We start from the raw sequence: 113071 nt of genomic DNA, 5'->3' as shown, positions 1-113071 counted from the left end.
GCGCGGTGCCTTTGATGTCGACGCCGGAGTCCTGGTAGAAGCTCTTGTTCTCGGCGGCGACGAAGTCGCGCTGGACCGGCTTGGGGATCTGCTCAAGACCGACGATCTCGCGGTTGATCTTTCCTGTGCGCGTCAGCACCTTGCCGTCGCTGTACTTGTAGACGTTGCTCTGCATCTCGGCCTGGGCATTGGCGTCCGGTACCGGTACGAGCAGATACGCGACGAAGAAAGCGCCCATCGCGAGCAGGCAGAGTCCGAAGAAAGTGCCGAGGATCTTCTTCCAGGTGAAGAGCCGGCGTATACGGCCACCGGCCTCTTTCTTCGCCCGGCGCGATCCTTGCTGCCGGGCCCGTCGTTCATCAGCTCGGCCCATCGGTTTCTCGCTCCGCTCTCGGGGTCGCCTTGGTCGGAATCAGCTCAGAAAGCTAACACTGCTCCCTATGCGGACGGACCGCCGATAGCACGTTTGAAGCGTGACAATCAGCACCCATTCCAGTGGAACCGACTCACGAGAGCCCCGAAGGGTTGCCAATCGCGATAATTTGATAGCACAATGATAGTGATCCGCCGCGCGGTGGATCAGCAGCGAAACGGGGTACGAACATGGCTTCCACCAGCACCGCACCGAACGACGACCTGCCCGAGATGCCCGCACCACGCGTCCGGGAATTTCCCGCCCACAGCATCGGCGGCGGGCTCGCCCTGCTGCTCGGCCTTGTCGGGCTCGCAGGCGGTATCGCCCTGACCGTCACCGGCCCCTCGCTCGGTTCGGCCGGCGCCCAGGCGGCCCTGATCATCGTCGGGGTCGTCCTCATCGTCGTCTCGGTCTTCGCGATGATCGGGCTGAACATGGTCGCGCCGGGCGAGGCCCGCGTCGTACAGCTCTTCGGCCGCTACCGGGGCACGATCCGCACCGACGGGCTGCGCTGGGTCAACCCGCTCACCTCGCGCCGCAAGATCTCCACCCGGGTACGGAACCACGAGACGGCCGTCCTCAAGGTCAACGACGCCTACGGCAACCCGATCGAACTGGCGGCCGTGCTGGTCTGGAAGGTCGAGGACACGGCGATGGCGACGTTCGAGGTGGACGACTTCCTTGAGTTCGTCTCCACCCAGACCGAGGCCGCCGTACGGCACATCGCCATCGAGTACCCGTACGACGCCCACGACGAGGGCGGCCTGTCGCTGCGCGGCAGCTCCGAGGAGATCACCGAGAAGCTCACCCTCGAACTGCTCGCCCGGGTCGAGGCGGCCGGGGTGCACATCGTCGAGTCGCGCTTCACCCACCTCGCCTACGCGCCCGAGATCGCGTCGGCGATGCTCCAGCGCCAGCAGGCGGGCGCCATCGTGGCGGCGCGGCGGCAGATCGTGGACGGCGCCGTCGGCATGGTCGAGGCCGCGCTCACCCGGCTCACCGAGCGGGACATCGTGGAGCTGGACGCGGAGCGCAAGGCGGCGATGGTCTCCAACCTGCTGGTCGTGCTGTGCGGTGACCGGGCGGCGCAGCCGGTCGTGAACACGGGCACGCTCTACCAGTGACCGAACGCAAGCAGGTCCTTCTGCGGCTCGACCCGGCGGTGTACGAGGCGCTGGCGCGCTGGGCGGGCGACGAACTGCGCAGCGCCAACGCGCAGATCGAGTTCCTGCTCCGCAGGGCGCTCGCCGAGCACGGGCGGCTGCCGGGCGGCGCGGGGCCCATCCCGCGCCGGGGCAGACCGCCGAAGGCGGGACCGTCAGGGGCAGCCGCAGACGCAGACACGGACGCAGATACAGACGCAGATACGGGGGACCAACCGGGCTGAGCCGGCGCTCACGTGCGGAGCTTGGCCATCAAGTCCCTGACGTCGGCGACCAGCGCGGGCTCGACCACGTCCGGTTCGAGCGGTTCGTGCACGTACTGGTTGCCGGCGCCGGGACCCGTACCGAACTCGGTGAACGCCTGGACCTCGGCGGTGATCACCGCCTGGCCGTCGAGGACCCTGAGCTGCAGCGAGTTGCCCACGGCGTCCCGCAGCACGTAGGCCCGCTCGCCGAGGTCCGGGACGAGCTTCGCCGAGTACGGGGGTCCCGTGGCGGACGCGGGCCCGGTCGCCGTCGCGGCGAACTCGGGCCCCGGGTCGGTCTTCTTGTGCAGGACGTAACTGATGTTGACGGTGGCGTGCTCGGTGGTCGCGCTGATCGCCTGCCGGCCGCTCTTGCCCTCGGGCGTCAACTCGACCACGCAGAAGGACCGGTCGACGCTCTCCCGCTCGTCCACCACGGCCTTCGGCAGCCGTTCGGTGCCGAGCGCGGCCGACAGCGCGGGCAGTTCGGCGTCGAGGCAGAGATTGCGGCTGACCCGGTAGCCCCGCAGATCGGGTGCGGCGCCGTGGTCGTACTGGATCCAGGCCGCCCAGCCCGCCGACGCCAGGAGGGCCCCGCAGAGGCCCCACAGCCACGGTCCGCGCCGCGACGGCGGCCCGTCGGCCGCGATGGTCTCCGGTGGGGCCTCAGGGGCCTCAGAATCGTCAGGGGCGGCAGGGTCGGGTGCGCCGGCCCGCCATGCCCCCGGCGGGTCGTCGGCACGGCGCGGCGCCGGAACGGGCTGCCCGCCCACCAGTTCCGGCTCGGAGATCATTCCGGCCGGTCCCGCGGCTCGGTGCCGTCGTCGGCGGGCGGCTCGGCCGGCGGCTCGGCGGGCGGCGCCCCTGCGGGCACCGAGGCCCCGGGCGCCGGGGTGGGCGCGAGGCCGGCGGCCGTGGCGCCGTGCGGCGGTGGTTGCTTCCGCAGCGCCTGGTCGCTGCTGTAGGAGCGCAGATAGCCGACGACGGTGTTGGTGACGGCCACCAGCGGTACGGCGACGACAGCGCCGCCGATCCCGGCGACGAGGCTGCCCGCCGCCACGGACAGGACGACGGCGAGCGGATGGACCCGTACCGCGCGCCCCAGGATGAAGGGCTGCAGGATGTGCCCCTCGATCTGCTGGACGGCGAGCACGATGACCAGCACCATCAGCGCCGTGAACACGCCGTCGGTGACCAGCGCGACGACCACGGCCAGGGCTCCGGAGACCACGGCGCCGACCAGCGGCACGAAGGCGCCGAGGAAGATGAAGACGGCCAGGGGCACGGCGAGCGGCACGTCGAGGAAGTAGATGCCGACGCCGATGAATATCGCGTCGATCATCGCGACTATGACCGTGCCGCGCACGTAAGCGGTGAGGGTGCGCCAGGCACGCGGCCCGGCGCCCGCGACGCCCGGCCGGGCCTGCGCGGGGACGAGCTTGAGCGCCCACTGCCAGATCCGCTTGCCGTCGTACAGCAGGAACAGCGTCGAGAACATCGCGAGCAGCATCCCGGTCAGCAGCTCGACGATCACCGTCACGCCCTGGATGCCCGCGGAGGTGATCTCCTGGGTGTTCGTGCCGATCGCGTCGCTCAGGCTCTTCGCGACGTCGTTGATCTGGTCCTCGGTGACATGGAACGGGCTGTTGAGCAGCCAGCGTTTGAGTTCGTCGATGCCGTCGGTGACGCGGTTGGAGACGTCGTCGATGTTCTCCACGACCTGCCAGACCACGAACCAGCCGACCAGCCCCATCAGGATGAAGCCGAGAAGCGCGGTGAGCGCGGTGGCGAGACCGCGCGGCAGCCCGGCGCGCTTCAGCCGGGCGACGGTGGGCTGGAGCAGCGCCGTGATCAACAGCCCGGCGACAAAGGCGAGGACGACGATCTGGACGGCGCTGATGATCCGCATCAGCACCCATACGGTGCCGGCGAGGACGAGCAGCCGCCAGGCCGCCTCACCCGCGACCCGGATACCCCAGGGGATGGCGGCGACCGGCTCGGGCCTCGCCGCGACGGCGGGGGCGTACGTGGGCGGCGGCGGGACGCTCTCCGCCGGATGTTCCACCACGGGGACGTCGTGATGGTCGTCCTCTTCCGCGGCGGCCCTGCGCTGCTCCAAGCGCTCCCCCATCTGGGTCAGTTCCGCGCCTACCCGACCGAGCCACGCTGGCACTCTTGACATGATGTTCCCTCTTCCCCCCGGATCTCTCCCCACTCACTCCCCCCGAAGCCGTCCGGACCTGACCGTACACGTGCGAAGCCCCCCACCGTAGGGACGGTGGGGGGCTTCGTGAGGTTGAGCGGCCGGCGGGGCCCGGCGCTGCCTCTGATGTCTAGTACCAGCTATTGGCCTGCCAGAACGACCAGGCGCCGCAGGGGCTGCCGTAGCGGCCGTCCATGTAACCCAGGCCCCACTTTATCTGCGTGGCCGGATTGGTCCGCCAGTCGGCGCCCGCCGATGCCATCTTCGAACCGGGCAGCGCCTGGACGAGACCGTAGGCACCGGACGACGCGTTCTGCGCCGTGTAGTTCCAGCCGGACTCGTGGCTGACGATGTTGCTGAAGCACTGGAACTGGTCGGACGGCATCATCTGCCGTGCCATCGCCTGGACCTGGGAGGCCGAGTAGGAGCTCTGGACCGTGAAGCTGGAGGCGTCGGCGCGCGCCGAGTCCCGGCTCGCACGCTCCTTCGCGTCCTTGCGTTCCTGCTCTTCCTTCGCCTTCTTCGCCTCGGCGGCTTCCTTCTTCACCTTGGCGTCGTGGGCAGCCTGGATACGGGCCGCCTCCTCGGCGGACTTCTGCGCCGCGGCGTCGGCCGAAGCGGCCTGCGCGTCGGCCTGCTGGGTCAGCGACGCGGTCTGCACCTGCGCCTGCTGGCCTACGGGGATGTCTGCGAGGAGTGTCGTGTCAGCAGCGGTCGCCTCGAAATTGTCGCTGTTCGAGGTCTGGGGGTCGCCTGAGGCAACTCCCACGACAGCGCCGACGGTGGTGACCGCGGTGGCTGACGCCACGGCGAATCCCCGGACCGAAATCCGGCTCACACGGTGTCCTTCCAGCATCGCCCGCTTGGTGACCTCGCGGACGCGATCGTGCCCCTTGCGCTGGTCTCCGTACTAACCGGGTCACTGGAGACGCGGGCCCGGTGGGCAATCCCCTGCGGGGAGTGCCGCGTTGGTACGCGGGCGGCATACGGCGGCAGTTGTTGAGTTGTGTGGAGCCGCACCCCTGAAGGTGCGTGAGTGCCGTATGCGGGGGCCTGACGGAAGCAAGACTCTGCCGGACGGTGACGCCGCAAGGCAATTCTTCGTTGCGTGTGAAAGCTCACACCTCGTTTGCCTCAAGTCTTTCGCGGAAATGTCCGCGCAGCGCGGCGCCGCCCGGCTAAGCTCTCAGGCTTTGCCGGGCGGCGCCAACTGCTGCATTTGGGTCAGATCTGACCTTCCTCCAGCATTTCGGTCACGAGCGCGGCGATCGGCGAGCGCTCGGAGCGGTTGAGCGTGACATGCGCGAAGAGCGGATGGCCCTTCAGCTTCTCCACGACGGCCACGATCCCGTCGTACCGCCCGACCCTGAGGTTGTCGCGCTGCGCCACGTCGTGCGTCAGCACCACCCGGGAATTGGCCCCGATCCGGGAGAGGACCGTCAGCAGCACGTTCCGCTCCAACGACTGGGCCTCGTCCACGATGACGAACGCGTCATGCAGGGACCGGCCGCGGATGTGCGTGAGCGGCAGCACTTCGAGCATGCCGCGCCCCAGCACCTCCTCGATGATGTCGCGCCCGGCGACGGCGGAGAGCGTGTCGAAGACCGCCTGCGCCCAGGGGCTCATCTTCTCGGCCTCGGTGCCCGGCAGATAGCCCAGCTCCTGGCCGCCGACCGCGTAGAGGGGACGGAAGACCATCACCTTCTGGTGCTGTCTGCGCTCCAGGACCGCCTCCAGGCCGGCGCAGAGGGCCAGCGCCGACTTGCCGGTGCCCGCCCGGCCGCCCATCGAGACGATGCCGATGTCCGGGTCGAGCAGCAGATCGAGGGCGATGCGCTGCTCGGCGCTGCGGCCGTGGATCCCGAAGGCCTCCCGGTCGCCCCGTACGAGCCGTACATTCCCCTCGGCCGTCACCCGCCCGAGCGCCTTGCCCCGGTCCGACTGGAGGACCAGGCCGGTGTGCACGGGCAGCTCGCTCGCCTCGGGCACGAACAGCGTCTCCTCTGTATAGAGGAGATCGACCTGTTCGGCGGAGAGCGACAGCTCGCTCATTCCCGTCCAGCCCGAGTCGGTGATGGCCAGCTCGGCGCGGTACTCCTCGGCGAGGAGTCCGACCGATGACGCCTTGATGCGCAGCGGCAGGTCCTTGGAGACGACCGTGACGTCGTACCCCTCGGCCTGGAGGTTGCGCGCTACCGCGAGAATCCGTGAGTCGTTGTCCCCCAATCGGAAGCCGGCGGGCAGAACGCCGGGATCGGAGTGGTTGAGCTCGACACGGAGCGTGCCGCCGAGGTCGCCGAGCGGGAGCGGGGCGTCGAGGCGTCCGTACCGGATTCGGAAGTCGTCGAGCCGGCGCAGGGCCTGCCTGGCGAAGTAGCCGAGTTCGGGATGGGACCTCTTGGCCTCCAACTCCGTGATCACCACGATGGGGAGCACAACTTCGTGCTCCTCGAAGCGGGACATGGCGTTCGGATCGGCCAGCAGGACGCTGGTGTCGAGAACGTAGGTGCGCCTGTCAGGCATGCGGCGCTTTGTGCTGGTCACCACGGAAGGACGTACCCCCTCGGATGAGGTCGGGGTGCGACGGCGTCGCGGGCGGGTGGACCGGGCTGCGGCTCCCATGCGCGGGCCGAGCTCCGGCCCTCCACGTCGCCCGTACGTTTCACCGTACGGTCGTCCTGGTGCAAAGGGCCTCCCGGGTGGACGGCCCCATGCCGTCCACTGAGATGCGGCGCCCGCCTGGCATTGCTGACAGAACTTTTCGGACGCCGACCTGAAGGGGGTATTCCCTCGAACACGCGCCGCCATGCCATGGCATATGACGGACACCGGGTGAATCGTGGGTGAAGGGGACGCGGGCGGACCGCCCCCGCCGGGGCGAGATCCGCGGCGAAGGGCTCGGATGCCTTACGGCACAAGGCCCGATTCAGGCGCCGTAGCGGCGGTGGCGCGCCGCGTAGTCACGCAGGGCGCGCAGAAAATCGACTTTCCGGAAGGCCGGCCAGAAGACTTCACAGAAGTAGTACTCCGAATGGGCGCTCTGCCAGAGCATGAAGCCGGACAGCCGCTGCTCGCCGCTGGTGCGGATGACCAGATCGGGGTCGGGCTGGCCGCGCGTGTAGAGGTGCGAGGAGATCAGGTCGGTGTCGACGATCTCGGAGAGGTCCTCCAGGGAGGTGCCCTTGCTCGCGTGCTCCGCCAGCAGGGAGCGGACCGCGTCGGCGATCTCCTGCCGGCCGCCGTAGCCGACGGCGACATTGACGAGTATGCCCTGGTTACCGACGGTATCCTGCTCGGCTTCCTTGAGGACGTTCTGCGTGTGGGCGGGCAGCAGGTCGAGGGTGCCGACGTGGTGCACCTGCCAGCGGCCGTCGGCCGCGATGTCGTGCACGGCGTCCTCGATGATGCCGAGCAGCGGGATCAGCTCCTGCTCGGGGCGGTCGAAGTTGTCCGTGGACAGCATCCACAGGGTGACGACCTCGACGTTGGTCTCCGAGCACCAGCCGAGCAGCTCCAGGATCTTGCTGGCGCCGGCCTTGTGCCCCTGCTCGGCGGTGCCGCCGGACGCCTTGGCCCAGCGACGGTTGCCGTCGAGGATGACGCCGATGTGCTTGGGTCCCTGGGCGTGGTCGAGGCGGCCCTCCACCCGGCGCGCGTAGAGCCCGTACACCAGGTCGCGCAGATTCACGTGAGTCCACCTCTCGATTCTGTGCGGGGGGTTCCGTGGCGGGCCGGTCCTGGGGACACCTGAGGCCCGGGACCTGACCAGACCTGGTCGACCCGAAGCCGTCACACTACTGCTCGGTCCCTGCCGGAGCCCAACCCGGAGTGTCACAAGTCCGTGATAAGGAAGGAAGCGTGACTGATTCTCCCCATTACCTCGCAGCGGACGGCCGGTACGACTCGATGGAGTACCGCAGGAGCGGGCGCAGCGGTCTGAAGCTGCCCGCCGTCTCCCTCGGCCTCTGGCACAACTTCGGCGACGACCACGCCCTGGACACACAACGCGCCATTCTTCGCCGCGCCTTCGATCTGGGCGTCACGCACTTCGACCTGGCGAACAACTACGGCCCGCCGGCCGGCGCCGCCGAGCTGAACTTCGGCAAGATCTTCGCGCAGGACTTCGCCGCCTACCGGGACGAGTTGATCATCTCGTCCAAGGCGGGCTACCGGATGACGCCGGGACCGTACGGGGAATGGGGATCCCGCAAGTACCTGCTGGCGTCGCTCGACGCGTCCCTGAAGCGGACGGGCCTCGACTACGTCGACATCTTCTACTCGCACCGCCCGGACCCGGACACCCCGCTGGAGGAGACGATGGGGGCGCTGGCCTCCGCCGTACAGCAGGGCAAGGCGCTGTACGTGGGCATCTCCTCGTACCGGGCGGAGCAGAGCGCGGAGGCGGCCAGGATCCTGAAGGAGCTGGGGGTGCCCGCGCTGATCCACCAGCCGTCGTACTCGATGATCAACCGCTGGATCGAGGACGACCGGCTGCTGGACACGCTGGAGGCGGCCGGGATGGGCTGCATCTCCTTCGTACCGCTGGCCCAGGGGCTGCTGACGGACAAGTACCTCGACGGCATCCCGGAGGGCTCGCGGGCCACCCAGGGCAAGTCCCTTGATCCGGGGCTGCTTTCGGAGGAGGTCGTGCGCCGGCTGAACGGGCTGAACGACATCGCGCGGCGGCGCGGGCAGTCGCTGGCGCAGCTCGCGCTGAACTGGGTGCTGCGGGATCCGCGGATGACGTCGGCGCTGATCGGCGCGTCCAGTGTGGCGCAGCTCGACCAGAACGTGGCGGCGCTGGGCGCCGAGCCGCTGTCGGCGGACGAGCTGCGGGAGATCGACACCTTCGCGGTGGACACGGAGGGCACGAACATCTGGGCCGGGCGGAGCTGACGCGGTCGCAGCTTCGGGGCTGACGCGGTCGGCTTCCGTTCGGGCAAGAAAAAACGGGCCGGTCCGTGGGGGGGGTTACGGACCGGCCCGAGGGGGGGTTTCCACCATAACCCTTTGTAAGTGGTCCTGGGGGCCGTGGCGCGATGCCGTGACGCTCCGGAAGCGCTCGGATGCCGCCTGTGCCCCGGAATACCGGGCTCCGAAGGGATTCGGCGGTCCGATGTGGCGAGAACTCGCCAGTTATTTTGGTAACCCACAGGAGCGATGGGGCCTCGGGCGCGGCGTTGACGACGGGGCAGTCGGGTGAGTCGGGTCAGCCCTGGCGGGCAGCGCGGCGGGGTCAGCCGGGGCGCCGGGTCAGCCGGGGCGGCCGGGGCGGCCGGGTCAGCCGGGGCGGCCGGGCTTGACCGCTTCGACGAGGAAGCGGGTCGTCGTCGCGACGAAGGGGCCTTCGGCCTCGATTCGGTGGTGCAGCTCCAGCAGCCGGTCCCGGTACTGGCCGACGGTGAAGCCCGGCACCATCCAGATGACCTTGCGCAGGAAGTAGACGACGGCCCCGACGTCGAAGAACTCGGTCCGCAGCTCGGCCGTCCGCAGGTCGATCACGTCGAGGCCGGCCGCCTCCGCCGTCTTGCGGGCCCGCTCCGGGTCGCGACCGGACCGTACCTCCTGCGGCATCGGCCCCAGGAAGTACTCGACCAGCTCGAACACGCTGGCCGGGCCGACCTCCTGGGAGAAGTACGTGCCCCCGGGGGCCAGCACCCGCGCGATCTCGTCCCACCACGCCTTCACCGGATGCCGGCTCACGACCAGGTCGAAGGCGGCGTCGGCGAACGGCAGCGGCGGCTCGTCCGGGTCGGCGACGACCGCGACGCCCCGCGGGTGCAGCAGGGCGGTGGCGCGCGCGACGTTCGGCGGCCAGGACTCGGTGGCGACCGCCAGCGGCGGCAACTTCGGTACGGAGGCGAGCACTTCACCGCCGCCGGTCTGGATGTCCAGCGCGGCGCCGGCTCGGGACATCCGCTCGGCCATGGCACCGGCGTACCCCCACGGCGGGCGCTCCTCGGTGGCGCGGCCGTCGAGCCAGGAGAAGTCCCAGCCGTCCACGGAGACCGCTTGGGCCTCGGCGACGAGTTCTTCGAAGGTGCGGGTTCCGTGCATGGCGCGAGTCTCCCAGGGGTGGTTCGGGGACGGCGAACTCTTTTGCCGGAGGCCGCGGGCCGTGGGGATGAAGGCGCTATTGCAGAGCGCCGGCGAGCAGGCCGAGCAGGGCGCCGCCGATCATGAAAGGGCCGAACGGAATCGCGGACTTCCGCCCGGCCTTGCGCAGGAGAATCAACCCGGCCCCGTAGAGCGAGCCGAGCAGAAAGCCGGCGAAGGCACCGAAGAACAGCACCTGCCAGCCGTACCAGCCGAGGGCGACCCCGAGCGGGAGCGCGAGCTTGACGTCGCCGAAGCCCATGCCGCCGGGGTTGATCAGGAACAGCACGAGATAGCAGAAGCCGAGGACGAACCCGCCGAGCACCGCCGTCGACCAGGCCCCGTCGGCGCCGGGCCGCAAGTCGGCGAAGAGGAGCAGGACGGGGGCGGCGACGGCGAGCGGCAGGGTCAACTGGTCGGGCAGCCGGTGGACGTTGCTGTCGACGAGCGCCAGCAGTGCGGCGAAGGGCGCGAGCAGCAGCCATACGACCAGCTCGGGGCGCGGCCCGGTGGCGGCGGCCAGCGCGCCGCAGACGAGGGCGGTGACGACGGGGACGAGCACGGACGGCGCGTACGGGACCGGAACGGCGGGGACCTGCGGTCCGGCACCACGGTCGGCGCCGAAGGCCCCGGCGTCGGGAGCGCGTCCGCCGTCCGAGGCGGGACCGCCGTCGGGCGCGGGCGCACCGGTCGCGGGGGCGCCGTCCGGGGCGGGACCGCCGTCCGGCGCGGGACCGCCGTCCGGCGCGGGCGCACCGGTCGCGGGGATCCCGGCCGCCGCGCAGGTGGCGCACCCCGCCCGGCCCAGCCAGCCGCGCGCGACCCCGGTGATCGGATGCCCGGCGGGGCAGGTGTCCCGCCACGGGTCCTCGGGCTCGACCGAGAGCCGGTACGCGGCGCGCGGCAGCAGCAGCCCGGTGGCAGCGCCCCAGGCGGCGGCAAGGACGATCAGCGCGGCGTACACAAGGCCGACCCTAACGGCCGCGACCGCGCCCGGTCATGGGCCCTGGGGCCCACTTACCCGCGCCGGGAGCCCTGGGTCGTGTCTGCGGACACCGGGGGCGATACGGTCTACCGCCATGGGCAAAGTGGGCAAATGGCATGACGGCAAAGGGACGTTGACGGTCGCCGAAGGGGACACCGTGCCCCTGGAGATCGCCGCGTCGTACCGCGCGAGGCGGCGCGGACTGCTGGGACGTACCGGTGTCGAGGGCGCGATGCTGATCACCCCGTGCGGCAGCGTGCACACCTTCCGGATGGGGTTCCCGATCGATGTGGCCTACCTGGACAGACACCTGACGGTCCTCCACATCCACACCCTCAAACCGGGCCGCCTCCCACTCCCCCGCCTCCGCGCCCGCCACGTGCTGGAGGCACAGGCAGGCACGATGGCAACCTGGGGGCTGCGCCCCGGCGTACAGGTGACGGTGACCGCGGCTACCTGAGCCTGGCCCCCACCCCTGGCCCCCGGAAGGACCCATGAAGGAATCGACGGCAGAGCCAACGGCCTTTCCGCTGGAGCCGACCCCGATCCATGTCCCGGACGCTGTGCTGGACGACCTCAAGACCCGGCTACGGCTGACGAGATGGCCCGACGACGCGGGCAACGACGACGGGTACTACGGGATCAGCCGCCGCTACCTCCAGGAACTCGCCGAGTACTGGCTCGACGAGTACGACTGGCGTGCGGCGGAGGCGGCGATCAACGCGTACGAGCACTACCGGGTGCACGTGGACGGCGTACCGGTCCACTTCATGCGCAAGCCGGGCGTCGGGCCTGCCCCCACCCCGCTGATCCTCACGCACGGCTGGCCGTGGACGTTCTGGCACTGGTCCAGGGTCATCGACCCGCTCGCCGACCCGGCGGCCCACGGCGGCGACCCGGCGGACGCGTTCGACGTCATCGTCCCGTCCCTGCCGGGCTTCGGCTTCTCGACGCCGCTGCCGGACGACCCGGACATGAACTTCGTCAAGGTCGCCGACCTCTGGCACACCCTGATGACGGGCACGCTGGGGTACGAGAAGTACGCGGCGGGCGGCTGCGACGTGGGCGCCCTGGTCACGGGCCAGTTGGGCCACAAGTACGCCGGCGAACTCCACGGCATCCACATCGGATCGGGCCAGCGGCTCGACATGTTCACAGGCGAGCGCGCCTGGGACATCACCGGGGGCCACCCGGTCCCGGCGGGCCTGCCGGCCGCCGCGCACAGCCAACTACTGTCCCTGGAGCGCCGCTTCGCGGTCCACCTGTCCGCCCACCTCCTCGACCCGAGCACGCTCGCGTACGGCCTCTCCGACTCCCCCGTCGGCCTGCTGGCGTGGATCCTGAAGCGCTGGACCACCTGGAGCGACAGTCATGGCGACGTGGAGACCGTCTTCGCCAAGGACGACCTCCTCACCCACGCCATGATCTTCTGGGCGAACAACACCATCAGTACGTCGATCCGCTACTACGCCAACGCCAACCGCTACCCCTGGACGCCGTCCCACGACCGCCGGCCGGCCGTCGAGGCCCCGACGGGCATCACGTTCGTCGCCCACGAGAACCCGCCGGGCGTGACGACCCCCGCCGAACGCGTCGAGCACTGGCTGAGCAGCGACCGCGCGTCCTGGTACCACCACACGAACCTCACGGCCCACGCGGAGGGCGGCCACTTCATCCCGTGGGAGACCCCGGAGGCGTGGATCACGGACCTCCGCCGCACATTCCGCCCCCGCCCCTGACCGGGGCCCCACGTCCGCTTCACATCAGCTCTGCGTTCCGCCGCCCCCGCCTCGCGGGAAGGAGACCTCCACGCGGCGGTTCTTCTTGCGGCCCTCTTCGGTGCCGTTGTCGGCGATCGGATAGTCCTCGCTGTAGCCCCGGACCTCGTACGTGACGGTCGCGCCGTTCAACTGCTGGGCCAGCAGGCCCTGTACGGCGTCGGCACGCTGCTTGGAGAGCACCTTGCCGTGTTCGTACGTGCCGAGGTTGTCCGTGAAGCCGAAGACCCGGATGTTGCCGGCGTGCTGCTTCTCGATCTCGTTCGCGATGGCGGCGATACGGGCGTTGGCCTGGCCGGTGAGCTTCGCGCTGTCCTTGCCGAAGAGCACCTCGGCCTGCAACGCGAAGGTGATCTCGGCATTGCTGTCCTCCCGCCGCTCCTCCCCGCCCTGGTCCTCGACGACCTGGACGATGTCCAGCACCTTGGACGGCCCGAGCGTGCCGCCTTCCTGCAGCTTGAGGTCGGGGTCGGTGCCGTCGACCTCGACGGGCGGAGAGGCGGAAGCCTCGGTGCCGGGCGGGACGCTGGGGGTCTCGTCCGCGACGGCGGGAGCAGTGCCGAGGACACTCGTGGTCGCAAGGAACGCGGAGACCACCATCAGGTATCCGACGGAACGAACCTGTCTTGAGTGCGGGCGGACACGAGTGCACGTCATATTGACCATCACCCAGTGATCTTCAGCGTGGCGGCAGCGAATGACGGCAATGTGAGGTCAAGGTCGGTCGTCCCGTCCGGTGGCGACGGGAACTGCATAAAGATGGGAACCGAGGATCCCGCATCCAGGGGCACCATGCCCGTTGTGCAAAGGCATCGGTTGTCCGTGTCCCGTAGCACGTAGTACCGCTTCTTCCCCACCTTGTCCACCAGAGTTGCCCCCGCTACCGAGTTGGGGTTGTTCTGGACCATCAGACTTTCGGCGCCTTCCATTCCCGACATGTTACGAATCTTGTCCGATGTATTCTTGATCTCCGCGTTTACCGTGATGAACCCACCAGTATCGCGACTGATCTTGTGGACGGTCATCATCAACCCGTCGCGCCCGGCAACCTCGGCGAGTTTCACATGAGGATCCACCGTTTCCGGCGGACCGGTGTCCTCGGGCGAAGGCTCGCTGCTGGGCGATTGCGGCGAGGAGCTTGGCGCCTCGGGTGACTTCCCCTCATCTCCGCCGCCTCCACCACCACCGCAGCCAACGACAGCGAGGGCGAAGGCGGCGACCATCGACGCAGCAACCGCTGCCCTTCGGTTTCTCGTGGTACGCCGGATGTTCATGGATACCGCTTTCTCATGTCGTCAGTCGCTGTCAACCAGGTGAACGGAAAAGAGCTGCTTGCTCAATTCCCCCCAGGAGCCGGGGTGAGTTGGATCGATAGTGAGGACGCCGCTGTCGCACGTGAATTCCACCGGAGCAGGAGGGGCGTCAGCTTCTTCGTCTTGATCGCCCGAGTTGTCTTCGTCGGGCTTCCAACTGCAACGGGGCTCGACCGCAGCAGTCGCGGTTGCCGTCGCATGCCTTCCTTCGGTACCCGGAATGACCGAATCACCGACTGTGTAGAGGGTCTCGACGTTCACAGTGAATTCGTCCCTGAGGACTCCGGAATTCATCACACAGGCCGGCTCGACAAGCCTGGATCTGTTCTTCTCCGCGAACACCCCGGCCTCGAAGCACGGATGCGCCTGCATGACGCTACCGTCAAAGATGTCACCCAGTTGGTCAGGCACCAGCAGTGCGGCCAGGAAGTCGTCGCCCATGAGGTCTCTGGCATCCTGCGCCGCGGCAAGCGCGGCGGCGTCCGCCGCCCCCTGCGCGCCGTTGCGTGTCGCGGAGGCCTTTCCCACCGCGAAGAAGGCCAACGCAAGAAAGAGCAGGCCCGCCACCATCACGATGTAGATGGGGAAGGCCTGCCCACGGTCGCCGCGAAGGCGCCCGATCATTTTGCGGTGATGGAGTTCACGAGGCCCGTGATCCGGCCCGAGATCGCCCCGCCGATCCCAGTAGCCACAATGGCACCGATGATCGCCACAACGACCAGAATGATCCCCAGGTACTCGAACGCCGTCTGACCCCGGTCCTTGTCCGCGTAACGCTTCTGCATCCGCGAAACGGTCGTGTTCGCCCAGCCGTTCACCCGGACTTTGGTGTCGACGGCGGCCTTCATCATGGTGTTGTTCGGCATGGGGTTCCCCTCCAGGTTGGACCGACCGCCTGTCGGCCGCCGAGTAAGTCCCTTGGGCATCGCCGTCGTTGCCGGCCATCTGATGCCGGTCACCACCGGTGACGCGAGAAACGTACGCCGTAACACCATGCCCGGCAGAGGGCCCCTGGACCCATTTTCGGGCCCAAAATGAGCCACGGATCCGTGCGGACGTACCCCTCGCCTCAGCCATGACCGATCACCCCCCTGCCGGTACCACCGCTCGGCATCGTGCCGAGCCACTTCGCGATCGCCTCACTGCGGCTGCCGCTTGCCAACTTCGCGAAGATCCGATTGATGTGGTTCTTGACTGTCTTCTCACTGATGAAACAGGTCGCCGCGATCTGATGATTGCTCATGCCCGAGGCGATCAGGTCCATGATCTCGATCTCCCGCGCGCTCAGGCCGAGTTCCTGTCGATCTCGGAGACCCTGATCGGCCGAACGCCCACTCAAGAACTGTGGCACATTCGGTTGCAGTTGCGAAACCCCTCGCGCCGACAAATAGGGAGACTCAGTGATCGCAGAAGAGAAACGACTGGTCAGAGCGGAGTTGCTCGCTGAAGCCAGAAAGAGATCAATCTGTGCATTCGCATCGCCCGCGTCCATCGCGCCCAGTCCTTCCGGCAGCGGCCGCCCCGCCGCCGGTGCCGGCCCTCGGCGCATCTCGTCCAGGAGCGCGTTCGCCGCCGTCGGCGTGAAGTGCGCCCGGCCCTGCTCGATGTCCCTCACTGCGGCGACGAGTTGGTCGGCCGTGAACTCGCCGTGCACCAGGTAGCCGCCCGCGCCCAGCCGCAGTGCCTCGTGGACTATCTCGCTCTCCCGGCTGTACGTCAGCATCAGCACCGGGCAGATCCGCACGATGTGCGGCAGCGCCGAGATGCCGTCCACTCCCGGCATCCGTACGTCGAGCAGGACCACGTTCGGGCGGGACCTCTGGGCCGCCTCGTACGCCTCCCGGCCGTCGGCCGCCTCGGCCACCACCTTGATGTCGTCGCGGCCCGACAGCAGGACCGTCAGCCCCGCCCGTACCACCGGGTTGTCGTCGGCGACCACCACACGCAGCGGGGTACTCGCCGACACCGCAGGGACGGGAAAGGCGGGGAAAGAGTCGTCCGGCATCGTGCGGCCTCCTCTGGGTGGCACTCGGGTCGGGGTCATGTCGAGGTGGACGTTCATATCGAGGTCGACATCGGGGAGAAGGAACCTGGTGGCAAGGGCAGTTGCGAGGAGCGGAGGGCGGCGAGAGGCAGGTCGACCCGGACTTCCGTGCCCACTCTGGCCCCTCCCCTGCCGATACGGATACGGGCGCCGATCCCGGCCGCCCGCTCGACCATGCCCACCAGCCCGAAGTGGCCGGCTCGTCTGAGGTCGTCGAGGGTGGTCCCCGGCGGCAGGCCGCTTCCGTCGTCGTAGACGCTGACCGTCAGTTGGTCGCCGACGACACCGGCGGAGACGGCCACCAGGTCCGCGTGGGCGTGCCGGTACGCGTTCTCCATCGCCTCGGACGCGATGGTCAGCAGTTGCCTGGCCACCGCGTGCGGCAGCGGCGGCACCGCGTCGGCGCCGAGCCGTCCGAACGACGTACGGAGACCGCTGCGGCGCTCGAAGTCGACGGTCCGGGCGTCCAGTGCGGCGATCAGGGCGATACCGCCGTCGAGGCCCGACTCCCGCCGCAGGTCGAAGAGCAGTTCGCGGGACTCCGAGGCGGCCCGGCGTGCGGACCTGGCGACAAGTTCGGCCTGGAGCCGGACGGTTTCGGGGTCCAGCCGGCCTGCGGAACCGGCCAGGCCGTCCGCCGCCAGTGCCAGGCCGTGCAGGGTCTTGGCCACGGAGTCGTGCATCTCGCGGGCGAGCCTGGCGCGTTCCTCCTCGATGGCCTCGCTCACCGCGAGCCGCGCACGCGTGTCCGTCAGGGCCTGGCTCGCCGTGCCGAACCGCAGCAGAAGCCCCCGGAGGGTCACACCGACCGCTCCCGCGATCACGCAGAAGCCCGGCAGGAGCAGCGCGGTGGCCACGACCCCGCCCTCGTCGGGCTCGGCGGCATGCACACCCACCAGGATCAGTATCTGGAGCGTCGCGAAGACGCCCGCGCCCCGCCAGCCGTAGACCAGCCCCGCCAGCAGCGGGGTGCAGACGGTGACGTACGCCAGGGTGGAGTCGGGGGTCGCGGTGATGAGGAGCAGCGCGCCGAAGAGGGTGTCGATCACCAGCAGCCAGGAGTGCTTGAGGAGCAGGGGACCGAAGCGTTCCCAGTCTCGGAACAGTACGTACGAACCCATGAAGGTGACCAGCACGGCCGCGCCGACCAGGACCGTGGGCAGGCCGCGTGCGGTGCGGGCAAGAGCGAAAGGGGTGGCCACGGCGATCATCGCGAGGCGGAAGCCGAACACCTGACGGCACATCGCCTGCAGCGCGTTGAGCTGGATGGGAAGGGCGGGAGTCGCTTCGGGCTCGGTCGCACCCAGGTGCAGATCACCACCCAGTCTGCCCTTCAGCCCGCTCAGTCGCGGCCTCATCGACTCCCTCCCCCCTTCTCGCTCGTCCCGTGGTCAACGTCTCGTCAGCCGCCGAGGATGCTGAAGTCCACATTGGCTCCGTAGACGAAGCCGACCGTCAGCAGAATCAGCGTGCCCGGCAGCAGGAACGTCGTGACGGCGAAGGTCGCCTTCGGGATGGCCTTCGCCGCCTTCCGGCGCGCGTTCTGCGCGTCGGTGCGTCGCATGTCGTTCGCGATGGCGATGAGCGTGTCCACGATGGGCGCGCCCAGTTCTTCGCCCTGCTGGAGTGCGGTGACGAACATGGCGACCTGCTCCGAGTCGTTCCTCCGGCGCAGTTCTTCGAAGGCTTTCCTGCGGCTCACTCCCATGTCCATCTGGCGCAGCGTGATGCGCAGTTCGTCGGACCAGGGCCCCACGTACCTCTCCGCGACCCGGTCCAGCGCCTGCCGGAAGCCGAGACCCGCACTCACCACGACCGCCAGCACGTCCAGGAAGTCCGGCAGGGTGCGCTCGATGTCGGCCTTGCGGACGCGGACGGCCGACCAGAGGCCCACCTCGACCCAGACCAGGCTGAAGGCGATCATGAACAGGGCGAGGAAGACCTGGCCGCGCAGGACCATCACGAAGGCGCCGAACAGTCCGAGGAATCCGTAGACCGCGCGCCGGGCCCCGTAGCGGTCGATGGTGAGGCCGCCGGGGTTGCCGGCCATGTCGATCTGCCGGCGCTTCTTGTCGACCAGTTTGGGGCCCATCAGCCGCAGCACCGTGGGCGCCCAGCGCATACCGAGCCGGTCGATGACCGATCCCACGGCGTTGGTGCGGGTCGCGCCCACTTCCAGTGCGACGGCCAGGTCGCTGGGGAGTTTGGCGTCGGCGCGGTACATCCGGATGCCGTGGATCGCCCCGTACACGCAGAGGCCGATCACGGCGGCGAGAAGAAGCTCCATGGTCGCCCTCCTCAGACGTCGATACGGGAGAAGCGGCGGATGATGAGGAATCCGATCGCGTAAAGGACCAGGGAGACAATCACCGCGGCTTGCCCGATGAAGGCTCCCGTCATCCGGTCCAGGGCACCCGGCAGCACAAGATTCAGCATCAGCAGCGCGGCGAGGCCGAAGCCGGGTACGGCGTAGGCCGTGACAGTGACCTGTGAGAGCTGCGTCCGCACCTCACGGCGCGTTTCCTTCCGTTCCTCCAGCGTCTGCGTCAGGTTCCGCAGCGAGCTGACCACCGTGCCGCCCGCGCGGTTCGACAGGACCAAGGTCGTGACCAGGACGACCAGTTCTCGCGACGGGAGCCGCTCCGCCAGTTCGCCCAAGGCGTCGTCCAGTGACTCGCCGACCGCCAACCGGTGGGCGACCCGGCTGAGTTCTTCGCCTGCCGGAGCTTCCAACTCCTCCGCCGCCATGGCGATCGCCGTGCGCAGTGCCAGGCCGGCCTGGGTGGCGTTGGCCAGGATGCGGCTCAGTTCCGGGAGTTGGTTGATGAAGCGCTCGATGCGCTTGCCGCGCTGCCAGTTGAGGAACGTGTTCGCGCCCCAGAGCGCTGCGAGACCCGCCAGGGGGCCGAAGAAGGAGGCGAGGACCGTGGCGGCTATCAGCCAGAGCACGGCCACCGCCGCAAGCATGTAGACGAAGAACTCGCCCGGCGTGAGGTCGAGGCCCGTCGCGCCCAGTTTGAGTTCGATCCTGCGGCCGAGACGGGTACGGCGCAGGCGGCGGTCGACGCCGGTGAAGCGGCGCCTGCGGGTGGTGGCGTCCACCTGGCCCGTCGCGGAGAGTCGGTCGATCAGGTCCTGGCGCTGGGCGTGGCCCGCCGCGTACAGGCGTACCCCGAGGACGCCGAACAGGCAGGCCAGGAGCGTGACGCCGATGGTGATCAGTGCGGGATTGTCCATGGTGGGCTGCCTACTTGGCCTCTCGGGTGAGGAGCTGCTCTTCGGACACGGCGACTCCGAATGCCTGGGGGATGGGCTGGCCCGCCATGTACATGCGCTCGGCCACCCTGCGGGGAAGGGGGAAGTAGCGGAACTCGCCGTACACCCGGCCGCTCGCGTCGAGCGGGCGGGCGGCGAAGCGGACGGCGCTGACGATGCGGTAGCCCTCCCTGCCGTGCGAGTCGAGCAGGGCGATCTCGGTGACCCTGCGGGATCCGTCGGCGTGCCGGGTGAGCTGGACGATGACGTCGATCGCGCTGTTGATCTGGTCGTGCAGCGCCTCGAAGGGGATCTGCACCTCCGACATCGACGCCAGGGTCTGCAACCGCATCAGCGCGTCCTCGGCGCTGTTGGCGTGCACGGTGGCCAGCGAACCGTCGTGGCCCGTGGACATCGCCTGGAGCATGTCGAGCGATTCGCCGCCTCGGACCTCACCGACGACGATGCGGTCGGGGCGCATACGCAGCGAGTTGCGCACCAGGTCGCGGATGTTGATCTGCCCCTTGCCCTCGACGTTGGCCGGGCGGGACTCCAGCCGGATCACATGGGCCTGTTGAAGCTGGAGTTCGGCCGAGTCCTCGATGGTGATGATGCGTTCACCCTCGGGGATGAGCCCGGACAGCGCGTTGAGGAGCGTCGTCTTCCCCGTGCCCGTCGCGCCGGAGACGATGATGTTGAACTTCGCCTGCACCAGCCCCGACAGCAGGAGCAGCATCTGCTCGTCGATCGAGCCGAAGCTGATCAGCTCGTGCAGGGTGAAGGAGCGCGGGAAGCGCCGGATGGTGAGCGTGGCGCCGGTGAGGGACAGCGGCGGGATGATGACGTTGACCCGCTCGCCGGACGGCAGACGCGCGTCGACCATCGGATTCGACTCGTCCACGCGGCGGTTGACGGTCGAGACGATACGTTCGATGGTCTGCATGAGCTGCTCGTGCGAGCCGAACCTGATCGGCAACTGCTCCACCCGGCCGCCGCGTTCGACGAAGATCTGGTCCGGGCCGTTGACCATGATCTCGGTGATCGACGCGTCCTCCAGCAGCGGCTCCAGGATGCCGAGGCCCAGGGCCTCGTCGACGACCCGGCGGATGAGCTGCGAGCGCTCGGACGTCGACAGCACCGGGCCCTCGCGGCTGATGATGTGCCCGAGGACCCGCTCCAGCCTGGCGCGCCGGTCGGCGGCGGCCAGGGCCGACATCTCGGCGAGGTCGATCTCCTCCAGCAGCTTGGCGCGGTACGTGGTGACGAGATGGCTGTCGCCTCCCCGCGCGCCGTTCTCCTCGGGGGAGGTGATCCGTGCCCGCAAGCTCATGGTGCGTAGCTCCGTTCGGTTGCCTGGTCGCCGGGGTCAGTTACCTGGCATGGGCATGGTTGAGCTGCGCCGGGCGGTCCCCCAGTCGACACCCGGCACCAGCGAGGGGACCTTGATCGTGGCCGTGTACGTCGTGCTGTCGCCGGCCGCGCCGCCCGAGATGTCCGGGTGCAGCCAGCCGCTGACCGCGCTCTGGCCCGCCGACTCGGGGGACTGCTTCTGGTCCTGCTGGTCCTGGCTCGCCACCCGCGCCGCCACCCGCGCCGCCGTGCCCGCCTGGTTCGCCGCGTATGCCGCGAGCCCCAACTGGATCGCCAGCAGCGCCACGATGAGCAGCAGCGGGATGAAGCCCAGGTATTCGATGGCTACTTGGCCGGACTGGCGCGACCGGCCCGACTCGTTCGCCTGGCTCGGCTGGTTCGCCTGGCGCGACTCGTTCGTCTGGCCCGGCTGGTTCGTCTGGCCCGGCTCGTTCGGCTCGTTCGCCTGTCGGGCCTCTCCGCGACGTGTCCTGCGCATCCCTCAGCCCTCCTCTACCGACGCCGCGCTGCCGTGCACCGTGAACGGCCAGTCCAGCGCCCCCGGCACCAGCACCGGGACCTGTAGCGACACCTCCGCGCGGTAAAGGCCCCCGGACGCGCCGCAGTTGAACGAGCCGGTCCACGCGCTCGGCAAGTCCTTCTGTGCCGCCGTCGCACACGCACCGCCCGTCGCCCCCACCCGCGCCCCGACGTCGGCCGCGTTGCCGGCGAGGATGAAGGTGTAGCCGATCAGCGCGCACTGCCACATCACGACGCAGATCAGCAGGATCAGTGGGGTCATGCCGACGAACTCGATCGCCGTCTGCCCCCGGTCGCGGTCCTGTTGGCCGGCCCCGAGCAGGTGACGGACCCCGAGCAGGGGGCGCCGTCTCCGTAAACCCTTCGCCCGTACTCCCAGAGTTCCCATCGTCAGCCGTCCCCCTCCTTGGTCCCTCGTCTGCGCCGCAGCCCCACCGCGCCGCGGTCGCCCCGGAATTTGGCGTTGCGGTCGGCGCCCTCGGGGACCTTCACCAGGCCCAGTTCGCCGGCCAGGCCCCACAGCGCCTGCTTGACGACGCTCCGGCTCTCCAGGTCTTGGAGCCGTCCCGCGTCGACCACCGCCTGCAGTTCCTTGAAGTTCGCCGGGATCGCCGTGCCGACCAGCCGCGTTCCGGTGATCTTCTGGATCAGCGGCGGCTGGATCTCCGTCGTACGGGTGTAGCGGTTGACGACCGTCGTGGTCTCCTCCGCCTTGCGGATCTGGAGCCGGTCCCACATGCGCACCACCCGCTTGGCCGCCCGTACGGCGATCACGTCCGGGGTGGTGACCAGCAGCGCGATGTCCGCCATCTCGATCGCGGACGCGTTGGCGCTGGTCATCTGCGATCCGCAGTCGACGACCACCACCTCGTACCGCGCGCGCAGGGCGCTGACGATCTGCCGCCCGGACCGGTCGCTGACCTCCTCGCCGCGTTCGCCGTCGCCGGGCGCGAGGAGCAGGGCGAGCCCGGTGGCGTGGCTGAACACCGCGTCGGACAGCACGCGGGGGGAGATGTCGGCGATGGCGGCGAGGTCGACGATCGAGCGGCGGAACTGCACGTCGAGGTACGAGGCGATGTCGCCGGACTGGAGGTCCATGTCCACCAGCGCCACGCTGCGGCCGGACGCCTGCGCGGCGAGGGCGAGTTGGACGGAGACGACGGTGGTGCCCACGCCGCCCTTCGCGCCCGTGACGGTGACGACCGTGCCGCCGGGCCCGGTGAAGACGTCGGCGCCGTGGCCGAGGTGCCGGCGTACTCCGACGGACCACTGGGCGGCGGCCTGGAGCCGGTTGGCGAGTTCCTCGTAGCTCAGCGGCATGGTGACCAGGCCGCGCGCGCCCGCGTCCATGGCGGCGGCGAAGACGCCCTGGCTGAGGTCGGTGGTGACGAGGATGACGCCGACCGAGGGGAAGCGCAGGGCGATGTCCCGTATCAGTTCGAGCGCGGGCACCGGCCCGATCCGCTCGTGGACCAGGACGACTTCGGGCAGTTCGTCGAGCGACTCGCCCGCCAGCCGGGCGAGCAGGTCGATGAGCTGGGTCGAGTCGGCGACGGGCGGGGCGGGTTCCGCGTCGGGCAGTTGGCTGAGCAGGGTGGTGATCGAGCGGGCGGCGTCGGGATCTCCGACGACCGGGAGGATACGTGTCGTCATCGGGATCTCACTTGTTCGCGTCTTCGCTGAGCTCGTACGTTCCCTCACCCGGGCGCAGCGTGGTGGGGCTGCCGTCGGCCAGCAGGGCGAGACGTACGTGATCGGCGAAGGACTCGGCGTAGGCGACGCGTTGGGCGTCGGTGGTGTTGAGGGCGAAGGTGATCGGCACTGCCTCGGTCGGGCCGCTGCCGCGGTCGTCCTGCTTGGGTTCGAGCGGGGTGAGCCTGCCGACGTCGATGACCCTGGCGTTGGCGACGATGATCCGGGACTGGTCCTTCTCCTTGTCGTTCTGGGCGGCGAACGTCGCGAAGATATTGACCGTGTCCCCCGGGTTGATCTTTCCGGCGACGCCCGTCGCCGCGTCGATCATGATGGCGATTTCCTGTTCGCCGCTCTCCAGTGCGGGACGCTTCACGATCATGTCGTCCTGGAGCAGTGAGCCCTTCTTGAGCTGGGTCACCGCGATCTTTCCGTTGACCACGGAGATGTCCGTGACCGCGTTCTGGGAGAGCCAGCGCTTCGGCATCTTGATCTTCTTGAACTGCCCGTCCCGCAAAGGCGTGTACGGGGCGACATCCGCTTTCAGCTCATACGCCGAGACTTCGGGTCCGACCTTCGAATTGACGTCGCTGATCACCGAGAGGACACCGGCGAAAGCGCCGAAGGCGCAGAGGACCGAGAGGAGCAGAAGTATGATGCCGCGGCGTTGCCGTGAATTCATGAGCGGGACGACCTCGTTCGGGGACGTGGGGACGGCGTGAGTAGGGGCTGATCTGCGGTTACGACCCGTGGCGCAATGCCGCCCCCTGGCTTCCCCGGGATCCGCTGCCCAGAGCCCGTCTGCCCTGGCCGCCGTGGCTTCCCTGGCCGCCGTGGCTGCCCTGGGCCCCTGGACTTCCCTGGGTCAGGGCGCCGACCGCGCGGGGCTCGTTCTCGGGCGGTGCGAGCGGCGCCGAGCAGAATCCGCAGCGGTCACCTATGAGTTCGATACCGCACCAGGTGCAGATCTCCCGGCGTACGGATGCGACGAGTTGGTAGAGCACCGTGATGTCCGGCAGGAAGGCGGCGAATTCGACCATCTTCGGGGTGCCCCACCAGTCGGCCGAGTCGGCGGGCAGTGCGCTCTCCTCGACTCCGCCGACCTGCCAGTGCGGGGCGAGGGTCGCCGTGACCCAGTCGGACTGCGACTGGCCTTTGGCAAAGAGGAGTTGGGTGGCGAATTCAGGTCCGGCGAGGTCACCGGCGCCGATTTTGACCAACTGCGGTACGGGGCTGGCGAGTACGCCGAACTGGGCCCCTGGCACCCAGGACTTGGCGTGGCTCTTGAGGCTGACGGGCACCCGGTCGAGTCTGGCGACTGAGCCGAGCAGGGCCCCCGCGTAGATGTAGTGCGAGAGCAGCCGGGCGGCGGAGGCGACGACGCCGGCGCTGAAGTCGCAGACCGACAACTGCCGCAACTGGCGCACGAGTACGGCGACGCCGAGCGGCGGGAGGTCGAGTTTCAGCAGCGCGATCCGGTCACTCTCCAGGACCGAGCGCACGGTGTGCAGGCGGCGTTCGTGGGCGGGGGAGATGTTCGCCGGGTACAGCACGACGACATAGCCGTGGTGTTCGAGCAGGCCCTGCATCTCCGCGAGCGAGGCTTCCAGGGACTGGGTGTCGGGGGACGGCAGGAGCGCCGCCGTGGGCGTCTGGCGGTCCGTCGGTGGTAGCACCAGATCAGGGCTGGTGACAGCAATTGCGGTCGGCACGCTGGTTCCCCGTTCCGCTCCGGCCGCCGGAGTCCCGGCGGCCGCAGATCTCTCCTGCTCCGTGCTCCTGTCCCCGCACTTTATCCACGTCCTCAGGCCCAGAGAACACTTTTAGGATGCGGGGTGCCACCGTCCGTACACAGCCACTGATGGCAAATACGGGCGAAGCAGTCATGGGTTGACTCAGGTATCAGGACTTGTCCCTTCTTGCCGAAGAGTTGACCCAACTCGGCCGCTTTGGGTCCGGGTTGGGTCTGCGGGCCCTCGCCAGAGCTGTGCCCAGATCTGTACGCTCCCACTCGCCGGGATGATCACGCCGGAGCCGGGACGGGAACGAGGACTGGAGCCGGGAGGCACTGGGGATGACGGAGTACGGCTACGAGCGCCGCGGGGCCGCGTTCCTCGCCCTCTTACCGGCGTGGGTGGCAGCCGGGGTCGTCGTCTTCTTCGCCGGGTACGCGCGGAGCGCGCTGGTGCACGGCTGGCCGGAAACGGACGGCGGACCGCAGACGTTCACCGGCCGGCTGCTGCTGTTCCATCTGCCGACGGCGCTGGGCGTCGCGCTGGCCGCCTGGCCCGCCGGACGCCTGCACCGCGAGCCGTACCGCTACGTGACGTCCCAGCATCTGCTCGCCGTCTGCGCGGTGCCGCTCGTCGCGCAGTGCGGTTACCTGCTGTTCAACGCGCCGCAACTCGCCCTGGAGGACTGGCTGATGTCGGCGGCCGTGCTGGTCGTGGGGTGTGTGGCGGGGTACGCCGTCGACCAACTGCGCGAGGGCTGACGGCCCGCCAGGTCGGGCGACCCGCTCAAGCGGGATCGGGCTCCGGCGCCGGGGGTCTTGACAAGTTTATTGGTCTGGACCAGTTTTACGCCCAACGGTGGCCACCGTTCCCGCTTTTCCGTACCTCCCTCCCCCCGACGCCAGCGGAGGCATCAAGTGGAACGTGCACGCGCACACCGAAGACATCTGAGGAACTGGGCCGGCCGCAAGTGGATCGGCGGCGCCGTCGCGGCGCTGTCCGCCGCCGCGCTGACCATCACAGGACTCACCGGCACGGCGCAGGCCGCCGACATCAACGTCGCCAAGAACGGCGGTTACGAGTCCGGGCTGTCCAACTGGACCTGTTCGGCCGGGAGCGGGGCCACCGTCGGCTCCCCCGTCCACGCGGGCGCCGCCGCCCTCCGGGGCACCCCCAGCGGGCTCGACAACGCGAAGTGCTCGCAGAGCGTCGCCGTCCAGCCCAACTCCACGTACACGCTCAGCGCCTGGGTGCAGGGCAGTTACGTCTACCTCGGCGCCTCCGGCACCGGCACCACCGACGTGTCGACCTGGACCCCCGGCACCTCCGGCTGGCAGCAGCTCTCGACCCGGTTCACCACCGGTGCGTCGACCCGGTCCGTCAGCGTCTACACCAACGGCTGGTACGGCCAGCCCGCCTACTACGCCGACGATCTGACCCTGGTCGGTCCCGACGGCGGCGGTGGCACCGACCCCGGCCCGCAGGTGCCCGCGACGCCCGGCGGCCTCTCCGTCGGATCCGTGACGTCCTCCTCGGTCACGCTCAACTGGGGCGCGGTGTCCGGCGCGACGGGCTACAACATCTACAACGCGGGGGCCAAGGTCCAGTCGTCGAACGGCACTTCGGCCACCGTGACGGGTCTGGCCGCGAACACCTCGTACCAGTTCCAGGTGAGCGCGACCAACTCCGCTGGTGAGTCGGCCAAGTCGACCGCCGTCTCCGGCAAGACCTCGGCGGGCGGCACCGATCCGGGCAACCCGGGCAACCCGTCCGTGCCCAAGCACGCGGTGACCGGCTACTGGCAGAACTTCAACAACGGCGCCACGGTCCAGAAGATCAGGGACGTGCCGTCGCAGTACGACATCATCGCCGTGTCCTTCGCCAACGCGACGGCCACCCAGGGCCAGCTCGCCTTCAGCCTCGACCCGGCGGTCGGTTACGCCTCGGCGGCCGACTTCAAGGCGGACATCGCGGCGAAGAAGGCGGCGGGCAAGTCGGTCATCCTCTCCGTCGGCGGCGAGACGGGCAGCGTCAGCGTCAGCAACGACGCCTCGGCGACCGCGTTCGCCAACAGCGCGTACTCCCTCATGCAGGAGTACGGCTTCAGCGGAATCGACATCGACCTGGAGAACGGCCTCAACTCCACCTACATGACGAAGGCGCTGCGCCAGCTCTCCGCGAAGGCGGGCCCGAGCCTGGTCCTGACGATGGCGCCGCAGACGATCGACATGCAGTCGACGTCCGGTGAGTACTTCAAGACCGCGCTGGCCGTGAAGGACATCCTGACCGTCGTCAACATGCAGTACTACAACAGCGGTTCGATGCTCGGCTGCGACGGCAAGGTTTACTCCCAGGGCTCGGTGGACTTCATCACCGCGCTCGCCTGCATCCAGCTCCAGGGCGGGCTCGCCCCGTCCCAGGTCGGCATCGGCGTCCCCGCCTCCACGCGCGGCGCGGGCAGCGGTTACGTCGCCCCCTCCGTCGTCAACAACGCCCTCGACTGCCTGGCCAAGGGCACCAACTGCGGTTCGTTCAAGCCGTCCACGACCTACCCCGGTCTGCGCGGCGCGATGACCTGGTCGACCAACTGGGACGCGACGGCCGGCAACGCCTGGTCCAACGCGGTCGGACCGCACGTCCACAGCCTGCCGTAGCCCGAGTTCGGCGGATGATTCGCGACTGAATCGCGGCTGATTCGCGGACGAATCCCCGATGAATCCCGATGGTGGCGCCGCCGCTCCCCCGGCGGCGCCACTGCGCGAGGTCTTGACAAGGGCAATGGTCTGGACCAACTTGGTGTCACAGCGGTGGCCACCGTTCCGTATCCCCGCAAGACTCTCCCCCCACGGAGGCCATGCAGTGCACCGGACAGAACGTTCACGCGGTACTCGCCCTTCCCACGGCCCTCGTCTCCGCACGGCGCTCGCCGCGACCGTCGGCGTCATCGCCGCAGCCGCGTTCGCGCTGCCGGCGGCCCAGGCGTCCCCCAGCGCCCCCGCCGCCACCAAAGCCGCATCGAAAGCCGCCACGACGCAAGCCTCGGCGGCCGCGGTTCCCGCCCACGCCGTCACCGGCTACTGGCAGAACTTCAACAACGGCGCGGCCGTACAGACCCTGGCCGACGTCCAGGACCAGTACGACATCATCGCCGTGGCCTTCGCCGAAGCGACCGGCAACCCCGGCGAGGTCACCTTCACCCTCGACTCGGCGGGCCTCGGCGGCTACAGCGTCGACCAGTTCAAGGCGGACGTCGCGGCGAAGCAGGCAGCCGGCAAGTCCGTGGTCATCTCCATCGGCGGCGAGACGGGCACCGTCTCCGTCAACGACGCGGCCTCGGCCGACGCGTTCGCCAACTCGGTCTACGGGCTGATGCAGGAGTACGGCTTCGACGGCGTCGACATCGATCTGGAGAACGGCCTCAACTCCACCTATATGACGCAGGCGCTGGAGTCCGTCGCCGCGAAGGCCGGTTCGGGCTTCGTGCTGACGATGGCGCCGCAGACGATCGACATGCAGTCGACATCCGGCGAGTACTTCAAGACGGCGCTGGCCGTGAAGGACATCCTCACCGTCGTGAACATGCAGTACTACAACAGCGGTTCGATGCTCGGCTGCGACGGCAACGTCTATTCCCAGGGCTCGGTGGACTTCCTCACCGCGCTCGCCTGCATCCAGCTCGAAGGCGGCCTCGACCCGTCCCAGGTCGGCATCGGCGTCCCCGCGTCGCCGAGCGGCGCGGGCAGCGGCTATGTGGAGCCGTCCGTGGTCAACGCCGCGCTGGACTGCCTGACCAAGGGCACCAACTGCGGTTCGTTCAAGCCGTCCACGACCTATCCCGGGCTGCGCGGCGCGATGACCTGGTCGACCAACTGGGACGCCTCGGCCGGCAACGCCTGGTCCGACTCGGTCGGCGCCCACGTGCACGGCCTGTAGCAGGGCCGGTAGCTCAGCCCGCAGGAACAGCACCACCCCAAGGCCCCCCACAGGGCCGGCAGCGCCGCCGAATCCCACCCGGCGGCGCTGTCGCGCGTATCAGCCCAGTACGGCCAGCGCGTCGATCTCGATGAGCAGGCCCTTGGGCAGCCCCACATAGACCGTGGTGCGCGCCGCGGGCGGCGCCTGGAGGCGCTGCTCCTCGAAGTACGCGTTGTAGATCTCGTTCAGCTCGGCGAAGTGGCCGGTGTCCGTGAGGTAGACGCGCATCATCATCACGTCGTCCCAACTCGCCCCGCCCTCCTCCAGGATGGCCTTGACGTTGGCGAGGGTCTGGAGGGTCTGCTCGCGCAGCGAGGGTCCGGCCGGCGTCGGCGGCTGCCCCGCCACGGCGGGCAGGAAGCCGACCTGCCCCGCGACCTGGAGGATGTTGCCCTTGCGGACGCCGTGCGAGAACTTCGCCGGCGGGGCCGTGTGGGTCGACGGGGTCAGCGCCGTCTTCGGAGTGCTGCCTGTGGTCTGTGCGGACTCGCTCATGAAGCTTCCTTGGTAGGGGTGTTGCCGGAGTACTCCCCGCTGATCGCTTCGGCGGTGCGGCGCACCAACGGGAGCAGGGAGAGGAGTTCGTCGGCCGTGACGACGACATTGGGCGCCGAGACCGACATGGCGGCGACGACGCGGCCCTCCGTCCCCCGGACGGGCGCGCCGACGCAGTTGATGGACTCCTCGTGGCCACCGAGGTCGGTGGCCCAGCCCTGTGCCCTGACGGTCGCCAGCTCGTCGAGGAACGCGGCGGCGTCGGGGGTCGAACGGGCTGTGTACATGGGGTAGTCGAGCCGCTGCGCGAGCGCCCTGCGCTCGGGCTCCGGGAGGTCGGCGAGCAGCAGCTTGGCGACGGCGGCGACGGTGAGCGCCACGGGCTTGCCGATACGGGAGTACATCCGCACCGGGTAGCGGCTCTCGACCTTGTCGATGTAGAGGACTTCGCCGTCCTCGTGGACCGCGAGATGGACGGTGTGGCCGCACTGCTCGTTGAGCGCGACGAGATGGGGGTGGGCGATCTCGCGGATGTCGAGGTTCTCGACGGCCTCCTGCGCGAGCGCGAACAGCCGGGCGCCGAGCCGGTAGCGCTGGTCCTGCTGGCGGTAGACCAGGCCGTGTTCGTGGAGGGTACGCAGCAGCCGCAGCGCGGTGGACTTGTGGACGTCCAGCTTCTCGGCGACCTGGCCGAGGTCGGCGGGTCCCTGGGCGAGCAGCGGCAGGATGCTCAGCGCCCGGTCGACCGTCTGGCTCATGGCGTGGCCACCTCCTCAGTGGCCGCCGTCCAGCCGGGGCCCAGACGCAGTGTGCCCCATGCCGTGTCGTCGAGGGCGGCCAGCCGGTCGGCGTGTGCGCGGCCCGGCGGGGCGGCCAGGTCGGCGGCTACGGTGAGGGTGGCGGCGGCCGTGAGATGGCCGTGCCGCAGCCGTGCGGCCATCGGCAGGCCGCGCAGGGTCGCCGAGAGGAATCCGGCGGCGAACGCGTCACCGGCACCGACCGGCGCGACGACGTCGACCCGCAGCGCGGGCACGGACGTGACGGTGTCGGCGGCCCCCGGGCCCTGCGCGTGGTGGACCGTGGCCCCCGCGCTGCCGCGCTTGACGACGACGGTGGCCGGTTCCGGCAGCGCCGCGCGGATCGCGTCCCCGCCGTGCAGGTCCCACGCCTCGGCCGCCTCGTCCTCGCCGACGAAGACCAGGTCGGCGCCGCGCGCCAACTCCAGCAGTACGCGCGCCCCGGTGGCGTCGCGGGCGCCGGACGCGTCGCGCCACAGCCCAGGCCGGTGGTTGACGTCGAAGGAGACCAGCGGGCGCCCCGGCCGCCTGGTGGTGATCTCGCGCATCAGGGCGAGGCAGTCGGGCGACAGGGCCGCCGTGATGCCGGAGACATGCAGCACCCGCCCCGACCACAGCCCTTCGAGCGGCGTGTTGGCCGGGGACATCGCCGAAGCGGCCGAGCCCGCCCGGTAGTAGAGGACCTCATGGGTGTCGGTGGCGCGGTCGCCCGCCGTGCGGAAGTAGATGCCGGTGGGCCGGTCCCGGTCGCGGTGCACCCCGGTGGTGTCGACGCCGTACGCGGCGATGGCGGCCACGAGGTGGTCACCGAACCCGTCGGCGCCGACCCGGCTGACCCAGCTCACGGAGTGCCCCGCGGCGGCCAGGGCACAGGCGACATTGGACTCCGCGCCGCCTATGGTCCGGGCGAAGGACGGGACGTCGGCCAGCCGGCCGGGGCGCGAGGGCACGAAGGTGACCATGGACTCACCGAGGCAGACGACATCGGCTCCTGCCGTTCCGGTCACTCTGACGCTCCTCCGCTGTGATCCGTCGTGATCCGTCGTGATCCGTCGTGATCCGCTGCGATCCGTTGGATCCGTGTCGAGCCGCCGGCATTGACCCGGCGTCGGCTCGGATGTTAGACAATCTTGAGCGTCATACGCAATGGGCGTTGCATATGTTGCAACGCCGGGGATCGGGAGGCTTCATGACCGCCGAGCGGCCGGCACAACCGCTGTCAGGACTGGCACAGTTGCGTGACGAGCCCGTCGACCACCGCTTCAAGGGCCTCCCGCCGGACGCCGAGGGTCTGACCGTGGGCGCGCTGGCGGCCGAGCGGCGCTCGCTGTTCACCGGCGGCTTCACCACCCCCGTACTGGCCCTGTCCGCCGAGTCGGTCGAGCACAATCTGCTGCTGCTGGAGAGCTACGCCGAGCGGCACGGCCTGGCCTTCGCCCCGCACGGCAAGACGTCGATGTCGCCCCAGCTCTTCGAGCGGCAGCTCGCGCACGGCGCCTGGGGCATCACGGCAGCGGTCCCGCACCAGGTACGGGTCTACCGCGCCTTCGGCATCGCCCGGATCTTCCTCGCCAACGAGGTCGTCGACGCGGCGGCGCTGCGCTGGATCGCCGCCGAACTGGACCGCGACCCCGGCTTCCGGTTCCTCTGCTACGTCGATTCCGTACGCGGTGTCGAGCTGATGGACGAGGCCCTGCGCGCGGCGGGCGCGACCCGCCCCGTCGAGGTCGTGGTCGAGCTGGCGGCGGGCGAGGGCGCGCGTACGGGTGCGCGTACCGAGGCCGACTGCGCCGCAATCGCCGACGCCGTGGCCGCCACCCGCACCCTGCGGCTGACCGGCGTCGCCGGGTACGAGGGCGAGGTGCCGGGCGCGGCCGACGGGACCGTACGCGACTGGCTGCGCCGACTGACCGCGCTCGCCGCCGACTTCGACCGCGCCGGCCGGTTCGACGGCGCCGAGGAGATCGTGGTCAGCGCGGGCGGCAGCGCCTGGTTCGACGCGGTGGCCGATGTCTTCGCCGGGATCCCCGGGCTGTCGCTGCCGGTCCTGAAGCTGCTGCGCTCGGGCGCGTACATCTCGCACGACGACGGCCACTACCGCGAGATCACCCCCTTCAACCGGGTCCCGGAGGAGGGCGCGCTCCAGCCGGCGTTCCGGCTGTGGGCCCAGGTCGTCTCCCGGCCTTCGGCGGGGCAGGCGTTCGTCAACGCGGGCAAGCGGGACGCGGCCTACGACCTCGACCTGCCCGAGGCGCAGGTCGTACGGGACGCCCGCACCGGCGCCGTCCGCCCTGCGGCCGGAATCGCCGTCGAGAAGCTGTCGGACCAGCACGGCTGGCTGACCACCTCGCCCGACGCCGTCCTGGAGGTCGGAGACTGGGTGGGGATGGGGCTCTCGCACCCGTGCACGTCGTTCGACAAGTGGCAGCTCATCCCGCTGGTCGAGGCGGACGGCACGGTCACCGACCTCGTCCGTACGTATTTCTGAGCGCCCGCGTCGCCGAGCGCCCGCGCACCTGTCGAAAGGCCCCCCGCACCATGGATCTCGTCCTGCGTGACGCCCGCGTCGCCGACGGCACGGTCGGCGCGTCGTACCGCGCCGACGTCGGCGTCACGGAAGGACGGATCAGCCGCATCCTGCGGGAGGGCGAAGGCCCTCGGCTGTCCGGCGCCCGGGTGGTGGAGGCGGCGGGCCTGGTCCTCGCGCCCGGCTTCATCGACATGCACGCGCACAGCGACCTGGCACTGCTCCGCGATCCCGACCACTCGGCGAAGGCCGCGCAGGGCGTGACCCTCGAAGTCATCGGCCAGGACGGGCTGTCGTACGCGCCCGTGGACGACCCCGCCCTGGCCGAGGTGCGCAGGGCCGTCGCGGGGTGGAACGGCGGCGGCCCCGGCGACGCGTCCGTCGACTTCGACTGGCGCACGGTCGGCGAGTACTTGGACCGGCTCGACCGCGGCTTCGACGGGCAGGGCATCGCCGTCAACGCCGCGTACCTCGTCCCGCAGGGCACGGTACGGATGCTCGCCGTCGGCTGGGAGGACCGCCCGGCGAGCGGCGCCGAGCTGGCGCGGATGCGCCAACTCGTCGCGGAGGGACTGGAACAGGGCGCCGTCGGCATGTCGTCCGGGCTGACCTACACCCCCGGCATGTACGCGGACGACGCCGAACTCACCGAGCTGTGCCGGGTGGTGGCGCGGTACGGCGGCTACTACTGCCCGCACCACCGCTCGTACGGCGCGGGCGCCCTCCAGGCGTACGAGGAGATGGTGACCCTCAGCCGTACGGCGGGCTGCGCCCTCCATCTCGCCCACGCCACCATGAACTTCGCCGAGAACGAGGGCCGGGCACCCGAGCTGCTGGCCCTGCTGGACCGCGCGCTCGAAGCGGGCGCCGACATCTCCCTCGACACCTATCCGTACACGCCGGGCGCCACCACGCTCGTCGCGATGCTGCCGAGCTGGGCGAGCGAGGGCGGCCCCGACGCGACGCTCGCCCGCCTCAGGGACCCGGCCGAGGCGGAGCGGATCAGGTACGCCCTTGAGGTGACGGGTTCGGACGGCTGCCACGGCGTGCCGATCGAGTGGGACACCATCGAGATCTCGGGCGTATCGGCGGCCGGTCCTGGCGCGCTGGTGGGCAGGACGGTCGCGGAGTCGGCGGCGCTCGCCGGTGAGGAGCCGTGGGCCACGGCGCGCAGGCTGCTGATCGAGGACGGCCTCGGCTCCACGATCCTCCAGCACGTCGGCCACGAGGAGAACGTCCGGCGGATCATGCGCCACCGCGTGCACACCGGCGGCAGCGACGGCATCCTCCAGGGCGACAAGCCGCACCCGCGCGCCTACGGCACGTTCCCCCGGTATCTGGGCCACTACGTACGCGAGTTGGGCGTGCTCACGCTGGAGGAGTGCGTGGCCCACCTGACCGGACGCCCGGCGGCCCGGCTGCGGCTGCCGGACCGCGGTCTCGTACGCGAGGGGTACCGCGCCGATCTGGTCCTCTTCGACCCGGAGACGGTCGCCGCCGGCGCCACCTTCGCCGCGCCGCGCACCTTGCCGGCCGGGATCCCGTACGTACTGATCGACGGCCGGTTCGTGATCGACGGCGCCCGCCGGACGGACGTCCTGGCGGGCAGGTCGGTACGCAGGACGCCCTGAACCGCTTCAGCGAAGGTGCGACTCAGCGGGAGGCGAGCCGCAGGACGAGCGCCACCACGGCGAGGACGACAAAGAGGGCGGCGGGCGCCATCGCGTACGCCTTGGCCCGTACGTGGAAGATCAGCGCGCCGATGAAGTACAGCGCGACGCCGACCGCGGCGGCGACGCCGAGGTACGGCACCCACAGCCCGGCGACGAGCCCGACGGCGCCCGCCGCCTTCAGCGCGGCGAGCCGGGGCAGCCAACTGTCGGGCACACCGACCGACTTCATCGAGGTGACGACGGTCTCCTGCCGGGTGAACGTCGCGAAGGCGGACCCTGCGAGCGCGACGGCGAGGAGCAGACCGACGACGGCGTAGGCGATGAACACGGGAAACCTCTCGGGGGACGGACGAGAACCGGCTCAGCATGCACCTGACCGCCGGCGGGAGGAACACCGCGCCGAGACGGGTACTGGCAGGGCGACGCTGAGCGGGCCACGCGCGACGACACGCCGGTACCGTGGGTGGGTGAGCGAAACCGAACTGGGGCACTTCCTGCGCGCGCACCGCGAGGCCGTGACCCCCGCCGACGTGGGTCTCCCCGCCGGCAGCAGGCGCCGCACGCCGGGGCTGCGCCGCTCCGAGCTGGCCATGCTCGCCGGGATCAGCGTCGAGTATCTGGCCCGGCTGGAACAGGGCAGGGACAACAACCCCTCACCGCAGGTGCTGTCCGCGCTCGCCGAGGCCCTGCTCCTCGACACGGAGGCGCGCGTCGAGCTGCTGCACGTCCTGAAGGCGACCAACGGCACGCTCAAGCTCTGTCCCGGCGCCTACCAGCCGCCGGAGCGGACCGTACGGCCCACGCTGCGCGCCCTGCTGGACCGCCTGGAGCCGACGCCCGCCGTGCTGCTCAACCGGCTGAGCGAGGTCATCGGCCGCACCGAGGGCTACGCGCGCCTCTACGGGCCGCTCGGCCTGCTGGATCCGCCGGCCCCGTGCCTGCCGCGCTTCCTGCTGACCGATCCCCGGGCGCGCGCGGCCCACCCGGAGTGGGAGCGGGTCTGCGACGACGTGATCGTCCGGCTGAAGAACGACTCCGTGCCGGACGATCCCCATCTGCTGCATCTGGTCGAGGAGTTGACCCTGCTCGCGGGCGCCGCCTTCACCGACCGGTGGAACAGCCCGCAGCGGACACCGGAACGCGCCGGGGTGCGGCGGCTGGTGCACCCCGGCGCCGGTGAACTGCGCCTCGTCCAGGAGACGCTGGAACTCGCCGACACCCAGCGCCTGGTGGTCCAGCTCCCCGCCGACGACGCGACGAGCGCGGCGCTCGACGAGCTGACGGGCCGCCGGCCCGGCGCGCTGCGCGCCGTGGCCGGCTGAACCCCACCGACTGAACCCCACCCGCAGAGCCCCCCGTTGACCCCGCCCGCCGACCGTGCGAGGCGGCTCAGCCGATCCGGTAGATCGACGTCGTACCGCTGATCTCGTTGCCGGCCACCAGCAGCGGCACATGGACCGGGCTGTCCTTCGCCGCGACGAAGAGCACGCCCTCCGGGCCCAGGTCGCCCGCCGTGCCGGCCTCCGGATCGCCCGCGAAGTCACGGGAGTTGACGTAGCCGGCGGCCTTCGGGTGGCGCGGGTCGCCGAGGTCGTACGCGGCGATCCCGCCGATCCGCTCCAGGCCGACGAAGGCGTACGTGGTGCCGCGCACCTCGCCGGTGGTGATGCCCTCGGGCTCGGGGCCCTTGCTGTCGCTGCGGCTGTCGGGGTCGTTCTCCGCGTTGTCGGTGTTGAAGTCGTCCGGGTACGCCTTGGCCGTCAACTGCTCCAGGTCGTCACCGGAGTCCCAGACGAGCCGGCCCCTGTCGTCCCGTACGGAGATGGACCGGCCGCCCAGCGACCGGAGTTCGGTCACCCGGCCCTCGCTGTCGACGGGGGAGGTCGAGCTGATGTTGAGCCGGCCGATCGCGTCGTCCTGCTGCAGGGCCTCGGCGTCCGGGAAGACCTTCGGGCTCAGCTCGACGTCCTTGATCCGGACCTCTTCGGAGAAGCAGTCCCAGTCGCGCGCGTCGCCTTCGTTGGCACTGACGGTGTACTCGCCGCCGCGCGCCGAGAAGCTGTGGATCCCGTCGGGCTCGTAGAGGCCCTTCACCGGCCAGGTGCGGATGTTGACGCCGTCCTTGTCGGAGGCGTCCAGGCCGTTGCCGCGCTGGGAGTGGTCCTTCTCCCCCAGCGGCACGATCTTCTCGACCTCGGCGCTGCGCAGGTCCACGAGCGCGAGGGCGTTGTTCTCCTGGAGGGTGACCCAGGCGCTGCGGCCGTCCTTGGAGACCGCCGCGTACTCGGGCTCGATGTCCTGGCTGACGCTGGCGTTCGGACCGTAGATCCGCACACCGGCCCGGGTCAGCTCGGCCTTCTTCTTGTTCCACCGCTCGAATCCCGCGGTGCGCACGCGCACGTCGCGCAGCCCGCCGTCGCGGGTCCTGTTCAGGTCGATGACGCTGACGGAGCCCGCCGGGTCGGTGCCGGCCGGCTCGGTGCCGCCGGGGGCGCAGTACGAGTCGGGCTCGCCCTCGTTGGCGACGACGACCCGGTCGCCCTTCGGGGTGAAGGTGAGCATGTCGGGCAGCGAGCCGACGGTGACCTGCTTGAGCTTGCGGCCGTCGGTGGCGCGGAAGAACGCGACCGTGCCGCGGTCGGTCTTGTCCGCCGCCTGCTGGGCCACGGCGATCAGCCCGTCGTGGACGCTGACGCTGTTGGCTCCCGGGGTGGCGAGCTGCCCCGTCCTGCGGGGGTGCGCGGGGTCGCGGATGTCGAGGATGTCGACGGTCCCCGCCTGGGCGTTGACGGTGAAGACCCGGCGGGTGCGGGCGTCGTACGCCGTGATCTCCGCCGCGCCCTCGTCGAAGGCGCCGCTCGCATAGCGGCCGAGCAGGGTGATCTTGAGCTGGTCCCGGCCGCCGTGGTGGGCGTCGGACGCCTGCGCGGACGGCAGCAGTGCGGTGGTGGCGGCCATGACGGTGACCGTGGCCAGAGCGAGGAGTGTGCTGCGCTTCTTCATGGACGCACAGCGTTGTGCGACGCCTCGCTCGCCGGGTGAACCGGCCGGGCCGCCCAGGTGAACTCTGCCTCAACAAAAAACGCACACGCCCGCATGGGAACACCTGACCGGGGGTGTCACACGAACTTATGAGCATCCTGTGTGGACCGGATCCTCGGCGCCCGCTCGCTCGTCTCCCTCCTCGGACGCAACGGAGCGTAGGCGGGAGCTTGGACCATGGCGCGCAGGGACATTCGAACGTCGGGCAGTCGAACGTCGGGCATCCGGTCGTCGGGCATCCGGTCGTCGGGCAACCGGTCGTCGGGCGGACGCGGCCGAGCTGCGGTGCTCGCGCTGGCCACCGCCGTACTGCTCGCCGGTTGCGGGGCGGAACAGGCGGCCAGGAGCAAGGGGAACGACGGCGGCGGCAGTACGAGCGACGGGAAGGGCGGCTCCCCCGCAGCCACCAGCGTCCGGCAGAAGCACACCCCGCTCCCGGGTCCCGGCCGTACGACGACGACTCCGCCGCCGCCGCCGCTGCCCGCCGAGACCTCGTCCCCCGATCCGGCGCTGTCCCGTCCCGTGGTGTCGATGGACATCGCGCACGCGGCGCAGCGCGGCGGCCAGGCGGTCAACGTCACGATCGACGACGGCCCCGACCCGGTCTGGACGCCGCAGGTCCTGAAGATCCTGCGGCAGAACGGCGTCAGGGCGACCTTCTGCATGATCGGCCCGGCCGCCGAGGCGCACCCCGATCTGGTCCGGCGGGTGGTGGCCGAGGGGCACCGGCTGTGCGACCACACCGTGTCGCACAACACGGCGATGGACCATCGCTCGCGCGCCTACCAGAGCGGGCAGATCATGACCGCCGAGCGGCAGATCGAGCGGGCGTCGGGCGGCGTGGCACCGCAGTACTACCGCGCCCCCGGCGGCGCCTTCACCCCGTACAGCAGGCAGATCGCCGCGGCGGCCGGCATGCGCCCGCTCGGCTGGAACGTCGACTCGCAGGACTTCGAGCGGCCCGGCGTCGGGGCCATCGAGCACACCGTCAAGGAGGAGCTGGACAACGGGCCGACGCTGCTGTTCCACGACGGCGGCGGGGACAGGTCCCAGACGGTGGCGGCGCTGCGCCGGCTGCTGCCCTGGCTGCGCCACCACGGCTACGGATTCAGCTTCCCGGTCCGCTAGGCCGCGTCTGTCCCGTCCGGCCCGCCCCGTTAGTCCCGTCACGCTGAGCGTTTCCCGCGCCACCAGGTCGTATGGTGGCGGACATGCAGGTGATCCAGTCGACGAAGCTCGCCAACGTCTGTTACGAAATCCGGGGCCCGGTCCTCGACGAGGCGATGCGGCTGGAGGCAGCAGGCCACCGCATCCTCAAGCTCAACACCGGCAACCCCGCGGCCTTCGGCTTCGAGTGCCCGCCCGAGATCCTTGAGGACATGCTCCGCAACCTCGGCGCCGCGCACGGCTACGGGGACGCGAAGGGTCTGCTGTCCGCGCGCCGCGCCGTGATGCAGCACTACCAGACCAAGGGCATAGAGCTGGACGTCGAGGACATCTACCTCGGCAACGGCGTCTCCGAGCTGATCCAGATGTCCATGCAGGCGCTGCTGGACGACGGCGACGAGGTGCTCGTCCCCGCCCCCGACTACCCGCTGTGGACGGCGTCCGTCTCACTCGCGGGCGGTACGGCGGTGCACTACCGGTGCGACGAGCAGGCGGACTGGCAGCCGGACCTCGCCGACATCGAGCGCAAGATCACCGACCGCACCAAGGCGATCGTGATCATCAATCCGAACAACCCGACCGGCGCGGTGTACGACGAGTCCATGCTGCTGGCGCTGACCGAGGTGGCCAGGCGGCACAATCTGGTCGTCTGCTCGGACGAGATCTACGACCGGATCCTGTACGACGGCGCCACCCACACCCCGACGGCGGCGCTCGCGCCCGATCTGCTGACCCTCACCTTCAACGGGCTCTCCAAGAACTACCGGGTGGCGGGCTTCCGGTCCGGCTGGATGGCGGTCTGCGGCCCGAAGGCGCACGCGGGGTCGTACATCGAGGGGCTGACGATCCTGGCCAACATGCGGCTGTGCGCCAACATGCCGTCGCAGCACGCGGTGGCGGCGGCGCTGGGCGGGCGGCAGACGATCGACGACATGGTGCGGCCGGGTGGCCGGATCCTGGAGCAGCGGGACACCGCGTACGACCTGCTCACCCAGATCCCCGGCGTGACCTGCGTGAAGCCCAAGGGCGCGCTGTATCTCTTCCCCCGGCTCGACCCGGCCGTCTACAAGATCAAGGACGACCGGGAGATGGTCCTCGACCTGCTGCGGCGGGAGAAGATCATGGTCGTGCACGGTACGGGGTTCAACTGGCCGGAGCCGGACCACTTCCGGATCGTGACGCTGCCGGCGGCGTCCGAGCTGGCCGACGCGGTGACCCGGATCGGCACGTTCCTGGACGGATACTCCCAGCCGTGAGCAGCCGCCTTGAGCGGCCCCGAGCGGCCTCTTGAGTTCCCACTAACTTTAGACTGATTCCAATGTAGGATGGTCTCCTGACCCTGCCAGGAGGCCATCCCATGTACGAGCCCATCCGTACCAAGTCGGTCCACTCGCCTGCCGCCACCGACGCCGACTTCCCCCACCGCAGCCGCGAGGAGGAGCTGGACATCCAGCTCGCCGGACACCTGTCCGCGCTGCTCGCGCTCACCGACGAGCTGGGCGACGGCGAGGCCGCCGAGGCCTTGGTCCGGCAGCTCACCCGGCTGCGCGGATCGGCCCCGCTCCGGCAGCCCGGAGCGGACACGCGGCCCGCCGACCCGGCCGCGCTGCACCGGCGCGCGCTCGCCGTGGCGGGCCGGGCGCTCGTGGTCGCCGCCTCACGCGCCGACACGGCCGCCGCGATACTCGCCGCCCGGCGGATGGACGCGCACACGGCGGCGCTGCACAGCGGCGCGCAGCCGCTCGTCGGCGCTCACTGAATGTTCCGCTCCGGTTCCGGACCGGGATGGCTCCTTCACCTTCCGTACACCCGGCGGCGCCCGGAGCGTCGGATTGCGCGAGCACGCTCTGACGTGTGAGACGCATCGTAGGAATCGTCCTGGCGGTGCTGCTGATCGGCGGCGTGGCAGCGGCCGTCGTGGCAGGCCGGGAGAGTCAGGGCACGAGCACGGCAACGAAGACCGTGCATGGTGTGATCGGATCGGAGAAGGCCGACTTCTTCGCCGATCCCGGTGTGGTGAAAGCGCTGGCCGCCCAGGGCTTCACCGTGAAGACGGAAACGTCCGGCTCCTGGGCGATGGACCAACTGGCGCTCCAGGGCGACGACTTCGCCTTCCCTTCGTCCAAGGCTCCGGCCGATGCGCTGGAGAAGAAGTACGGCGTCCAGGGCGGCCCGATCCGGCCGTTCTACTCGCCGCTCGTCGTCGTGGCGCACCGCGCGGCGGCCCAGGTGCTGGCGGCGAACGGCCTGGTCACCCTGGACGGGCCTTCGCGCGGCACGCTGCGGATGGGCCCGTACCTGGCAGCCGCGGGCAAGAACCGCACCTGGCAGCAGCTCAAGGGCGCTTCCGCGCATACCGAGTTGACCGGGACGCTGTTCATCACCAGCACCGATCCGCAGACCTCCAACTCCGGCGCGCTCTACCTCGCCGCGGCCTCGTACGTCGCCGACGGCGGGAAGGTCGCCACCGACGAGGCGGCGATCGGCCGGACGGCGCCGCTGCTCAAGAAGCTGATCGCGGTGCAGGGCGCCCAGCAGACCAGCTCGGACGCGCCGTTCCGCGACTTCATCAGCGGCGTCGGCAATCCGCTGGTGCTGGTGTACGAGTCCCAGATCGCCTCGCTGCTGCTCCAGCACCAGGACACCGGTGACCTGGTGGTGCTCTACCCGGACACCACGGTCAACAGCGACCACACGCTGGTGCCGCTCACCGACGAAGGCCGGGCGCTGGGCGAACTGCTCTCCACCGACAAGACGTTGCGCGAGCTGGCCGTACGCCACGGCTTCCGGCCGCAGGGCGCGGCAGCCGAGTTCGACGCGGCGACCACACCCGACGCCGCGTATCTCAACCGCACGCTCGCCGGGGTCCGGCAGGCGCCCGTACCCACCAACAGCATCCTGCACGCGATGGCGGTGCGGGCCGGCTCCTGACCGGCTCCCGCGCCACCGCTGCCGTCCCAGGGGGGATCGCATGTCCACAGAGAACAGCACGGAGACGAGCGGGCAGAGCGATCTGACGCTCACCCCGCCCGAGCCCGTACCGCCGGTGCGCGGCGAGCAGGCGGCGGGTCTGGTGCCGCTCGCCGACTCCGTACGCGCCGAGATGACCCGCCGCGCCGCCGACTACGTCGGCTCGCTGGCCGCGCTCGACGCCCGCTCACCCGAATTCACCGCCCGCGTCGGGGAGATCGCCGGCCTCGGCTCGGGAGAGATCCGCAGCGCCGCCCAGCAGTCCAACCGGATGCTCGACCGCACGGTCCGCTCGCTCAGCTCGGGCGGCGAGGACGCCCAGGCCCGGGTGGGCACCTCGCTCGTCGAACTGCGCCGCACCGTCGAGGACCTGGACCCGCGCGACACCCCGGGCAGGGGCGCGCGGCGGCTGCTCGGCAAGCTGCCCGGTGGCAACAAGCTCCGCGACCACGCGGCCAAGTACGCCTCCTCGCAGGGCACGTTGAACCGGATCGTCGGCTCGCTGCGCGGCGGCCAAGACGAACTGCGCCGGGACAACGCGGCGTTGCACACCGAGCGCAGCCGGCTCTGGGAGACCATGGGCAAACTGCAGGAGTACGCGGTGCTCACCGAGGCGCTGGACGCGGCGATCGAGCTGCGGATCACCCGGGTGGAGCCGGCCGACCCCGCGCAGGCCGACGCGCTGCGGGCCGATGTGCTCTTCCCCGTCCGGCAGAAGCACCAGGATCTGCTGACGCAGATGGCGGTGTGCGCGCAGGGCTATCTCGCGATGGACGTCGTGCGCCGCAACAACGAAGAGCTGATCAAGGGCGTCGACCGGGCGGCGACCACCACGGTCTCCGCGCTGCGGATCGCGGTGATGCTGGCATCGGCGCTGGACAACCAGCGCAAGGTCACCGAGCAGGTGAACGTGCTCCGTTCGACGACGGAGGACCTGATCAGGGGCAACGCGGAGATGCTCGCCACGCAGAGCGGCGAGATCCAGCGGATCGCCGCCGACCCGGCGGTCGGCGTAGAGACGCTGCGGGCCGCGTTCCAGCAGATCTACCGGACGCTGGACGCGATCGACACGTACAAGATCCAGGCGACGGAATCCATGGCGGCGACGGTCGAATCGCTCTCCACGGAGCTGAGGTCGGCGAGTTCGTATCTGGAGCGGACCCGCTCGGCGGGCGTACTCGAAGGCGGTTCCCAGTGACAGGGCGGCTCCCGCTGATGTCAGGACGGCGAAGAACCCGGCGACGCGCGCTGCTCGCGGTGTTCGTCGCGGCGCTGTGCGCGGCGAGCGCCTGCTCGTCCGGCGGTTCCGGCACGCCGGACGACACGAGGAACGGCGACACCGAGTACCACCCCGGCACCCTGCGGGTGCTGGCGTCGAGCGAGCTGTCCGACATGACGGGGGTGCTCGCCCAAGCGGAGAAGAAGACCGGCGTACGGGTGCGGCCGACCTACCTCGGCACCCTGGACGCCGCCGAACTCGTCACGTCCGGCAAGGCGGACGGCACCTACGACGCGCTGTGGCTGTCGTCGAACGACTATCTGCGGCTGCACCCCGAGACCGGCGCGCGGCTGACCAACGAGACCCCGATCATGTCGTCGCCCGTCGCGCTCGGCGTGAAGGAGGCGACCGTCGCCCAGCTCGGCTGGCAGCCGGACCAGGTCACCTGGGCGCAGGTCGAGCAGGCCGTCGCGGCGGGCAAGCTCACGTACGGGATGACCGATCCGGTGCGCTCCAACTCCGGTTTCTCCGCGCTGATCTCGGTGGCCTCCGCGCTGTCGGGCGCCCAGTCGGCGCTCACCGACGCCGACGTACGCAAGGCGACGCCCCGGCTCAAGCAGTTCTTCGCGGGACAGAAGCTGACGTCGGGGTCCTCGGGGTGGCTGGCCTCGGCGTACACCCGGGGCGGCACCGTCGCGGGCGGCGGTGCCGCGGGCGGCGGTGTCAACGCGCTCGTCAACTACGAGTCGGTGCTGCTGTCCATGAACCGCGACAGCCACTCGGGTCTTACCGTGATCCGCCCGAAGGACGGTGTCGTCACCGCCGACTACCCCTTCACACTGCTGACGTCCGCGCCCCGGGAGGCGCGCGAGGCGGGGCAGCGGCTCACCGCGTATCTGCGCAGCCCGGACGCTCAACGCGCCCTCACGGAACAGACGTTGCGCCGCCCGGTGGTGCCGTCGGTGCCACCGGCCGCCGGGCTCGGCACCGACAAGCGCCGCGAACTGCCCTTCCCCGGCACCCGATCGGTCGCCGACGGGCTGCTGGACAGCTACGAGAACACCCTGCGCCGCCCGTCGCGGACCGTGTACGTGCTGGACACCTCGGGCTCCATGGCGGGTGACCGGCTCGACTCGCTGACGACGGCGCTCGCCGGACTGACCGGTACGGACAACTCGCCCACCGGCGACCGGTTCCGGGACCGCGAGGAGGTGACCCTGATGCCGTTCGGCTCCGCGGTGAAGCGGATCACCACCCGTACGGTGGACCCGGGCGACCCCGGCGGCTCGCTGGACGCGATCCGCTCCGACGTCGAAGCGCTCACCTCGTCCGGCGACACGGCGATCTACGGCAGCCTTGAACAGGCGTACTCCCGGCTGCGCGGCGGCGGCGACGCGTTCACCTCGATCGTGCTGATGACGGACGGCGAGAACACCACAGGTCCGGGAGCCGGCGCCTTCGACTCCTTCTACGCGAGGCTGCCCGCGGCCCTGCGCACCACGCCCGTCTTCCCGATCGTGTTCGGCGACTCGGACCGGGCGGAGCTGGCGCACATCGCCGAACTCACCGGCGGCCGGCTGTTCGACGCGACGACCGGCGAGGGCGCGCTGGACGGCGCCTTCGAGGAGATCCGTGGCTACCAGTAGGGGGACCCATGGCCGGCGGTAGAGCGCTCGCCTATCTGGAATCGCGCAAGAACATCACCGGCGGGGTCTGCGGTGTGGCGGGCCTCGCCCTGACCTTCACCGGGCTGGCCGGCGCGTACTGGCCGGTGGTGGTCGCCGGGCTGTACGGCGCAGGCGCGCTGATCGCGCCGCCCGAGCGGCCCGCCGCCCCGCACTTCCCCGACCCCGCCGAGCAACTGGACGCGCTGCGCGTCGACTTCGGCAAGCTCACGGACTATCTGGCCGAGGTGGACCTGCCGCCCGCCGCCGCCGGGCGGCTGACGGAGCTGACCGGTGTGCTGGCGGCCCTGCTCGAACCCGGCTGGGTCGCCGACGCGCTCGCGGGCGACGCCGAGGCCGTACACGCACTGTCGCGCGCGGTGCGCCAGGACATTCCGGAGTCGGTGGACACGTACTCGCGGGCCCGCTGGTGGACCCGGCTCCAGCCGGGGACCGAGCCGCCGGAGCGCCATCTGGAGCGGCAGTTGACGGCGCTGCACGAGGAGGCGTCCGCGCTGGCCGGTGCGCTGCGGGAGGCCGAGGCGCGCAGGCAGGAGTCGCACACCCGCTATCTGGAGGACCGCAACCGGACGCAGTGAGCCGGCGCAGGAGGTGGCCGGAAGGGGAGGCGGACATAGCAAACCCCCGGAGCCCATAAGGCGGTTCCGGGGGTTCCCGACGTCAGCCCAGGCGCTCGACGAGCGCGTGGTATTCGTTCCACAGTTCCTTCGGCGTGTGGTCACCGAAGGTGTTGAGGTGCTCCGGGATCAGTGAAGCCTCCTCGCGCCAGACCTCCTTGTCGACCGAGAGCAGGAAGTCCAGCTCGCCGTCGGAGAGTCCGAGCCCAGCGGTGTCGAGGGACTCGCGGGTCGGCAGGATGCCGATGGGCGTCTCGACGCCGTCGGCCGTGCCGTCGAGCCGCTCCACGATCCACTTCAGGACGCGGCTGTTCTCACCGAAGCCCGGCCACACGAACTTCCCCGCCTCGTCCTTGCGGAACCAGTTCACGTAGTAGATCTTCGGCAGCTTGCTCTGGTCCTTGTCGGCGCCGACACCGACCCAATGGCCCATGTAGTCGCCCATGTTGTAGCCGCAGAACGGCAGCATGGCGAACGGGTCGCGGCGCAGCTCACCGACCTTGCCCTCGGCGGCAGCGGTCTTCTCGGAGGCGACGTTGGCCCCGAGGAAGACGCCGTGCTGCCACGTGAAGGACTCGGTGACCAGCGGTACGGCCGAGGCGCGCCGGCCGCCGAAGAGGATCGCCGAGATCGGCACCCCCTTGGGGTCCTCCCACTCGGGGGCGATGATCGGGCACTGCCCGGCGGGCACGGTGAAGCGGGCGTTGGGGTGGGCGGCGAGCGTACCGGACTGCGGTGTCCAGTCGTTGCCCTTCCAGTCGATGAGGTGCGCGGGCGGTTCCTCCGTCATGCCCTCCCACCAGACGTCGTTGTCGTCGGTGAGCGCGACGTTGGTGAAGACGGAGTTGCCCCACATGGTCTTCATCGCGTTGGCGTTGGTGTGCTCGCCCGTGCCGGGCGCGACACCGAAGAAGCCGGCCTCGGGGTTGATCGCGTAGAGCCGGCCGTCCTCGCCGAACCGCATCCAGGCGATGTCGTCGCCGATAGTCTCGACGCTCCATCCGGCGACGGTGGGCTCCAGCATGGCGAGGTTGGTCTTGCCGCAGGCCGAGGGGAAGGCGGCGGCCACGTACTTCGACTCGCCGCGCGGCGGGGTGAGTTTGAGGATCAGCATGTGCTCGGCGAGCCAGCCCTCGTCGCGCGCCATCACGGAGGCGATGCGCAGCGCGTAGCACTTCTTGCCGAGCAGGGCGTTGCCGCCGTAGCCGGATCCGTACGACCAGATCTCCCGGTCCTCGGGGAAGTGCGAGATGTACTTGGTGGAGTTGCAGGGCCACGGCACGTCCGCCTGGCCGGGCGCGAGCGGTGCCCCGAGGGTGTGGACGGCCTTGACGAAGAAGCCGTCCTCGCCCAGCTCGTCCAGGACGGGCTGTCCCATCCGGGTCATGGTGCGCATCGACGCCGCGACGTACGCGGAGTCGGTGATCTCGACGCCGATCGCGGACAGCGGTGAGCCGAGGGGGCCCATGCAGAACGGGACGACGTACATGGTCCTGCCGCGCATCGCACCGCGGAAGACGCCCTGCTCGCCGGTGAAGATGTCACGCATCTCCGCCGGTGCCTTCCAGTGGTTGGTGGGGCCCGCGTCCTGCTCCCGCTCGGAGCAGATGAAGGTGCGGTCCTCGACGCGCGCCACATCGGACGGGTCGGAGGCGGCGTAGTACGAATTCGGCCGGGTGACCGGGTCGAGCTTCTTGAACGTGCCCTTGGCGACGAGCTCCTCGCACAGGCGCTCGTACTCGCTCTCCGAGCCGTCGCACCAGACGACCCGGTCGGGCTGGGTCAGGGCGGCGATCTCGTCGACCCAGGCGACCAGCCGGCGGTGCCGGGTGGGGGCGGGGCTGAAGAGGCCGGTGGGCGGGGTGTCGGTGAAGGTCTCGTTGTTGGTTTCGGTGGTGGGAGCCGCGATGTCGCGCGCCACGATCGCTCCTTGAATGAGGGGTTTTGTTGAGGTATGCCCCTTGGGGGCTGCGACCCGGACGCTTCGTAGCCCGCTCATCCGGTGCCGCCCGCACTCATTTGATGATCCGATGCTCGCGCCCATATGTCCAGGGGGCCTCACACGTGAGCATGGCCACTGCGTTTCAGCCCGGGGCGGCTCGGCGTCGGTAGCATGAACGCATGAATCGTCCCGGGCCCGAAGCCACCGAGATTCCCCCGTCACCCGAAGGGGGGCCGGTCGAGATCGACCTGCCGAGCCCGGTCAAGCCGAAGCTGCGCGGCTGGCTGCACGCGGGGATGTTTCCCGCCGTCCTGATCGCGGGAGTGACGCTCGTCGCCCTCACCGACTCCACCCGCGCCCGGGTCGCCTGCGCGGTCTACGTACTGACCGCCTGCCTGCTCTTCGGGGTCAGCGCCATATACCACCGGGGCACCTGGGGCCCGCGCGGCGAGGCGATCCTGCGCAGGCTCGATCACGCCAACATCTTCCTGATCATCGCCGGCACCTACACTCCGCTGACGCTGCTCCTGCTGCCCGACGCGACGAGCACGCGCCTGCTCTGGGCCGTGTGGGCCGCGGCGGCCGCCGGGATCGCCTTCCGGGTCTTCTGGGTCGGCGCGCCGCGCTGGCTCTACACGCCGTGCTACATCGCCATGGGCTGGGCCGCGGTCTTCTACCTGCCCGACTTCATGCGTACCGGCGGTATCGCCGTGCTCGTACTCGTCGTGGTCGGCGGCGTGCTGTACAGCGCGGGCGGGGTGATCTACGGACTGAAGCGCCCCAACCCGTCACCGCGCTGGTTCGGCTTCCACGAGGTGTTCCACTCCCTCACGCTGGCCGCTTTCGTCGCGCACTTCATCGGCATCTCGCTGGTGGCGTACCAGTACTCCTGACCGCGCACCGGGCCACTCCTCACCGCACGCCCTCGCCGCACCCCCCTCACCGCACGCCCGGCCTCCAAACTTGACGCTCACAATCTTTTGAGAGTTACTGTCATTTGACATCAACTCTCAGAGGAGAACTGTCATGACCCGTCGGTGGTGGGCGCTGGGCGCCCTGGTCGCGAGCATGCTCGTGCTGGGCTTCGACACGACGATCCTGAATGTGGCGCTGCCGTCCATGGCGGCGCAGCTCGGCGCGACCACCGGGGAACAGCAGTGGATGGCGGACATCTACATCGTCGTGTTCGCCGCCCTGATGCTGCCGGCCGGACTCCTCGGCGACCGGTTCGGCCGCCGCCGGATGCTCATCGCCGGGCTCGGGATCTTTCTCGCGGGCTCGGTGGTCGGCTCGCTCGTCCACAGCGTCGACCTGATCATCACGGCCCGCGCGATCATGGGGGTGGGCGCCGCGCTGATCATGCCGCTCGCCATGTCCGTACTGCCGTCGCTCTTCGGCGCGCCCGAGGACCGGGTCAAGGCCGTCGGGATCATCTCGGCCGCGTCGGCGCTGGGACTGCCGCTCGGCCCGATCATCGGCGGCTGGCTGCTCGAACACTTCTGGTGGGGTTCGATCTTCGTCCTCAACATCCCGATGGTCGCGATCGGGATAGCCGCCTGCGTCTTCCTGCTGCCCGAGACCGCCGACCCCTCGTCGCCCCGGGTCGACCCGCTGTCCACGGCCCTCACCGCGCTCGGGCTCGGCGCGCTCGTCTACGGCGTCATCGAGGCGCCCGAGCGCGGCTGGGGCAGCCCGCTCGTCATCGGCATGCTGCTGGGCGGAGTCGTCCTGCTCGGCGCTCTCGTGCTGCGCGAGCGGCGCATGGCCCGCCCGATGCTCGACCTGACGCTGCTGCGCCACCGGGGCTTCCTGCTCAACACGCTGGCGGCGACGCTGGTGATGTTCGTCCTGTCCGGGCTGCTGTTCCTGCTGCCCGGCTATCTCCAGGCGGTACGCGGCAACGACGCGCTGGGCACGGGCGTGCGGATGCTGCCGATGATGGGCGGCCTGATGGTGACGTCCAGGCTCAGCGGCCCGCTCGGCCGGCGGTTCGGCCCGCGCGCGGTGATCTGCGCCGGCCTGGTCGTGCTCGCCTTCGCCGCGCTGCTCGGGAGTCGTACCACCGTGGACAGCGACTACTGGTTCACCGCCCTGTGGCTGACGATCACCGGCGCGGGCTTCGGACTGGCGGTCGTCCCCGCGATGGACGGCGCGCTCGGCGCGCTGCCCGCCGACCGGGCGGGCAGCGGCTCGGGGCTGCTGCTGACCGTGCGGCAGACCGGCGGCGCCATCGGTATCGCCCTGCTGGGCTCGCTGCTCGCCGCCGCGTACACCGGCCGGCTCGACACCTCGGGGCTGCCCGCGGGCGCCGCGGACACGGCGGGCGACTCGGTGGTCGGCGCGCATGTCGTCGCGGCGAAGCTCGGGCTGCCGCGGCTCGCGCACTCGGCGGATGTGGCCTACCTGCACGGTCTGAGCCTGGCCCTGGTGGTGTGCGCGGTGACGGCGCTGCTGTCGGCCGTACTGGTGGCTGCGCTGCTGCCGAACCCGAAGCCGAACGCGAAGCCGAACGCGAACGGGAACCCGAACCCGAAGCGCGAGCTGGGGGACGGGGCGGACGGCGGGGCAGACGGCGGGGCGGCGCACGGCGGTTTTGCCGCTGCGGGAGGCGCCGAGGGCGCCGAGGGCGCCGAAGTCGCCCCGGCTGCGGCGGATGCCCGACAATAGCCACCATGGCCGCCTCCTCCCCCCAGCCCTCCGTAGTCGCGCAGCAGTCGCACCTCGGCCTGCGCGAACGCAAGAAGCTCAAGACCCGTATCGCGATCCGCCGGGCCACCTACCGGCTGATCGGGGAGCAGGGCTACGAGGCGACGACCATCGAGCAGATCGCGGAAGCGGCGGAGGTCTCGGCCTCCACCGTCTTCCGCTACTTCCCCACCAAAGAGGACATCGTCCTCACCGACGAGTACGACCCGATCATGGCCGACGTACTGCGCGGCAGGCCGGCCGACGAACCGCCGCTGGAGTCCATCCGCTTCATCGTACTGACGCAGTTGGAGAGCGTGTTCACCAACCAGGCCGAACTCGACGAGATGACGCAGCGGACCCGGCTCATGGTCGAGATCCCGGCCGTCCGCGCCCGGATGAGCGAGTCCATGTCGGTGACGTCGAAGCTGCTCACCGGCGTCATCGCGGAGCGCACCGGCCGCGACGAGAACGACCTGGAGCTGCGTATCTTCACTGCGGCCGTGCTGGGCGCGCTGCGTGAGGTGACGCTGTACTGGGGCGAGCACGGCGCCAAGGACGACCTGGTCGCCCTGATCGACAGCGCGCTCGACTCGCTGGCGGGCGGCCTGCGGCTGTAACAGCGGGCCCCCGCAGCACGCGCCCCGCCCTACTCCATGACCCCCAACTCGGCGGCGAGCGAGTCGACTTCCGTGGTGGGAGCGGCACACACGAAGTGCCGGCAGACGTACGCGGCGGCCTTCCCCTCGACCAACGGCCGGTCCAGCAGCAGCGGGAACTCCTCGCCGCCCGCAGGGCCGGCCGCGACCACGGCGCCGGGGGCGGTGCCGAGCAGGGCCGTACGGTGCAGGGCGCGCGTCGCCGCGTCGTCCACCGCCCCGACGACCGCCACCTCGCGCGGCCCGTCGAGCAGCGCCTCCGATACGGCGAGCCCCCAGCCGATGAACCGGGGCGCCCGCGGACCGAGCGTCCGCACCACGCCCAACGCCCCCTCGGCGGCGGTCCGGTGGGCTTCGGAACCGGTGTGCGCGGCGTACGACAGCAGCGCGCCCGCAGCCGCCGACCAGCCGGAAGGCGCCGCGTTGTCCGTCGGGTCCTGCGGGCGCCGGATCAACTGCTCGGCGTCGTCGGCCGTGTCGTACAACGCGCCGTCCTCGCCCTCGGCGACGAACTGGTCGAGCACGGTGTCCAGCAGCAGCCCCGCGAACTCCAGCCAGGCGCCCTCGCCGGTCACCGCGGCGAGCGCCAGGAACCCCTCGGCGACATCGGCGTAGTCCTCAAGCACCCCCGAATTTGCCCCGGTCCTACCGTCCTTGGAGATACGGGAGAGCCGCCCCGCGTCGTCCATGTGCAGCCGTACCAGCAGATCGGCGGCCTCCGTCGCCCGCTCGACCAGGTCGGGCCTGTCGAAGTACGCGCCGGTCTCGGCCAGCGCGGCGACCGCGAGGCCGTTCCACGCGGCGACCACCTTGTCGTCCCGCCCCGGCCGGTGCCGCTTCTCGCGCGCGGCGAACAGCCTGCCCCGTACGGACGCGACGCGCGCCTCGTCCACATCCCCTCCGTGGTCGGGGAGTTGGAGCACGGACGCGCCCTTCTCGAAGGTGCCGTCGAACGTCACCCCGAAGTGCCGGGCGGCGAACTCCCCGTCGTCGTCACCCAGCAGCTCCCGCAACTGCTCCGGCGTCCAGGCGTAGAACGCGCCCTCGACATGCTTGCCCGTACCGTCGTCGCTGTCCGCGTCCAGCGCCGAGGCGAACCCGCCCTCGGCGGTGCGCAGTTCACGTACGAGGAAGTCGGCGGTCTCCACCGCGACCCGCCGGGCGAGATCCGATCCCGTGGCCCGCCACAGATGCGCGTACACCCGGCAGAGCAGGGCGTTGTCGTACAGCATCTTCTCGAAGTGCGGTACGACCCAGGCCCGGTCCACCGAATACCGCGCGAACCCGCCGCCCAACTGGTCGTAGATCCCACCGCGTGCCATCGCCACACACGTGTCGGCCGCCATCTGGAGCGCACCCTCGGCGCCGGTACGGGCGTGATGGCGCAGCAGGAACTCCAGCACCATCGACGGCGGAAACTTCGGCGCGCCCCCGAACCCGCCGTGCCGCTCGTCGTACTCCCTGGTCAGCCCGAGCAACGCCTGCGCCAGCTCCTCCTCGGCGGGCACCCCTTCCCCACCCCCGTGCGCGAGCGACCGCCCGGCCAGCTCCCCCACAATCCGCCCGGCCACCTCGGCGACCTCGTCCCGCCGCTCGGTCCAGGCGGAGGTGACGCCCTCCAGCACCTGCGGGAAGGACGCCATCCCGTGCCGGGGCTCGGGCGGAAAGTACGTACCGAAGTAGAACGGCTCGGCGTCGGCGGTCAGAAACACCGTCATGGGCCACCCACCCTGCCCGGTGGCAGCCTGCACGGCCTCCATATAAACGGCATCCACATCCGGCCGCTCCTCGCGGTCGACCTTGATGTTGACGAAGTGCGCGTTCATGTACGCGGCGGTCGTCGCGTCCTCGAAGCTCTCGGAAGCCATGACATGGCACCAGTGACAGGACGAATACCCCACACTGAGCAGCACCGGCACATCCCGCCCCCGCGCCTCGGCGAACGCCTCGGGCGACCAGGGCCACCAGTCGACGGGGTTGTCGGCGTGCTGCAGGAGATACGGGGACGTCTCATGGGCCAGTCGGTTCGCCATACCCCCATCCTGCCCCAGCCCCCTCCCCCACCCCGCCCGCAACCACACCCCGGAGCGCCGCGAATGCCCGTCCGGGCCGGTTGTCGGTGTGGCTGCCGGGGTGCGTGGGTGGGGCGCGGCAGAATTTGGTCGGGGCGTGGGGGCTTCGGTGCTGGGCGGTTGGTGTGATCCATTACGTGTTGCTGCTCGTGTGCGCGGTGGCGATCTATCTCTCCTGTGAGTGGTTCGTCAACGCCGTCGAGTGGCTCGGTCAGCGGCTGAACGTCGGGCGGATGGCCGTCGGCACGATCCTCGCCGCTTTCGGCACCGCGCTGCCCGAGTCCGTGGTGACACTGGTCGCGGTGACCACCGGCAGTACCGAGAAGGCCAAGGACATCGGGGTCGGCGCCGCGATGGGTGGGCCGCTGGCGTTGTCGACCATCGCGTACGGCGTCACCGGCGCCATGCTGCTGCGCAAGCGGCGCAGGGAGAGGGCTGCGGGCGGGCGGCCGGGCGGGGAGGCGCTGGGGGATGCCAAGGACATGCGGCGGCTGGCCAAGGACCAGAAGTGGTTCCTGCCGATCTTCGTCGTCAAGGTCGCCTTGGGCCTGGTCGCCTTCGCCTACAAGCCGGTCCTGGGCCTGCTGTTCTTCGCCGCTTACGGCGTCTACTTCTGGCGCGAGATCCGCGGCGGCGGTGACGGGGACGAGGACGACGAAGAACTGGAGCCGCTGAAGCTCCAGCCGAAAGCGGCCTCACCGGCCACCTGGGCTGTCGTCGCGCAGACGCTGGCCACGCTGCTGGTGATCTTCTTCGCCTCCCAGCTCTTCGTGAGGCAACTCGACGCCATCGGCCCGATGCTGGGCCTGCCCACCGCCGTCACCGCCCTGCTCCTGTCACCGGTCGCGACCGAGCTGCCCGAGGTCATGAACGCGATCATCTGGGTGCGCCAGGGCAAGACGAAACTCGCCCTGGCCAACATCTCCGGCGCCATGATGATCCAGGCCACCGTCCCCAGCGGCCTCGGACTGCTCTTCACCACCTGGAAGTTCGACGGCGCCCTCATCTGGGCCGGTCTGATCACCATGGCCGCGATCAGCTATCTGCTCCTGACCATGCACGCCCACCGGCTCACCCCGGCCCGGCTCACGGTCGCGGCCGGGTTCTACGTCGTCTTCGGCATCGGCCTGGTACCGATCCTGAGCTGACCGGTCCTGAGCCGACCGGTCCTGAGCCGACCGGTCCTAGTGCTGCGGCGGTCCGGGCGGGCCCGTGCGCCGCTGGTGGTGGTCGAGCACCTTGGCCAGCAGCTCGGTGAACTGCCCGCGCTCCTCCGGTGCCAGCGGAGCCAGCAGCGCCTCCTGGCTCTCGGCCAACGGCTGCTCCAGCCGCCGCAGTTGCCGCCTGCCGGCGGTGGTGAGCGTGATGATGTTGCGCCGCCGGTCGTCGGGGTCGGGGGCACGCTCGACCAGGCCCCGTTCGGCGAGTTCGTTGACCGTCGCGACCATGTCGCTGACGTGAATGCCGCTGCGGCGGCCGAGCGTGGCCTGGCTGGCCGGTCCCGAGTCCTCCAGCGTCGCCAGCAGCCGGTAGTGGTAGCCGCGGGCGCCGACGGACGCGAATCCGTCGGCCACCAGACGTCCCGCGTGGTGGGCGGTCTGGCTGAGCAGCCAGCTCGGCATCCGCTCCCACCTGGCGGGCCGCGTCTCCTCGTACGGGTTCTCCATGGGGTCAGTCTAGCGAATCGTTGGGCGCACCTATGATTATGTTACCGTTGGGGCACTAAACGTTTATGTCACTAACGTTTGGTACGCCAACGATAGTCCGAACGAAGTTCCATGGAGTCGAGACCATGATCAAGCCGTTCCGCATCGACATCCCCCAGGCCGACCTCGACGACCTGACCGACCGGCTCGCCCGTACCCGCTGGCCCAACGAGGTCGCCGACGCGGGCTGGGACTACGGATTCCCGCTGGCCCGGCTCAAGGAGCTGGCCGAGCACTGGCGTTCCCGCTACGACTGGCGCGCGCACGAAGCCGCGCTCAACAAGCTCCCGCACTTCACCACCGAGATCGACGGCCAGAACATCCACTTCGTGCACGTCCGGTCGGCGAAGCCGGACGCGCTCGCGCTGGTCCTCACCCACGGCTGGCCCGGCTCGTTCCTGGAGTTCCTCGACGTGATCGAGCCGCTGTCACGCGACTTCCACCTGGTGATCCCGTCCATCCCCGGCTACGGCTTCTCCGGGCCGACCCACGAGCGCGGCTGGGACATCACCCGGATCGCCCGCGCCTGGGCCGAGCTGATGCGCCGCCTCGGGTACGAGCGGTACGGCGCCCAGGGCGGCGACTTCGGCTCGGGCATCTCGACGGCGCTCGGCGCGGCGGCCCCCGAGCGGGTCGTCGGCGTGCACGTCAACTACCTGCCGACCAGGCCTGATCCGGACGCCGGCCTCGCACTGTCCGCAGCGGACGAGGCCCGACTTAACAAGATCAGGCACCTGATGGCGCACCGTCCGCCGTACCAGGCGCTGCAGGCCGCGACACCCCAGACCGTCGGCTACGCGCTCACCGACTCGCCCGTCGGCCAACTGGCCTGGATAGCCGAGCGGTTCGCCCAGTGGACGGATCCCCGCACGCCGGTCAGCGACGAGCGGATACTCACCGACGTGTCGCTGTACTGGCTGACCGCCACCGCGGCCTCCTCCGCGCGGCTGCACCACGACGCGCCGCGCCGGATCGAACCGTGCCCGGTACCGCTCGGCGTGGCCGTGTTCGCGTACGACATCACCCAGTCGGTCCGGCCGCTGGCCGAGCGGCTGTACGACGTCAGGCACTGGTCGGAGTTCGAACGCGGCGGCCACTTCGCGGCGATGGAGGTACCGGAACTGCTCGCCGGGGACGTCCGGGACTTCTTCACCCACCTCGTGGGGACGTCACCGGAAAGGTGATAAACCGGCGGTCGTCATCTCATGGGACGTTTACTGTACGAACACGCCGCGCTGCCCTCGGTGGCAGCCACCAGAGGAGGAATCCTGTGTCATCGCCCTACGGCCCCCAGCACTCCCCCGTCGGCGATGTGGGCGCAGCCCTCATGATGATCGACTCCCGGCTCAAGGGAATTCACGACGGCAGGACCGAGGCCGACCCCGAACAACAGGCGCTGATCGACCAGTTCACCGCCTCGCTGAGCCCCAAGGGCGCCAACGACCTGCTGGACGGCGCCTGCACGCTCATCTACATGTTCATGACGTGGCTGCGGAAGGCCCACGAGGACCACGACAAGGACGTCATCGAGTACGTGGTCCCGTCCCTGGTCGGCTCGCTGCGCATGATGCCCAAGAGCGTCCGCCCCGAGACCATCCCCACGATGGCCGGCCTGGTCATCGCGGCCGGCACCGGCCTGAGCCCCAACCTGTGGCGCAAGCAGTACGGAAACTGGACGGAGGAGGAGATGAACTCCCTGGAGGCCACCACCTTCCTGCTCGCGGAACACATCAACCGCATCACCGACGACCCCGACTTCGCCACCCGCCTGATCAGCGAGGCCCTGACCACGGCGGACGAAGACTGACCCCTCGTCCGGCGAGCGGTCTCGCGCTTGTGGCCTTCTCGAAGGACACTGTTCGCTCACCCAAGGCTCTCGGAGGGGGACATATATGCGAGACAGCCACCGGGCCGATGCGGAGCGGCTGTTGGTTCGCGCGGTGGAGGAAGAGGTACGGCGCAGCGGGGGGCGGAGTGACGGAGGTGCTCTGCTGGCGCGGGGGCGGGGTGCGCTGGACGCGCTTGCCGAGGGGGCCGGGGAGGAGTACGCCGCGTATGTGGCCGCGCTGGACGCCGCGCAGGCCGAGGAGCGGCCGCTCGGCGAGCGGTTCAGCCGGCAGGCGCTCGGAACGCCCGTGCTGGTCACGGCCGTTGCCGCCGTCGCCGCCGTGTGCGCCGACGCCGCTTTCGGTACGGCCGCGGGCACGGCGCTCGGTGCCGGGGCCGTGGTGGCCGTCGCCGGTGCGGCGGCGACGGTGGGGAAGGTGACCGCTTCCCACTGGCCGGCCGCGCATCGCAGGGCAGCCGCAGCGGGGCAGCCCGGCGGGGTCGAGCAACTGCGGTTGCAGTGGCTGACGGCCCTGGACGTACGGGGCATCCGGCCCTTCCTCGACCAGCAGCGGGTGCTCGTGTCGGCGACCCAGCGCCGTACGAAGAAACCGGCGACCACCCCGCAGCTCAGAGGTGGCGACCGCAGCGCCGCAGCGCGCAGGCGCTCCGTACTGGAGCAGTCTTTCGGCCATCTTCCGCAGCCGGAGGGCCCGTTCGCCGGGCGGCGCGGCGAGCTGGCGCAGATCGCGCAGTGGGTGCACGCGGCGCGGGCCTCGACGGAGACGAAGCCGACGGTGGTGGTGCTGTACGGCGACCCCGGGTCAGGGCGGACCACGCTCGCCGTACGGGCCGCGCACCAGTTGCGGGACCAGTTCCGCGGCGCGTGCGTCGTGGACATGCGGGGCGGCGGCGCGCTCGGCGAGGCGCCGCTGTCGACGCGCGACGCGCTGCTGCATCTGCTCAACCGGCTCGGCGCTCCGCGCGAACAACTCCTCTTCCGCGAAGGGTCGTCCACCGACCAGCAGGTGCGGCGGCTCGGTGAGCTGTACCACAAGCATCTGACCGGGCTGCCGGTCACGGTCGTCCTGGACGACGCTGCCGACGCCGAGCAGGTGCGCACGCTCATACCCGAACGCTCCGACAGCCTCGTGCTGGTGACGGCACGGCAGCGGATCGACCTGCCGGCCGACATACCCGCCTGGGTGCACCAACTGCCGGTGCAGGCGCTGGACGCGGCGGGCGCCGAGGAGTTGCTGCGGGAAGCGGCCGAGACACCCCCGCAGGGCGCCGACGGGCCGTACGACGCGCAGTCCGTCGACCGGGTGGCCGAGCTGTGCGGCGGACTGCCGCTCGCGCTGCGCGTCGCCGGGTCCTCGCTCGGTGCCCGCAGCGCCCACCAACTCGCCGCCGACCTCGCGGCGTACGGCCCGGTCGAGCCGGTGGAGCGCGCGCTGTGGCTGCGCTACACCGACCAGAGCGACCAGAGCCGGCGGCTGCTGCGCAGACTGGCACTGGCGGGCCGCGCCTCGCTGGGCGTCGCAGCCGCAGCGGCGCTGCTCGCCACGGACGAGCAGGAGGCGGGACGGCTGCTGACGGCGCTGTCCCGGGCGGGCCTCATCGATCACGTACGCGGCCGGCGCTACCGACTGCACGACGTCGTCAGGACGTTCGCACTCGCACGGCTGCTGGACGAGGAGGCGACGGCGGAGCGTACGGCCGCGCAGGAGCGGCTGATCCGCAACTACGGCGAACTCGCCGACTCCGTGATCCGGCTCGTCGACGGCAACACCTCCACCCGCGCCGACCTGTTCAGGACGGCGGCAGGCGCGCACGGCTTCAACTCGCCCGACGCGGCGCTGCGTTGGCTGGACGAGGAGTCCAGCTTCATCACGGCCGCGCTGCGCCACGCGGAGGGCGTCGACCAGGAGACCGTACTCAACCTGCTGGGCGCGCTCTGCGATTACTGCCTGCTGCGCGGCGACCTCTACCGGCTCGGTGAGATAAGCGAGTTGTCGCAGGCGGTCGGTCAGGGACTGCTGGCCCGCTCCGTCCAGTGGCGTACCGGTATCGCGGCCCGCCAGCTCGGCGAGCTGGACAAGGCCCGTACGACGCTGACGTCCGTGGTCGACCTGTACCGCGAGGCGCAGCACGAGGCGGGCACGGCACGCGCGCTCTGCTCGCTCGGCATCACCCTGCACCACCAGGGCAATCTGACCGAGGCATCGGCCAAGCTCCGCGAGGCGATGGCACTCCAGTCCGGCGTCGAGCTGGCGGCCGACCGGGCCTGGACACAGCACGCCCTGGCGGCAGTTGAGCGGGACCGCGGCCAGATCGCCGAGGCGCTCACGCTGCTCGCCAACGCGCTGGACCTGCACCGTACGAGCGGGTCCGTGCACGGCGAGGCCTGGTCGCACTTCCAACTCGGCCAGGTGTGCCTGCGGATGGGCGACGTGTCGCGCGCGCAGGACGAACTGCGCGCCGCGCTGGCCCTGTACGACACGACTCGCGACAACCGCGGCGAGGCGTGGGCGCTGACCCAGCTCGCGCGGGCCCGGCTGGTGGCTGGCGATCCCGAGCCCGCCGTCGACCAGCTCCGGCAGGCGCTGGCCAGGCACCGGGAGAACGAGGACGCGCGCGGCGAGGCCTGGACCCGCTACTACCTCGGCCAGGCCCTGGAGGAGGGCGGCGACCGCGACCAGGCGGTACGCGAACTGGAGCGCGCCCGCACGATGTTCTCCCGGATGCGCGACGTGTACGGGCTGGCCTGCGCCCGGCACCACTCGGGCCGGGTCACCCGCGACCAGCGGGCGGCCCAGACCGGCAATCTGCGCAACTCCGGTTTCGCCCGTCAGCTCCTGGTCGACGCCCGCGCCGACTTCCACCGGATCGGGGTGGCACACGGCGAGGGCTGGACCTGTCTGGAACTCGCCATCATCGACGCGGGCAACAGCCGGGCCGCCCAGGCGCTGCGGCTGTGCGACGAGGCGACGGCGCTGTTCCTGTCGTACGACGACCTGCGCGGCGCCGACTGGGCGCGCTTCCTGCGCTGCACGCTGCTGCCGTACGCCTCACCCGGCGGTACAGAGGTGGGCGCCGTGGTCGCCGAACAGGAGCTGTCGGAGCTGGTCAGGGCCGGGCACGCCACCCGGGACGGCAAGCTGGCCGACTGCGCCGAGACGCTGACCGTCATCCTCCAGCGCGGCGTCACGCTGGAGGACGGCTGGCAGGCGTGGCGGCTCGGTCTCGTACCGGACAGGCACGCGCGCGAGGTGATGGGCGTACCGGTCGCGGCGACCTCGGCGTAAGCGTCTGCGGCGTAAGCGACCTCGGCGTAAGCATCCGCGCCGCCGGTCGCGTGGCCGTCCGCCGGCTGCGTGGCCGTCCGCCGGCCACCGTCCGCGTACCCCCGACGACCCCAGGACCCCGCCGTGCGGGCTCCTGGGGTCAGGCGCGACGCGTCCGCGCTACTCGCCGTGCGGCGTCTTGACCGGCTCCGGCTGAGGCTGCTGCCGCTGTTCCGACGCCGACGCCGACGCCGAGGCCGATGCCGCGGATTCCGGTGACTCCCCGCGCGCGGGCGCTTCCTTGAAGTCGACCTTGCCCATGTGCCGGTTCATGCTCTTCATCAGCATCCACACACCCACCGCCATCACCGCGAAGACGACGAATCCGAGGACGCCGGGCGTCACCTTGTTCTCGTCGAGATCGGCGGCGAGAGGAACGAGATGCGTCACTGCCTGGTTCGCATACATATCAGGCATTGTCGCGGATGCCCGCGAAGAGGTCGCTCTCGGGGATGGATGTATCGACGAGCGACTTGCTCAGCTCGTACTCCTCCGTCGGCCAGACCTCCCGCTGCACGTCCATCGGCACGCGGAACCAGCCGCCGTCCGGGTCGATCTGCGTGGCGTGCGCGAGCAGCGCCTTGTCGCGGATCTCGAAGAAGTCGCCGCACGGCACGTGCGTGGTCAGCGTCCGCTCACCGCGGTCGGACTCCTTCCAGCGCTCCAGCCACTCCGCGTACGGCGACTCCAGCCCCCTGGCGAGCAGCGCCTCGTGCAGCGCGACCGTGCGCTGCCGGTTGAAGCCCTGGTTGTAGTAGAGCTTCTGCGGCTGCCAGACGGGCCCGAACTCGTCCTCGGGGTACTTCTCCTTGTCGGCGGCTCCGTCGAAGGCGACCACCGAGATCTTGTGGGTCATGATGTGGTCCGGGTGCGGGTAGCCGCCGTTCTCGTCGTACGTCGTGACGACCTGCGGCCGGAACGCCCGGATCGACCGGACCAGCCGGCCTGCCGCCTCGTCCACGTCGGCGAGGGCGAAGCAGCCCTCGGGCAGCGGCGGCAGCGGGTCGCCCTCGGGCAGCCCCGAGTCGACGTAGCCGAGCCACTCCTGCTTGATGCCGAGGATCTCGCGCGCCTCGTCCATCTCTTTCCTGCGCACCTCGTGGATGTTCGCCTCGATGTAGGCGTCACCCTGGAGTTTGGGGTTGAGGATGGAGCCGCGCTCGCCCCCCGTGCAGGTCACGACCACCACGTCCACCCCCTCGGACACGTACTTGGCCATCGTGGCCGCACCCTTGCTCGACTCGTCGTCGGGGTGGGCATGTACGGCCATCAGTCGCAGCTCGTCAGTCATGACAGTCAAGACTCGGTCCTCAGTGATTCGTCGCGTCGGGCGGCTTCTATAGTGACGGATATCGGGGGCGGTAAAATTCCGGCTGCCCGACTCCGAGAGGAACGATCATGGCTGTGGCGCGCGCGGAGGCCACTCAGTCCCCTCGGCCCCCCCAGGGCCGCTACGGCCGCTCGCCGGACGCGCGGGCCGACCGCAAGCTCAAGATCGCGGGTGCCGTGCTCGGTGCCGTCGCCCTCGCCGTGATCGCCTGGTTCGGCTACCACTCCCTGGCAGATCAGAGTGTCGCCGGGGAAATCATCAAGTACAAGCGCGTTTCGGCCGCCGAGATCCAGATCCACCTCGAAGTGCGCAAGGGCGCGGACACGACCGGCTCCTGCACGGTGCGCGCCCTGGACGTCAACCATGAAGAGGTCGGCCGCAAGGACGTCCGTTTCGACGGGAAGAAGACCCGGATCGACGAGATCGTCGCTCTGCGGACCACGGGTGAGGCGACGGCGACCGAGCTGGTGGGCTGTTCGAACGACTGAACCCCGGCGGAAGCACGGCCGATCCAGGCCCGGCCCACGGTCGGCCCACGGCTGAACCCGCCGTACGTCCCGGCGCTGACCTGCGGTGACGTAATTCTGACGGCATTCGTCCTCCCCCTTGCGCCACGAAATTGTTAGGCTCGTGGTTTCGCCCACCCGAGAAGGCACAATCTTCTGGGTAGGGCGTTGCTTTGTATTCCCAGTACCTACGAGGAGCACCTGTGACCCAGACCAGCGAGAACGTCACCTGGCTCACCCAGGAGTCGTACAACCAGCTCAAGGCCGAGCTGGATCACCTGTCTGGTCCCGCCCGCACCGAGATCGCCAAGAAGATCGAGGCCGCGCGCGAGGAGGGCGACCTGCGCGAGAACGGCGGGTACCACGCGGCCAAGGAGGAACAGGGCAAGCAGGAGCTCCGGGTCCGCCAGCTCACTCAGCTCCTGGAGAACGCGAAGGTCGGCGAGGCCCCCGCGGACACCGGCGTCGTCGGCCCCGGCATGGTCGTCACGATCGCGTTCGACGGTGACGAGGACGACACCCTGTCCTTCCTGATGGCGTCGCGCGAATACGCGAGCACGGACATCGAGACGTACTCCCCGCAGTCGCCGCTCGGCTCGGGCGTGAACGGCAAGAAGGTCGGCGAGAACGCGGAGTACGAGCTGCCGAACGGCAACAAGGCCTCGGTGAAGATCCTTGCGGCCAAGCCGTACACGGCCTGACCCTGGAGATCGCCCGGCAGACAGCGAATCTGCGGAAGACAGCGAACAGGGGCCGTACCGCGCCAGGATGCGACTGACGCGGTACGACCCCTGTCGTACGTCTGTACGGTCCGGCGTACGCGTCCGGCATGCGCGTCCGGCATACGCGTCCGGCGTACGCTCAGGCCGTCGCCGAGCGGTACTTGCGCACCGCCAGCGTCCGGAACACCGCGATGATCACCAAGGACCAGATCACCGACGCCCACACCGGATGCTCCATCGGCCAGGCGCTGGACTGCGAGACCCCCGGATTGCCGAACAGCACCCGGCTGGCCTGCACCGTAGCGCTGAACGGATTCCACTCCGCGACCGGCTGTAGCCAGCCCGGCAGATTGCTGGAGTCCACGAAGGCGTTCGAGATGAACGTCACCGGGAACAGCCAGATCAGCCCGCCCGACGTGGCGGCTTCCGGGGTCCGTACGGACAGGCCGATCAGCGCGCCGATCCAGGAGAACGCGTAACCGAGGAAGAGCAGCAGCGCGAAAGCGCCGAGCGCCTTCGGCACACCGTTGTGGATGCGCCAGCCGACGAGCAGCGCCACGCCCGCGAGGACGATGACGGTGAGCGTCGTCTGGACGAGGTCGGCGAGGGTACGTCCGGTCAGGACGGCGCCGCGCGCCATCGGCAGTGAACGGAACCGGTCGATCAGGCCCTTGTGCATGTCGTCGGCGATACCGGCGCCGGCGCCCGCGGTGGCGAAGGTGACCGTCTGGGCGAAGATGCCGGCCATCAGGAAGTTGCGGTAGACGGTCGGGCTGATGGTGTTGCCGACCTGGAGCGAGCCGCCGAAGACGTAGCTGAACAGCACCACGAACATGATCGGCTGGATCAGGCCGAACAGGATGATCTCCGGAATCCTGGTCATCCGGATCAGGTTGCGCTGGGCGACGACCAGCGAGTCCCTGACGGACTGGAAGATCCGGCCCCGCTGTGCGGGCGGTGCGGGCCGTGGGGTGTCGGTCGTGGCGCTCATTCCCCGCCCTCCTTGCTGTCGCCGCTGTCGCCGCTGTCGCCGCTGTCGTTCCTGGTTTCCGCGGAGCCGGACGTCGCCGCGGCCTGTTCTCTGTTCCGCTCCTCGGCCTCCTCCTTGTCCCGCTCCTCCTCGGCCGCGTGGCCCGTCAGCGAGATGAAGACGTCGTCCAGGGTCGGCCGGCGCAGTCCGATGTCGTCGATCTCGACGCCCCGCGTGTCGAGTTCCCTGATGACCTCGGCCAGCAGCTTCGCGCCGCCGGAGACCGGGACCGTCAGCTTGCGGGTGTGCTCGGACACGGCGACCGACCCGACACCGCCCTTGCCGAAACCGCCCAGCACCGTACGGGCCGTCTCGACCTTGTCGCGGTCATGGACGACGACCTCGACGCGCTCGCCGCCGGTCTGCGCCTTCAACTGGTCCGCCGTGCCCCGGGCGATGACCTTGCCCCGGTCGACGACGCAGATGTCGTGCGCGAGATGGTCCGCCTCTTCCAGATACTGCGTGGTCAGCAGCAGGGTCGTACCGCCGGCGACCAGCTCCTGGATGATCCCCCAGAGCTGCTGCCGGTTGCGCGGGTCGAGCCCCGTCGTCGGCTCGTCCATGAACATCACCGGCGGCGAGACGACCAGCGCCGCCGCCAGGTCGAGCCTGCGGCGCATACCGCCCGAGTACGTCTTGGCGGGGCGGTCGGCCGCGTCGGTGAGATGGAACCGCTCCAGCAGCTCCACCGCCCGCGCCTTCGCTTCCCGCGCCTTCATCTGGTAGAGCTGGCCGACCATTTTCAGGTTCTCGCGGCCGGTCAGATACTCGTCGACCGCGGCGAACTGCCCGGAGAGGCCGATCGAGCGGCGGACCTCGTTGGGGTACTTCAGTACGTCGATACCCGCGACGACGGCCTTGCCGCTGTCGGGCTGGAGCAGGGTCGTCAGTACGCGTACGGCTGTCGTCTTGCCCGCCCCGTTGGGACCGAGGAGCCCCAGGACCGTTCCTTCTGGGACATCTAGATCAACGCCGTCCAGAGCCCTTACGTCGCCGAAGGTCTTCACCAGACCCTCGGCGTAGATGGCGCCCGGCATGTGGGTTCTCCCGTTATTGGCGATGTTGGCGATATTGGCTGTTTTTTGGCGATGTTGGCGCTATTCGTCTCCAGCCACTTACGCAGAGCTTAGATTCGGCGGTTCTTCCCGCGTCACTCATTTCCACCGCCGCCCCGCCCCGCGCCGGAGACCGGAGGGGACGGCACAGTATCGCGATACATCGCGACCCACAAGCGATTAACTCGGGCGGCTAGCCGAGGATTGTGTAGCCCGCCGTCCGCAGCGCCGTCGCGACCTCCGTGCAGTGCTCGGGGCCCTTCGTCTCCAGATGGACCTCGACATCGGCCTCGCCGAGACCCAGCCGCGGATCGGTCCGTACGTGACTGACGTCCAGGACGTTCGCGTCGGCCACCGACAGCACCCCGAGCATCGTCGCGAGCGCGCCGGGCCGGTCGGTCACGCGCAGCCGCAGACTCAGATACCGGCCGGCCGCCGCCATGCCGTGCCGCAGGATCCGCTGCATCAGCAGCGGGTCGACGTTGCCGCCCGACAGCACAGCGACCACCGGCCCCTTGAACGCCTTCGGGTCGCTCAGCAGCGCGGCCACCGGGCTGGCGCCCGCCGGTTCCACCACGAGTTTCATGCGTTCGAGACAGAGCAGCAGCGCCCGCGACAGCGCGTCCTCGGAGACCGTACGGACCTCGTCGACCAGCTCCTGGACGATCTGGAACGGTACGTCGCCGGGGCGGCCCACCCTGATGCCGTCCGCCATCGTCTGCGGCGCGTCGATCGCCATCGGGCGGCCCGCCCTGAGCGAGGGCGGGTACGCGGCGGCGCCCTGCGCCTGCACCCCGATCAGCTTCACATCGGGCCGCAGCGTCTTCAGCGCGACCGCCATCCCGGCGGCGAGACCACCGCCGCCGATACCGACGACCACGGTCTTCACCTCCGGGCACTGCTCCAGGATCTCCAGGCCGACAGTGCCCTGACCTGCGATGATGTCCAGGTGGTCGAAGGGGTGGATAAAGACGGCGCCGGTATCGCGCGCGTACTCCTGCGCAGCGGCCAGGGTCTCGTCCACGACTTGCCCCGCCAGCCGCACCTCGGCGCCGTACTCACGGGTGGCCGCCACCTTGGGCAGCGGCGCCCCCATCGGCATGAAGACCGTGGACCTGACGCCGAGCAGGGTGGAGGCGAGCGCCACCCCCTGCGCGTGGTTGCCTGCGCTCGCCGCGACGACGCCCGCCGCGCGCTCCTCGGGCGAAAGCCCGGCGATCCGGACGTAGGCGCCGCGCAGCTTGAACGAACCGGTCCGCTGGAGGTTCTCGCACTTCAGATGGACGGGGGCGCCGACGAGCGCGGTCAGATGCCGGCTCCCCTCCATGGCGGTCATCCGGGCCACGCCGGAGAGCATCTTCTGCGCTCCCCTGATGTCGTCGAGGATCAAGGGACTGGCGTGGCTGGACGTACCGAAGCTCATGACGGCCAGTCTCGCAGCTCGCCGGACGGTCGGCCGCTTGTCCGTCTGTGCGCTGGTCCGTCTGTACGTCTGTCGGACTGCCCGCTCTTCCGTCTGTCCGTCTGTCCGTCTGTCGGCCTGTCCGCCTGTCCGCCTGTCCGCCTGTCGGTAAAGAGAAAAGAGACTGGTCCGATGTCGGAAAGTAGGCTGGTCCGAACTTCGCGGGTTTGTCCCGGGCCGGTACGTCCACGGCCCGCGCCGCGTACTCTGTCCCCCACCAGTCGACCACCGGACGAGAGAGCCCCCAGCCATGCCCCCCATTCAGGACATGACTTCCGCTGCTTCGACCTCCGACGAGGCCGCAGCGGGACCCTCTGGCGCACCGGGTGAGGACGGTCTCCTCGATGCCCTCCAGCATCAGGTCGCCGTCTTCGCGCGCCGCGCCGAACAGACCCGGCTAGGCGGGGTCGGTCAGCTCCGCAACTCGATGGACCGGGCGGCCTATCTGCTGCTCAACCGCCTCGACAACGAAGGCCCCATGGGCGTCAAGGCCCTCGCCGCCGGCATGGGCATCGACTCGTCGACCGTCACGCGCCAGGTCGCTCCGCTCGTGGACACCGGCCTGGTGAAGCGCACCTCGCATCCGGAGGACGGCCGGGCCGTCGTACTCCAGCTCTCCGAGCGCGGTCACGTCCGGCTCGACGAGGTACGGGCGTCGCGGCGCAAGCTGATGGCGCAGGTGACCAACGGCTGGGCGGAGGAGGAGCGGGAGGCGTTCACGGCCCTGCTCACCAAGTTCAACGGGGCACTGTCGGCCCGGCAGGCGCGGCTCAGCCCGGCGGAGGGCGGCCCCGATCCGGTCGACCCGGCCGCCGACCAAGCCGCTGATCAAGCCGCTGATCCCACAGGCAATCCCACAGGCGAACCCGCAGGCGATCCGACGCGAAGGACCGACGCCTCCGGCGACACCTCGGCCGCCTCGGACGAGTGACAGAGGTACGCCCTCTTGACCCCGGCCCGTAGCGGCCCTCATATGAAAGCGTGGGAGAGCGTCGGACGGCCCTGGACAGCCGTCGCGCCCGGGAGTTCGAGTCGTTCCTGGCGGGTGCGGCCGGCCGGCTGCTGCATGCGGCGCATCTGCTCACCGGTGAACCTCCCGACGCCGCGCCGCACGCCCAGCGGCTGCTGACCGCCGCGCTGGCCGCCACGTACGCGGACTGGGACCGGCTGCGCGGCGAGGACCCGTACGTACGGGCCCGGCAGGAACTCGCCACCCGCTTCGCCCGCAGCCTCTGGCCCCTACGATCTGGCCGGTCCTGGCGCGCAGGCCGGTCCGGGCGGGCAGGACGGTCCTGGCGCGCCGGTGTGCTGGGGGCGCTCGGCCGGCAGGAGCGGGTCGTCCTGGTGCTCCGGGTCTACGAGGGCATCGGCGAGGAGCAGACGGCGGCGATGATCGGGCTGCCGGTGGAGCGGGTGCGCGTCATCTGCGCGCGGGCCGTGGCCACGATGCGCAAGACGGCGCGTGACGGCGCGCACGACGCGGCTCGACAGGGCGTGCGGCCGGCCGCCGGAGCCGCGGAGGCCGTCTCGTGATCAACTCCGAGCGCAAGGAGGCCGAGGTCCGCCGGATGCTGGACCTCCCGCATCCGGCCGTCCCCACCGATCTGCTGCTGCGCGCGACCGCGCGCGGCGCCCGGATGCTGCACAGGCGCCGTGCGCTGCGCCGGGTGCTGTGGACGCTGCTGCTGGCCGCCGCGGTGGCCTTCGTCGTCTGGGCGGCGGCCACGTACCCGTGGGAACCGCCGCCGACGGAGATGACGCCGCCGCCGTTCGGCTTCTGACGCCAGACGCCTGACGCCTGACGTCTGACGCCTGACGCGACAGCGCGGGCCGCACCGGCCCGCACCACCACAGAGCCGGTTACTTCCTTACTTCCCGAGCGCCTGCGTCAGGTCCGCGAGCAGGTCGTCGCCCGACTCGATCCCGACCGACAGCCTGATCAGGTCGGACGGCACCTCCAGCAGCGAGCCCGCCGTCGAGGCGTGCGTCATCCGGCCGGGGTGCTCGATCAGGGACTCGACACCGCCCAGGGACTCGCCGAGCGTGAAGAGCTTCGCGCGGTTGCAGACCTCGACCGCCGCCTCCTCGCCGTCGGTGATCTGGAACGACACCATGCCGCCGAAGCCGTTCATCTGCTTGGCCGCGACCTCGTGGCCCGGGTGCTCGGGCAGGCCCGGGTAGAGGACCTTCGAGACGCGGGGGTGGGTGGTGAGCATCTCGGCGACCCGGGCGGCGTTCGCGCTGTGCCGGTCCATCCGGACGGCGAGCGTCTTGATGCCGCGCAGCACGAGCCAGGAGTCGAAGGGCCCGGCGATGGCCCCCATCGCGTTCTGGTGGTAGGCCAGTTCGTCGGCCAGCGCTTCGTCGTTGACGACGAGCGCGCCGCCGATGACGTCCGAGTGCCCGCCCATGTACTTCGTCGTCGAGTGGACGACGACGTCGGCGCCCAGCTCAAGGGGCTGCTGGAGGTACGGGCTGGCGAAGGTGTTGTCGACGACCAGCGTCACCCCTGCGGCGTGCGCGACGCCGGACAGGGCGGCGATGTCGGTGATGCTCAGCAGCGGGTTCGAGGGGGTCTCGACCCAGATCGCCTTCGTACGGGGCGTGATGGCGTCCCGCACGGCGGCGGGGTCGGAGGTGTCGGCGACCGACCATTCGACGCCCCACCGGGAGACGACCTTCGCGAACAGCCGGAAGGTGCCGCCGTAGGCGTCGTTCGGGATGACGACGTGGTCGCCGGGTGACAGCAGCGTACGCAGCAGGCAGTCTTCGGCCGCGAGACCCGAGGCGAAGGCGAGACCGCGCCGGCCGCTCTCCAGGGCTGCCAGGTTCTCCTCAAGCGCGGAGCGGGTGGGGTTGGCGCTGCGGCTGTACTCGTAACCGCCGCGCAGACCGCCGACGCCGTCCTGCTTGTACGTGGACACCTGGTAGATCGGGGGGACGACAGCGCCGGTGACGGGGTCGGCCGTGTTGCCCGCGTGGATGGCACGGGTCTCGAAGTTGTACTGACCGGTGGGGTGCTGGTGGCTCATGGGCCCCGAGCGTAGTCCCGGAAGGACCGTGCTTGTCGCCGTTGGCCACGGCACGGACAGCCGTGGCGCCGCTCCCCGGCACGCACAGTGACCACGGGATGGCCCGCGTCGGCGTCCGGGACAATGGAGCCATGGAGATTCTCTGGTTCCTGATGGCGATGGCCCTGCTGGCCGCGATCATCGTCCCGTACGTACGTCGCAGGCGCGGCGGAATCGCCGGCGGCATCCGCCAGGTGGCGCCCGGTTCGCCGGACGCGGCCGACCCGGCGGCGTACGGATTCCTGCGGCAGGAGGAGCTGGACATCCGGCTGCCGGGGCCGGACCAGGACCTGCTCGACGTGCTGGACGTCGTCCAGCACACCCAGGACTGGCACGCGGCGTCCCAGTTGCTGGCCGCGACCGGCAAGGACGACGAGATCCGCTGGCAGCGGGTGCAGGCGTTCGCGGGTGCGGCTTCGCTGGAGTTGCAGCAGCGGCCGGGGGTGGGCGGTTCGTGGCTGCGGTCGTGGCGGGCGCAGTCGCCGAAGGACGCGGGCGGGGCCGCCGTACACGCGGAGTTCCTGGTGCAGCAGGCGTGGCGGTCGTCGGCGGCCGGCAGCGACGACTTCCGGATCATCCTGGAGGAGGCGCGTACGGTCTGCGGCGATGCGGCCCTGCTGGCGCCGGGCGACCCCGTTCCGTACATCGTGGAGCTGGCCGTGGCGCGCGGGCTCGGCTATCCGCACGAGCAGTTCGACGAGCTGTGGGCGAAGGTCATCGACCGCGCGCCCGCGCACATGGGCGCGCATCTGGCGGCGCTGCACTACTGGTGCGAGAAGTGGCACGGCTCACGCGAGGAGGCGGACCACTTCGCGACGACAGCGGCGGCCCGCGCCCCGCGCGGCTCGCTGCTGGCGGCGCTGCCGCTGTTCGCGGTGTACGAGCACCTGCCGGAGGTCAATCTGGTACGGAGCTTCTACCAGAGCGAAGTGGTGACGAAGGCGATGGAGGGCGCGCTCTTCGCCGTGCACGCGGCGCGCGAGAACGACCCGCTGCTGCCGCACGTACGGCACCTGCTGATTCTCTTTCTCGTACGCTCGGAGCGGTGGTCGGAGGCGATGAACCAGCTCGTACGGGTCGACGGCCATGTCGGGGCGCTGCCGTGGACGTACGGCGGGGACCCGGCGGCGGAGTACGCCGTGTACCGGGCGCTGGCGGTGGCGGGGTACGAGGCGAGCGGGGGAAGCCCGGCGAGCCTGCCGCGATAGCCCGGAGAACCCGCCCCACCCCAGCGACAGGAACCAGGTAGACCGTGTCCCGCATCATCCCGCTGATCCTGATAGTCATCTGTGTCTTCCTCTGGTACCGGTCGCGGCGCAGCACCGACCGGGTGCTCGCCGCGATGGTCCCGGCGGCGCCCGGCGAGCAGTCGGCGCGCTCGCGCGAACTCGGCCTGCTGCCGCCGGACGAGCTGGACACCACGCGCGCCGCCCCGCGGGCACCGGAACTGTCGCAGGCCCTGACCGCGGCGGGGACGGGCGACTGGCACCCGGCCGCCGCGCTGCTCGGTTCGACGGCGGACGACCGGGAGCTGCGCTGGCTGTACGTCCAGGAGCTGGCCACGGCAGCCGCCGCTGACGACACCTGGCTGGGCGCCTGGGAAGCGGCCGAGGCCAAGAGCGCGGACGCGGCGGTCGTACGGGCGGCGACGACCCGCGCGGACGCGGACATCGCTCGGGCGAAGGAGCTGGACCCGGCGGACCCCACGCCGTACGTGGTGGAGCTGGGCACGGCGGACGCGGACCTGGACCGCGTCTGGCCGGAGCTGCGCACCCGGGCCCCGCACCACTTCGGCGCGCACCTGGCCGCGCCGGGCTACGAACCGGCCGCCCGCGAGGCGGCGCAGGCACCGCCCGGCACGCTGATGTCGGCGTTCCCGCTGCTGGCCTGGTACGAGGAGCACCAGGACGCACCGGCGGACACCCCGGAGCTGCGGTCCCTGACGGACCGGGCCCTGATGGACGCGGCAGCGGCCCCCACCACCCACCCGCACCTCCCCGAACTGCGCCACCTGCTGGCGTACTTCCTCTACCGCCAGTCCAGGTACGACGCGGCACTGGAGCAGTTCCGCCTGGTGGACGGCCACGTGAACGCCCTCCCCTGGAACAACGGCAACACCCGCCGCCGCTACCTGACGGCCCGCGAGGAAACGGTCCAAAAGGCCCACACCACGACCCCGGCGCATCGGCCCACCGCAGGCTGACCACCGTAGTCAGGTGATGTCGAGGACCGCCTTGCCGTGGAGGCTGCCTTCTCGCATTGCTGTGATGGCTTCGGCGGACTCGTTCCAACTTCCGCGCCAGGAGATGCCCGGGTTCAGGGTTCCGGCCGTGACCTGGTCCGCCAGCCAGGTCAGGGCTGGGGCGAGGTCGGGGTGGGACAGGAGGAAGAAGCTGGCGATCGAGCGGTTGTGGCGGCCCTGGTCGCCGAAGAGGGCGCCGTAGGGAAAGTGTTCGGGCTCGCCCGCGCTGTGGCCCAGGGCGACCAGTGTGCCGTTCTCCGTCAACTTGCCGTAGGACTGGACCAGTTGCTCGCCGCCCACCATGTCCAGCACCGCGTCCGCCGGGGCGTCCAGGCGGGTGGGGCCCGCGATGACCTCGTGGGCTCCCAGGGTGCGCAGTTCTTCGCCGTGCGTGCCCGGGTCTCCGGTGGAGGCGATCACGTACGCGCCGCTCTGGCGGGCGAGTTGGACGGCGTAGCGGCCGACTCCTCCTGTGGCGCCGGTGATCAGGACGCGGCGGCCCAGCAGGGGGCCCGTTCTGCGGAGGGCGAGGAGGGCGCTGGTGGCGGCCACCGGGATCGTGCTGATCGCGCCGAGGTCGGCGGTCGGGCTGACCGGGGCGAGCAAGTGCGTCTCCACGGCGCGCAGTTCCGCCCAAGCGCCGTCGGTGCCGAGCGTGACCACGGGGGTTCCGGCCGGGGGACCGGAGCCGTCGGCTGCCGCGCGTTCGACCACGCCCGCCGCGTCCCAGCCGAGCACCGCGCCGTCGGGGGCCGCGCCCACGCCGTGTTTGACCTCGCCCTGGTTGAGCGAGGTGGCGGCCACCCGTACCAGCGCCTGGTGCGGGCCCGGCAGCGGGTCGGGGGCCTCGCCGACCCGGATACCGGCAGGGGCGGTGCGATCGACGAGCAGGGCGCGCATGGTGAGCACCTTTCGGTCGGGATCTCTCACGGCTTCTCTGGGTTCATCCGCATCGTATGCCACTCAGTGGCATTAGCCTACGGGCGGCATTCGCTCCGGCGGTACGATCCACCCGTGACCAGCCCCGCGACCCCGCCGCGCCCCTCACTGCGCGAGCGCAAGAAGCAGCACACGCGCCAAGCGCTCATCGACTCCGCCCTGGAGCTGTTCGGCGAACGCGGGTTCGGCGGTGTCACGCTCGACGAGCTGTGCGACACGGTCGACGTCTCCAAGCGCACCTTCTTCCGCACCTTCACCAGCAAGGAGGACGTCGCCTCCGCCCCCACCCAGGACATCTGGCTGGCGTTCCTGGCCGAGTTGGAGACTCCCGAATCCGGTCGCGCAGTCGCAGCTCCGCCGCTGCTGGAGGTCATGCGCGACGCGCTGCTCGCCGCACTCACGCGCGTCCTGTCCGACGACGGTGCCGAGCGGCGCATCCTGCTCAGCAGGCAACTCGCCGAGCGGACGCCCTCCATGGACGCGCACGGCCTGGAGTTCTGCGCGCGCACCACGGAGCGCGCGCTGGAGATCCTGCACCGCCGGTTCGACCTGCCGGAACGCGGCGACCCGCGCCCCCGGCTCGCCGTCGACATGCTGCTCGCCGCGTTCCACCTCGCGCTCACCGGCTGGGCCGCGCAGCCGGCCGGTACCGACCTCGGCGCGCTGTTCCGCGAGACCGTCGCCGCGCTCCCCGGCAGCCTGACGCTCACCGCGCCGCAGCGCTCTGCCGTCGGCGAATCTGCCGCAGGCCGAGAACGCTGACGCGGCGGGGTCCGCGCGCGGAAGGTGGAGGGGTCTCAGCGTCCGGGCCGGCCGGCCCGGACGCGGCGAAGGAGGACCCATGTACGTACGTGCCGCCGGCGACGGCGATACGCCCGCCACCCAGTTCGACGACCATCTGGCAGCGCAGTTGCTCACGCAGCGCATCATCGTCCTCGGCACACAGGTCGACGACGTATCCGCCAACCGCGTCTGCGCCCAACTGCTCCTGCTGTCGGCCGAGGACCCGAAGACCGACATCAGCCTCTACATCAACAGCCCCGGCGGTTCGGTGACGGCCGGGCTCGCGATCTACGACACGATGCGGCTCGTCCCGAACGACGTCTCGACGCTCGCCATGGGATTCGCCGCCAGCATGGGCCAGTTCCTGCTCTGCGTCGGGCAGCACGGCAAGCGCCACGCCCTGCCGAACGCGCGGATCATGATGCACCAGCCGTCGGCCGGCATCGGCGGCACCGCGGCGGACATCGCGATCCAGGCCGAGAACCTCGACTTCACCAAGAGGGCGATCGAACGGATCACCGCCGAACACACCGGGCAGAGCCCGGAGACCGTCTCGCGCGACGGGGACCGCGACCGGTGGTTCACCGCCGAACAGGCCAAGGAGTACGGGATGATCGACCGCGTCGTCGAGTCGCTGGACGACGTACGGCCCGCCGGTTCGCGGCGAAGGGCGGGGCTGTGATATGAGCCAGTACACGATTCCCACCGTCGTCCAGCGCACCCCGCAGGGCGAGCGCGCGTACGACATCTACAGCCGGCTGCTCTCCGAGCGGGTCATCTTCCTCGGTACGGAACTGGACGACGGCGTCGCGAACGTCGTCATCGCCCAGCTCTTCCATCTGGAGTTCTCCGACCCGGAGCGGGAGATCTCGATCTACATCAACTCCCCCGGCGGCTCGTTCACTTCGCTCATGGCCATCTACGACACGATGAGCTACGTCAGCGCGCCCGTCTCGACGTACTGCGTCGGGCAGGCCGCGTCAACGGCCGCCGTACTGCTGGCCGGTGGCGCGCCGGGGCGGCGGTTCATCCTCGAACACTCGCGGGTGCTGCTGGGGCAGCCGGCCAGCGGCGGGCAGCAGGGGACCGTGTCGGACCTCAGCCTCCGGGCCAAGGAGGTGCTGCGGATCCGCTCCGAGGTCGAGGAGGTGCTGTCCCGGCACACACCGCACGACGTCGCGACCCTGCGCGCCGACATGGACCGCGACAAGGTGTTCACGGCGCGCGAGGCCGTGGCGTACGGGCTCGCCGACGAAGTGCTCAGCCGGCGCCGGGCGTCAGGCGGCTAGCGAGAGCACCTGGCCCTGGCCCGGACGGGTGGCGGAGGTGCCGGTACGCCGAGCCGTCACCGACGTCACCGGCCTGACGCGGTCGGCGGCGGCAGTCAGCCGGATCAACTCGACCCGGGCCAGGTCCAGCAGATCGGCGAGACGCAGCCCGAGCGCGTGCGCTGCGGCGGCGAGCACCTCGGACGACGCCTCCTTGCGGCCGCGCTCCAGCTCGGACAGATACGGCAGCGAAATCCTCGCCGCCTCCGCCACCTCCTTGAGCGTGCGCCCCTGCGCGAGCCGTTCACGGCGCAGCACGTCACCGACCACATCGCGCCACAGGGGCTCTCTGACCGCGCGGGCGGCAGCCGGGCGCAGCGGGATGACGCGGGCGTGGTTCGGCGCATGACTGGTCACCTCCCCAGAGTAGGAGGGACGCGCCGGGCCGGCAGCCGTGTTCTGCCGCCGGCGAAATCAACTCGCGGACGGCGGCGCCGTCGGGTGCCGGCCGTGTCCGGATGTGATCCTGCGCACCCGCAACCAGGTCACCCGCGTAAGGAAGGGGTGTTCGGCGTACGTGCCCCTTACCTTCGCCTAGTCTCGGTGCGGTGCGGACGATCGAAGAGATGAGACAGAGCGGGCAGCGCGACAGCCCCACGAGACGCGACGCCGCGGCTCGGCGCAAGGCCGTCGCGCGGCGCGCCGTTCACCGGCTGCGGGTGCCGCTGATCGCGACGGCCGTCGTCGTACCGCTGTACGCCGTGTGGGCGGTCCTGCTCGCGACGGGCGGCGGCGACCTGGCGGCGCAGTTCGCCTGGGCCGGGTTCATGCGGCGGCACCCCGCGACCCCGTACGACCTGTCCTGGTACGGCGGCACGCACACCGCCAACTACAGCCTGCTGGCGCCCGCGCTGATGGCGGTCTTCGGCGTCAAGGCGGTCTCGGTGGCCGCCGGGCTCGCCGGGAGCTGGGGCATGGCGCTGCTCTTCGTACGGGCCGGGGTGCGGCGGCCGCTGTGGCCGGCGGTGCTCGCCGCGCTGGTCCTGTGGTGCAACGTGGCGTCGGGGCGTACGACGTTCGCGCTCGGGGTGGCGATCGGCCTGTTCACCCTGCTGTACGTCCGGCGGACGGTGCTCGCGGTGCTGCTCGCCGCGCTCACCGCCGCGGCGAGCCCGGTGGCCGGGCTCTTCCTGGTCGTGGCGGGCGCCGCGTATCTGCTGGACCGCCGGTGGAGGCAGGCGGCGGTGCTGCTCGTACCGCCGGCCTTCGTGGTCGGCACGATCTCGGTCCTCTTCCCCTTCCAGGGCGAACAGCCTATGGGCCCAGGCAAGTTGGTGATGCCGCTCATCGCCTGCGCGGCCCTCGGCCTGACCGCGCCGCGCACCTGGCGGCTCGTGCGGTTCGGCACCGCCGTGTACGCGGCGGGGGTCGTGCTGACGTACGCCGTCACCTCACCGATCGGGACGAACGTGGAGCGGCTGGTGGGGCTCGCCGGGCCGCCCCTGCTGCTCGCGGCGCTGCTGACGCGCGGTGTCAGCCGGGCGCACTTCCTGTCCTTCGTCCGCTCGCCGAGTCTGCGCCGCGCGGTGCCACGGGCCGTGCTGGTGGCGGCGGTTCTGGTGAACACCGGCTGGGTGATCAACAAGACGGACGACGACCTGCGGGTCTCCAACACCGTGCCCGCCTGGGCCGAGCGCAGTGCGGGCGTGGCGGCGGCGCTGCGGCGGCTCGGTGCCGAGCGGACCAGGGTCGAGGTCGTCCCCGCGCGCGACCACCGCGAGGCGGCGATCCTCGCGCCGCACATCAACATGGCGCGCGGCTGGAACCGCCAACTGGACGTGGTGCGCGGCCGGGTCTTCTACGCGGGCCCGCTCACCGCCGAGACGTACCGCGGCTGGCTGGACCGCTGGGCGGTCGGCCTGGTCGTCCTGCCGCACGGCACCCCCGACGGCCCGGCCGAGGCCGAGGCCGCCGTCGTACGCTCGGAGCCGGACTGGCTGGAGCCGGTGTGGCAGGACAGCGGGTGGACCGTCTACCGGGTACGGGACGCGGTCCCGCTGGTCTCACCGCCGGGCTCCGTAGCGCGGAGCAGCGAGGCGGACCTGCTGGTACGGATGCCGGTGGCGGGTTCGGTGACGGTACGGATCGCGTACTCGCCGTGGCTGCGGGCGAAGGGCGCGTGCGTGGCACGCGCGGGCCACTGGACCCGCCTCACGGTCCCCAAGGCCGGGGACTACCGGCTGAGTTCGACCTACCGCCTGCCGAGGGACGGCGGCTGCACGAAGCCCCCGAAGGCGGCGGCGCGGCCGACGGCGCCGCAACCGAGCGCGCGGCCGGCCGCGCGCCTGTCCCGGCCGGCCCTGTGACCACGTCGGATCGCTGATCCGCTGTTCTCACCGCAGGTGCGGGCACGCGGCATCCGGGTCCCCCGTGAGAGTGATCATGTCGTGCCGGTCGGCTGACGGCCGTGCCGGGGTAATGCCGGTGGCCGCCTGGGCTGCGGCATACGCACCTGTCCTCCTCCGGTCGGTCCGCTGAACGGCGGGCCGCCCGTCCGACTTGCCACTGACATTGGTGTGAGGTTCTAGCGTGGTGAACGTCGGCGTCCGCCGGCCCTTCACCCCATAGATCTCACGAACGGCCGGTGCAGGCCGGGTGGAAAGGCAGTACGCCATGCGCGCAGTCCGCTATCACGAGTACGGCGGTGTGGAGACCCTGGTGGTCGAGGCGGCGCCGGACCCGCATCCCGGGCCCGGCGAGATCCGGGTCCGTGTCGCGGCGGCCGGTGTCAACCCCGTCGACTGGAAGGTGCGTTCCGGCGCGGTACGGGAGGTGCTCCCCGTGGACCTGCCCGCGATTCCCGGCCGGGACGCCGTCGGCGTCGTGGACGAGATCGGTGCGGGCGTGCAGGAGGTGGCCATCGGCGACCGTGTCTTCGGGCTGGGCGGTGTCACCGGCGCGACGGCGGAGCTGGCCGTGTTCTCCGCCTGGGCGTACGCGCCCAGCACGTGGACCGACGAGGAGGCCGCGGGCGCCGGGCTTGCGTCCGTGACGGCGCTGGGCGGGCTGAAGGCGCTCGGCCCGCTCAAGGGGCGCACCCTGCTCGTGGAGGGCGCGTCCGGAGGCGTGGGCAGTGCCGCGGTGGAGATCGCGGTGGCTCAGGGCGCGACCGTGATCGGGACGGCGAGCGAGCGCAACCACGCGTTCCTCACCTCGCTCGGGGCCGTGCCCACCACCTACGGCGCCGGCCTCGCCGAGCGCATCGCCGTCCTGGCTCCGGACGGTGTCGACCTCGTGCTCGACACCGCGGCCTCCGGGTCCCTGCCCGATCTCGTCGCGCTCGTGGGCGATCCCGCGCGGGTGGTGACGGTCGCCGACTACGCCAACGCGCAGCGCCTGGGCGTCCATCTGGCCAACGCGGAGAACGACTCCTCGCTCCTCGCCGAAGCGGGCGAACTCGGCCGGCAGGGCCGCTACACACCGCGCGTCGAGCGGACGTACCCGCTCGACCGGATCGCTGAGGCACACGCGTACGCCGAGCGCGGGCATGTGCGCGGGAAGATCGTGGTCCTCGTCTGAGCCAGTCCCGCCGCCCGTCCCCACACCGGTCCCTGGGCTACAGCTTGGCCTCGAAGAGACCCGCCGGGCGTTCGCGGCGGTAGCCCAGCGACTCGTTCACCGCCAGCATCGACGTGTTCTCGTCGGCGACCGTCGTACTGATCTCCCGTACCCCCGGGTGCCGTTCGTGCAGACCGGCCAGCAGGTGGCGTTTGACCGCGCGGCCGAGACCCCGGCCCCGGTGGCGGGGGACGACGACCGTCGCGTGTTGCAGTGCGCGGTGGTCCGTCGGGGCTTTCAGTACGACCTCGGTGTACGCGGCCACGGCGTCGCCGGCCGCCGGGTCGAGCACCGCCGAGGTGAGGACGACTCCGCCGCGCTGCTCGATCAGCCGGGCCACGGCTTTCGCTCGCGCCACGTCCCGGTCGAGTTGGTGGGTGACCGGCGCCTCGCCGAAGGCGTCGCGTTCGGTGCCGCGGGCGCGGGCGAAGCCCTCGGCCAACTCGTCGGGGACGCTGCCCGTCCAGTCGGCGAAGCGCAGCCCTTCGGGCAGCGGGGGCTCCGGTATCTCTTCGAGCGCCTGGCCGACCTTCTGCACGTACCAGCCGAGCGGCTGCACATTGGTGAAGCCCAGACTGTCGACGAACGCCTCGCCCGCGCCGCCGAGTTCGAGCACGGTGGTGATGGACGTCCGTCCGTCTGCGGCGAGTTCGGCCCGTATCGCGGTCCAGAGCCGCGCGCCTATGCCGTGCCGCCTGGCCTTCGGATGCACCACCAGCGGGTCGAGCAGCGCGGTGTGGCGCAGGTGCTCGTCCGAGAACAGCAGGAGCGAGGCGACTCCGTCGTACGAGCCGTCGGCGGCCACCGAGGCGAGATGGACGTGGCGTCCGCCGACCGGCGGCAGGCGCAGCTTCCCCGCCGTCTCCGCCCTGCTGGGCTCGGGCACCGCGGCCGGCAGATCGCGCACGTGCGCGGCGCTGACCACCGCGTGCCAGGCGGCTGTCTCGGTGGCCGTGGGCGGGCTTCCCAGAGTGATCAGCATGGACCGAACCTACGCGTACGAGGGTGGCGACGCCCCCGAGTTGCCGGGACGTCCGGGCGGTCTGGCGGAACAGCGCGGACGGAGACGCACAGCACGGGTCGAACAGGGCGAGCGGTGTTCACGCCCCCGGCACCGGGCCGGGGACGGGAGCACCGCGAGGACTCAGGCCGCCGCGTTCTCGGTGACCGTGACGCGTCCTTTGCGGATCGTCGCCAGCCGCGGCGCGCGGCGGGCGATGGAGCTGTCGTGAGTGACCATGATGAAGGTCAGGCCGTGCTCTTTCCAGAGCCCCTCGAGCAGTTCCATGATTTCGTCCCGCATGGATTCGTCGAGATTTCCGGTCGGTTCGTCGGCGAGCAGCACCTTCGGCCGCTTGACCAGCGCACGGGCGATGGCGACCCGTTGCTGCTGGCCGCCGGACAACTCGCCGGGCAGATGGCCGAATCGCTCGCCGAGTCCGACGGATTCCAGCGCCTGTGCGGCCTGTTCGCGGCGCGCCGCCCCCTTGAGGCCGAGCGGCACCAGGGCCGTCTCGACGTTCTCCTGCGCCGTGAGCGTCGGGATGAGGTTGAAGCTCTGGAAGACGAAGCCGATGCTCTCGGCCCTGACCCTGGTCAGCCGCGCCTCGGGCAGCTTCGCCAGGTTCACCCCGTCGAACTCGACGGTGCCCTCGGTCGGCCGGTCGAGGCCGCCGAGCATCTGCAGCAGCGTCGACTTGCCGCCGCCGGTGGGTCCTTGGATGACGAGCCGGCCGCCGTCCTCGATGGTCAGGTCGACGCCCGCCAGTGCGTCGACGGTCTTCTTGCCTCGCTGATAGCGCTTGGTGACGCCGGTGAGCTGGTACACGGTGCAACTCCTGCGGTACGGGTCTGCGTTGGGGCTGGAAGACCCCGGGGACTGGGGGCGGTCACTCGACGCGGCGCAGCGCGTCGGCCGGCCGCAGCCGAGAGGCGCGCCAGCCGCCGAACCCGCCGGCGATCAGACCGCCGGCGACCGCGAGACCGACCGCGAGGGCGATGGTGGCCAGGGAGACGGGCGCCGACAGGGCCACGTCGACGACTTTGGACGTGGACTGCCGGGCGAAGCCGCCACCGCCACCACCGAAGCCGCCGGGACCGCCGCCCGCGGGGCCGCCCGCACCGCCGCCACCGCCGAGTTGCGCGGTGAGCGAGGGGCTGACGGCGGTGACGGCGTACGCGCCCGCGAGGCCGACGGCGATCCCGAGCACCCCGCCGATCAGACCGTTGACGACGGCCTCACCGACCACCTGCCGGGTAACCCGGCCGCTCTTCCAGCCGAGCGCCTTGAGCGTGCCGAACTCCCGCACCCGGCGGCTGACCGCCGACGAGGTGAGCAGCCCCGCCACCACGAAGGCGGCGATCAGCACCACGAGCGAGAGCCACTTGCCGACGTTCGACGCCAGGTCCGAGGCGGTGGAGAGCGATCCGGAGACGGTGTCGGCGAGATCGGCCGAGGTCGTGACCGTCGTACCCGGCACGTTCTTCTGCACGGCCGACTTGACGCTGTCGATCCGCTGCGAGTCGGTGGCCTGCACGTAGACCGTGGTGACCTTGTTCTTGGCGTCGGCCAGCGTCTGCGCCTGGGTCAGCGGCAGATACACGTTGGCGGCCGGATCACCGCTGTCCGCCGTCGCTATTCCGACAACCTGGAACGTGGTGCCGGAGACGGTGACCGTCGAACCGACCTTCAGCTTCTTCTGCTTGGCGTAGGCGCTGTCGACGACGGTGACCTTCGCGTTCGTCTCTGACGCCTTGAACGTACGCCCCGACGTGAGCTTCGACGAGGTCAGCGGGCCGAGTTCCTGGTGCGCCACGTCGGTCCCGTACACGCTGAACGAGTCGACGTCGAAGTTGGCGCCGCCGCCCTCGACCCGGCCCTGCGTCCTGCCGCCGCCGCCCTGACCGGGTCCCGCGCCGCCGCCCTGCTGCTCGTCCTGCTTGAACTGGCCCCTGGTGAACTGGCCGTTGACCTTCAGTACGGTCAGGTTGAGACCGCCGACGGCGGACGCGACGCCGTCCTGCGCGGCGACCTTGGTGACGGTGGACGAGGCGAGGGTCTGGAAGCCCTGCACCATGACCCGGTCGCTGCTCTGCTTCGAGGTGTCGCCCTCGCCCTTGGCACCGAACTTGAAGCTCGGGCGCTGCCCGCCACTGGTCGAACTCGGCGGCGGTGCGGCCTTGGTGACCGTCATGTCCGTACCGAGGCCGTAGAGGGACTGCAGGACCTTGTCCTGCGCCTTGCCCATCCCCGCGGAGACCGAGCTGACAACAATCACCAGCGCAATGCCGAGGGCGAGCCCGGAGGCGACGACGAGCGCCGCCTTTCTGCGTCGGCGCAGCTCGCGCCGGAGGTAGATGAAGAACATGTGGCGAAGCTAGGCCCGGCTCGTGACGAAGACTTGAGGCCATCGTGAGAGCTGGATGAGAACAAAGAAGGCGGCGGCACCTTTCGGTGCCGCCGCCTTCCGAGGACCAGTCAGGGTCAGACCGCCGAACCGGCCTTCCAGTCCGCCCAGTTCATGTTCCAGCCGTTGAGGCCGTTGTCCGGGGCGATGGTCTTGTCGTTCGAGTTCTTGACGACGACCACGTCACCGATGAGCGAGTGGTCGAAGAACCAGCGCGCCGGCATCTTCGGGTCGCCCGCGCCCTTCACGTCCTGCAGACCCACACAGCCGTGGCTGGTGTTGGCGCTGCCGAACACCGAGGGGGCGCCCCAGTAGTTGCCGTGCACGAACGTGCCCGAGCTGGACAGCCGCATGGCGTCGGGGACGTCCTTGATGTCGTACTCGCCCTTGCCGTCGGAGTCCGTGAAGCCGACCGTCGCACCGTCCATGCGGGTCTTCTTGTACTTCTCGGAGATCACCATCTGGCCGTTGTACGTGGTGTTCTCGGGCGAGCCCGCCGAGATCGGGATGGTCTTGATCGTCTTGCCGTTCTGCTGCACCTTCATGGTGTGCGCCTTGGCGTCGACGGTGCTGACCTGGTTGCGGCCGATCGTGAAACTGACCGTCTTCTGCTGGACGCCGTAGAGGCCCTTCGCGCCCTGCACACCGTCCAGTTGCAGCTTCAGCGTGACCTTCGACCCGGCCTGCCAGTACTGGTCGGGCCGGAAGTCGAGGCGCTGCGAGTTGAACCAGTGCCCGACGACCTCCTGGCCGCTGCTCGACGACACCTGGATCCCCGTCTGCACGGCCTTCTTGTCGGTGATGGCCTTGTCGAAGTTGATCGACACGGGCATCCCGACGCCGACGGTCGAACCGTCCTCGGGGGTGAAGTTGCCGATGAAGCTGTTCGCGGGCGAGACGGTCGTGAACGAGGAGTTCTCGTTGGCCGAGCGGCCCTTCGAGTCCTTCGCCGTCGCGGCGATCTTGTACGTGGTGGAGCGGTCGAGCTGGCCGTCCGGCTGCCAGCTCGTGCCGTCGGCGGACAGCGAGCCCTTGACCGGGTCGCCGGCGGCGGTCGTCATGGTGACCTCGGTCAGCTTGCCCTTGCTGACCGTGACCTTCGCGTCGTCGTTGATGCCCGCGTTGTTGGCGCCGTTCTTCGGGAGGATGGCTATCTGGGCCTCGGAGGTGTCCTTGGCCGCCGCCTCGTCCACCTGGGCCTGTGAGGATGACTTGGTCGGGTCCCCGGCACCGCTGGTGTCGTCCTTGCCGTCACCACCGCTGCACGCCGAGAGCACCAGAACACCGCCAAGCAGTGCGGACGCGGCCGTGAGGCCCTTGCGCCGCTTGCTTTTCGTCATCACACGCTTCTCCATACATCGCCGATTGCAGTGCCGATAACCATTAAGAACACCCGGTCCGGTTCGTCCGGTTCCACTTCGGTCGAAGATGTGGCGCAAGCCACTCACCCGGTCCATGGCACGGCCCCGGTCCCACGTCTGCCGTCGGACCGGGGCCTTCCAGAGTGACACGCCCGCGCGCTACTCCCGACCACCGTCGGGGTCGTCGTCATCGTCGGGGTCCCACTCCAACGAGTCGGGGTCGTAGTCGATCAGCTCGCTCGTCCACGACGCCTGGGTCAACTCGACCCCGGGGATGTCGCTGATCAGATCGACGGGCTCCACGAGATACGCCAGCGCCTCCGCGCCGTCCTCCCGCGCGGCGAGCCGGGCGAGCGTGCGCTCGTCCTCCGGCATCGACTCGTCGGTCCCGATCCGGGTGAGCGCCGCCCCGCTCAGCACGTCGTGGTCCTCGATCTCCAGTACCAATTCCACCCGTAGCCGCACATACCGTGATGTCTCAGAAGTGGTCATACGACGGAGCGTAGAGCTGATGCCCGCTACGGCTTTCCTCCGACCCGCTGCTTTCACTAGCATCAGCGCACCCCGCCATTCAGGCGTCCTCATGAGGGGGGATCGTTACGTGTCTGTCGCACGCCGGCCGCTGCTGACCGCGGCCGCCGCCGGAATCCTGCTCTGCGCCCTCTGGTTCGTCCCTTCCGCCAGAGGCGGCGACGACCACAGCACCCCGCACCAGCAGTCCGCCGGCTACTCCAGGACCTCCGGCTCCCAGCAGCTCGCCCTCGGCGGCACGGACGGCGTCGACGCGACGCCCTACCTGATCGCCGGCGCCGCCGTCCTGGCCGCGGCCGCGGGCTACGGCGTGCACGTGGTCCGCCGCGCCCGTCCCGCGTAGTTTTACGCCAGCGGCCCCGTCACCGCCTCTACGGCCGCCACCAGACGTCCCTCCCGTACGAACGTGTCCGCCGCCGCCAGATCCGGCGCGAGGAAGCGGTCGGGCCCCGGCCCCTCGACCCCGGCGGCCCGCAGCGCGTCGATCGCCGCCTGCGAGGCGGGCGCGGGCGTCAGCCCCGTACGCAGCTCGATCGCCCGCGTCGCCGCGTACAGCTCGACGGCGATGATCCGCGACAGGTTGTCGACGGCGGTCCGCAGCTTGCGCGCCGCCGACCAGCCCATCGACACATGGTCCTCCTGCATCGCTGACGACGGGATCGAGTCGACCGACGCCGGCACGGCGAGCCGCTTCATCTCGCTGACCAGCGCCGCCTGCGTGTACTGGGCGATCATCAGCCCCGAGTCGACCCCCGGGTCACCTGCGAGGAACGGCGGCAGCCCGTGCGACCGGTTCTTGTCGAGCAGCCGGTCCGTACGGCGCTCGGCGATCGACCCCAGGTCGGCCGCCGCGATCGCCAGGAAGTCCAGTACGTACGCGACGGGCGCGCCGTGGAAGTTGCCGTTCGACTCGACCCGCCCGTCGGGCAGCACCACCGGGTTGTCGACGGCGGCGGCCAGCTCCCGGTCCGCCACGAGCCGCGCGTACCCGAGCGTGTCCCGCCCGGCCCCTGCCACCTGCGGCGCGCACCGCACCGAGTACGCGTCCTGCACGCGCGGCGCCGCGTCCTCCTGGAAGTGCCCGGTCAGACCCGACCCGGCGAGGACCCGCAGCATGTTGTCGGCGCTGGCCCCCTGTCCGGGGTGCGGCCGGATCGCGTGCAGCTCGGGCGCGAGCACCTTGGCGGTGCCCAGCAGGGCCTCCAGGCTGAGCGCCGCCGTGATGTCGGCGGAGGTGTAGAGCCGGTGCAGATCGGCGAGGGCCATGACCAGCATGCCGAGCATGCCGTCCGTCCCGTTCAGCAGCGCGAGCCCCTCCTTCTCGCGCAACTCGACCGGCGCGATGCCGTGCTCCTGGAGCAGCTCGCCGGCGGGGCGTACGACGCCGTCGGGGCCCTCGGCTTCGCCCTCGCCCATGAGCGTCAGGGCGCAGTGCGACAGCGGCGCGAGGTCCCCTGAGCAGCCGAGCGAACCGAACTCGTGGACCACGGGCGTGATCCCCGCGTTCAGCACGTCCGCCATGGTCTGCGCGACCTCGGGCCGCACGCCGGTGTGGCCCGACGCGACGGTCTTCAGCCGCAGGAACATCAGCGCGCGCACCACATCGCGCTCGACGGCGGGGCCCATCCCCGCGGCATGACTGCGCACGATGTTGCGCTGCAACTGCGCGCGCAGGTCGGGGCTGATGTGCCGGGTGGCGAGCGCCCCGAACCCGGTGGAGACCCCGTACACGGGCTCGGGCTTGGCGGCGAGCGCGTCGACGATCTCCCGAGCGGCGGCGAGCGCGGCGAGCGCGGAGGCGTCGAGCTGAACTTGCGCGCGGCCGCGGGCGACGGCGATGACATCCTCGGCGGTGGTCCCGGCGGTGCCGACCACGACGGTGTGCATATTCATATTCACGAGCGTACGGATTGAATCCGTAGGTGTCACCGTCGGGTGCCGACCGGTCCGGCGTTGTCGCCGTCCGGCGCGGTTCGGGGTGACCGGTCTGGGTTGCGGTTGTCGCCGGGGGCCGTTCCGGGGTCGTGTCCTGCGCTGCGGTGTCGCCGTCCGGCGCGGTTCGGGGTGACCGGTCTGGGTTGCGGTTGTCGCCGGGGGCCGTTCCGGGATGGTGTCCTGCGCTGCACGATTTACGGCGCGTGCACCTCGGACACGGAGCGAACGCCGAGATGCGCCACAAATCACGCTTTACGCTCCGGACACCACCCCTGCACGACCCCCTCCAGCCCCCGGGCCCGGATGGGGTGTTCCCGACCACCGGCGGCAAGGGGCTGGGCGCCCGCGCCAGGGACGCAGCCGCAACCCGCACGCACCCACACCCCCACGCCCACTCGGGCGCTGAGACCGGGACCCACCGGGGGGAGGGGGCCGGGGCCGCAGGAGGGGGGTGTCCGGACGTAAAGCGTAGGAGCGCTAGCGATCGAGCAGTCCGGACACCCCCCTCCGGAGGCCCCGGAACCCGGAACCAGACAAGCGCACCGCAACCCAGACCCCGGTCACCCCGCCGGAGGCGGCGGCGCGTCCCGGAACGCTCGGCGTGAACCGCTCGGCGGCGCGTCCGCCAGGCGGATCACCGCGCCGTCCCTGCCCGCCACCACCGGCAGCGGCGCGCGCGCCGCCTTCGCGCGGTACTGCGCCGCGTCCGCCAGCCGGAACAAGCGTCGCGCCGACGTCACGTTCCCGATCGGGTCGCCCGTCGAGGCGACCCCGCACGCCACGCCCTCGCCCATCTCCAGCGACGCGGACCGCTCGCACAGCTCCGTGGCGACCGCGATCACCTCGTCCGCCGATGGCCCCGCCGTCAGCAGGCAGAACTCGTCCCCGCCCAGCCGCGCGGCCAACGCGCCGGGGAGCTTCGCGCCGCACAGGGACAGCAGCGAGGCGAATCGTTCCAGCAGCCGGTCGCCCACCGCGTGGCCATGGGTGTCGTTGACCTTCTTCAGGCCGTTGAGGTCGCAGACGACGAGGCTGACGACGGAGCCGTCCGCACGGTGCCCCGCGATGGCCTCGTCGAGGCGCATATCCACCGCGCGCCGGTTCGCGAGGCCGGTCAGCGGGTCGGTGAAGGCCAGCCGGCGTACCTCTTCGAGGCGTTCCGTCTGGGCGAGGCCCGCCGCGACGACCGCGGCGATGACCGTCGCGAAGTCCGCCTCGTCCTCGTCGAAGGCCGCCGCGCCGAGCGGGCGGGCGACGTACAGCTCACCCCAGGCGCGCCCGTGCAGGATGATCGGCGCGACGACGCAGCAGCCGCGCCCCCGGCGGCGCAGCGCGGCGACGCGCTGGTGGCAGTAGCCGGGGTCGCCGCCGGTCGGGCCTTCCGAGGTCTCGACCCAGGCGTTGGGGCCGCCGCCGCCCGCCCACTTCTCGTGCAGGAACTCGGCGATCTCGGGGAACTGGTGGACGGGGTACGTCTCGTCCTCGGGGAACTCCTCCTCGTCCGGCGTCCGCTCCCCCGCGTTGACGAGGACCTTGAGCCGGCCGAGGTCGCGCTCCCAGACGGAGAGCGCGCCGAAGCTCCCGCCGAGCGCTTCGCGGGCGCCCTGCGCCGCGGCCAGCCAGGACTCGCGGGGTGTGTGGGCCGCCGCCATGGCCTGGGCCAGCGCCACGACGGCCCGCAATCGCACATCCACTCCCATCACCCCACCCTAGAGGGGTCCGGGTGTTTGATCACTCGGAGCGATCGACGACTACTCTGCGTTCACTCGCCCGGCCATTGCGGTGCGCGTTTCTCGTTGAACGCGGCCACTCCCTCGGCCCGGTCGCCGGAGAACGCGACCGAGCGCCAGGCCGCGTCCTCGACGTCGAGGCCCGCGCGCAGGTCGAGCCCCTGGCCCAGGCGCAGCGCGCGTTTGGCGGCGCGCAGCCCGAGGGGGGAGTTCTGGGCGATACGGGCGGCGAGGGCGAGGGCTTCGTCGCGGTCGGTGCCGGCGTCCACGAGATGGTCGACCAGACCCAGCTCGGCGGCTTCGGCGGCCTCCACGCGGCGCGCGGTGAGGATCAGCTCGGCGGCGCGGGCGGCGCCGACGCGGCGCGGCAGCAGTTGCGTACCGCCGCCGCCGGGGATGACGCCGACCGACACCTCGGGGAGTCCGACGACGGCCGTGCGGTCGGCGACGATCAGGTCGCAGGAGAGCGCCAGCTCGAAGCCGCCGCCGAGGGCGAAGCCGTGCACGGCGGCGACGACGGGCATGGGCAGTTCGAGTACGCCGGTGTAGGCGGCGCGGGTGACGGGCCGCTGCCGCATGAGGTCGGCGTCGCTGAAGGAGTTGCGCTCCTTGAGGTCGGCGCCGACGCAGAAGGCCCGGGGGTGGGTGGAGGTCAGCGCCGTGACCCGTACGGACGGGTCGGCGGCCAGCGCCTCGCAGGCCGCCGCGACGGACCGTGCCATCTCCGTCGACACGGCGTTCATCGCCGCCGGCCGGTCGAGGACCAGCTCGGCGACATGGTCGTAGCGCCGTACGCCCACGAACTCCCCGAACCGCAGCTCGGCCTCTTCGGTCTCCGCCATGGCCCCACCCTCTCGGTTAACGATGGTTCACCGGCAGATGTTAGACGGCGCGGCGTCAGCCCGGACGGCGGGCCAGCAGCCAGGGCTCCACGACGCCGAGGCCGCGCACGGGCCGCTGCCACATCGGCTGGAGCCCGAAGCGGTACGAGGGGGCGGCCTCGCCCTCCTTCTCGGCCTTCGCCGTCGCCTCGGCCGCCTGCGACTCGGAGGCCGGGGCCTCACCCGTACGGATCAGCCCTTCCGCGAACGCGCCGTCCACCAGGACGGTGTCCTTGGGCGCTATCGACGTCAGCCTGCTGGCGAGATTGACGGTCGTGCCGAAGACATCGCCCATGCGGGTGGTGACCGTGCCGAAGGCGATGCCGACGCGCAGCGCGGGCATCGTCTCGTCGTGGGTCATGGTCTCGATGAGCCGCAGGGCGATCTCGGCGGCCGTGCCCGCGTCGTCGGCGGCGAACAGCACCTCGTCGCCGAGGGTCTTGATCAGCCGCCCGCCGTGCGCGGCGACCAGGTCGGCCGATGTCGTCTCGAACGCCTCGACCAGCTCGCCCAGTTCCTCCTCTTCGAGGCGCCGGGTCAGCCGGGTGAAGCCGACGAGGTCGGCGAAGCCGACGGCGAGCCGGCGGTCGACCATCTCCTCGTCGTCGGCCGCTTGGACGACGCGTCCGGTGGCCGCGGCGAGCTGGCGCCGCCACACGTAGACGAGGAACTCCTCCAGCTCGGGCAGGAGCAGCTCCACCAGCGGGTACGTGACCTCGGTGCGCGTCATGCCGGGCTCGGGCGGCTCGGTGAGCCCTTCCAGGAACGAGTCGATCTGCCATTCGGCGAGCCGGGCGGTGGTCTGCCCGGTGGACCTGGCGACCTGGATCGCCATGGGCTCGCTCAGCAGTCCCGCCTCCACGAGCCCGGCGAGCCGGCGCAGGGCCAGCACGTCGGCCTCGGTCAGCGCCTTGGCCTGGCCGATGTCGGCGAAGCCCATGGCGCGCCAGAAGCGGGAGGCGAGATCCATGGAGACGCCGGCGGTGCGGGCCGCCTGGAAGGGGGTGTACTGCCGGTCGGCGCCGAGGATGAGCTGTTCGAGCCTGATCGCCAGCGGGTCGTCGGTCGGCTCCGCGGTGTGATCGACGACGTGGTGCGGTGTGTGGTGGGCCGAAGAGTCCGACGGCGGCGGTGTGTCGTCCGCGCCGGACGTCGTGTCGTCGACGGTCACCGGCCGCCTCCTGCCCGTTCCCTGCGCACTGCCCTGCCGATCTGTCCGATCTTCCCCGAACGGGCTCAACGATACGGCAGATGTGCCCTGGCTCACGTCCCGGTGGCGCGGATGGCCGCACGGCGCCCGACCGGGCGACCAGGACGGCCGCCCGTACGCCCTGTCACGGGACGCGCGCCCGGCGGGGCGCCACGCTCCGCTGTCGCGGGCGCCGGTTCTCCTCAGCCCGTCGGGCGCACGTGCACGATGTCGCCCGCCGCCACCGCCTGCCGGCCGTCCCGCTCCGTGGCGATGACCAGCCGCCCCTCGCCGTCGATGGCGACCGCCTCGCCGACCAGCGCCGCGCCGCCGGGCAGGTCGGCGCGTACCTGGCGGCCCAGGGTCGAGCAGCCCGCCGCGTACGCCTCCTGGAGGCGGGAGGTCGTGGGGTCGCCGCCGGCCGCGCGCCAGTCGCCGTACCACTGGTCCAGCGAGCGCAGCACCGCGCGCAGCAGCGTCTCGCGGTCCAGCGAGACGGCGTTCGCCAGGGCGAGCGATCCCGCGGTGGGTACGGGGAGTTCCTCGGCGCGCAGCGACACGTTGAGGCCGATGCCGATGATCACCGTGTCCTGCGCGGTGCGCTCGGCGAGGATCCCGCCGGCCTTGCGTTCCGCGCCGTCCACGGTCACCAGCAGGTCGTTGGGCCATTTGAGTGCGGTGTCGACCCCGGCGGCCCTGCTGAGCCCGGAGGCGACGGCCACCCCGGCGAGCAGCGGGAGCCAGGACCAGTGCTGTACGGGTACGTCGTCGCCGGGGCGCAGCAGTACGGAGAAGAACAGCCCGGAGCGGGCGGGCGCCGACCACGCGCGGTCCAGCCTGCCCCGGCCGGCCGTCTGCTCCTCGGCGACGAGCACGGCGCCCTCCACCGGCCCGGCGGCGGCCCGCGCCGCCAGGTCGGAGTTGGTGGATCCGGTCGACGCGACGACGTCGAGGGCGGTCCACAGGCTGCCGGGACGCACCAGGGCGCGGCGCAGCCCGTCCTCGTTCAGCGGCGGACGTTCGAGGTCGGACCAGCGGCTCGCTGGGGTATTCGGCTCCATCATGCAAGCCAGCCTAGGTGTGGCAAACACCGCACTGCCGAACGGTATCGGCGCCGATACCCTACGGATCAGTAGCGTCCACCACGTTCACACCCGCTGACAACCGCAGGGAGCCGCACCCCGATGTCAGATCCGGAAACCGTCCCCGCCCCCGCCGACGACGGCGCGGCACACACCACAGCGGGCAGGATCGCCGATCTTCAGCGCCGCATCGAGGAAGCCACCCACGCGGGGTCGGCGCGCGCCGTGGAGAAGCAGCACGCCAAGGGCAAACTGACGGCGCGCGAGCGGATCGGTCTGCTGCTCGACGAGGGGTCGTTCGTCGAGCTGGACGAGTTCGCGAGGCACCGCTCGACCAGCTTCGGCATCGAGAACAACCGCCCGTACGGGGACGGTGTGATCACCGGCTACGGCACGGTCGACGGCCGCCCCGTCTGCGTCTACTCGCAGGACTTCACGATCTTCGGCGGGTCGCTGGGCGAGGTCTACGGCGAGAAGATCGTCAAGGTCATGGACCTGGCGATGAAGACCGGCTGCCCGATCATCGGCATCAACGACGGCGGCGGCGCGCGGATCCAGGAGGGCGTGGTCGCGCTCGGCCTGTTCGCCGAGATCTTCCGCCGCAACGTGCACGCGTCGGGGGTGGTCCCGCAGATCAGCCTGATCGTCGGCCCGTGCGCGGGCGGCGCCGTCTACTCGCCCGCGATCACGGACTTCACGGTGATGGTGGACCAGACGTCGCACATGTTCATCACGGGCCCCGACGTGATCAAGACGGTCACCGGCGAGGACGTGGGCTTCGAGGAGCTGGGCGGCGCCCGCACGCACAACACGACGTCGGGCGTGGCGCATCACATGGCGGGGGACGAGAAGGACGCCGTCGAGTACATCAAGTCCCTGCTGTCGTACCTGCCGTCGAACAACCTCTCCGAGCCGCCCGCCTTCCCCGAGGAGGCGGCGCTGGAGACGACGGACGAGGACCGCGAGCTGGACACGCTGATCCCGGACTCGGCGAACCAGCCGTACGACATGCACACCGCGATCGAGCACGTCCTGGACGACGCCGAATTCCTGGAGACGCAGGCGCTGTTCGCGCCGAACATCATCACCGGGTTCGGCCGGATCGAGGGCCGGCCTGTCGGGGTCGTCGCCAACCAGCCGATGCAGTTCGCGGGTTGCCTGGACATCAACGCGTCGGAGAAGGCGGCGCGTTTCGTCCGTACGTGTGACGCGTTCAACGTGCCGGTGCTGACGTTCGTCGACGTGCCGGGGTTCCTGCCGGGCGTCGACCAGGAGTACGGCGGCATCATCCGCAGGGGCGCGAAGCTGATCTACGCGTACGCGGAGGCGACGGTCCCGCTGATCACGGTGATCACCCGCAAGGCGTTCGGCGGCGCGTACGACGTGATGGGCTCCAAGCACCTGGGCGCCGACCTGAACGTGGCGTGGCCGACGGCGCAGATCGCGGTGATGGGCGCGCAGGGCGCGGTCAACATCCTGCACCGCCGCACGATCGCGGCGGCGGGCGACGAGGCGGCGCAGGAGCAGACCCGCGCCACCCTGATCCAGGAGTACGAGGACGCGCTGCTCAACCCGTACGCGGCAGCGGAGCGCGGGTACGTGGACGCGGTGATCATGCCGTCCGACACGAGGGCGCACATCATCAAGGGGCTGCGCCAGTTGCGTACGAAGCGGGAGACCCTGCCGCCGAAGAAGCACGGCAACATCCCGCTCTAGGAAGGGAGCTGACGATGATCAAGGTCCTCAGGGGCAACCCGACCAGGGAGGAACTGGCCGCCGCGCTCGCGGTGGTCCAGGCGACGGCGGCGGCCAAGGCAGGCGCCGAACCGACGGCCCCCGAACCCCCCACGGAATGGTCGGCCCCCACCCGCATAGCCCGCACCCACCTCCCCCAACCGGGCCCGGCGGCCTGGGCCCGCACGTACTGGCCGTGACACCGGTGCCGGGAGACTTCTCGCTCAAGCCGACCCTGACCGGTGACCGGGCCGTGCTGCGGCCCTTCACCGCCGACGACGCACCGGTGATGGCCGAGATCCTGGCGGATCCGGAGATCAGCCGGTTCACCGGCTCGTCGCACACCACCTTCAGCGCGGAGCAGCTCCGCGCCTGGTACGGCAGCCGCAACGACCAGGCCGGCCGGCTCGATCTCGCGGTCACCGACCGCGCGGACGGCCGGCTGGTCGGCGAGTCGGTCCTGTTCGATTGGGACAAGCACAACCGCAGTTGTGTCTTCCGCATCCTCATCGGCCCGGCGGGGCGCGATCGGGGACTGGGCTCCGAAGCGGTCCGGCTGACCGTCGGTCACGGCTTCGAACACGTCGGTCTGCACCGCATCGCGCTCGACGTCTTCACCTTCAACCCGCGGGCCAAGCGCGCCTACGAGAAGGCCGGCTTCGTCGCCGAGGGCACCCAGCGCGAGACGCTGCTGTACGAGGGTGAGTGGCACGACGCGGTGCGGATGTCGGTCCTGGACCGCGAATGGGCGGCGCTGCCGGCCCGTACGACTGAGGGGTCCACCTTCAGTTGAGTACGCGTACTCAGGCACGTCACCCGGGGGCGGCCGCAGGATCGGAGGCATGTTGTGGTCCGATCCGAAGAATGAGCCGCCCGAGGAGATGCGCGAGACGCAGGCCATGGTGCGGCGGGCCGGTGTGCTCATCGCGTTGGTGGTGGTCGTGTTGATGATCGCCCTCGGGCTTCGCTGACCTGCGTTCGCCGGGTGCCGGTTGTTGATTACTGTTTCCGCATGACCGATCAGCGCCGTCTCGTCCTGGCCTCCCAGTCCCCCGCCCGTCTCGGACTGCTCCGGCAGGCCGGGCTCGATCCCGAGGTGATCGTCAGCGGTGTCGACGAGGACGCCCTGTCGGCGCCGACGCCCGCCGAACTCGCCCTCGTGCTCGCCCAGGCGAAGGCCGAGGCCGTGGCCGGGCGGTCCGAGGCCGCCGGGGCGCTCGTCGTCGGATGCGACTCCGTGCTCGAACTCGACGGGCAGGCTTACGGGAAGCCCGCCGACGCCGAAGAGGCCACCGCGCGCTGGAAGTCGATGCGCGGGCGGGACGGGATCCTGCAGACCGGGCACTGCGTGATCGACACCGCGAGCGGGGCGCGGGCCGCCAGGACCGCTTCGACCACCGTCCGCTTCGGCAGCCCGACCGACGCCGAGATCGCCGCGTACGTGGCCAGCGGCGAACCGCTGCACGTCGCCGGGGCCTTCACCCTCGACGGCCGGTCCGCGCCGTTCGTCGACGCGATCGACGGCAGCCACGGCAACGTGATCGGCCTGTCGCTGCCGCTGCTGCGCGCGCTGCTCGGCGAACTGGGCGTCGCTATCACCGACCTCTGGGTCTGACCGGTCCGGGTCGTCAGGCCGGGGTCGCGTTCTCCTGCGGCGCCGGCTTCGGCCCGTACCCCACCAGCACCAGGACCAGCAGCGCCAGCACCACCATCATGAACGCGAACGCGGCCCAGCCGATCAGCCCCACGGTCAGGGCGCCCAGCACCCCGTGCACGACCGCGCAGACGATCAAGGTGATCCTGCCGACCCGGCCGGGCGCGCGGTCCCTGAGCGCGATCCGCAGCAGTATCACCGCGCACACCACCAGGTAGAGCGCCGCCAGCGCGCCCATCACCCACGCGCCCAGCGACATCGCGCCCGGGTCGACACCCGCGAGCGACATCTGCTGGTTGTCGACGACCGTCGCCAGCAGGGCGTTGACGAGTACGACGCCCAGCGCCTCCGCCAGCAGCACCGCCGCGGCCACCCAGGCCACCGGTTTGCGCGGCACCCGCCCCACCCTCTTCCGTCTGTTACCGCCAGTACGTTGCACCCGGCACGCTACTCACGGGTAAACGCCCGGACAAGAGCTGGGGCCGGGGCAAAGAATCATTCGGCCATTCGTAGGGACTCCACAAAGAAACGGGATCCCTCACGGCGCACTGGCACAGAGATCCGGGCCACATCCAGGCATTGCTGTGCGGGGCTGAATCGCGGCGTACCTTGGTGCAACTAGGGATTTCGCAGTCTGAACGAGCCTCGAATCACTCTCCGTATGGACAAGTTCACCATTTGGGGCGCGTCGGAGGACCGTGTCGGCAGTCCCTAAACTCAGCTTGTTTTATTTCGGAGGGAGCCATCGTGCGCAAGGTGCTCATCGCCAACCGTGGCGAAATCGCTGTCCGCGTCGCCCGTGCCTGCCGGGATGCCGGGATCGTGAGCGTAGCCGTCTACGCCGACCCGGACCGGGACGCCCTGCATGTCCGCGCGGCCGACGAGGCTTTCGCCCTGGGCGGTGACACCCCGGCCGCCAGCTATCTGGACATCGCCAAGGTGCTCCAGGCGGCGAAGGACTCGGGCGCCGACGCCATCCACCCCGGCTACGGATTCCTGTCGGAGAACGCCGAGTTCGCCCAGGCCGTCCTCGACGCGGGGCTGACCTGGATCGGTCCGCCGCCGCAGGCGATCCGCGACCTCGGCGACAAGGTCGCCGCCCGGCACATCGCGCAGCGCGCCGGCGCTCCCCTGGTCGCCGGTACGCCCGACCCGGTCAGCGGCTCGGACGAGGTCGTCACCTTCGCCGAGCAGAACGGCCTGCCGATCGCCATCAAGGCGGCGTTCGGCGGCGGCGGCCGCGGCCTCAAGGTCGCCCGCACGCTTGAGGAGATCCCGGAGCTGTACGACTCGGCCGTACGCGAGGCCGTCGCGGCCTTCGGCCGTGGCGAGTGCTTCGTGGAGCGCTACCTCGACAAGCCCCGGCACGTCGAGACCCAGTGCCTCGCCGACTCGCACGGCAATGTCGTCGTGGTCTCCACCCGCGACTGCTCGCTCCAGCGCCGCCACCAGAAGCTGGTCGAGGAGGCGCCCGCGCCGTTCCTCTCCGCCGCGCAGACGGCGGAGCTGTACGCGGCGTCCAAGGCGATCCTGAAGGAAGCCGGCTACGTCGGCGCCGGCACGGTCGAGTTCCTGGTCGGCGCGGACGGCACCATCTCGTTCCTCGAGGTCAACACCCGCCTCCAGGTGGAGCACCCGGTCACCGAAGAGGTCACCGGCATCGACCTGGTCCGGGAGATGTTCCGGATCGCCGACGGCGAGAAGCTGGGCTACGACGACCCGCAGATGCGCGGCCACTCCTTCGAGTTCCGCATCAACGGCGAGGACCCGGGCCGCGGCTTCCTGCCCGCCCCCGGCACGGTGACGGTGTTCGCGCCGCCGAGCGGCCCCGGCGTACGGCTCGACGCGGGCGTCGAGTCCGGCAGCGTCATCGGCCCCGCCTGGGACTCCCTGCTCGCCAAGCTGATCGTCACCGGCGCGACCCGCGAACAGGCCCTCCAGCGCGCGGCGCGCGCCCTGGCCGAGTTCAACGTCGAGGGCATGGCGACCGCCATCCCCTTCCACCGCGCCGTCGTCGTCGACCCGGCCTTCACCAGTGACCCGTTCACGATCCACACCCGGTGGATCGAGACGGAGTTCGACAACACCATCCCGCCGTTCGCCCCGCCCGGCGCGGACGACGACGAGGACGAGGCGGGCCGCGAGACCATCGTCGTGGAGGTCGGCGGCAAGCGCCTCGAAGTCTCGCTGCCGTCCCAGCTCGGCATGACCCTGGCCCGCACCGGCCTGGCAGCCGGCGCCCGCCCGAAGCGCCGCGCGGCGAAGAAGTCCAGCGTCGCGGCCTCGGGCGACACCCTCGCCTCACCGATGCAGGGCACGATCGTCAAGGTCGCGGTCGAGGAGGGCCAGGAGGTCAAGGAGGGCGATCTGATCGTCGTCCTGGAAGCCATGAAGATGGAACAGCCCCTGAACGCCCACCGCTCCGGCACGGTCGTGGACCTGGCGGCGACGGTAGGCGCGTCGCTGACGTCGGGCGCGAAGATCTGCGAGATCAAGGACTAGGGACTTCAGCCCCTTCCACCGAAGGCCCCGGGCATCGCGCCCGGGGCCTTCGCGTGGGCGGGCCGCAGATCGGCGAGTTGGTACGTGTGACCGCCGTGATGGCCGACGAACTCGCCGCACGGCTCGTGCGTTTTCTGGTCCGTGGCCGGGCAATCGGGGAGCACCTTCAGTACAGGGCGGGAAGTTTCCTCGGGTTTCCAACGGGCCCAGACGGCTCCCGTCTCGGCGCCGGGAAGCTCCACGACGAACGCGTAGTGCTCGTTGGACTCGTGAGCCTGGAGGAGACAACGGAGATACCTCTCCACGTCCTCTGCTGCCGCTCCACCGTGTGCGGTGGCCAGGGCGACGGCTCGCACGACGAGCGAGGCAGGGAGGGCGATCGTCGCTCCGCAGACCGGGCGGGTGGCTGGGGGTGTGAGTGTCATGGTGCGGCTTTCTGGGGGTGCTTGGATCGACCTTGCCGAGTGGAGTTCGCGGGCCCCGGGGCATCAGGAAGCAGGACCTGTGCCCACACCACCTTGCCTGCGGCGGGTTCGGGGAGCGCGTATCCCCAGGCTTCGCTGAGTTCTTCCACCAGTTGCAGGCCACGGCCGCTTTCCGCGTCCGGCGCGGGCCGCCGGAGGACCGGCGGTCGGCGGTCCTGGTCGCAGACAAGGATGAGGACGTAGCAGGGCCACAGTTGCAGTACGAGGGTGCACGAACTGGTCGCAGGGCAACCTGTGGCTTGCTCCACTTCCGGTGTCGGTCCGGCGTGCCGAAGGGCGTTAGCCGCCAGCTCGGAGATGATCGTGACGGCGTTGTCGATGGTGTCGGCGGGGACCCGCCAGCCTTGGAACGCGGCCGTCGCGTAGCGGCGGGCCACTCGGACCGACTGCAACTCGGGAGCGAGATCCAGGCTGCTGATGAGCGGCCTGTACACGGGAACCACGGTCACACCTCCTCACTCGTTCGGGACGAGCACGGTGCGCACGGGTGGGCTTCGTGTGGTGCTCGTTGTACGCACTACGCAACCGTGTGAACACGCTGAGCGGTACCGTGAAGCGAAGGGGCAACCATGAAAGTCATGAAGCGGCCCGCGTCTCCGGGGGAGTTGGTACGGATGACCCATCCCACCGCGCGTAATCTCGGCCTCGCCGCGTTGTTGGACGAGGCGGACTGGTCCAGGACCCAGTGCGCTCTGGCGGTCAATCGCGCCGGCCAGGAGGCCGGCATGGCTCTTCACTACGATCAGAGCGCGGTGAGCCACTGGCTGAGCGGAACGATGCCGAGGGCCAAGGTGCGGCCGGTCATCGTGGAGGTGTTCGCGCGGCGGCTGAAGCGTCCGGTCACCCTGCGGGAAGCGGGATTGGCGAGTATCGATCCTGTGATGCCCTCCGGAGAAGGGGAGACTGCTGACGATCTCCTCGAACTCGGAAAGGCGGACATGGATCCTTCCCGCAGAGGCGTACTCAGCACGGCCCTCTACTCCGCGGCGCTCGCCGTCCCCGGGTTCCCGGCCCACGAGGGCGTGGACAGGGCGTCCACAGCACGGCCGACCTCACGGATCGGGGACGGGGAAGTCGAGATCGTACGGTCCATGACGGAGCGGATCGCGGACATCCTCGACACCTTCGGGGGCGGCCACGCCCGCCCGATGGCGGCGGCCTTCCTTGTGAACACCGTCTCCCCGTACCTACGGGCGGATGCCAGTACCGCCCATCGCTCCGCGATGCTGTCCGCCGCTTCTGATCTGGTGTATCTGACGGGCTGGATGGCGATGTACGAGCGGGAGCACGGGCTTGGCCAGCGTTACTACGTCAAGGCCCTGAAGCTGGCCGGGGCCGCCGAGGACCACCTCACGTACTGCCGGACCCTGCGGGGCATGAGCCTGCAGGCCGGAAACCTCGGTTACGGCGCCAAGGCGCTGCAACTGGCCGACGCCGCTGCCGAAGCGTCACCCCAGGCAGGACCCCGGCTCCACGCCTTCCTCGCCGGGCAGCAGGCGGCTTCGGCCGCCATGACCGGCGACCGGGCCCAGGCGTTCTCGCGGCTGGAGGAAACCGAGTCGGCCTTGTCCAAGGCCGACTCCCGCAAGGACGCGGTCGGCGGGTACGACACCTCCGCGTTCCTCTTCCACACCAGCACGGTCCTCTACCACCTCGGCGACCTCCCCGGCTCCGTGAAGACCATGCAGGACTGCATCCGCGTCCAGCCCCCGCAGGAACGGCAGGGCCGCGTACACGCCAACGGTCTCCTGGCCCAACGCCAGCTCGAACTGGGCCACTTGGACGCCGCGTGCGCGACGTGGGGGCTCTTCCTGGACGACTACGAGCAGGTGTCGTCCTCGCGCGGGGACGAGCACTTCGACACGATGCGCACCCGCATCCGCACCCATCGCACATCCCGCACGGTCCGCGCCCTGGAACAGCGCGCACGGGAGATCGCGACCCGCAAGGGGGCGGCGGCGTAGTCGAAGCCGTGCGGCCAGACCCGTGGCGCCGGGGGCTGAAGGGGGTTGTGCAGGGGTGGTGTCCGGAGCGTAGAGCGTGATTTGTGGCGCATCTCGGCGGTGGCTCCGCGTCAGGCGAGTACGCGCCGTAAATCATGCAGCGCAGGACACGACCCCGGAACGGCCCCCGGCAACCACCGCAACCACCCCGGTAAGCGACCACCGGTCGCACGGCGACCACGACCACGGCAACGGCGACCGCGACCCGACCCGCAACCCGCGCCGGACGGCGAAGCCGTCGGACAGTGAAAGCCGGACGAGGTACGTCAGCGGCGGCGGAGGTCCGCCACCCGGGCGCCCTGTTCCGTGGCCAGTACCGCGCTGCGCAACTGCGGTACGCCCTGGCCGCCGCCCTGCGTGCGGCGCTGGGCCGGCAGGGGCATGTCGCGCCCGCGCCGGGCGGCAGCGCCCGGTGGTGCGCCGTCGGTCGGGGCCCCTCCCGGGCCGGGGGCGCCGCCGGCCGCGCCAGGACCCGGCACGGTGATCTGGACGCCCTGGTCGGCCAGCGCCTGGAGTTCGGTGGCCGCGCGGTCGTCGCCCGCCGGCGGCTCGTCGGTGACGAGCCTGCTGATCAGGTCGGTCGGCACGGTCTGGAACATCGTGTCCGTACCGAGCTTGGTGTGGTCGGCCAGGACCACCACCTCCGCAGCCGACTGCACCAGCGCCCGGTCGACGCTGGCCGAGAGCATGTTGGAGGTGGAGAGGCCGCGCTCGGCCGTCAGACCGCTGCCCGAGAGGAACGCGCGGCTGACCCGCAGCCCCTGGAGGGACTGCTCGGCCCCGCTGCCCACCAGCGCGTAGTTCGAGCCGCGCAGCGTGCCGCCCGTCATGACGACCTCGACGCGGTTGGCGTGCGCCAGGGCCTGGGCGACCAGCAGGGAGTTGGTGACGACGGTGAGTCCTGGGATACGCGCGAGCCTGCGGGCCAGCTCCTGCGTGGTCGTACCGGCGCCGACCACCACGGCTTCGCCCTCTTCGACGAGGCTCGCGGCGAGGTCGGCGATGGCCGTCTTCTCGGCCGTCGCGAGATGGGACTTTTGCGGAAAGCCGGATTCTCGCGTGAATCCACCCGGCAGTACCGCACCGCCGTGTCTGCGGTCGAGGAGTCCTTCGGCCTCCAGCGCGCGCACGTCCCGCCGTACGGTCACTTCGGAGGTCTGGACGACGCGGGCGAGCTCACGGAGCGACACGGCCCCGTTGGCGCGCACCATTTCGAGGATCAATTGGCGACGTTCTGCAGCGAACACGAAACTGACAGTAACCCCAACGACCGTCTGCTTTCAGCAGTTTGCGCCGATTTACAGAAGTTGCGCACAGATCGGACCGGGCGGTGGTATACGCGTTCCGGGCCGTGAACTCAGACTTCTTCTGCCGTCTTCCGGGTGTGCAACTGCCGTGCCACTTCGGCGATCGAACCCGAAAGCGACGGGTACACGGTGAAGGCGTTCGCGATCTGTTCGACGGTCAGATTGTTGTCGACGGCGATCGAGATGGGATGGATCAGCTCACTCGCACGGGGGGCGACGACGACCCCGCCGACGACGATCTCCGTACCCGGCCGGGCGAAGATCTTCACGAAGCCGTCCCTGATGCCCTGCATCTTGGCGCGCGGGTTGCGCAGCAGCGGCAGCTTCACCACCCTGGCGTCGATCCGGCCGCTGTCGACGTCCGACTGGCTGTAGCCGACGGTGGCGATCTCCGGGTCGGTGAAGACGTTCGACGAGACCGTCTTGAGGTTGAGCGGGGCGACCGCGTCACCGAGGAAGTGGTACATCGCGATCCGGCCCTGCATGGCGGCGACGGACGCCAGCGCGAAGATGCCGGTGACATCGCCCGCCGCGTACACACCCGGCGCCGAGGTGCGCGAGACCCGGTCGGTCTTGATGTGCCCCGACTCCTTGACCTTGACCCCCGCGCCGTCCAGGCCCATGTCGGCGGTGTTGGGGATCGCGCCGACCGCCATCAGGCAGTGCGAGCCCGAGATGACCCGGCCGTCGGAGAGCGTGACCTCCACGCGGTCGCCGACGCGCTTGGCCGACTGGGCGCGGGAGCGCGACATCACGTTCATGCCGCGCCGCCGGAAGACGTCCTCCAGGACCGCCGCGGCGTCCGGGTCCTCGCCCGGCAGCACCCGGTCGCGCGAGGAGACGAGCGTGACGCGCGAGCCGAGCGCCTGGTAGGCGCCGGCGAACTCGGCGCCCGTGACACCCGACCCGACCACGATCAGCTCTTCGGGCAGCTCCTCCAGGTCGTACACCTGGGTCCAGTTGAGGATGCGCTCGCCGTCGGGCTGCGCGTCCACGATCTCCCGGGGGTGCGCGCCGGTCGCGATCAGCACCGCGTCGGCGGTCAGCGACTCCTCCGTACCCTCCGGGGACGTCACGATCACCTGCCGGGAGCCGTCCACCGCCTGCCGCCCGTCGAGCCGCCCCCGACCGCGCAGCACCCGGGCGCCGGCCCGCGTCACGGACGCGGTGATGTCGTGGGACTGGGCGAGCGCGAGGCGCTTCACCCGCCGGTTGACCTTCCCGAGGTCGACGCCGACGACCCGGGCCGCCTGCTCCAGCGGCGGTGTGTCGTCGGCCACGATGATGCCCAGCTCCTCGTACGAGGAGTCGAAGGACGTCATCACCTCGGCCGTCGCGATCAGGGTCTTCGACGGTACGCAGTCGGTGAGCACCGAGGCGCCGCCGAGTCCGTCCATGTCGACCACGGTCACCTCGGCGCCGAGCTGGCAGCCGACCAGCGCCGCCTCGTAGCCGCCGGGTCCGCCACCGATGATCACGATCCGGGTCACGAAAACGTCCGCCTCGGGTTGTCTTTCGGGATGCAGTTCGTACTCCATTGTCCCGCACGCTTCAAGTGGCTTCGCCCCGGGTCCCACCATCCGGGGGTCCGGGCACCCCGGCCGCACCTCCCGTACCCTCGTCCCCATGTCGCTCTACGCCGCGTACGCCGGCAACCTCGACGCGCGGCTGATGTCCCGCCGCGCCCCGCACTCCCCGCTGCGCGGTACCGGCTGGCTCAACGGCTGGCGGCTCACCTTCGGCGGCGAGCAGATGGGCTGGGAGGGTGCGCTGGCCACGATCGTGGAGGCGCCGCGCTCGCAGGTCTTCGTCGCGCTGTACGACATCGCGCCCATGGACGAGGACTCGATGGACCGCTGGGAGGGTGTCGGCCTCGACATCTACCGCCGGATGCGGGTGCGGGTCGACACGCTGGACGGCGAGGAGCCGGCCTGGCTGTACGTGCTCAACGGGTACGAGGGCGGGCTGCCTTCGGCCCGGTATCTGGGCGAGCTGGCCGACGCGGCGGACTCGGCGGGCGCCCCGCACGACTACGTGATGGAGCTGCGCAAACGCCCTTGCTGAGGCGTGTCCGTCAGTAGTTTCGCGGGCGTTTGTAGGAAACGACAACACAACGATCCGAAGTACGTGTGGCCATCATCTACGCGCGTAGGGCATGACCGGCTACCCTCATCCGCGTGAACGCATCTGTTATTCCGGCCTTCGCCGAGGGCCCCGCCGACCCTTATTCCGCCGCCGACGGAGCCGCCGCGCGGCTGCGCGAGCTGTCCGGCGCGCAGACCCATGACATCGCGTTGGTGATGGGTTCCGGCTGGGCACCGGCCGTCGACGCGCTGGGCACCCCCGAGGCCGAGTTCCCCGTGACGGAGCTGCCGGGGTTCCCGGCGCCCGCCGTGGAGGGGCACGGCGGCACGATCCGCTCGTACCGGATCGCCGACAAGCGCGCGCTGGTCTTCCTCGGCCGCACGCACTACTACGAGGGCCGGGGCGTCGCCGCCGTGGCGCACGGGGTGCGGACCGCGGTCGCCGCCGGCTGCAAGTCCGTCGTGCTGACCAACGGCTGCGGCGGACTGCGCGAGGGCATGCGCCCCGGCCAGCCGGTGCTGATCAGCGACCACATCAATCTGACCGCGGTCTCCCCCATCGTCGGCGCGAACTTCGTCGATCTCACGGACCTGTACTCGCCGCGGCTGCGCGCGCTGTGCAAGGAGATCGACCCCGCGCTCGAAGAGGGCGTGTACGTCCAGTTCCCCGGCCCGCACTACGAGACGCCCGCCGAGATCAACATGGTCCGGGTGATGGGCGGCGACCTGGTGGGCATGTCGACGGTGCTGGAGGCGATCGCCGCCCGTGAGGCGGGCGCCGAGGTGCTGGGCATCTCGCTGGTGACGAATCTGGCGGCGGGGCTTTCGGGGCAGCCGCTCAACCACGAGGAGGTCCTGCAGGCGGGACGCGACTCGGCCAAGCAGATGGGCGCCCTGCTGGCCAAGGTGCTCGAACGGGTCTGAAGAACCCCGAACCGGTCCGAAGACCGGCTCCGGAGGGTCTGAAGCGGCCCCGGCGGGGAATGACATCGGGTCCGGGCAGGGACGAACACCGGGCCATTCGCGAGCGGCGCCCGAACGGGCGCGAGGAGGCTTCACCGTCGTGCAGCAGGACATCGTCGCGCGAGCCAGGGCCTGGCAGGCCGAGGACCCGGACAGCGACACCCGCGAGGAACTGGGCCGGCTCATCGAAGCGGGGGATCTCGACGCCCTCGCCGAACGGTTCGCCGGGACCCTGCAGTTCGGTACGGCAGGGCTGCGCGGCGAGCTGGGCGCCGGGCCGATGCGGATGAACCGCGCCGTCGTCATCAGGGCGGCGGCGGGACTCGCCGCGTACCTCAAGGCCCGCGGCGACGGCGGCGGACTGGTCGTCGTCGGTTACGACGCGCGGTACAAGTCGGCCGACTTCGCGCGGGACACCGCGGCCGTGATGACCGGCGCGGGGCTGCGCGCCGCCGTGTTCCCCCGCGCGCTGCCCACCCCCGTACTCGCCTTCGCCGTACAGCACTTGGGCGCCGTCGCGGGCGTCGAGGTGACGGCGAGCCACAACCCGCCCCGGGACAACGGCTACAAGGTCTACCTCGGCGGCGGCTCGCAGATCGTGCCGCCCGCCGACGGCGAGATCGCGGCGGCCATCGCGGCGATCGGCGCGCTGGACACGGTCGCGCGGCCCGAGGACGGCTGGGAGATCCTCGGCGAGGACGTCCTGACGGCCTATCTGGAGCGCGCGGGCTCGGTGCTGACGCCCGGCACGCCCCGCACCGCGCGCGTCGTCCACACGGCGATGCACGGCGTCGGCACGGAGACGTTCCTCGCGGCCTTCGCACGGGCCGGTTTCCCCGAGCCGGTGCTGGTGGCCGAGCAGGCCGAGCCGGACCCGGCCTTCCCGACGGTCGCCTTCCCCAACCCGGAGGAGCCGGGCGCCATGGACCTGGCCTTCGCCACGGCCCGCGCGGCGCGTCCCGACCTGGTCATCGCCAACGACCCGGACGCCGACCGGTGCGCCGTCGCCGTACCCGACGACACGGCCGAGGCCGGCTGGCGCAGCCTCAGCGGCGACGAGGTGGGCGCGCTGCTCGCGGCGCACCTCGTCCACAAGGGCGTGACCGGCACCTTCGCCGAGTCGATCGTCTCGTCCTCGCTCCTCGGCCGGATCGCCTCGGCCGCCGGGCTCGGGTACGAGGAGACGCTGACCGGCTTCAAGTGGATCGCCCGCGTCGAGGGGCTGCGGTACGGGTACGAGGAGGCGCTCGGCTACTGCGTCGACCCCGACGGCGTACGCGACAAGGACGGCATCACGGCGGCGCTACTCGTCGCCGAACTCGCCTCGGAGCTGAAGGCGACCGACCGTACGCTGACCGATCTCCTCGACGACCTCGCGGTCACCCACGGCCTGCACGCCACCGGCCAGTTGGCCGTCCGGGTCAAGGACCTGTCGCTGATCGCCGACGCGATGCGCCGGCTGCGCGAGCAGCCCCCGGCCGAGCTGGCGGGGCTGCGGGTCGTCTCGGCCGAGGACCTGGCCGAGGGCTCGGCGGAACTGCCGCCGACGGACGGGCTGCGCTACCGCCTGGAGGGCGCGTACCGGGCCCGGGTCATCGTCCGCCCCAGCGGGACGGAGCCGAAGATCAAGTGCTATCTGGAGGTGGTGGTCCCGGTGGCGGCGGCGAGCGAACTCGACACGGTCAGGGCGGCCGCCGCGGACGTGCTTGCCGGGCTGAAGCGGGACCTGGCCGCTGCGGCGGGTCTCTGACCCGAAGGCTCCGGTCGGGCCCCGGCCCGTGGCTCAGCCCGTGAGGAACAGCACGATCATGACGACGAGCCCGGCGGCGCTCGGAGCGATCAGCTCGTACGCCCAGCGCACCACCGGAGCGCCCTGCGCACCGGGCCGCTCGGCGCCCCGCTCGGCGAGCACGCGCAGATCGACCACGGCCTGGTCGGCGAGCGCGAGCTGCGCCTGCGCCGCGTGGTCGACCCGGGGCCGCGCCGAGGTCCTGTTGTACGGGTCCTGCGGTACGTCCTGCGGGGCCCGTGCCAGGCGCCGCGAAGCGCGCTTGCGCTGCCGCAGCGAGACGGGCACGGCCCACATGGGGAACCGCCCGCCCTCGACCTGCACGTCGGTCGTGTACCGCGCCTCCACCCCGGTGACGGCGGCCCACGGGACGGTGATGGTGCGGAACGGGTTGCGGATCCGCAGCAGATCGGCGCCGGCGAAGACGGCGGGCCGCAGCGTGTACGCGAAGATCAGCGGCACGGCGAAGATCAGCCCGGCGAGCGCGATCCACGGGGCGCGCCCGCTCCCCCGGACGAGCGCGTCACCCCCGAGCCAGAACGCGAGCACAAGCAACAGCACACCCCCGGCGAGCCCGGCACCGGACCGGAAGACGCGATCGGCGTAGGTCGGCGGGGAGGCGGGGTCGGGGGTCGTCATACCCCGATTCTGCCGCATCGCCGTCCGGCGGGGGGTGCGGGTCTTGGCTGGCCCGCTTGTCCGGCGCGGTCGGGGTGACCGGTCTTGGTTACGGTTGTCGCCGGGGGCCGTTCCGGGGTCGTGTCCTGCGCTGCACGATTTACGGCGCGTACTCGTCCCACACGCGGTGCACCCGGACATGCGCCGCAAATCACGCTTTACGCTCCGGACACCACCCCTGCACGACCCCCTTCAGCCCCACCGCCCGGATCGGGTGCTCCCGGCCACCGGCCGCAAGGGGCCGGGCGCCCACGCCAGGGGCGTACCCCCGGCCCGCACGAGCCCAGCCACCCGCGCCCACGTGGACGGGCGCACGGGACCGCCAACGGGAGGGGGCCGGGGTCGCAGGAGGGGGGTGTCCGGACGTAAAGCGTAGGAGCGCTAGCGATCGAGCAGTCCGGACACCCCCCTCCGGAGACCCCGGCCCCCGGCACGGGCAACGACAACAGCAACCAAGACCCGCCAACGCAACCGCGCCGGGAAGACGAACACCCCCCTGTACATTCCGCTACGCGCGTAGATATGCTCGGGTGGTGACCATGCCGCCACCCGCACCCCCGTTCACCGACGTGACCACGTCCGACAGCTCGCTCCGTCGCTTCCTGCACGGGCTCCCCGGCGTCGACCCCGTCGGCCTTGAGGCGCGTGCCGCTTCGCTCGGTACGCGTTCCGTCAAGACCACGGCCAAGGCCTACGCCATCGACCTCGCCATCTCGATGATCGACCTGACGACGCTCGAAGGCTCCGACACCGCCGGTAAAGTCCGCTCGCTCGCCGGCAAGGCGATGAACCCCGACCCCACCGACCGCACCGCCCCCAGAACCGCCGCGCTCTGTGTCTATCCGGACATGGCGGCGACAGCCGCAGCCGCGCTCAAGGGGTCCGGCGTCAAGGTCGCCTCCGTCGCCACCGCGTTCCCCGCAGGGCGCGCCTCGCTCGACGTGAAGCTCGCGGACACCCGCGACGCCGTCGCCGCGGGCGCGGACGAGATCGACATGGTCATCGACCGCGGCGCGTTCCTCGCCGGGCACTTCCTGAAGGTGTACGAGGAGATCAGGGCCGTCAAGGAGGCCGCGGGCGCGGCCAGGCTCAAGGTGATCTTCGAGACCGGCGAGCTGTCGACGTACGACAACATCCGCCGCGCCTCCTGGCTCGGCATGATCGCCGGGGCGGACTTCATCAAGACCTCGACCGGCAAGGTCGGCGTCAACGCCACCCCCGCGAACACGCTGCTGATGCTGGAGGCCGTGCGCGACTTCCGGGCGCAGACCGGGGTGCAGATCGGGGTGAAGCCGGCCGGCGGCATCCGTACCAGCAAGGACGCGATCAAGTTCCTGGTGCTGGTCAACGAGACCGCGGGCGCCGACTGGCTGGACAACCACTGGTTCCGCTTCGGCGCCTCCAGCCTGCTCAACGATCTGCTGATGCAGCGTCAGAAGCTGGCGACCGGCCGGTACTCCGGCCCTGACTACGTGACGGTGGACTGACATGGCATTCGAGTACGCACCCGCACCCGAGTCCCGCTCCGTCGTCGACATCGCGCCGAGCTACGGCCTGTTCATCGACGGCGAGTTCACTGAGGCGGCGGACGGCAAGGTCTTCAAGACGGTCAGCCCGGCCACGGAGGAAGTCCTCTCGGAGGTCGCGCTGGCCGGGGCTGCCGACGTGGACCGGGCGGTACGGGCCGCCCGCAAGGCGTTCGAGAAGTGGTCGGTGCTGCCGGGCGCCGAGCGTGCGAAGTACCTGTTCCGGATCGCCCGGATCATCCAGGAGCGCTCGCGCGAACTGGCGGTCCTGGAGACGCTGGACAACGGCAAGCCGATCAAGGAGACCCGCGACTTCGACCTGCCCCAGGTCGCCGCGCACTTCTTCTACCACGCGGGCTGGGCCGACAAGCTGGACCACGCCGGGTACGGACCCGACCCGCGCCCGCTGGGTGTGGCGGGGCAGATCATCCCGTGGAACTTCCCGCTGCTGATGCTCGCGTGGAAGATCGCACCCGCGCTGGCCACCGGCAACACCGTGGTGCTGAAGCCCGCCGAGACGACTCCGCTCAGCGCGCTGTTCTTCGCCGACGTCTGCCGGCAGGCGGGCCTGCCGAAGGGCGTCGTGAACATCGTGACGGGTGACGGCAGCGCCGGCGCGGCGCTGGTCGAGCATCCGGACGTCGACAAGGTCGCCTTCACCGGGTCGACCGCCGTCGGCAAGGCCATCGCCCGGCAGATCGCGGGCACGCGCAAGAAGGCCACGCTCGAACTGGGCGGCAAGGGCGCGAACATCGTCTTCGACGACGCGCCGATCGACCAGGCGGTCGAGGGCATCGTCACAGGCATCTTCTTCAACCAGGGCCAGGTCTGCTGCGCCGGGTCGCGGCTGCTCGTACAGGAGTCGGTCCAGGAGGAGTTGCTGGACTCGCTGAAGCGGCGGCTGTCCACGCTGCGCGTCGGCGACCCGCTGGACAAGAACACGGACCTCGGCGCGATCAACTCCGCCGAGCAGCTCGGCAGGATCAGGACGCTGACGGAGCAGGGCGAGGCGGAGGGCGCGGAGCGCTGGTCGCCGGAGTGCGAACTGCCGTCGTCGGGTTACTGGTTCGCGCCGACCCTGTTCACGAACGTCACGCAGGCGCACACGATCGCGCGGGACGAGATCTTCGGTCCTGTGCTGTCGGTGCTGTCGTTCCGTACGCCGGACGAGGCGGTGGCGAAGGCCAACAACAGCCAGTACGGGCTGTCCGCCGGCGTCTGGACGGAGAAGGGTTCGCGGATCCTCGCGGTCGCGAACAAGCTGCGGGCGGGCGTCGTGTGGGCCAACACGTTCAACAAGTTCGATCCGGCGTCGCCCTTCGGCGGTTACAAGGAGTCGGGCCATGGCCGCGAGGGCGGTCGGCACGGCCTGGAGGCGTACCTAGATGTCTGAGTCACGACTGACCGTCTTCAAGACCTACAAGCTGTACGTCGGGGGCAAGTTCCCGCGCAGCGAGAGCGGCCGGGTGTACGAGGTGACGGACTCCAAGGACAGGTGGCTGGCGAACGCGCCGCAGTCGTCCCGCAAGGACGCGCGTGACGCGGTCGTGGCGGCGCGCAAGGCGTTCGGCGGCTGGTCGGGCGCGACCGCGTACAACCGCGGTCAGGTGCTGTACCGGGTCGCGGAGATGCTGGAGGGCCGCAGGGACCAGTTCGTACGGGAGGTCGCCGAGGCGGAGGGCCTGTCGAAGCCGAAGGCCGCTGCGGCGGTGGACGCGACGATCGACCGCTGGGTCTGGTACGCGGGCTGGACGGACAAGATCGGCCAGATCGTGGGCGGGGCGAACCCGGTCGCTGGTCCGTTCTTCAACCTGTCCACGCCCGAACCGACCGGCGTGGTCGCGGTGCTGGCCCCGCAGGACTCGTCGTTCCTGGGCCTGGTCTCGGTGCTGGCGCCGGTGATCGCGACGGGCAACACGGCGGTCGTGATCGCGAGCGAGCGGGCGCCGCTGCCGGCGCTGTCGCTGGGCGAGGTGCTGGCGACGTCCGACGTCCCGGGCGGCGTGGTCAACGTCCTGTCCGGCAGGACGGCGGAGCTGGCCGCGCCCCTGGCGGCGCATCAGGACGTCAACGCGATCGACCTGGCGGGCGCGGACGAGGCGCTCGCGAAGGAGCTGGAGATCGCGGCGGCGGACAACCTCAAGCGCGTGCTGCGCCCGGCCGACGAGGACTGGCTGACCGACCCGGGCACCCACCGTATGACGGCGTTCCTGGAGACGAAGACGGTCTGGCACCCGACGGGCGCCCTGGGCGCCTCCGGCTCGTCGTACTGAGCGCGTAGCCACCGGGCAACAACGACGGCCCGCGTTCCCTCATTTGGGGGAACGCGGGCCGTTTTTGTCGTGGAGTAGCGTACGCAAGATTACACTTCCCGTATGAGCGAAGCACCCATACTGGACGGCCCTGAGCCCGCCGGGATAAGCGAATTCACCATGACCGACGCCCGCGCGAAGTTCGGCACGCTGGTTCGCCGTGTGGCGCACTCCCACGAGCGGATCGCGATCACGGATCACGGGCATGTGGCGGCCGTGCTGATCAACTCGCACGATCTGGAGGACCTTGAGGACGCGCGCGCGCTCGCCGAGTACCAGGCGGAAAAGGCGAACGGCACGCTCGTTACCGTGCCCCACGAAGAAGTGAAGCGCATGCTCGGGATCGAGCACGACTCGTGAGGTACCGGATCGAGTGGCGTCAGGTCGCCACGAAAGCCGCCGAGCGCTTCATGACCGAGGATCCAGCCGGATTCTTACAGGTGTACGAATCCCTGTTCCTGCTCGCCGACGAACCCCGTCCCCAAGGCTCGACCTCGTTCGGCTCGTGGGACGTCCGCCGCATCCATATCGGCCTGTACCGCGTCCTGTACGAGATCGAGGACGCGACCATCACGATCGCCGTCATCCATGTAGGCCGCGTCCCCTGACCTCAGCCCGGGAGCAGGTGCGTCGCCCGGCCGATGACCGGGAGGTCCTGGAGGGCACCGCCGTTGGTGACCGGGTCGGTGACCAGGGCCGTCGACAGCGGTTTGAAGTCGGCCACCTGCGTGCCCACCGCATTGTCCAGCGGGTCGACGCCCGTGTTGGCCAGCGGGTCGAGCTTCAGGCTCGTCAGCGGCGAGACGGCGCCCGTCGTCGAGTGGGTGAGCGCGCCGGTCAGGCCCTGGGTGGCCGCCGAGCCTGCGCCCGCGAGCAGGGGGGCGTCCGTGTCGGCGGCCGACGCCTGGGCCGCCGTGCCTGCCAGGCCGAGCGCGGCGCCCGCGGCGGTGACGGTGAGTCCGGCGCGCAGCAGAGTGCGGCGCTGGGAGGTGCGGGCTGCGTGACGTGCCATGAGATGTCCTGCCTGGCCGGGGGTGAGCGGAATGACACGAAGCGTAGTTGACCGCTGACTCCCCGTACCACTTCATCGGCCGAATCGGTCCCCGGGGATCCCCTGCGCGGGCGCATGCCGCAGACTGGTGTCCCGTGAGCTACCGAACCGCCCTGCCCCTCGTTGTGCTGCTCGCCGGCCCCTCGGGCTCGGGGAAGTCGTCCCTGGCCGCCCGTACGGGGCTGCCGATCCTGCGTCTTGACGACTTCTACAAGGAGGGTGACGACCCGACACTTCCGCTGGTCCCCGACAGCGCGGACATCGACTGGGACTCGGTGCGGTCCTGGGACGCGGACGCCGCCGTCGCCGCGGTGGCCGAGCTGTGCCGTACGGGTCGGACGACCGTGCCCGTCTACTCCATCGCGACCAGCTCGCGGGTGGACACGGAGACGCTCGACACGGCCGGCGCGCCGCTGTTCGTCGCCGAGGGCATCTTCGCCGCCGACATCGTGGCCCGGTGCGGCGAACTGGGGCTGCTCGCCGACGCGCTGTGTCTGCGCGGCCGTCCTTCGACGACGTTCCGGCGCAGGCTGCTGCGCGATCTGCGCGAGGGGCGGAAGTCAGTACCGTTCCTGCTGCGGCGCGGCTGGCGGCTGATGCGCGCCGAGCGGTCGATCGTGGCGCGCCAGACGGCGCTCGGCGCGTATCCGTGCGCGGGGCCCGAGGCGCTGGGCCGGATAGCGGAAGCGGCCAGGGGCCGCTCCGTCACGGTGACTTCGTAACACGGAGACATACGAACGGAGCCAGCCAAGACCCCCCGGCCTGGCTGGCTCCGCCGCACCCCCCGGTGCTGCCCCCCGTGATTCCCCCCGCTTTCCCCCGGTGTTCCCCCGTTCCCCCCGGTGTTCCCCCACCGCTCCCGCCGTCTCCCCCGAAACGGCAGGCCCCCCGCAGCCTTCAGGCCACCAACTCGCCGAAGGACTCTTCCTCGTCACGGCCGAAGCTGAGGACCTCGTCCTCGCGCAGCCGGCGCAGTGACCGCCAGATGCTCGACTTGACCGTGCCGACACTGATGTCGAGGATGTCCGCGATCTCCGGATCGGTGCGGCCCTCGTAGTAGCGCAGTACCAGCATCGTGCGCTGCAGCTCGGGGAGGCGCGCGAGCGCCTGCCAGAGCACGGCGCGCAGTTCGGTGCCGCGCATCGCGTCGGTGTCGCCCGCCGTCTCCGGCAGCTCCTCCGTCGGGTACTCGTTGAGCTTGCGCCGCCGCCAGGCGCTGATGTGCAGGTTCGTCATGGTGCGGCGCAGGTAGCCGCCGACCGCGGCCTTGTCGCTGATCCTGTCCCAGGCCCGGTACGTGGAGAACAGGGCGCTCTGGAGCAGGTCCTCGGCCTCGAACCGGTCGCCGGTCAGGTGGTACGCCGTCGCGTACAGCGAGGCGCGGCGCTCCTGTACGTAGGCGGTGAACGCGGCTTCGGCGTCGGAGGCGGCCGGGGCGTCCGAACGCTCCGCCGCCCTCGGCGTCCCCCCTGCCGCGTCCACGACCGTCATGTACGCCGGCTTGTGCTGGCGCCCGGCGCCGCGAACGCACCCCCGCCCGTTCACGGCGCCGGACTTCTCCGCGCTCCGTACGACGTCGTGCAGACGCGTGACCACCGCGCTCGAACTCGTCTCGTGCAGTGCGTTCATCTCGCGCCCCCCGTCGGTTGGAGTCTGCTTGCCGTGTGTCGAAAAGCTTGCCCACGCGATTTCATGGCCCTGTCCTTCGACTGTCACAGGGCTGTCACAGGGGGTCGCCGCCCTTGTGGAACCGAGCGGGAAACAGGCGGCTGAACAAGGGACGAAGAGCTGGGAGCGCTCCAACTGTCGAACTCCGGTCCCCCCATGGGCCAGAATGACCTCTGTGCCTTTCCTGTTGCTGATCGAGGACGACGACGCCATCCGCACGGCCCTCGAACTCTCGCTGTCACGCCAGGGCCATCGAGTGGCCACCGCGGCGACGGGAGAGGACGGCCTGAAGCTGCTCAGAGAGCAGCGGCCCGATCTGATCGTGCTGGATGTGATGCTGCCCGGAATTGACGGTTTCGAGGTGTGCAGGCGCATCAGGCGTACGGATCAATTGCCGATCATTCTGCTGACCGCGCGCAGCGACGACATCGATGTGGTGGTCGGCCTTGAGTCCGGCGCCGACGACTATGTCGTCAAGCCGGTCCAGGGCCGGGTGCTGGACGCCCGGATCAGGGCCGTACTGCGGCGCGGCGAACGGGAGTCGACGGATTCGGCGACGTTCGGCGGGGTGGTGATCGACCGCTCGGCGATGACGGTCACGAAGAACGGCGAGGATCTGCAGCTCACGCCGACCGAGCTGCGGCTGCTGCTGGAGCTGAGCCGCCGGCCGGGACAGGCGCTGTCGCGCCAGCAGTTGCTGCGGCTGGTGTGGGAGCACGACTACCTGGGTGACTCGCGGCTGGTGGACGCGTGCGTGCAGCGGCTGCGCGCCAAGGTCGAGGATGTGCCGTCGTCGCCGACGCTGATCCGTACGGTGCGCGGCGTGGGCTACCGGCTGGACGCGCCTTCGTGACCGACGCACCGGTGGGGGGCGGGACGGACACCGTCCCGGTGGATCCTGCGGGCCCGACGAAGAAGGCGATCCTGGCGGGGCTGCGCTGGACCAGTCTGCGGCTGCGGCTCGTCGTCGTCTTCGGGGCCGTCGCGCTGACGGCGGCCGTCTCCGCTTCGGGCATCGCGTACTGGCTCAACCGCGAGGCGGTGCTGACCCGTACGCAGGATTCGGCGCTCGACAGCTTCAAGCAGGAGATGCAGAACCGCGCCGCCGTACTGCCGTTGCGGCCGCGCCAGGACGATCTGCGCACCACGGCGCGGCAGATGGCCGGTGACAACACCGGGGACGACGTGCTGCTGCTGGGCGAGGACAGCGAGGGCAAGCAGATCGTGGGCGCGTCGGACCCGGACGCCTTCGCGCTGAAAGACGTACCCGACGCCCTGCGGCACGCGGTCAACGAGCGGCAGAAGGTCACGTCGGGCAACCGGTATCCGTACCACCTCTTCTGGCAGCGCACCGAGCGCGACGGCAAGCCGTATCTGGTCGGCGGCACCCGGATCACCGGCGGCGGGCCGACCGGTTATCTGTTCAAGTCCCTGGACCAGGAGCGGGCCGATCTCAACTCGCTCGCCTGGTCGCTGGGGATCGCGACGGGTCTCGCGCTGATCGGCTCGGCGCTGCTGGCGCAGGCGGCGGCCACGACCGTGCTCAGGCCGGTGCAGCGGCTCGGCGAGGCGGCGCGCCGGCTCGGCGAGGGCCGGCTCGGCACCCGGCTGCGGGTCTCCGGCACCGACGAACTGGCCGATCTCTCCCGGACGTTCAACAGCGCCGCCGAGTCGTTGCAGAAGCGGGTCGCCGACATGAGCGCCCGCGAGGAGTCGAGCCGCCGGTTCGTCGCCGACATGTCGCACGAGCTGCGTACGCCGCTGACCGCGCTCACGGCGGTGACGGAGATCCTGGAGGACGAGGCGGAGAACCTCGACCCGATGATCGCGCCGGCCGTGACGCTGGTGGTCAGCGAGACCCGCAGGCTCAACGAGCTGGTGGAGAACCTGATGGAGGTGACCCGCTTCGACGCGGGTACGGCGCGGCTCGTCCTGGACGATGTCGATGTCGCCGAC

The 113071-nt window shown here is 70.7% G+C and carries 111 protein-coding genes and 1 pseudogene (2 of these 112 running past the window's edge); 56 read left to right on the top strand and 56 right to left on the bottom strand.

The genetic code is table 11. The annotated features are described in order from the left end of the window. A protein-coding gene (locus tag ACZ63I_RS22530) for a transglycosylase domain-containing protein (RefSeq protein ID WP_469340766.1) crosses the window boundary here: on the bottom strand, nt 1–373 show its start. Its footprint begins 1901 nt before the window's first position; only the first 373 of its 2274 coding nucleotides appear in the window; the start codon lies at nt 371–373; the stop codon falls past the left edge of the window. A gap of 230 nt (nt 374–603) precedes the next feature. Here ACZ63I_RS22530 and ACZ63I_RS22525 point away from each other — a divergent pair, with 230 nt between their 5' ends. Together ACZ63I_RS22525 and ACZ63I_RS22520 are read left to right on the top strand one after the other, a co-directional pair. Then, the gene (locus ACZ63I_RS22525) at nt 604–1539 is read left to right on the top strand and encodes an SPFH domain-containing protein (protein ID WP_469340765.1); all 936 of its coding nucleotides are present in this window, start codon (nt 604–606) and stop codon (nt 1537–1539) included. Further along, nucleotides 1536–1802 carry a type II toxin-antitoxin system antitoxin gene (locus ACZ63I_RS22520; RefSeq protein ID WP_469340764.1) on the top strand — a complete coding sequence of 89 codons (267 nt, stop codon included), beginning with the start codon at nt 1536–1538 and terminating at the stop codon, nt 1800–1802. Before ACZ63I_RS22525 ends, ACZ63I_RS22520 begins: the two co-directional genes overlap by 4 nt. 8 nt (nt 1803–1810) lie before the next feature. Here ACZ63I_RS22520 and ACZ63I_RS22515 read toward each other — a convergent pair whose 3' ends face one another. The 5 genes from ACZ63I_RS22515 to ACZ63I_RS22495 all read right to left on the bottom strand — a co-directional run bounded on the left by ACZ63I_RS22515 (nt 1811) and on the right by ACZ63I_RS22495 (nt 7714). After that, the gene (locus ACZ63I_RS22515; protein ID WP_469340763.1) at nt 1811–2617 is read right to left on the bottom strand and encodes a hypothetical protein; all 807 of its coding nucleotides are present in this window, start codon (nt 2615–2617) and stop codon (nt 1811–1813) included. After that, nucleotides 2614–4005, bottom strand: a complete 1392-nt coding sequence (locus ACZ63I_RS22510) for an AI-2E family transporter (protein WP_469340762.1) — start codon at nt 4003–4005, stop codon at nt 2614–2616. Before ACZ63I_RS22510 ends, ACZ63I_RS22515 begins: the two co-directional genes overlap by 4 nt. 151 nt (nt 4006–4156) lie before the next feature. Then, the gene (locus ACZ63I_RS22505; RefSeq protein WP_469340761.1) at nt 4157–4864 is read right to left on the bottom strand and encodes an aggregation-promoting factor C-terminal-like domain-containing protein; all 708 of its coding nucleotides are present in this window, start codon (nt 4862–4864) and stop codon (nt 4157–4159) included. A gap of 386 nt (nt 4865–5250) precedes the next feature. Then, the gene (locus ACZ63I_RS22500) at nt 5251–6573 is read right to left on the bottom strand and encodes a PhoH family protein (protein WP_469340760.1); all 1323 of its coding nucleotides are present in this window, start codon (nt 6571–6573) and stop codon (nt 5251–5253) included. 379 nt (nt 6574–6952) lie between these two features. Continuing rightward, complete coding sequence (locus tag ACZ63I_RS22495) at nt 6953–7714, bottom strand: isoprenyl transferase (protein ID WP_469340759.1); 762 nt, start codon at nt 7712–7714, stop codon at nt 6953–6955. A 170-nt stretch (nt 7715–7884) separates the two neighbouring features. Between ACZ63I_RS22495 and mgrA the strand changes: the two genes are divergently transcribed. Then, nucleotides 7885–8922: an L-glyceraldehyde 3-phosphate reductase gene (gene mgrA / locus ACZ63I_RS22490; protein ID WP_469340758.1), complete on the top strand. Its 1038-nt coding sequence runs from the start codon at nt 7885–7887 to the stop codon at nt 8920–8922. A gap of 384 nt (nt 8923–9306) precedes the next feature. On the opposite strand, the gene ACZ63I_RS22485 is transcribed toward mgrA, so the two are convergent. Together ACZ63I_RS22485 and ACZ63I_RS22480 are read right to left on the bottom strand one after the other, a co-directional pair. Continuing rightward, entirely contained in the window at nt 9307–10083 is a 777-nt protein-coding gene (locus tag ACZ63I_RS22485; RefSeq protein WP_469340757.1) for a class I SAM-dependent methyltransferase, read from the bottom strand. A gap of 76 nt (nt 10084–10159) precedes the next feature. Then, nucleotides 10160–11086, bottom strand: a complete 927-nt coding sequence (locus ACZ63I_RS22480; RefSeq protein WP_469340756.1) for a prepilin peptidase — start codon at nt 11084–11086, stop codon at nt 10160–10162. Between the two features lie 115 nt (nt 11087–11201). Here ACZ63I_RS22480 and ACZ63I_RS22475 point away from each other — a divergent pair, with 115 nt between their 5' ends. Then, nucleotides 11202–11567, top strand: a complete 366-nt coding sequence (locus tag ACZ63I_RS22475) for a DUF192 domain-containing protein (RefSeq protein WP_469340755.1) — start codon at nt 11202–11204, stop codon at nt 11565–11567. Between the two features lie 34 nt (nt 11568–11601). Beyond that, entirely contained in the window at nt 11602–12846 is a 1245-nt protein-coding gene (locus tag ACZ63I_RS22470; RefSeq protein WP_469340754.1) for an epoxide hydrolase family protein, read from the top strand. 24 nt (nt 12847–12870) lie between these two features. Here ACZ63I_RS22470 and ACZ63I_RS22465 read toward each other — a convergent pair whose 3' ends face one another. The 14 genes from ACZ63I_RS22465 to ACZ63I_RS22400 form a co-directional block, all read right to left on the bottom strand. Then, nucleotides 12871–13485, bottom strand: a complete 615-nt coding sequence (locus ACZ63I_RS22465) for an OmpA family protein (RefSeq protein ID WP_469340753.1) — start codon at nt 13483–13485, stop codon at nt 12871–12873. Between the two features lie 65 nt (nt 13486–13550). Further along, nucleotides 13551–14108: a hypothetical protein gene (locus ACZ63I_RS22460; protein WP_469340752.1), complete on the bottom strand. Its 558-nt coding sequence runs from the start codon at nt 14106–14108 to the stop codon at nt 13551–13553. Between the two features lie 72 nt (nt 14109–14180). Continuing rightward, entirely contained in the window at nt 14181–14822 is a 642-nt protein-coding gene (locus ACZ63I_RS22455; protein WP_469340751.1) for a pilus assembly protein TadG-related protein, read from the bottom strand. Further along, nucleotides 14819–15064: a Flp family type IVb pilin gene (locus ACZ63I_RS22450; RefSeq protein WP_469340750.1), complete on the bottom strand. Its 246-nt coding sequence runs from the start codon at nt 15062–15064 to the stop codon at nt 14819–14821. Before ACZ63I_RS22450 ends, ACZ63I_RS22455 begins: the two co-directional genes overlap by 4 nt. Nucleotides 15065–15267: 203 nt before the next feature. Beyond that, nucleotides 15268–16203: a response regulator gene (locus ACZ63I_RS22445; protein ID WP_469340749.1), complete on the bottom strand. Its 936-nt coding sequence runs from the start codon at nt 16201–16203 to the stop codon at nt 15268–15270. Between the two features lie 53 nt (nt 16204–16256). Beyond that, the gene (locus ACZ63I_RS22440) at nt 16257–17600 is read right to left on the bottom strand and encodes a sensor histidine kinase (protein ID WP_469340748.1); all 1344 of its coding nucleotides are present in this window, start codon (nt 17598–17600) and stop codon (nt 16257–16259) included. Nucleotides 17601–17644: 44 nt separating this feature from the next. Further along, nucleotides 17645–18529 (bottom strand): DUF5936 domain-containing protein, encoded by an 885-nt coding sequence (locus ACZ63I_RS22435; protein ID WP_469340747.1) that lies wholly within the window; start codon nt 18527–18529, stop codon nt 17645–17647. 11 nt (nt 18530–18540) lie between these two features. Beyond that, nucleotides 18541–19479: a type II secretion system F family protein gene (locus ACZ63I_RS22430; protein WP_469340746.1), complete on the bottom strand. Its 939-nt coding sequence runs from the start codon at nt 19477–19479 to the stop codon at nt 18541–18543. Nucleotides 19480–19489: 10 nt separating this feature from the next. Next, entirely contained in the window at nt 19490–20827 is a 1338-nt protein-coding gene (locus ACZ63I_RS22425; RefSeq protein ID WP_041985081.1) for a CpaF family protein, read from the bottom strand. A 36-nt stretch (nt 20828–20863) separates the two neighbouring features. After that, complete coding sequence (locus ACZ63I_RS22420; protein WP_469340745.1) at nt 20864–21346, bottom strand: TadE/TadG family type IV pilus assembly protein; 483 nt, start codon at nt 21344–21346, stop codon at nt 20864–20866. A 3-nt stretch (nt 21347–21349) separates the two neighbouring features. Then, nucleotides 21350–21775, bottom strand: a complete 426-nt coding sequence (locus tag ACZ63I_RS22415) for a TadE family protein (RefSeq protein ID WP_469340744.1) — start codon at nt 21773–21775, stop codon at nt 21350–21352. A gap of 2 nt (nt 21776–21777) precedes the next feature. After that, the gene (locus tag ACZ63I_RS22410) at nt 21778–23040 is read right to left on the bottom strand and encodes an AAA family ATPase (protein ID WP_469340743.1); all 1263 of its coding nucleotides are present in this window, start codon (nt 23038–23040) and stop codon (nt 21778–21780) included. A 7-nt stretch (nt 23041–23047) separates the two neighbouring features. After that, entirely contained in the window at nt 23048–23761 is a 714-nt protein-coding gene (gene cpaB / locus ACZ63I_RS22405) for a Flp pilus assembly protein CpaB (RefSeq protein ID WP_469340742.1), read from the bottom strand. A 58-nt stretch (nt 23762–23819) separates the two neighbouring features. After that, entirely contained in the window at nt 23820–24791 is a 972-nt protein-coding gene (locus ACZ63I_RS22400; protein WP_469340741.1) for a hypothetical protein, read from the bottom strand. Nucleotides 24792–25153: 362 nt separating this feature from the next. Between ACZ63I_RS22400 and ACZ63I_RS22395 the strand changes: the two genes are divergently transcribed. From ACZ63I_RS22395 to ACZ63I_RS22385, 3 genes are all read left to right on the top strand, one after another. Further along, nucleotides 25154–25573, top strand: coding sequence for a hypothetical protein (locus tag ACZ63I_RS22395; RefSeq protein WP_469340740.1), 420 nt, complete (start codon nt 25154–25156; stop codon nt 25571–25573). Between the two features lie 156 nt (nt 25574–25729). Continuing rightward, nucleotides 25730–27466, top strand: coding sequence for a chitinase (locus ACZ63I_RS22390; protein ID WP_469340739.1), 1737 nt, complete (start codon nt 25730–25732; stop codon nt 27464–27466). A 289-nt stretch (nt 27467–27755) separates the two neighbouring features. Continuing rightward, nucleotides 27756–28745 carry a chitinase gene (locus ACZ63I_RS22385; protein WP_469340883.1) on the top strand — a complete coding sequence of 330 codons (990 nt, stop codon included), beginning with the start codon at nt 27756–27758 and terminating at the stop codon, nt 28743–28745. Between the two features lie 99 nt (nt 28746–28844). Here ACZ63I_RS22385 and ACZ63I_RS22380 read toward each other — a convergent pair whose 3' ends face one another. From ACZ63I_RS22380 to ACZ63I_RS22370, 3 genes are read right to left on the bottom strand one after another with little or no spacing between them, the layout of a single operon-like run. Beyond that, on the bottom strand, nt 28845–29282 hold the full coding sequence (locus tag ACZ63I_RS22380; RefSeq protein WP_469340738.1) for a RidA family protein: 438 nt from the start codon (nt 29280–29282) through the stop codon (nt 28845–28847). Continuing rightward, a complete protein-coding gene (locus tag ACZ63I_RS22375; protein WP_469340737.1) occupies nt 29279–30040 on the bottom strand; it encodes an IclR family transcriptional regulator in 762 nt (253 codons plus the stop codon). The genes ACZ63I_RS22380 and ACZ63I_RS22375 overlap by 4 nt, the downstream gene beginning before the upstream one ends. Then, nucleotides 30037–31086, bottom strand: a complete 1050-nt coding sequence (locus tag ACZ63I_RS22370) for a sugar kinase (protein ID WP_469340736.1) — start codon at nt 31084–31086, stop codon at nt 30037–30039. The genes ACZ63I_RS22375 and ACZ63I_RS22370 overlap by 4 nt, the downstream gene beginning before the upstream one ends. A gap of 182 nt (nt 31087–31268) precedes the next feature. Here ACZ63I_RS22370 and ACZ63I_RS22365 point away from each other — a divergent pair, with 182 nt between their 5' ends. Together ACZ63I_RS22365 and ACZ63I_RS22360 are read left to right on the top strand one after the other, a co-directional pair. Then, a complete protein-coding gene (locus tag ACZ63I_RS22365; protein WP_469340735.1) occupies nt 31269–32567 on the top strand; it encodes an alanine racemase in 1299 nt (432 codons plus the stop codon). A gap of 50 nt (nt 32568–32617) precedes the next feature. After that, nucleotides 32618–34237 (top strand): N-acyl-D-amino-acid deacylase family protein, encoded by a 1620-nt coding sequence (locus tag ACZ63I_RS22360; protein WP_469340734.1) that lies wholly within the window; start codon nt 32618–32620, stop codon nt 34235–34237. 22 nt (nt 34238–34259) lie between these two features. Here the strand turns inward: ACZ63I_RS22360 and ACZ63I_RS22355 are convergent, their stop codons facing one another. Next, a complete protein-coding gene (locus ACZ63I_RS22355) occupies nt 34260–34607 on the bottom strand; it encodes a DoxX family protein (protein ID WP_469340733.1) in 348 nt (115 codons plus the stop codon). A 139-nt stretch (nt 34608–34746) separates the two neighbouring features. Here ACZ63I_RS22355 and ACZ63I_RS22350 point away from each other — a divergent pair, with 139 nt between their 5' ends. Next, nucleotides 34747–35601 (top strand): helix-turn-helix domain-containing protein, encoded by an 855-nt coding sequence (locus ACZ63I_RS22350; RefSeq protein ID WP_469340732.1) that lies wholly within the window; start codon nt 34747–34749, stop codon nt 35599–35601. A gap of 67 nt (nt 35602–35668) precedes the next feature. Here the strand turns inward: ACZ63I_RS22350 and ACZ63I_RS22345 are convergent, their stop codons facing one another. After that, nucleotides 35669–37282 carry a choice-of-anchor I family protein gene (locus ACZ63I_RS22345; protein WP_469340731.1) on the bottom strand — a complete coding sequence of 538 codons (1614 nt, stop codon included), beginning with the start codon at nt 37280–37282 and terminating at the stop codon, nt 35669–35671. A gap of 276 nt (nt 37283–37558) precedes the next feature. On the opposite strand from ACZ63I_RS22345, the gene ACZ63I_RS22340 reads away from it, so the two are divergent. The 7 genes from ACZ63I_RS22340 to ACZ63I_RS22310 all read left to right on the top strand — a co-directional run bounded on the left by ACZ63I_RS22340 (nt 37559) and on the right by ACZ63I_RS22310 (nt 44940). Then, nucleotides 37559–38449, top strand: a complete 891-nt coding sequence (locus tag ACZ63I_RS22340) for a polysaccharide deacetylase family protein (protein WP_469340882.1) — start codon at nt 37559–37561, stop codon at nt 38447–38449. An 83-nt stretch (nt 38450–38532) separates the two neighbouring features. Beyond that, the gene (locus ACZ63I_RS22335) at nt 38533–39744 is read left to right on the top strand and encodes a pyridoxal phosphate-dependent aminotransferase (protein ID WP_469340730.1); all 1212 of its coding nucleotides are present in this window, start codon (nt 38533–38535) and stop codon (nt 39742–39744) included. Between the two features lie 101 nt (nt 39745–39845). After that, nucleotides 39846–40247, top strand: a complete 402-nt coding sequence (locus ACZ63I_RS22330; protein WP_469340729.1) for an SCO4983 family protein — start codon at nt 39846–39848, stop codon at nt 40245–40247. 95 nt (nt 40248–40342) lie between these two features. Next, nucleotides 40343–41419 carry a hypothetical protein gene (locus tag ACZ63I_RS22325; protein WP_469340728.1) on the top strand — a complete coding sequence of 359 codons (1077 nt, stop codon included), beginning with the start codon at nt 40343–40345 and terminating at the stop codon, nt 41417–41419. 40 nt (nt 41420–41459) lie between these two features. Then, entirely contained in the window at nt 41460–42656 is a 1197-nt protein-coding gene (locus tag ACZ63I_RS22320) for a toxic anion resistance protein (RefSeq protein WP_469340727.1), read from the top strand. 17 nt (nt 42657–42673) lie between these two features. Then, nucleotides 42674–44323, top strand: coding sequence for a substrate-binding and vWA domain-containing protein (locus ACZ63I_RS22315; RefSeq protein ID WP_469340881.1), 1650 nt, complete (start codon nt 42674–42676; stop codon nt 44321–44323). A gap of 8 nt (nt 44324–44331) precedes the next feature. Next, nucleotides 44332–44940, top strand: a complete 609-nt coding sequence (locus tag ACZ63I_RS22310; RefSeq protein ID WP_469340726.1) for a hypothetical protein — start codon at nt 44332–44334, stop codon at nt 44938–44940. An 82-nt stretch (nt 44941–45022) separates the two neighbouring features. Here ACZ63I_RS22310 and ACZ63I_RS22305 read toward each other — a convergent pair whose 3' ends face one another. After that, the gene (locus ACZ63I_RS22305; protein ID WP_469340725.1) at nt 45023–46900 is read right to left on the bottom strand and encodes a phosphoenolpyruvate carboxykinase (GTP); all 1878 of its coding nucleotides are present in this window, start codon (nt 46898–46900) and stop codon (nt 45023–45025) included. A 200-nt stretch (nt 46901–47100) separates the two neighbouring features. On the opposite strand from ACZ63I_RS22305, the gene trhA reads away from it, so the two are divergent. The 3 genes from trhA to ACZ63I_RS22290 all read left to right on the top strand — a co-directional run bounded on the left by trhA (nt 47101) and on the right by ACZ63I_RS22290 (nt 50226). After that, nucleotides 47101–47814 (top strand): PAQR family membrane homeostasis protein TrhA, encoded by a 714-nt coding sequence (trhA, locus tag ACZ63I_RS22300; RefSeq protein ID WP_469340724.1) that lies wholly within the window; start codon nt 47101–47103, stop codon nt 47812–47814. Nucleotides 47815–47947: 133 nt separating this feature from the next. Further along, nucleotides 47948–49588 (top strand): DHA2 family efflux MFS transporter permease subunit, encoded by a 1641-nt coding sequence (locus ACZ63I_RS22295; RefSeq protein WP_469340723.1) that lies wholly within the window; start codon nt 47948–47950, stop codon nt 49586–49588. Nucleotides 49589–49593: 5 nt separating this feature from the next. Next, nucleotides 49594–50226, top strand: coding sequence for a TetR/AcrR family transcriptional regulator (locus tag ACZ63I_RS22290; protein ID WP_469340722.1), 633 nt, complete (start codon nt 49594–49596; stop codon nt 50224–50226). Nucleotides 50227–50255: 29 nt separating this feature from the next. Here the strand turns inward: ACZ63I_RS22290 and ACZ63I_RS22285 are convergent, their stop codons facing one another. Continuing rightward, nucleotides 50256–52298 (bottom strand): thioredoxin domain-containing protein, encoded by a 2043-nt coding sequence (locus tag ACZ63I_RS22285; RefSeq protein ID WP_469340721.1) that lies wholly within the window; start codon nt 52296–52298, stop codon nt 50256–50258. 176 nt (nt 52299–52474) lie between these two features. Here ACZ63I_RS22285 and ACZ63I_RS22280 point away from each other — a divergent pair, with 176 nt between their 5' ends. Further along, complete coding sequence (locus ACZ63I_RS22280; RefSeq protein ID WP_469340720.1) at nt 52475–53485, top strand: sodium:calcium antiporter; 1011 nt, start codon at nt 52475–52477, stop codon at nt 53483–53485. A 36-nt stretch (nt 53486–53521) separates the two neighbouring features. Here the strand turns inward: ACZ63I_RS22280 and ACZ63I_RS22275 are convergent, their stop codons facing one another. Beyond that, nucleotides 53522–54004 (bottom strand): MarR family winged helix-turn-helix transcriptional regulator, encoded by a 483-nt coding sequence (locus ACZ63I_RS22275; protein WP_469340719.1) that lies wholly within the window; start codon nt 54002–54004, stop codon nt 53522–53524. 125 nt (nt 54005–54129) lie between these two features. On the opposite strand from ACZ63I_RS22275, the gene ACZ63I_RS22270 reads away from it, so the two are divergent. The 3 genes from ACZ63I_RS22270 to ACZ63I_RS22260 all read left to right on the top strand — a co-directional run bounded on the left by ACZ63I_RS22270 (nt 54130) and on the right by ACZ63I_RS22260 (nt 59178). Beyond that, on the top strand, nt 54130–55227 hold the full coding sequence (locus tag ACZ63I_RS22270) for an epoxide hydrolase family protein (protein WP_469340718.1): 1098 nt from the start codon (nt 54130–54132) through the stop codon (nt 55225–55227). Between the two features lie 86 nt (nt 55228–55313). Continuing rightward, on the top strand, nt 55314–55850 hold the full coding sequence (locus ACZ63I_RS22265; RefSeq protein WP_469340717.1) for a hypothetical protein: 537 nt from the start codon (nt 55314–55316) through the stop codon (nt 55848–55850). Between the two features lie 85 nt (nt 55851–55935). Continuing rightward, on the top strand, nt 55936–59178 hold the full coding sequence (locus ACZ63I_RS22260; protein ID WP_469340716.1) for a tetratricopeptide repeat protein: 3243 nt from the start codon (nt 55936–55938) through the stop codon (nt 59176–59178). A 159-nt stretch (nt 59179–59337) separates the two neighbouring features. On the opposite strand, the gene ACZ63I_RS22255 is transcribed toward ACZ63I_RS22260, so the two are convergent. Further along, nucleotides 59338–59625 (bottom strand): hypothetical protein, encoded by a 288-nt coding sequence (locus tag ACZ63I_RS22255; protein ID WP_469340715.1) that lies wholly within the window; start codon nt 59623–59625, stop codon nt 59338–59340. Nucleotide 59626: 1 nt separating this feature from the next. Continuing rightward, complete coding sequence (gene mca / locus ACZ63I_RS22250; protein ID WP_469340880.1) at nt 59627–60508, bottom strand: mycothiol conjugate amidase Mca; 882 nt, start codon at nt 60506–60508, stop codon at nt 59627–59629. Nucleotides 60509–60615: 107 nt separating this feature from the next. Between mca and ACZ63I_RS22245 the strand changes: the two genes are divergently transcribed. Together ACZ63I_RS22245 and greA are read left to right on the top strand one after the other, a co-directional pair. Then, complete coding sequence (locus ACZ63I_RS22245) at nt 60616–61035, top strand: DUF4307 domain-containing protein (RefSeq protein WP_469340714.1); 420 nt, start codon at nt 60616–60618, stop codon at nt 61033–61035. Nucleotides 61036–61256: 221 nt separating this feature from the next. Continuing rightward, complete coding sequence (gene greA / locus ACZ63I_RS22240; protein WP_041985159.1) at nt 61257–61754, top strand: transcription elongation factor GreA; 498 nt, start codon at nt 61257–61259, stop codon at nt 61752–61754. A 160-nt stretch (nt 61755–61914) separates the two neighbouring features. Here the strand turns inward: greA and ACZ63I_RS22235 are convergent, their stop codons facing one another. The 3 genes from ACZ63I_RS22235 to ilvA form a co-directional block, all read right to left on the bottom strand. Continuing rightward, nucleotides 61915–62766, bottom strand: a complete 852-nt coding sequence (locus ACZ63I_RS22235) for an ABC transporter permease (protein WP_469340713.1) — start codon at nt 62764–62766, stop codon at nt 61915–61917. Continuing rightward, on the bottom strand, nt 62763–63842 hold the full coding sequence (locus ACZ63I_RS22230; protein ID WP_469340712.1) for an ATP-binding cassette domain-containing protein: 1080 nt from the start codon (nt 63840–63842) through the stop codon (nt 62763–62765). The genes ACZ63I_RS22235 and ACZ63I_RS22230 overlap by 4 nt, the downstream gene beginning before the upstream one ends. 211 nt (nt 63843–64053) lie before the next feature. Further along, nucleotides 64054–65283, bottom strand: a complete 1230-nt coding sequence (gene ilvA, locus ACZ63I_RS22225) for a threonine ammonia-lyase (RefSeq protein WP_469340711.1) — start codon at nt 65281–65283, stop codon at nt 64054–64056. A 289-nt stretch (nt 65284–65572) separates the two neighbouring features. Here ilvA and ACZ63I_RS22220 point away from each other — a divergent pair. From ACZ63I_RS22220 to ACZ63I_RS22210, 3 genes and pseudogenes are all read left to right on the top strand, one after another. Then, nucleotides 65573–66106 (top strand): annotated as a pseudogene (locus tag ACZ63I_RS22220) (MarR family winged helix-turn-helix transcriptional regulator); the annotation flags it as partial. Nucleotides 66107–66303: 197 nt separating this feature from the next. Next, complete coding sequence (locus ACZ63I_RS22215) at nt 66304–66855, top strand: sigma factor-like helix-turn-helix DNA-binding protein (protein WP_469340710.1); 552 nt, start codon at nt 66304–66306, stop codon at nt 66853–66855. After that, nucleotides 66852–67103 (top strand): hypothetical protein, encoded by a 252-nt coding sequence (locus ACZ63I_RS22210; RefSeq protein ID WP_469340709.1) that lies wholly within the window; start codon nt 66852–66854, stop codon nt 67101–67103. The genes ACZ63I_RS22215 and ACZ63I_RS22210 overlap by 4 nt, the downstream gene beginning before the upstream one ends. Nucleotides 67104–67190: 87 nt before the next feature. On the opposite strand, the gene ACZ63I_RS22205 is transcribed toward ACZ63I_RS22210, so the two are convergent. Beyond that, entirely contained in the window at nt 67191–68354 is a 1164-nt protein-coding gene (locus ACZ63I_RS22205; protein ID WP_469340708.1) for a cystathionine gamma-synthase, read from the bottom strand. Between the two features lie 131 nt (nt 68355–68485). Between ACZ63I_RS22205 and ACZ63I_RS22200 the strand changes: the two genes are divergently transcribed. Both ACZ63I_RS22200 and ACZ63I_RS22195 read left to right on the top strand, forming a co-directional pair. Further along, nucleotides 68486–69601 carry a hypothetical protein gene (locus ACZ63I_RS22200; RefSeq protein ID WP_469340707.1) on the top strand — a complete coding sequence of 372 codons (1116 nt, stop codon included), beginning with the start codon at nt 68486–68488 and terminating at the stop codon, nt 69599–69601. A gap of 44 nt (nt 69602–69645) precedes the next feature. Continuing rightward, entirely contained in the window at nt 69646–70596 is a 951-nt protein-coding gene (locus ACZ63I_RS22195) for a hypothetical protein (protein WP_469340706.1), read from the top strand. Nucleotides 70597–70605: 9 nt separating this feature from the next. Here the strand turns inward: ACZ63I_RS22195 and ACZ63I_RS22190 are convergent, their stop codons facing one another. Further along, nucleotides 70606–71535, bottom strand: a complete 930-nt coding sequence (locus tag ACZ63I_RS22190) for a zinc-binding dehydrogenase (RefSeq protein ID WP_469340705.1) — start codon at nt 71533–71535, stop codon at nt 70606–70608. A 114-nt stretch (nt 71536–71649) separates the two neighbouring features. Between ACZ63I_RS22190 and ACZ63I_RS22185 the strand changes: the two genes are divergently transcribed. The 3 genes from ACZ63I_RS22185 (at nt 71650) to ACZ63I_RS22175 (ending at nt 73646) form a co-directional block, all read left to right on the top strand. After that, complete coding sequence (locus tag ACZ63I_RS22185; RefSeq protein WP_469340704.1) at nt 71650–72336, top strand: TetR/AcrR family transcriptional regulator; 687 nt, start codon at nt 71650–71652, stop codon at nt 72334–72336. Between the two features lie 79 nt (nt 72337–72415). Further along, a complete protein-coding gene (locus ACZ63I_RS22180; RefSeq protein WP_469340703.1) occupies nt 72416–73039 on the top strand; it encodes a ClpP family protease in 624 nt (207 codons plus the stop codon). Nucleotide 73040: 1 nt separating this feature from the next. After that, nucleotides 73041–73646 (top strand): ClpP family protease, encoded by a 606-nt coding sequence (locus tag ACZ63I_RS22175; RefSeq protein WP_469340702.1) that lies wholly within the window; start codon nt 73041–73043, stop codon nt 73644–73646. Here the strand turns inward: ACZ63I_RS22175 and ACZ63I_RS22170 are convergent. Next, nucleotides 73635–74042, bottom strand: a complete 408-nt coding sequence (locus tag ACZ63I_RS22170; RefSeq protein WP_469340701.1) for a helix-turn-helix domain-containing protein — start codon at nt 74040–74042, stop codon at nt 73635–73637. The genes ACZ63I_RS22175 and ACZ63I_RS22170 overlap by 12 nt on opposite strands. Nucleotides 74043–74251: 209 nt before the next feature. Between ACZ63I_RS22170 and ACZ63I_RS22165 the strand changes: the two genes are divergently transcribed. Continuing rightward, nucleotides 74252–75991 (top strand): hypothetical protein, encoded by a 1740-nt coding sequence (locus ACZ63I_RS22165; protein WP_469340700.1) that lies wholly within the window; start codon nt 74252–74254, stop codon nt 75989–75991. A 307-nt stretch (nt 75992–76298) separates the two neighbouring features. Beyond that, nucleotides 76299–77204: an NADP-dependent oxidoreductase gene (locus ACZ63I_RS22160; RefSeq protein ID WP_469340699.1), complete on the top strand. Its 906-nt coding sequence runs from the start codon at nt 76299–76301 to the stop codon at nt 77202–77204. Between the two features lie 37 nt (nt 77205–77241). Here the strand turns inward: ACZ63I_RS22160 and ACZ63I_RS22155 are convergent, their stop codons facing one another. The 5 genes from ACZ63I_RS22155 to ACZ63I_RS22135 form a co-directional block, all read right to left on the bottom strand. Further along, the gene (locus tag ACZ63I_RS22155) at nt 77242–78225 is read right to left on the bottom strand and encodes a GNAT family N-acetyltransferase (protein WP_469340698.1); all 984 of its coding nucleotides are present in this window, start codon (nt 78223–78225) and stop codon (nt 77242–77244) included. A gap of 162 nt (nt 78226–78387) precedes the next feature. Further along, a complete protein-coding gene (locus ACZ63I_RS22150) occupies nt 78388–79071 on the bottom strand; it encodes an ABC transporter ATP-binding protein (protein WP_041985192.1) in 684 nt (227 codons plus the stop codon). Nucleotides 79072–79132: 61 nt separating this feature from the next. Beyond that, nucleotides 79133–80611, bottom strand: coding sequence for an ABC transporter permease (locus ACZ63I_RS22145; RefSeq protein WP_469340697.1), 1479 nt, complete (start codon nt 80609–80611; stop codon nt 79133–79135). Nucleotides 80612–80727: 116 nt separating this feature from the next. Then, entirely contained in the window at nt 80728–82005 is a 1278-nt protein-coding gene (locus ACZ63I_RS22140) for a L,D-transpeptidase (RefSeq protein WP_469340696.1), read from the bottom strand. A gap of 165 nt (nt 82006–82170) precedes the next feature. Then, entirely contained in the window at nt 82171–82503 is a 333-nt protein-coding gene (locus ACZ63I_RS22135; RefSeq protein ID WP_469340695.1) for a hypothetical protein, read from the bottom strand. A 109-nt stretch (nt 82504–82612) separates the two neighbouring features. Between ACZ63I_RS22135 and ACZ63I_RS22130 the strand changes: the two genes are divergently transcribed. Then, the gene (locus ACZ63I_RS22130) at nt 82613–82885 is read left to right on the top strand and encodes a hypothetical protein (RefSeq protein WP_469340694.1); all 273 of its coding nucleotides are present in this window, start codon (nt 82613–82615) and stop codon (nt 82883–82885) included. Nucleotides 82886–82887: 2 nt separating this feature from the next. On the opposite strand, the gene hutH is transcribed toward ACZ63I_RS22130, so the two are convergent. The 5 genes from hutH to ACZ63I_RS22105 form a co-directional block, all read right to left on the bottom strand. Next, entirely contained in the window at nt 82888–84435 is a 1548-nt protein-coding gene (hutH, locus tag ACZ63I_RS22125; RefSeq protein WP_469340693.1) for a histidine ammonia-lyase, read from the bottom strand. Nucleotides 84436–85037: 602 nt separating this feature from the next. Then, the gene (locus tag ACZ63I_RS22120; protein ID WP_469340692.1) at nt 85038–86180 is read right to left on the bottom strand and encodes a GGDEF domain-containing protein; all 1143 of its coding nucleotides are present in this window, start codon (nt 86178–86180) and stop codon (nt 85038–85040) included. Between the two features lie 59 nt (nt 86181–86239). Further along, nucleotides 86240–87049: an enoyl-CoA hydratase/isomerase family protein gene (locus tag ACZ63I_RS22115; RefSeq protein ID WP_469340691.1), complete on the bottom strand. Its 810-nt coding sequence runs from the start codon at nt 87047–87049 to the stop codon at nt 86240–86242. 55 nt (nt 87050–87104) lie between these two features. After that, a complete protein-coding gene (locus tag ACZ63I_RS22110; protein WP_041985206.1) occupies nt 87105–88259 on the bottom strand; it encodes an adenylate/guanylate cyclase domain-containing protein in 1155 nt (384 codons plus the stop codon). 221 nt (nt 88260–88480) lie between these two features. Continuing rightward, nucleotides 88481–89341, bottom strand: a complete 861-nt coding sequence (locus ACZ63I_RS22105; RefSeq protein WP_469340690.1) for a biotin--[acetyl-CoA-carboxylase] ligase — start codon at nt 89339–89341, stop codon at nt 88481–88483. 120 nt (nt 89342–89461) lie between these two features. On the opposite strand from ACZ63I_RS22105, the gene ACZ63I_RS22100 reads away from it, so the two are divergent. Genes ACZ63I_RS22100 through ACZ63I_RS22080 form a run of 5 tightly spaced genes read left to right on the top strand, consistent with a single transcriptional unit; the run spans nt 89462 to nt 92708 of the window. Continuing rightward, complete coding sequence (locus ACZ63I_RS22100) at nt 89462–91075, top strand: acyl-CoA carboxylase subunit beta (RefSeq protein ID WP_469340689.1); 1614 nt, start codon at nt 89462–89464, stop codon at nt 91073–91075. Nucleotides 91076–91089: 14 nt separating this feature from the next. After that, nucleotides 91090–91293, top strand: coding sequence for an acyl-CoA carboxylase epsilon subunit (locus ACZ63I_RS22095; RefSeq protein WP_469340688.1), 204 nt, complete (start codon nt 91090–91092; stop codon nt 91291–91293). Continuing rightward, the gene (locus ACZ63I_RS22090; protein ID WP_469340687.1) at nt 91290–91886 is read left to right on the top strand and encodes a GNAT family N-acetyltransferase; all 597 of its coding nucleotides are present in this window, start codon (nt 91290–91292) and stop codon (nt 91884–91886) included. The genes ACZ63I_RS22095 and ACZ63I_RS22090 overlap by 4 nt, the downstream gene beginning before the upstream one ends. A 49-nt stretch (nt 91887–91935) precedes the next feature. Further along, the gene (mmpB, locus tag ACZ63I_RS22085; RefSeq protein WP_469340686.1) at nt 91936–92064 is read left to right on the top strand and encodes a morphogenic membrane protein MmpB; all 129 of its coding nucleotides are present in this window, start codon (nt 91936–91938) and stop codon (nt 92062–92064) included. Nucleotides 92065–92105: 41 nt separating this feature from the next. Then, nucleotides 92106–92708, top strand: a complete 603-nt coding sequence (locus ACZ63I_RS22080; protein WP_469340685.1) for a Maf family protein — start codon at nt 92106–92108, stop codon at nt 92706–92708. A 13-nt stretch (nt 92709–92721) separates the two neighbouring features. Here the strand turns inward: ACZ63I_RS22080 and ACZ63I_RS22075 are convergent, their stop codons facing one another. Then, entirely contained in the window at nt 92722–93153 is a 432-nt protein-coding gene (locus ACZ63I_RS22075) for a hypothetical protein (RefSeq protein WP_469340684.1), read from the bottom strand. Between the two features lie 341 nt (nt 93154–93494). On the opposite strand from ACZ63I_RS22075, the gene ACZ63I_RS22070 reads away from it, so the two are divergent. Beyond that, nucleotides 93495–95249: an acetyl/propionyl/methylcrotonyl-CoA carboxylase subunit alpha gene (locus ACZ63I_RS22070; protein ID WP_469340683.1), complete on the top strand. Its 1755-nt coding sequence runs from the start codon at nt 93495–93497 to the stop codon at nt 95247–95249. Between the two features lie 5 nt (nt 95250–95254). Here ACZ63I_RS22070 and ACZ63I_RS22065 read toward each other — a convergent pair whose 3' ends face one another. Both ACZ63I_RS22065 and ACZ63I_RS22060 read right to left on the bottom strand, forming a co-directional pair. Further along, complete coding sequence (locus tag ACZ63I_RS22065; RefSeq protein ID WP_469340682.1) at nt 95255–95674, bottom strand: hypothetical protein; 420 nt, start codon at nt 95672–95674, stop codon at nt 95255–95257. Next, a complete protein-coding gene (locus ACZ63I_RS22060) occupies nt 95671–96183 on the bottom strand; it encodes an ATP-binding protein (RefSeq protein WP_469340681.1) in 513 nt (170 codons plus the stop codon). Before ACZ63I_RS22060 ends, ACZ63I_RS22065 begins: the two co-directional genes overlap by 4 nt. Before the next feature lie 165 nt (nt 96184–96348). Here ACZ63I_RS22060 and ACZ63I_RS22055 point away from each other — a divergent pair, with 165 nt between their 5' ends. Next, complete coding sequence (locus ACZ63I_RS22055) at nt 96349–97698, top strand: hypothetical protein (protein ID WP_469340680.1); 1350 nt, start codon at nt 96349–96351, stop codon at nt 97696–97698. Nucleotides 97699–98003: 305 nt separating this feature from the next. Here ACZ63I_RS22055 and ACZ63I_RS22050 read toward each other — a convergent pair whose 3' ends face one another. Both ACZ63I_RS22050 and ACZ63I_RS22045 read right to left on the bottom strand, forming a co-directional pair. Beyond that, entirely contained in the window at nt 98004–98984 is a 981-nt protein-coding gene (locus ACZ63I_RS22050; RefSeq protein WP_469340679.1) for a DeoR/GlpR family DNA-binding transcription regulator, read from the bottom strand. A gap of 110 nt (nt 98985–99094) precedes the next feature. Continuing rightward, entirely contained in the window at nt 99095–100534 is a 1440-nt protein-coding gene (locus ACZ63I_RS22045; RefSeq protein ID WP_469340678.1) for an NAD(P)H-quinone dehydrogenase, read from the bottom strand. 136 nt (nt 100535–100670) lie between these two features. On the opposite strand from ACZ63I_RS22045, the gene ACZ63I_RS22040 reads away from it, so the two are divergent. The 3 genes from ACZ63I_RS22040 (at nt 100671) to ACZ63I_RS22030 (ending at nt 103841) form a co-directional block, all read left to right on the top strand. After that, nucleotides 100671–101108: a gamma-glutamylcyclotransferase family protein gene (locus tag ACZ63I_RS22040; protein WP_041985226.1), complete on the top strand. Its 438-nt coding sequence runs from the start codon at nt 100671–100673 to the stop codon at nt 101106–101108. Between the two features lie 113 nt (nt 101109–101221). Further along, nucleotides 101222–102052, top strand: a complete 831-nt coding sequence (locus tag ACZ63I_RS22035) for a purine-nucleoside phosphorylase (RefSeq protein WP_469340677.1) — start codon at nt 101222–101224, stop codon at nt 102050–102052. Nucleotides 102053–102191: 139 nt separating this feature from the next. Then, nucleotides 102192–103841 carry a phospho-sugar mutase gene (locus ACZ63I_RS22030; RefSeq protein WP_469340676.1) on the top strand — a complete coding sequence of 550 codons (1650 nt, stop codon included), beginning with the start codon at nt 102192–102194 and terminating at the stop codon, nt 103839–103841. A 33-nt stretch (nt 103842–103874) separates the two neighbouring features. Here ACZ63I_RS22030 and ACZ63I_RS22025 read toward each other — a convergent pair whose 3' ends face one another. After that, on the bottom strand, nt 103875–104519 hold the full coding sequence (locus tag ACZ63I_RS22025) for a PH domain-containing protein (protein WP_469340675.1): 645 nt from the start codon (nt 104517–104519) through the stop codon (nt 103875–103877). Nucleotides 104520–105097: 578 nt separating this feature from the next. Between ACZ63I_RS22025 and deoC the strand changes: the two genes are divergently transcribed. From deoC to ACZ63I_RS22000, 5 genes are all read left to right on the top strand, one after another. Next, on the top strand, nt 105098–106045 hold the full coding sequence (gene deoC, locus ACZ63I_RS22020; protein ID WP_469340879.1) for a deoxyribose-phosphate aldolase: 948 nt from the start codon (nt 105098–105100) through the stop codon (nt 106043–106045). Nucleotide 106046: 1 nt separating this feature from the next. Beyond that, nucleotides 106047–107477 (top strand): aldehyde dehydrogenase family protein, encoded by a 1431-nt coding sequence (locus ACZ63I_RS22015; RefSeq protein WP_469340674.1) that lies wholly within the window; start codon nt 106047–106049, stop codon nt 107475–107477. After that, nucleotides 107470–108357 carry an aldehyde dehydrogenase family protein gene (locus tag ACZ63I_RS22010; protein WP_469340673.1) on the top strand — a complete coding sequence of 296 codons (888 nt, stop codon included), beginning with the start codon at nt 107470–107472 and terminating at the stop codon, nt 108355–108357. Before ACZ63I_RS22015 ends, ACZ63I_RS22010 begins: the two co-directional genes overlap by 8 nt. Nucleotides 108358–108459: 102 nt before the next feature. Beyond that, complete coding sequence (locus tag ACZ63I_RS22005) at nt 108460–108756, top strand: type II toxin-antitoxin system Phd/YefM family antitoxin (RefSeq protein ID WP_469340672.1); 297 nt, start codon at nt 108460–108462, stop codon at nt 108754–108756. A 50-nt stretch (nt 108757–108806) separates the two neighbouring features. Continuing rightward, nucleotides 108807–109004, top strand: coding sequence for a type II toxin-antitoxin system RelE family toxin (locus tag ACZ63I_RS22000; protein ID WP_469340671.1), 198 nt, complete (start codon nt 108807–108809; stop codon nt 109002–109004). Nucleotides 109005–109006: 2 nt separating this feature from the next. Here the strand turns inward: ACZ63I_RS22000 and ACZ63I_RS21995 are convergent, their stop codons facing one another. Next, nucleotides 109007–109408 (bottom strand): hypothetical protein, encoded by a 402-nt coding sequence (locus ACZ63I_RS21995; protein WP_469340670.1) that lies wholly within the window; start codon nt 109406–109408, stop codon nt 109007–109009. A gap of 134 nt (nt 109409–109542) precedes the next feature. On the opposite strand from ACZ63I_RS21995, the gene ACZ63I_RS21990 reads away from it, so the two are divergent. Beyond that, the gene (locus ACZ63I_RS21990) at nt 109543–110169 is read left to right on the top strand and encodes a hypothetical protein (protein ID WP_469340669.1); all 627 of its coding nucleotides are present in this window, start codon (nt 109543–109545) and stop codon (nt 110167–110169) included. A 175-nt stretch (nt 110170–110344) separates the two neighbouring features. On the opposite strand, the gene ACZ63I_RS21985 is transcribed toward ACZ63I_RS21990, so the two are convergent. After that, nucleotides 110345–111076: a SigE family RNA polymerase sigma factor gene (locus ACZ63I_RS21985; protein ID WP_469340668.1), complete on the bottom strand. Its 732-nt coding sequence runs from the start codon at nt 111074–111076 to the stop codon at nt 110345–110347. Nucleotides 111077–111290: 214 nt separating this feature from the next. Here ACZ63I_RS21985 and afsQ1 point away from each other — a divergent pair, with 214 nt between their 5' ends. Together afsQ1 and ACZ63I_RS21975 are read left to right on the top strand one after the other, a co-directional pair. Then, the gene (gene afsQ1 / locus ACZ63I_RS21980) at nt 111291–111968 is read left to right on the top strand and encodes a two-component system response regulator AfsQ1 (RefSeq protein WP_198533391.1); all 678 of its coding nucleotides are present in this window, start codon (nt 111291–111293) and stop codon (nt 111966–111968) included. 38 nt (nt 111969–112006) lie between these two features. Beyond that, nucleotides 112007–113071 carry the 5' portion of an ATP-binding protein gene (locus tag ACZ63I_RS21975; protein ID WP_469340878.1) on the top strand. It continues 495 nt past the right edge of the window, so 1065 of the gene's 1560 nt are visible here — the first part of the coding sequence; the start codon lies at nt 112007–112009; the stop codon falls past the right edge of the window.

This window comes from Streptomyces sp. NPDC087906 (assembly GCF_055584925.1).
This window is presented reverse-complemented; position numbering and strand designations above follow the sequence as displayed.

Coding starts and splice junctions, on each gene's coding strand:
- ACZ63I_RS22475 (WP_469340755.1), top strand. CDS start 11,202: ATGGGCAAAGTGGGCAAATGGCATGACGGCAAAGGGACGTTGACGGTC.
- ACZ63I_RS22245 (WP_469340714.1), top strand. CDS start 60,616: ATGGCTGTGGCGCGCGCGGAGGCCACTCAGTCCCCTCGGCCCCCCCAG.
- ACZ63I_RS22025 (WP_469340675.1), bottom strand. CDS start 104,519: ATGACGACCCCCGACCCCGCCTCCCCGCCGACCTACGCCGATCGCGTC.
- ACZ63I_RS22000 (WP_469340671.1), top strand. CDS start 108,807: ATGACCGAGGATCCAGCCGGATTCTTACAGGTGTACGAATCCCTGTTC.
- ACZ63I_RS22005 (WP_469340672.1), top strand. CDS start 108,460: ATGAGCGAAGCACCCATACTGGACGGCCCTGAGCCCGCCGGGATAAGC.
- ACZ63I_RS22510 (WP_469340762.1), bottom strand. CDS start 4,005: ATGTCAAGAGTGCCAGCGTGGCTCGGTCGGGTAGGCGCGGAACTGACC.
- ACZ63I_RS22435 (WP_469340747.1), bottom strand. CDS start 18,529: ATGGAGCTTCTTCTCGCCGCCGTGATCGGCCTCTGCGTGTACGGGGCG.
- ACZ63I_RS22290 (WP_469340722.1), top strand. CDS start 49,594: ATGGCCGCCTCCTCCCCCCAGCCCTCCGTAGTCGCGCAGCAGTCGCAC.
- ACZ63I_RS22205 (WP_469340708.1), bottom strand. CDS start 68,354: ATGAGCCACCAGCACCCCACCGGTCAGTACAACTTCGAGACCCGTGCC.
- ACZ63I_RS22260 (WP_469340716.1), top strand. CDS start 55,936: ATGCGAGACAGCCACCGGGCCGATGCGGAGCGGCTGTTGGTTCGCGCG.
- ACZ63I_RS22065 (WP_469340682.1), bottom strand. CDS start 95,674: ATGACACTCACACCCCCAGCCACCCGCCCGGTCTGCGGAGCGACGATC.
- ACZ63I_RS22015 (WP_469340674.1), top strand. CDS start 106,047: ATGGCATTCGAGTACGCACCCGCACCCGAGTCCCGCTCCGTCGTCGAC.
- ACZ63I_RS22440 (WP_469340748.1), bottom strand. CDS start 17,600: ATGAGGCCGCGACTGAGCGGGCTGAAGGGCAGACTGGGTGGTGATCTG.
- ACZ63I_RS22235 (WP_469340713.1), bottom strand. CDS start 62,766: ATGAGCGCCACGACCGACACCCCACGGCCCGCACCGCCCGCACAGCGG.
- ACZ63I_RS22145 (WP_469340697.1), bottom strand. CDS start 80,611: ATGTTCTTCATCTACCTCCGGCGCGAGCTGCGCCGACGCAGAAAGGCG.
- ACZ63I_RS22135 (WP_469340695.1), bottom strand. CDS start 82,503: ATGACCACTTCTGAGACATCACGGTATGTGCGGCTACGGGTGGAATTG.
- ACZ63I_RS22515 (WP_469340763.1), bottom strand. CDS start 2,617: ATGATCTCCGAGCCGGAACTGGTGGGCGGGCAGCCCGTTCCGGCGCCG.
- ACZ63I_RS21985 (WP_469340668.1), bottom strand. CDS start 111,076: ATGAACGCACTGCACGAGACGAGTTCGAGCGCGGTGGTCACGCGTCTG.
- ACZ63I_RS22175 (WP_469340702.1), top strand. CDS start 73,041: ATGAGCCAGTACACGATTCCCACCGTCGTCCAGCGCACCCCGCAGGGC.
- ACZ63I_RS22165 (WP_469340700.1), top strand. CDS start 74,252: ATGAGACAGAGCGGGCAGCGCGACAGCCCCACGAGACGCGACGCCGCG.
- hutH (WP_469340693.1), bottom strand. CDS start 84,435: ATGAATATGCACACCGTCGTGGTCGGCACCGCCGGGACCACCGCCGAG.
- ACZ63I_RS22425 (WP_041985081.1), bottom strand. CDS start 20,827: ATGAGCTTGCGGGCACGGATCACCTCCCCCGAGGAGAACGGCGCGCGG.
- ACZ63I_RS22450 (WP_469340750.1), bottom strand. CDS start 15,064: ATGCCGAACAACACCATGATGAAGGCCGCCGTCGACACCAAAGTCCGG.
- ACZ63I_RS22275 (WP_469340719.1), bottom strand. CDS start 54,004: ATGGAGAACCCGTACGAGGAGACGCGGCCCGCCAGGTGGGAGCGGATG.
- ACZ63I_RS22465 (WP_469340753.1), bottom strand. CDS start 13,485: ATGGTGGTCTCCGCGTTCCTTGCGACCACGAGTGTCCTCGGCACTGCT.
- ACZ63I_RS22055 (WP_469340680.1), top strand. CDS start 96,349: ATGACCCATCCCACCGCGCGTAATCTCGGCCTCGCCGCGTTGTTGGAC.
- ACZ63I_RS22190 (WP_469340705.1), bottom strand. CDS start 71,535: ATGCGCGCCCTGCTCGTCGATCGCACCGCCCCTGCCGGTATCCGGGTC.
- ACZ63I_RS22335 (WP_469340730.1), top strand. CDS start 38,533: ATGCAGGTGATCCAGTCGACGAAGCTCGCCAACGTCTGTTACGAAATC.
- ACZ63I_RS22420 (WP_469340745.1), bottom strand. CDS start 21,346: ATGCGCAGGACACGTCGCGGAGAGGCCCGACAGGCGAACGAGCCGAAC.
- ACZ63I_RS22255 (WP_469340715.1), bottom strand. CDS start 59,625: ATGTATGCGAACCAGGCAGTGACGCATCTCGTTCCTCTCGCCGCCGAT.
- ACZ63I_RS22200 (WP_469340707.1), top strand. CDS start 68,486: ATGGAGATTCTCTGGTTCCTGATGGCGATGGCCCTGCTGGCCGCGATC.
- ACZ63I_RS22320 (WP_469340727.1), top strand. CDS start 41,460: ATGTCCACAGAGAACAGCACGGAGACGAGCGGGCAGAGCGATCTGACG.
- ACZ63I_RS22375 (WP_469340737.1), bottom strand. CDS start 30,040: ATGAGCCAGACGGTCGACCGGGCGCTGAGCATCCTGCCGCTGCTCGCC.
- ACZ63I_RS22270 (WP_469340718.1), top strand. CDS start 54,130: ATGATCAAGCCGTTCCGCATCGACATCCCCCAGGCCGACCTCGACGAC.
- ACZ63I_RS22360 (WP_469340734.1), top strand. CDS start 32,618: ATGGATCTCGTCCTGCGTGACGCCCGCGTCGCCGACGGCACGGTCGGC.
- mca (WP_469340880.1), bottom strand. CDS start 60,508: ATGACTGACGAGCTGCGACTGATGGCCGTACATGCCCACCCCGACGAC.
- ACZ63I_RS22230 (WP_469340712.1), bottom strand. CDS start 63,842: ATGCCGGGCGCCATCTACGCCGAGGGTCTGGTGAAGACCTTCGGCGAC.
- ACZ63I_RS22415 (WP_469340744.1), bottom strand. CDS start 21,775: ATGGGAACTCTGGGAGTACGGGCGAAGGGTTTACGGAGACGGCGCCCC.
- ACZ63I_RS22445 (WP_469340749.1), bottom strand. CDS start 16,203: ATGCCGGACGACTCTTTCCCCGCCTTTCCCGTCCCTGCGGTGTCGGCG.
- deoC (WP_469340879.1), top strand. CDS start 105,098: ATGCCGCCACCCGCACCCCCGTTCACCGACGTGACCACGTCCGACAGC.
- ACZ63I_RS22155 (WP_469340698.1), bottom strand. CDS start 78,225: ATGCTGATCACTCTGGGAAGCCCGCCCACGGCCACCGAGACAGCCGCC.
- ilvA (WP_469340711.1), bottom strand. CDS start 65,283: ATGAGCTTCGGTACGTCCAGCCACGCCAGTCCCTTGATCCTCGACGAC.
- ACZ63I_RS22380 (WP_469340738.1), bottom strand. CDS start 29,282: ATGAGCGAGTCCGCACAGACCACAGGCAGCACTCCGAAGACGGCGCTG.
- ACZ63I_RS22455 (WP_469340751.1), bottom strand. CDS start 14,822: ATGATCGGGCGCCTTCGCGGCGACCGTGGGCAGGCCTTCCCCATCTAC.
- cpaB (WP_469340742.1), bottom strand. CDS start 23,761: ATGAATTCACGGCAACGCCGCGGCATCATACTTCTGCTCCTCTCGGTC.
- ACZ63I_RS22115 (WP_469340691.1), bottom strand. CDS start 87,049: ATGGCGGAGACCGAAGAGGCCGAGCTGCGGTTCGGGGAGTTCGTGGGC.
- ACZ63I_RS22395 (WP_469340740.1), top strand. CDS start 25,154: ATGACGGAGTACGGCTACGAGCGCCGCGGGGCCGCGTTCCTCGCCCTC.
- ACZ63I_RS22315 (WP_469340881.1), top strand. CDS start 42,674: ATGTCAGGACGGCGAAGAACCCGGCGACGCGCGCTGCTCGCGGTGTTC.
- ACZ63I_RS22080 (WP_469340685.1), top strand. CDS start 92,106: ATGACCGATCAGCGCCGTCTCGTCCTGGCCTCCCAGTCCCCCGCCCGT.
- ACZ63I_RS22010 (WP_469340673.1), top strand. CDS start 107,470: ATGTCTGAGTCACGACTGACCGTCTTCAAGACCTACAAGCTGTACGTC.
- ACZ63I_RS22180 (WP_469340703.1), top strand. CDS start 72,416: ATGTACGTACGTGCCGCCGGCGACGGCGATACGCCCGCCACCCAGTTC.
- mmpB (WP_469340686.1), top strand. CDS start 91,936: ATGTTGTGGTCCGATCCGAAGAATGAGCCGCCCGAGGAGATGCGCGAG.
- ACZ63I_RS22460 (WP_469340752.1), bottom strand. CDS start 14,108: ATGGTCGCCGCCTTCGCCCTCGCTGTCGTTGGCTGCGGTGGTGGTGGA.
- ACZ63I_RS22160 (WP_469340699.1), top strand. CDS start 76,299: ATGCGCGCAGTCCGCTATCACGAGTACGGCGGTGTGGAGACCCTGGTG.
- trhA (WP_469340724.1), top strand. CDS start 47,101: ATGAATCGTCCCGGGCCCGAAGCCACCGAGATTCCCCCGTCACCCGAA.
- ACZ63I_RS22095 (WP_469340688.1), top strand. CDS start 91,090: ATGATCAAGGTCCTCAGGGGCAACCCGACCAGGGAGGAACTGGCCGCC.
- ACZ63I_RS22525 (WP_469340765.1), top strand. CDS start 604: ATGGCTTCCACCAGCACCGCACCGAACGACGACCTGCCCGAGATGCCC.
- ACZ63I_RS22485 (WP_469340757.1), bottom strand. CDS start 10,083: ATGCACGGAACCCGCACCTTCGAAGAACTCGTCGCCGAGGCCCAAGCG.
- ACZ63I_RS22410 (WP_469340743.1), bottom strand. CDS start 23,040: ATGACGACACGTATCCTCCCGGTCGTCGGAGATCCCGACGCCGCCCGC.
- ACZ63I_RS21995 (WP_469340670.1), bottom strand. CDS start 109,408: ATGGCACGTCACGCAGCCCGCACCTCCCAGCGCCGCACTCTGCTGCGC.
- ACZ63I_RS22105 (WP_469340690.1), bottom strand. CDS start 89,341: ATGATGGAGCCGAATACCCCAGCGAGCCGCTGGTCCGACCTCGAACGT.
- ACZ63I_RS22345 (WP_469340731.1), bottom strand. CDS start 37,282: ATGAAGAAGCGCAGCACACTCCTCGCTCTGGCCACGGTCACCGTCATG.
- ACZ63I_RS22100 (WP_469340689.1), top strand. CDS start 89,462: ATGTCAGATCCGGAAACCGTCCCCGCCCCCGCCGACGACGGCGCGGCA.
- ACZ63I_RS22140 (WP_469340696.1), bottom strand. CDS start 82,005: ATGGAGAAGCGTGTGATGACGAAAAGCAAGCGGCGCAAGGGCCTCACG.
- ACZ63I_RS22430 (WP_469340746.1), bottom strand. CDS start 19,479: ATGGACAATCCCGCACTGATCACCATCGGCGTCACGCTCCTGGCCTGC.
- ACZ63I_RS22285 (WP_469340721.1), bottom strand. CDS start 52,298: ATGGCGAACCGACTGGCCCATGAGACGTCCCCGTATCTCCTGCAGCAC.
- ACZ63I_RS22295 (WP_469340723.1), top strand. CDS start 47,948: ATGACCCGTCGGTGGTGGGCGCTGGGCGCCCTGGTCGCGAGCATGCTC.
- ACZ63I_RS22365 (WP_469340735.1), top strand. CDS start 31,269: ATGACCGCCGAGCGGCCGGCACAACCGCTGTCAGGACTGGCACAGTTG.
- ACZ63I_RS22470 (WP_469340754.1), top strand. CDS start 11,602: ATGAAGGAATCGACGGCAGAGCCAACGGCCTTTCCGCTGGAGCCGACC.
- ACZ63I_RS22040 (WP_041985226.1), top strand. CDS start 100,671: ATGTCGCTCTACGCCGCGTACGCCGGCAACCTCGACGCGCGGCTGATG.
- ACZ63I_RS22310 (WP_469340726.1), top strand. CDS start 44,332: ATGGCCGGCGGTAGAGCGCTCGCCTATCTGGAATCGCGCAAGAACATC.
- ACZ63I_RS22330 (WP_469340729.1), top strand. CDS start 39,846: ATGTACGAGCCCATCCGTACCAAGTCGGTCCACTCGCCTGCCGCCACC.